Below are 115343 nucleotides of genomic sequence, written 5' to 3'. Positions count from 1 at the left end.
ATCGTGTCCGCCTCGCTCGGGCGTGGGCGATTGTAGAAATACTTCGACTCCCACGCCGCGATCGTGGCGTCGTGGATCGCCATGGTCATATAGGTGTAGACGCGGTGTGCATTGGGAATCTGCTGGTTTTCGAGAAGGCGGTTGTTGACCAGTTCGATCCATCGATAGCCGGGCGATCCGGCATCCCAGAACGTGATCCCGGCGGCAGTCTGCGCATCGTTCTTTGCGACAAGATCGCGGAGCTGCTTCAGTTCAGTTGCGGAATCGTCCGGTGGCGGCGGTACGCGGAGATCCTTTCCTGACGTGATCACCCACGTCTTCCACATTCCAGCCTCCGGCTCTATCGAATCCGATTGGCCGAAAGCACAGTTTCCTGACAAAAGGATTACCGCGCACGCCTTGCCTAGGGCTCTGAGCATGTTGGGTCTCCGGTTCCTGACCCCAGCCCAAGTACCTATCAGTTTTGCCGGCTCTCGTCGCGTTGTTATTTTAGCGGTATCTAATTATACCCAGGGGCGCCCCCAACCAAAGCGAATACAGCCGCGTTTTTGAACGTCGCGACCGAAGGTTGATCGTCATCTTTTCCGCCCGCTGCCGACCTTTACGCCCGCGACGGAAAGGTCAGGCTCGGGTCACGGAGCGACACTTGGATGATAGCGCCGCTCCGCATGGCTTTACAGTTCGATCTGTTCAGAGATCGCCAAAGCGTCATCTACTTCTATGCCGAGGTAGCGCACGGTGCTCTCCAGCTTGGTATGACCGAGCAGCAGCTGAACCGCACGAATGTTGCCGGTCTTCTTGTAGATCAGTGAAGCCTTCGTGCGTCTCATTGAATGCGTTCCGTGTCGCTTTGGTTCGAGCCCAATGCTGGATACCCACTTCTCGACGATCCGCCCGTACTGCCTTGTCGACATATGCGGCTTAACTCGCACGCGACTGGGAAACAGGAACTCGCTTTCGGTGAGGTGGCGACGGGCTATCCATGCACCGACTGCGGCTCTGGTCTGCTCCGTGATCTCGAATTGCACAGGTCGCCCGGTCTTCCTCTGAACAATCACCGCCCGATCGCGGACGCTGCCGGAAAGGGCTATGTCTCCGACAGTGACGGCCACCAGCTCGCAACCTCGAAGCTTGCTGTCGATGGCGAGATTGAAGAGCGCTAGATCCCGTTCAGCGCCCGACACCTGAAGTCGTGTCCGGATACTCCAGACCTCACGCGGCTTCAGAGGAGGCTTTTGGCCAACGATGTGGCCCCGGTAGCAACTGGGCATGGTCCTTCTCCCTTGCCGCCCTCCGCACCGCAGCGCCCGACGCGAGCCGCGAATTGTAGCGGCTAAAGGGCGTTGTCTTCGAGGATTCGATCGCACAAGGTTGCCGGATGTCAGCCCGGTCGACGCAGTGCTCGATGGGTAGAGTCGCGCCACTTTCCGACCTCAGCACCTCTAAGCGCGAACGTCTGGTGTGATGCCTGATGCGCGCGCTCGTAGGGCATCTCGCTGTTACATCGCGGTGACAAAAGCACCGCCACGGTGGCGTCAACCGGTTACCAAGGGCAGCAAATATCTCCGGCCTTCTGGGAGTGGCGTGTCAGCGTCCCCAGAGGCTGCGTGGGCGTGTCGCCGGTTGGCTGTTAGCGCGGTGACTGGATCGCTCCACGCCTCGCAAGCGGGATAGCGAAATCTCGTGAAGGCAAGGTCAAGCTGCGTTCCCCGTTCTGAATCGGCGATGGGCAGCGGCTGGGAGAGATGGATACCATGCACGTTGGACGTCTGGAAGTTGGCGGGGCATGGGCGCAAGGCAGCCCGCGTGCACGCGCCTGGCCGGGCGGTGCAATGACCGCGCAGCGCCGCCTCGCAGCGATCCTGGCTTGCGACGTGGTCGGCTATTCGCGCCTGATGGAGCGCGACGAGCGCGGCACGCTCGAGCGGCTCAAGACATACCGCAAGGACCTCCTCGAACCGCTGGTCTCCGAGCATCAGGGCCGGATCGTCAAGCTCACCGGCGACGGCATTCTGTGCGAGTTCGCGAGCGTCGTCAACGCGGTGACCTCGGCGATAGCGATCCAGCAGGCTTTGGCAGAACACGAGGCGGAGACGCCCGAGGAAGAGCGGATTCGCTTCCGCATCGGCGTCAATCTCGGCGACGTGGTCTGCGAGGAGGACGGCGACCTCTACGGCGACGGTGTCAACATCGCCGCCCGCCTCGAAAGCATCGCCGATCCCGGCGCCGTGGTCGTCTCGGGCACCGCCTACGACCACCTTCAAGGCAAGCTCGACGGCGGCTTCACGCTGCTCGGCGACCTGCGCCTCAAGAACATCGAGCGGCCTGTGCGCGCCTATCGCGTCGAGACCGACGCCAGCGCCTCGGTGGCTGCACCGCCTCCCCTGCCCGCGAAACCCTCGATCGCGGTTCTGCCTTTCACCAATATGAGCGGCGACCCCGACCAGGAATACTTCGCCGACGGGCTGGTGGAGGACATCATCACGGGATTGAGCCGGGTGAACTCCTTCTTCGTGATCGCCCGCAACTCGTCCTTCACCTACAAGGGCCGAGCGGTGGACCTGCGCCAGGTCGGGCGTGAGCTGGGCGTCCGCTACGTGCTCGAAGGTAGCATCCGCAGAGCAGGATCGCGTGTGCGCATCAGCGGGCAGCTGGTGGACGCGATCAGTGGGCACCATGTTTGGACCGACCGCTTCGAGGGCGACGTGAGCGACATCTTCGACCTGCAGGACAAGGTGACCGAGAGCGTCGTCGGTGCGGTCGAGCCGAGCATCCGGCTGGAGGAGATCAAGCAGGCGCGCATGAAGCCGACCGACTACATCGGTGCCTACGACCTCTACCTTCGTGCGCTGCCGCGCTTCTACAGCATGACGCGCGAAGGCTTCGCCGACGTGCGCCGGCTCACCAACGAGGCGCTCAGCATCGACCCAGGCTTCATCCTGGCGAAGGCACTCGGTGCCTATATCCGCAGCCTGTCCGTGAGTCAGTGCTGGCACGAGCCCGACGATATCCGCGTCGCCGTGCGCATGGCCCGCGAGGTGCTGGCGGACGCGCGAGACGACCCGACAAGCTTGCGTTTCGCCGCGCAGGTGATCGCCTACAGCGCCAAAGATTACGAGACGGCGCTGGACATGATCGAACGGTCCCTGCTCCTCAACCCCAATTCGGCGCAGGGCTATACGGGCAGCGGCTGGGTGAACGCCCATTCCGGCCGCCCCCTCGTCGCGATCGAGCACTTCCACAGGGCAATGCGGCTGAGCCCGGTCGACCCCGAGAAGGGCATCGCGCTCTCCGGCATCGGGATGAGCTACCTGATGCTCGAACGCTACGAGGAAGCGCTGGCTTGGGGAGAACGAGCGCTGCGCGAGATGCCGAATTACGGCTCCTCGCACCGGGTGGTGATCATGGCGCTGGTCAAACTCAATCGGCCGGACGAAGCGCAGGCGGCGGCGCGGCGGCTGATGGAGGCGTTCCCGACCTACACGCTCGGCCTGCAGAGGCAGATCAACCCGTGGCGGGACAAGGTGTTCGCCGAGCGCTACGTCGAGGCGCTGGGTATTGCTGGCGTGCCGGAGTGATCGTCACGTTTGCAAAGATGCCCTCTCCTGCGCGTCACGTCCGGCCAGGCGACGTCCCTTGATCCCGCGTCGCTCTGGAAGGATAGTTCTCTGGCCGGCTTGTCCGAGGACTGAGCGCGTAGAGCAGCCGTGAACAGCCGGCGAGCTCTCTGTTGGGTTCGCGTCGAACTTCCGGTTTCCAGCCTGACGAGACCTAACGACGGTCCAGACAAATGTCGCCTTCAGGTCACGACGTTCCCTTGACCTGCCATCAGGGATGGTCCGCAAGGGGTCGGTTCTTGCCGTCCACCGGTACCAAGTGTCAGACTTTCACCATTAGATGGTGACGAGCATCTTGCCGGCGTTGGCCAGCGGCGTCGTCACGCCCGACAGCATCGTGCGGATATGGGCAACGCTCTGGTAGCGACCGTTGACCGAAATGCGCGGCAGCGCTTGCAGGAAGCCGGCATGTTCGGCGCGCAGCACGCCGTGGCGGGTCGTCACCGCCGAGGCATAGCCGGCGTCGCGGGCAAAGCCGACTTCGCGGCCGCCGACGGCGCTGGCATAGCCATAGGGATAAGCGAAATGGCGCGGCGCCTCGCCGAGTTCGGCCTGTAATATGCGCCTGACATCGTCAACCTCATGGCGCGCGTCGGCTTCGGAAAGCCGCTTCAGATTGCGATGATTGACCGTATGCGCGCCGATCGTCACCAGCGGATGCCCCGCCATGGCACGGATCTCGTCCCAGTTCATCAACATGCCCTGGCGTGCGTCCAACTCGATACCGTTCGACCGCGCCAATTCGCGCAGCACCGCGCGCTGGTCCTCCTCGCGGACCTCCAGCGTCAGATAGTCGTGCAGGCGGGCAAAGGCCTGGAGTTTCTTGCCTGGGGTCGAGCAGTCGATCGTCACCGGACCGTTCGGCGTTGTCAGGAGCAACCGGTCCCGCGCGCTGACGATGTCCTCGACCACCTCCCACCATAGATCGGCGGCGCCGTTTATCAGCCCCGGAGCGACGTAGATGGCGATCGGCGCACCGTGCTTTTCCAGCACCGGCAGCGCCTCGGTCATGTTGTCGCGGTAGGCGTCGTCGGCGGTGATCGCCGCGAACTGGCCGCCCTTGCCGCCGGCCTTGATGCGCTCGACCGCCTCGTCCAGCGTGACGAATGTATAGCCGTTCGCCTTCATGTCGGCGATCACGGCATCGAGGAACTCAGGCGCAATGTTGAGATGCCGGTTGACGCTGCCAGGCTTTTCCGGCGTGGCGGTGACCCGGTGCAGCATCAGGATGGCGCCGATGCCGCCGACAAACGGCTTGGCCAGCGGGGCAAGACCGGTATAGCGGACGACGTTGAGCGCCAGTTTCCGGATTGCCTCGCCCCCGTCGATCATTCGTTCACCTTTTGCGCCTAGGCTCATCCCAGCAGGGAATGCGCCTACGCGAGCCCCCAATCGCGGTGAATACGCCTTAAAGGATTGAGGTATGGTTGACGCCACCGCGTCATTTGATGGCAATCGGCTCGAAGCAGTGGAGGCGGCGCCGCGCGCGTTGCCGGCGGATCATGTCGGCCTGTCGGTCTCGGTCGCCGATAGTTTAGCATTTGCAGCTTATGCCGAGTTCTGCCGTTCGGCGCTGTTCGCGCCGGCGCAGAGCCCGGCCTGGATCCTGAACTGGGCCAAACATGCCGAGGCGGACAGCGTTTTGGCGACGCTGAGCGCTGAAGGCCGGCCGGTTTTTTCGTTGGCGCTGGAAGTCACCAGCAGCGGTCCATTCCGCGTCGCCCGTTTCATGGGCGGCCGCCATGCCAACGGCAATTTCGCCGCCGCCGACCCGTCTTGGCTGACCAAGACAGACGGCGCGGCAATCCGCTCTATGCTGGCGGCGGTCGCCAAGGCGCGGCCGGACATCGACCTCGTCGCACTGGAGCGGCTGCTGCCAGATCTCGAAGGCATTGCCAATCCGCTTGCCTCGCTGCCCAATTATCCGAGCCCCAACCTGTCGCTGGCCGTGGACTTGGCGGGAGGTTTCGATGCACTGCTGTCCCGCGCGAGCGGCAAGCGCAAGCGCAAGAAGCACCGCTCGCAGACGCGCAAGTTCGAGGCCGTCGGCAGCCACCGCCGCATCGAGGCCCGGACAGCGGACGAGGTGAACAGACTGCTCGATGCGTTTTTCGAGATGAAGGAGTTCCGCTTCCGCAAGATGGGCATCGCTAACGTCTTCGGTGAGCCGGAGGTTCGTGCTTTCTTCCGTGCGCTGTTCGTCGAAGCGCTTTGCGACGACAAGCCGTCCTTCGTGCTGCATGGGCTCGAGGTCGCCGGCAAGCTTCGCGCAGTTACCGGATCGAGCCGCACGGGAAAACGCCTGATCTGCGAATTCGGAGCGATCGCCGACGACGACCTCGCCCACACCAGCCCCGGAGACTTCCTGTTCTTCGACAACATCCAGGAGGCCTGCGAGAGGAAGCTCGATGTCTATGATTTTTCGGTCGGCGACGAACCCTACAAACGGCTGTGGTGCGATATCGAGACCCAGCATTTCGAGGTCCTGGTTCCGCTGACGTTGAAGGGCCGCGCGCTGGCGCTTATCCTGCAGCAAGGCGCGCGCCTGAAAGCCTTCATCAAGAACAGCCCGACGATCTGGAAGCTGACCAAGGTGCTTCGCCGCAAGACGGCCGGGCACGCAGCACCTGCCGCTGGCGAAGACGACAGCTGATCGCTGCCGGGATTTCGGGGACCTTCGAATTCCCGAACCGCCTTAGGCGGCGGAGCGGCGTCCGGGCACCGGCGTCCCTGGCGTCGCATGGCCGACCGGCGTCACCAGCGTCAGGTCGGGGTAGCCGCTCTCGATCAGCTCGACCGCGGCATGCGTAACCTCGTCGTCCGGCTCCAGCATCGACAGGAAGACCTCGGTGCCCTCGCCGACAAGGCGGCCGATGCCTTGCGCGTCGGTGGGTCCGCATTCGACCACGACCAGATCGTAGGCGGTGGTCAGCGACTGCATGATGATCGGCAGCCGGTCGGCGGCGCGCATTGCGCGGACCGGATCGGCGGTGCCGACGGGAATGACGTGGCAGTCCGAATAGAGATCGGGATGGATCACGTCGCTGAACTGCGCTTCCGAGGCGAGCAGATTGGTGATGCCCGGGAAAAGCCCGCTGTCCAGCATCGGCCGCGAGGCGGCGCCCGAGGCGGTGAGATCGAGCAGGAGCACACGCAGGCCGGCGTCGGAAACCTCTCGCGCCACCAGCACCGCCGAGGCGGCCGCCTCGTCGCCTTCCGGCGACACGAATATGGCGCGTGCGGCACCGCTTGAGATCAGTTTCTCCACCGCCTTGTCGATCTCGACCTCGCCAAGGGTGGGGCGCGCCGGCTCGACGACCTCGCCAGTTGCTGGGGCAGTTGCTTGCGCTGCGGCAACCGCTTCCGGCTCTGCCTCCGCTTCCGGCGCCCGGTCCTCGACCTCTCCGATATCGCCTTCTTCGATGTCGGCCGGCTCCTGCCTGGCAACGGGCATCGCGACCTGCTCGATCCGCTCGAAGCGGGCGCCGGCGGCCGGCCGCATGGCGCGACCGGAAAACAGCTCTTGCAGAAGCGTCACGATCGCCATGAGCAGCAACGAGCCGACGAAGGCTGCACCGGCGATCGGCAGGATTTTTGGGAAATAGGGCTCGGACGGCGCCACCGCGCGGGAAAAGACACGCGCATCGACCGGAAGATAGTTGCTGTCCTTGCGCGAGGATGCCTCGCGGTAGCGGGTCAGGTAGGATTCGAGCAACTGGCGCTGGGCGGTCGCTTCGCGCTGCAGCGCGTCCAGTTCGACTTGCTGGTCGCCGGCGCGCGCCGATGCGGCCTTAAGCGTGTTGACGTCGGCGACAAGCTGATTTTCGCGGGCCTGGGCGGTCTGCGCCTGCGTCATCAGCCCTCTCATGATCTTTTCCGCCTCGTTGCGGATCTGGCGATCGAGATCGGCAAGCTGCGACCTCAGCGCCCGGATGCGTGGATGATTGTCGAGCAAGGAGGTGGAAAGGTCGGCGATATTGGTCTTGAGCTCGACCTGCCGCTCGCGCAGACGCTGGATGAGTTCGGAAGACAGCACCTCCGGCACCGCATCCAGCGAGCCGCCATTCTGCAGCGCCCTGCGCACGCCGTCGGCAGTCGCTTCCGCCGAGGCGCGATTGGCGCGCACCCGCGACAGTTCGCTGGACAGTTCGGAAAGCTGTTGCGTGGCGAGCACCGAATTGTTGCCGCCCATCAAAAGATCTGACTGGGCGCGGTAGCTTGCCACCTTGCCCTCGGCATCCTTCACCCGCTTTGACAGGTCGGCGATCTCAGGCGCCAGCCAGTCGGTTGCGGCGGAATTCGATTCGGTCTTGGCATTGCCCTGGACGGAGATGTAGGCGTCGGCGATGGCGTTCGGAATTTCGGCGGCAAGCCTGGGGTTTTCCGAGGAGAATTCGATGACGATAACGCGCGATTTTTCAACACGATAGACGTTGAGCTTCTCGCGCATGGTCTTCAGCACGCGTTCTTCCGGCGGAATCTCGTTGGGGTCGCTTTTCAGGCCGGCGATGACGAGCAGACGACTCAACACCGGCATGTCAGCCGCCTCGTCGAACTCGGCAAGCCGCGATAAATTGAGCTTCTGCGCAACCTGCTTGAGGATGTCGGTCGAGGAAATGACCTCGACCTGACTGGTCACGCCTTCCTCATCGAGAATCGGGCTGTCGTCGTTGTTGGTGCCGTCGGGGCGCGTGTAGACGGATTCGCGCGTTTCGATCAAAAGCCGTGTTTCGGCCATGTAATGCGGCGTGGCGAGCCAGGCGAGCGCGAGCGCCAGGCCGGTTACTACAAGCGCCACGACAAGAATGCGCAGCCAGTTCCTCGCCAGGCTTGCGAAGAGCTGCCTAAGATCGACGTCGACATCTGCGGCCGCGGATTGAACGGACATGCATCCTGCTCCGGTACTTAAAGCGCGTCGCGTTTGAACAGGTTCAGGTGACGCGCTTTAAGCTATTGTTTTCATGCATGTCGTTGTCCCAAAACCGCTGCGCACTTTTGGGCGACATGCATTGGTCAGGATGCACGGTAAACAACTATGGTAACTCAGCCGTTAATATCGCGGTAAGCATCTGTTAGGTTTTACTCGCAAACGGCAATAAAAACATCGGAACCGGTCGGGCTTTTGTCGGATGCCGCCGCTTCCGCTGCGCGCCTTTACCGGCCATTAACCCTAACGGGATGATAACGGACCTCGACTTCCAAAGTTTGCCGCGGCGTAACAGCGGCCAGTCGAAGGTACGTGTCCGGTCATGAAAAGCACTGCTTCCCTCTTCCACGCGCTGCTCGCCGTGTCGTTGCTTGCCGGCTGCTCCAGCTACCGGCCGGCGCCGGCCGCCTTTCATAAAATGCTCGATCAGCCCTATCGCCTCGGCGCCGGCGACCGGGTCCGCGTCACCGTGTTCGAGCAGGAAGGATTGACCAACGTCTACAGCGTCGACCAATCCGGCTACCTGTCGATCCCGCTCGTCGGCGCCGTGCCGGCGCGCGGCCACACCGCACAGCAGCTCGAAGGCGAGATCGCCGACAAATTGCGCCAGGGTTATTTGCGCGATCCGGACGTTTCGGTCGAGATAGACCGCTACCGGCCGATCTTCATCATGGGCGAAGTCGGTGCCGCGGGCCAATACTCCTATGTTCCCGGCCTGACCGTGCAAAAGGCGATCGCCATCGCCGGCGGTTTCAGCCCGCGCGCCAACCAGGAAAGCGTCGACATCACCCGCGACATCAACGGCAAGGTCATGACCGGTCGCGTGGCCACCTCCGACCCGCTTCTGCCCGGTGACACGGTCTACGTTCGCGAACGCCTGTTCTAGACCACGTGGCGGACACACTCAGGATCGTCCACTGCTTTCGCTCACCTGTCGGAGGGATTTTTCGTCATGTGCGCGACCTGACCGAGGCGCAGGTCGCCGCCGGGCATTTGGTCGGCATCGTCTGCGATTCGACGACGGGCGGCGATTTCGAGGAACACCTGTTCGAACAGATGAAAGGCAGAATGGCGCTCGGCATCCATCGCACGCCGATGCAGCGGCATGTCGGGCCGGGCGACCTCGCCTCGGCCTGGCGCACCTTTGGGATTATCAAGGAATTGCGGCCGGACGTGCTTCATGGGCACGGCGCCAAGGGTGGCGCCTATGCCCGCCTGTTCGGCTCATTGTTGCGGGTATCAAGGTCTCGCGTAGCCCGCGTTTATTCGCCCCATGGCGGCTCTCTTCACTATGACGAGACCACCGTCGCGGGGAAGCTGTTCTTCGCGCTCGAACGGTTCATGGCGCGCTTCACCGACTATCTTCTGTTTGTCTCCGACTATGAAAGACAGACTTATCGCAGGAAGGTCGGCGAGCCGCCCACACCGAACAACCTTGTCCACAACGGCTTGCGCGCCGCCGAGTTCGAGCCGGTGCGGACCGAGCAGAATGCGGCCGATGTCCTCTATATCGGCATGATGCGCGACCTCAAGGGACCGGACATCTTCATCGATGCGCTGGTTCTTGCCGGAACGCGGCTTGGCCGCCCGTTGAAAGCGGTGATGGTCGGCGACGGTGACGACCTGCCGCGCTACCATGCGCAAGTGAAGCGGCTCGGGCTCGAAGGCCATATACGCTTCCTGCCGCCGATGCCGGCGCGCAAAGCCTTCGCGCTGGCCGAACTGGTTGTCGTTCCCTCGCGCGCGGAAGCCATGCCCTATATCGTGCTGGAGACGCTCGCCGCCGGCAAATCGATGATCGCCACCGCCGTCGGCGGCATCCCGGAAATCCTTGGCGCCGGTTCCCCTGCCCTGATCCGGCCCGACCCGCGCGAGCTCGGCGACAAGATGAGCGCGGCGCTGGCCGACCCCAAAGCCTATGGCGCTTTGATGCCCGACACCGCCGACCTCAAGGCGCGATTCGGCGCCGACGTGATGGCCGCCGCGATCGAGACGGCCTATTTCGCCGCGCTCAAGCGTTAGCTCCAAAAAGGCGCTAGCCCCAAAAGCTTCTCCAAAGCCACCTGTTGTTTGAAGGGTTTCTTAGCTCTCTTTTGCTATTCACCTGAGGGAAGCTTTGCGGATGCACCCATGAACGAGATCGATCCCGCTCGCCGCTTTTCGATAGACGCGGTGCGCAAATTCGACGGCCCGGCGAATGGCGATAGCCTTGGCGGGATGAACGACGTCGCCCGTCAGGTCGCGTCGCAATACAGGCGCGATACCATGTCGCCGATCATGGTCAGCGGCGTCTTGCGACTGGTCGAATTCGCGCTGCTGTTCCTGTCGGGTCTCTGCGTCTATTTCTACTATGTCGGCTTCTTCAGCCATCTCGCCTGGCAATATCCGCTGACGATCGCCGCCGCCTCGTTCCTTGCCGTGGTGCTGCTCGACGTCACCGACTGCTACCAGATCGTCTCGCTGATGCGCCCGATCGCCAATTTCGGCCGTCTTCTGCTGGTCTGGGCGGGGACATTCGCCTTGATGGCGCTCACGGCATTCGTCATGAAAACGTCGGAAGACTATTCGCGCCTGTTTTTCGGCACCTGGTTCGTCGTCGGCTTCTTGCTGATCTTCGGGCTCAGGCTGCTGATGTCGAAGCTTATCCGGCGCTGGGCGCGCGACGGGCGCATGGAGCGCCGCGCCGTCATTGTCGGTGGCGGCACGGCGGCGGAAGTCCTGATCCGCTCCGTCGAAAGGCAGCCCTACAACGACATCCGCATCTGCGGCATCTTCGACGACCGCGGCGACAAGCGCTCGCCACCCATCGTCGCCGGCTACCCGAAGCTTGGCACCGTTTCCGAGCTCATCGAGTTCGCCCGCATCGCCCGCATCGACATGCTGATCGTGTCGCTGCCGCTGACCGCCGAATCGCGCGTCCTGCAGCTTTTGAAGAAGCTGTGGGTGCTGCCGGTCGATATCCGGCTCTCGGCGCATTCGAACGCGCTGCAGTTCCGGCCGCGCGCCTATTCCTACATCGGCTCCGTGCCGATGCTCGATATCTTCGACAAACCGATCAACGACTGGGATTCGGTCGCCAAGCGCGCCTTCGACATCGTCTTCTCGCTCATCGGCATCATCGTGTTCTCGCCGGTCATGCTGGTGACCGCGATCGCCATCAAGCTCGACAGCAAGGGACCGGTGCTGTTCCACCAGAAGCGGCACGGCTTCAACAACGAGATCGTCGAGGTCTACAAGTTCCGTTCGATGTATACCGACAAGGCGGACCCGACGGCCAAGCAGACGGTGACCAAGAACGACCCGCGCGTCACCCGCGTCGGCCGGTTCATCCGCAAGACCTCAATCGACGAGCTGCCGCAGTTCTTCAATTCGCTTTTCGGTTCGCTGTCGCTGGTGGGGCCGCGTCCGCACGCCATTGCCGCCCAGTCGCACAACCTTCTCTACAATGAGGTGGTCGACGGCTATTTCGCACGCCACAAGGTCAAGCCCGGCGTCACCGGCTGGGCGCAGATCAATGGCTGGCGCGGCGAGATGGACACCAACGAGAAGATCCGCATGCGGACGGAGTATGACCTCTATTATATCGAGAACTGGTCGCTGCTGTTCGACCTGAGGATCCTGTTCCTGACACCGATCCGGCTGCTCAACACGGAAAATGCTTATTGAGCGCCGTCACGAATGAACTGCCGCCGGCCGCAGTCAACGCCAAGCTGATCGCGCTGATTGCATCGGGCGCGGTTTTCCTAGGCGTCTTCCTGTCCGGGTTCGTCATTGCCGAGCCTGCCCCATACGACCTCTATATGGCCGGGCTGATCGTGGTGTGGGCGTTGTTCGGCCTGCGCATATCGCGCGCGGCGGCGCCGCTGCTGGTGCTGCTGGTGATCATGAACATCGGCGGCATGATCTCGATGACCCAGATGTCGGATATCGCCGGCGCGCCGCTCTATCTCTCAGTGTCGCTGTTCCTTGCCTTCACCGCGGTGTTCGTCGCCTCGGTGACATCGGTCCAGTCCAGTCTCTACCGGTCGATCTTCCTGGCCTATGTGATATCGGCGGTGCTGACCTCTCTGCTCGGCATAGCAGGCTATTTCCATGCCTTCCCAGGGGCGGAGATATTCACCAAATACGACCGCGCCACCGGTGCCTTCCAGGATCCGAACGTGTTCGGGCCGTTCCTGGTGCTACCCGGCATCTATCTGCTCTATCTCATGCTGACGGGCCCCGTCTCACGCATGCCCTTGCTGGCGGTGCCGCTGCTGATCATCACGGCCGGCATTTTCTTCTCCTTCTCACGCGGTGCCTGGGGCATGTTCGGCGTTTCGGCGATCCTGCTCACCGGCGCTCTGTTCCTGCAGAGCGCCAGCGGCATGTTCCGGCTGCGCGTCGTCGTCATGACCATCGCCGCCATCTCGCTGCTGGTGATGGCGATGCTCGTCATCCTGCAGCTGCCGGGCGTTTCGGAAATGTTTTCCAGCCGCGCCCAACTGGAGCAAAGCTACGACACCGCCCGCCTCGGCCGTTTCGCCCGCTACACGATCGGTTTCCAGATGGCGCTGGAGCATCCGCTCGGCATCGGCCCGCTCGTCTTCGGCACGATTTTCGGCGAGGACACGCACGACATCTGGCTGAAGATGCTGATGGACTATGGCTGGCTGGGCTTCGTATCGTTCCTGGCGCTGACCTGCTGGACGATAGCGGCCGGCTTCCGCATTCTCCTGCGCGACAGGCCGTGGCAGCCCTATCTTCTGTGCGCCTATGTTGCCTTCATCGGCAATATCGGCCTGGGCACCTTCATCGACATCGATCACTGGCGCCACGTCTATCTGCTGCTGGGACTAATCTGGGGTGCCATCGCGCTCGAGTACCGCCACCAGCGGCAGTTGCAGCCGGTGGAGCTGCCTGTGCCAGCGGCTGGGGCATGATCGATTTCTGGGGACAAGTCTAAGTTTTGAAATGGTCGGAGTGGCCGGATTCGAACCGACGACCCGAACCTCCAAATCGAGGTCGGGAACCTGACCTTCAGCGCAAGAGCATTCGGGAGTGCGCTCGCGTAAGGTAATTCACCACATTTGGCGGCACCCGCAGATGCTTTTTCGTGTTATGATGGGCTTGCAACGCGCGTAATCTCGACCTCGGCAATATGACAGAGGTCGAAAGCTATTGCCTTGGCACAGGAAGCTTTCGCCCCAGCACTTGATCGCCTCCGAAACGCTGGGTGTGCTGCTTTCCCTGACTGACCCCGGGGCGAGGAGGTTGTCCATGTCCACGAGTAGTGTTGACCGCCCGCTGCAGCCGGGCGACCGGGCACCGAATGTTGTGCTCAATGCGATCTCACGCGAAGGCAAGATCGCGCTCGATGATTTTCGAGGCCGTAGCCCGTTGTTGATCGGTTTGTTCCGAGGCCTGCACTGTCCGTTCTGCCGGCGCCATGTCGCGGCGATGGCGCAACTCAAGCCGGCCCTGCGTGAGAAAGGCGTCGAATGCCTGGCTGTGGTCAATACGCCGGTCGAGCGGGCGCGGCTCTATTTCCGTTACCACCCGGCACCCGATCTTCTCGCCGCATCCGACCCGGAGCGAGCCTCGCACCGTGCTTTCGGCTTGCGCGAGGTCGGGATGGACACGGTCATGGCGATACCGTTCCATCTCCCGGGCGAGTTGCCCGAGCCTATGGACGTCATGGCAATGAATGAATTTCTTAACAAGAAGGAAGGATATGAGATTACGGAAGTCGATCAGCAGGCGATGGCTTCCAGCCAGGCGCAGCTTGTCGGTCAGTTCCTAATCGACCGGGCGGGCATCGTACGCTGGAACTTCACTGAAGTTCTGGAGGATGGCCTCAACACCTTCAGAGCGCTGAATCCCGAGGAATTGATGTCGGCAGCTTCCCAAGTTGCACATTAATAGGCTGCGGAAATGGGCTGCTGAAAACTCGCTCGACGGCCACCGTCCTGTGGTGATTCTTTGGATTTAACAATCATCGAAATGCTCAGCGCAGGAGGCTAAGGTCTGCCCGTGAGCTTCGTAGCGATTTCGATTCAACGGTCTGCGGACCGCCCCGACGCTAGAGTGAGCAAGCCGCATAGGCGGGGCGACGTCCGCTCCTTGCCGCAATCACGTCGTTCCGACAGGCGCGCATACGGCAAGTTTCCACCCTAAGCGGTAGTTTAGCATCAGGGGGGCGGTCGAAAGTTGCCAAGCCCGCCGCCCGGCGGGCCCGCGCGGGCCCCATGCGGAGAATTTTTTCTTGGCGGCGAAAAATCGGTCGAGGAGTTTTTCCCTACTGCCCATGGAAAAATCGAAGCGCATAGGCGGCCGGCGCAGACCGGACGCACGAACAACGCGGCGACCGTGGCCGAGGGCGCAACGAAGCCGGAAAGCGCGCTGGCATTCGTCCTGCGAACCTTGCCGACGCAAGTCATTGCGCATTGGATTCCGGCGTCGCGGCAGGTGCTCGATGATGTGCCGCAGCTTCGCGACATAATCGACGGCTTCGCTATGGCCTAGCGCTCGCTGAAGAAGCGCAGTTGCTCAACGGCGACGGCACCGGCAGCAACCTCAACGGCCTTGTCACGAACGCCACGGCCTTCGCGGCGCCGTTCACCATCGCCGATCCGACGATGCTCGACACGATCGGCCTCGCGATCCTGCAGAACGCGCTGGCCGACTTCCCGGCGGACGGCATCGTCATGCATCCGTCGGACTGGATGCGACTCCGGCTTTTTGAAGGATGGTGATGGCCGGTACATCTTGGGCGATCCACAAGCTGTTGTGCAGCCCGCTCTGTTCGGCTTGCCTGTCGTGCCGACAAAAGCGATGGCCGTCGATAAGTTCTTGGTCGGCAGCTACCAGCAGGCAGGCACCTTGTACGATCGCTGGGCCGCGCGCGTTGAGGTCAGCACCGAGCATGCTGATTTCTTTGTGCGCAACCTAGTCGCCATCTTGGCCGAGGAGCGGATCGGTCTTGCCGTCAAGCAGCCGACAGCGCTGACCTATGGCGACTTCGGCAACGTGGCCTGACGACGATATCGGCGCGCGCAATCTGTAGATGATCCCGTCAGCTATCATCGAGCCGTAGGTATCTAATGCTTGATGCCTCAGTCGACTGGTGCGAGTGATAGCGAGCGATGGTCCCAAAACCAAGTCGAATGCGATTAACGCCCGAGCTGGTCGCGAGGGTCCTCAGTGTGGACGAATCTCTGCCGCCGCCCTTTACTGCGCCGTCCGACGCAGACCATGATGACACCGTCCGGGCTATACTTGCCGCCGCACCGTCGGCTGATGAGGTCTGGATCTTTGCCTATGGATCACTGATGTGGAACCCGGCCTGTGATTTCGTGGAGCAGCGGGTAGGCTTTGTGCCCGGGTGGCACCGCTCCTTCTGCCTCGGTTGGGACCGGTGGTTTCGAGGATCAGACAGGCGACCCGCACTCATGTTGTCGCTCGACCGTGGCGGGCGGTGCAAGGGCGCGGTCTATCGCCTGCCACCGAATGCTATCGAGGCCAATCTCGGCAGGCTCTTTCGTCGTGAGATACGAGCCAAGCCGTCCGCTCATTCGCCGCGTTGGGTGAATGTTCGCACCGATAAAGGAGCGCTCCACGCGATCACCTTTGTGATTAACCGGAGCAGCGAGCGCTATGTGCGCGGGCTGTCGCTGGAACAGATCGCCGATGCGCTCGCGGTCGCGTGCGGTCCGTGGGGTTCCATGGCCGACTATCTCCACAGCACTGTGAGTCACCTTGAAGATTTGGGGATTCATGACAAGCAGCTGTGGCGTTTGCAGGAGTTAGTAGCCAAACGCATTGAAGCGACAGCCGCCGCGAATCCTCCGCGTCCTCAGTGAACAGGAGTCAGACCGTGACCCACCCTAGGCGGTAGTTTCGCCTCCCCGCTGGTTCAGGGGGCGGGGTGCAAACTTCCCAAGGCCGCGCGGCGCCGGGCCGGCGCGGGCGGCATGCGGAGAATTTTTTTCTGTCCTATAAAAAACGAGGCTGGGCTTCCGGGCATTTTAGGGACTCCATAGATGGAAAAATGAGCGCACAGCCGATCAAACGCGGGCGCCCGCCGCATGAGCCGACTCGAGCAAGGCGGTTGGCAGTCGAGGTGCTCGCCGGTTCCGCCGTCCCGATCGCACAGATCTGCAATGCGCTCCATATCCCGCGATCGACGCTCTATCGGCACTATCGGCCTGAACTTCGCCGAGGCGCCGCGCGCGTCGAGGCCGAGCTGATCCGCAATCTGCTGCGCATTGCCGGCGGCAATGACGGCGCAGCGTTGAAAGCGATCATGTTCAGCCTGCAAAGCCGATTTGGCTGGTCGCAATATGCGCCGCCGCCGAGCGCGCCGGATGCCGCCGGCAAATGACGAAAGGACAGCGCGCCCATGGTCGCCGCCATGGCCGATCCCGAATGCAATTGCTCCCTAAACAAGAGCAAGACGTGAATGGGAAGTTCACCGTTTCGCTCACGAACGAAACGGCAATCGAGAGCGCCAGCCGCCGAGCGCTACAGCCAAAAAGGGGAAGTCGGCAGCCCATCTTTCAATGGGCATTGCCTGAACCCGCCGACCCTGCGGGATTGCCAATGGCCTCCGCGATTCGGAGCTTTGCCCAAGGAGGCCGTCCCGTCTAGCAACGGGCGCGTGTATCCGCGCCGCACAGGCGGCCATTACCGCCGCCGCAGCGCGCGGCCGGCTATTTCCAGAACTCGCGCACCTGTTCGGCGGTGATGCTGGCGAGCAAGTTCCTTCCGCCGACGACCACGGCATGGCTGAAACGAAACTGATCGCGGATCGGCTCGTGGTCTGGATTGAGCGCATCCATGGTGTCGACAAAATCCAGCGTCGCCCTCGTCGCATGCGCCCACAGATCGCCTATGAAAAGGCGGAAGCGATCCGGGTGCGGAACCGGCCCGATGAGCTTCTGGCCAACGTCCGTCATTTGCCACGCAAGGCCGCCGGTGCTGGGATGGCTCCCTGCATTCGAATAGAACCCGAAACTCTGCTTAAGGTCGAACTTCGCTGGTCCGCGCAGCTTCTCAAGCTCCCGGCCGACTAAGCCGAAGTTGAATTTGTCGTGGCGCTCCATGCCCACGCAATCGAGCCACGGTTGCGCGCGAGAAGGCTGATAGCGGAAATATTCGATCAGCTGGTGGCATTCCACTAAATCGCGAACCTGATGGCCCGCCGCCGACCAGAAGCCGGCCAAGGCCAATTGGCCAGCGGCACCGCAGTCGTTGATCATGCGAACGGCAAGTTCGATGACGACGAAAGTGGCGCGCTCGTCATTCCAGCTTCCTCCGCCAACAACATCCTCGATCAACCTGACGCATCCGAATGTGCCGGCACGGTAGGCGTCGCCAAGATTGCCGTTCTGGATCAATGGCCGGTGCTGCGCCTCGACCCCGCTTACATTGAAAAGCATGTGCCCTTGCCCTTGCCGGCAGCGAATCGCTGCCGGGCACATTGTACGCCGCCGATCGTCGGCCCGTTCACGGCGCGACTCAGGCCGCGCAATTCGGGCCGGCAATTGTCGCGGGGAACGGAATCTGCGGCCGGCATGGCCCCAGACTGGCACGGCCCCCAGAAAAGGAAAAGGCCCCAGAAAGGCCCCAATTTTACTTTTCGCGTCGTCGCTAGTTTCCCCGGATTTCAAATAAGCCTTAGTCTTCAAAGGCTTATTTGGTCGGAGTGGCCGGATTCGAACCGACGACCCCTTGACCCCCAGTCAAGTGCGCTACCGGGCTGCGCTACACTCCGGACCGGTCGCGATGTATCGTGATAACCCGGTTCGGGTCAACCGAATTCGGCGGCCGTCACGCCGATGCCCGGCGCGATGGATTTGAAGTTCCTGCTCTGTTGCATGTCGTCAGCACTCAGGAACTTCAAATCCAGAATCACGCTCGTTTGCTCGTATGGTTTGATGCTCTGGCGTCGCTGCTATGAGACGGGTCGACTGTCCGCGGATTGTGTCAGCACGGGTGTATTGACCAGCGCGTTTTCCGGAAGCCTAAGCGCAGAGGCTATTCGTCGAAGCTTCGATGGATCGGCATTCTTGCCGTTCTCGATGTCCGCGATCTCATCGACCGCCAGGCCGCACGTCAGAGACAGCTCTTCCATGCTGTATCCCCTGGTTTCCCGGATGGTTCTGAGGGCGCTGTGATCAGGCGTAGCTTCGATTGGCGCCAGTTCGGAGAAGGGTTCTTTTTTTGCTATTTGGGACATTGGCAACTCCGTGGTCTGAAAGAGTTTGATCAAATAATGATGTTGCCTGGGACGGCCGCGACAATGCCCGGTCATTAACGATTTGCCAAGCACCAAAGGAATCGTCACGGCAACGTGATGCCGGACCGGCGCGGCCGCGGCATCGGTCTCAGCGGCGCCGGCACGGGGCGCCGTCCCGATCAGGTTCTTCGACTGGCCGATCGTTGAATTCTTCGACGGTTCTGAGCCGCTCGCTTGTTAGGTGACTGTCCCCGGCACGCCAACCGTTTTGAAAGGATCGAAACAGCGGCGGGAGCTTGACCCAAGCGCAGAACGCATCAGCAACTGCGATTTTTTTGAACCGACGCGTGAACCTTTCCTCTCCGAGCCGCACCAAGACGGTATGGACGCCAAGAAAGGCGCTCCCCAACCTGAAGGACGCCAGGACGGCGATCCTCGATCCAAGAGAAGGAAATGCTCAAATGACCAATATCTCGAACTTCAAGCGCCTGTCGCTCGCCGCTGCCATCGTCGTCTCGGCCTTCAGCTCGATTTCCGTTCCGAACTCGGCCTTCGCCGACGGCACGCATCCGAGCGGCGGCGGCGCGGTTTGTAAGGGCGCGGGTCATTGCCTGGTGCTGCAACTCGACTGCAAGGGCACATACACTGATGCCACCGATTCCAACGGCACTGTCTACGGCAAATGCAGCCAGACCGCCCAGGTCAGCCCGAACAACAGGCTCAAGCTCGCCCGCTGATCCACCTCGACGAAAGTGGCGGCTGTCTACGGGATGGCCGCCATCTTCTTTTGTCTCAACGTGCCGATCTCGACGTCGCTCGCGACGTTTTCTGCTGTCGGCTGAGGAGCAGGCTGGCGACGAGGCCGACCACAACCAGCCCGACAGCGGCCGCTGTCGCCGGGTGCTCGCGGGCTGACTTTTCTATCACCCTGCTTTGCCTCCTGATCACAGGCAGCGCCTCGCTGAAGCGCTCGGCAAGATCCGAATAATAGTCCGACGCTGTGTCACGCCCGTCCTCGTAGTAGGCGCTGCCCCGCCTGGACACGGCTTTCCTCAGCGCCGCCAGTTCCCTGGAGAGGGCCGCGACCTGCTTTTCAAGGTCGATGTCGGAGAGGGTCGAAAATGATACCATGATATGCTTCCTTCCTTTCCGGGAGGAACGCATGATTCCGGAAGCAGTTCCGGTTCTGCCGGCGATCGATCGGCTCTTAGCGCACCTGATCGAGCAGGCGCTTGCACTCCAGAAGGTCGAACAGTGCTTCCTGCAGCAAAGCGCGATTGTCGCGCGAGAGTTTCGACGTGCCCGGCTGCACCGGACCTTCGTCGTCGGTTTTGCCCAGGCCGAAAAAGCGCCGGCTGGGTTTCACCTTGGGCTCGCCGACCAGCATCTCGTCATCGGCGCCGCGCGGCTGGGCCGCCGGCGTCAGCGGCACCGCATCGGCCTGCCGGCGTTGCGAGATCGCCTCGACGGCCGCCATGTCGCCATTGCCGATGGCGACCAGGAAGTGGTTGCCGTTCTCGCGCAGCAGCTTCTGCACGCCCTTGATCGTATAGCCCTGGTCGTAGAGCATATGGCGGATGCCCTTGATCAGTTCGACATCCTGCGGCCGGTAGTAGCGGCGGCCGCCGCCGCGTTTCATCGGCTTGATCTGGTTGAAACGCGTTTCCCAGAAACGCAGCACATGCTGCGGCAGGTCGAGATCTTCTGCGACCTCACTGATGGTGCGGAAAGCATCGGGGCTCTTGTCCATGGGCGAAATCCTCACGCTGGAGCATGATCCCGAAAAGTGGGAATCGGTTTTCGGGCAAGGTCATGCTCAACAAAGAACCATTCCGATCCGGCTTGTTCTGCCGAATCGGGCCTTATTTCAGCGGTTTATGAAACAATATTCAAGCCCGGCGTCAAAGCGGGCGATCGTTTTCAACCGGGCTTTGAAGCGCAGGCGCTATTTGCTGCCCTTGGCCTTGCTGTTCTGATGGGCGCGCAGGATGCGGTTCTTCAGCACATTCGACGATTTGAAGGTCATCACGCGGCGCGGCAGGATTGGCACTTCCTCGCCGGTTTTGGGATTGCGCCCGATGCGCTCGTTCTTGGAGCGGACATGGAACGTCGCGAACGACGACAATTTCACCGTCTCACCGCGAACGATCGCTTCGCAAATCTCATCCAGAACCGCTTCGACGAGCTCGGCCGATTCAGTACGCGACAAGCCGACCTTGCGATAAACGGCTTCAGCAAGATCGGCGCGCGTAAGTGTCTTTCCCCCCATGCGAACCGTCCCATCAGCTCAAAAATATAAATCGATACAAGCAAAGATAGAGCCTAAGTAATTGATCCGGCAAGGTCAAGGACCGAACCTGTCAGTTCGGCAAACTTACCAGCGAACCAAAACCGCGCCCCAGGTGAAGCCCCCGCCCATCGCCTCGATCAGCACCAGGTCACCCTTCTTGATGCGGCCGTCGGCGACGGCCACCGACAGAGCCAGCGGCACGGAAGCAGCCGAGGTGTTGCCGTGCAGATCGACCGTAACCACCACCTTTTTCTCTGCTATCCCGAGCTTTTTGGCGGAAGCGTCGATAATTCGTTTATTGGCCTGATGCGGCACGAACCAGTCGAGATCTTCAGCGGTGATGCCGGCCTGTGCGAACGTCGCCTCGATGACGTCGGTGATCATGCCGACCGCGTGCTTGAACACCTCGCGGCCCTCCATCCTGAGATGGCCCACCGTTCCGGTGGTCGACGGTCCACCGTCGACGAACAGTTTGTCCTTGTGGGCCCCGTCGGAGCGCAGGCTGGCCGCCAGAACGCCGTGGTCGGCAATACTGCCCGCCCCCTCTCCTGCTTCCAGCACCATCGCGCCGGCGCCGTCGCCGAACAGGACGCAGGTCGAGCGGTCGCTCCAGTCGAGGATGCGCGAGAAGGTTTCCGAGCCGATCACCAGCACGCGTTTTGCCAGGCCGCCGCGGATATAGAGGTCGGCGGTCGTCACCGCGTAGACGAAGCCCGAGCATACCGCCTGCATGTCGAAGGCGAAGCCGTGATGCATGCCGAGCCGGTTCTGGATCTCGACAGCGGTCGCCGGAAAGGTGTTGTTGGGCGTCGACGTCGCCAGCACGATCAAGTCGATATCGGCTGGCGTCAGGCCGGCATTGGCCAGCGCCGCGCGCGCCGCCGCCTCGCCGAGCGAAGCCGTCGTCTCGTCGTCGGCCGCGATATGGCGCTGGCGGATGCCGGTGCGCTGGGCGATCCATTCGTCTGACGTCTCGACCATGCCTTCGAAATCGGCATTCTTCATAATGCGGCGGGGCAGCGCGGCGCCTGTGCCGCGCACGACTGATCTGATCAAGGCTCTTTCCTATTCCTCTGCGTCGGCAACGACGTCGGATTTCCTAGATGTCTGGGCATGCGGATTGCGCGCATGGAACAGGTCGAGGTCGGCTTCGATGCGATCGAGCAGATTGTTGCGCACCATGTCGTAGCCAAGCTCGATCGCCGCCGCGAAGCCGTCCGAATCAGCCCCGCCATGGCTTTTCACCACGATGCCGTTCAGCCCCAGGAAAACACCGCCATTGGAGCGGCCGACATCCATCTTCTCGCGCAGGCGATCGAAGGCGCCCTTGGCGAACATATAGCCGATCCTGGCCATCAGCGTCCGGTTCATCGCGGCGCGCAGGTAACCGGCGATCTGTCGTACCGTTCCTTCCGCCGTCTTCAGCGCGATATTGCCGGCAAATCCTTCGGTGACGACCACGTCGACCGTGCCCTTGCCGATGTCGTCGCCCTCGACGAAGCCATGGTAATTCATCGAGGCCATGTTGGCTTCGCGCAACATGCGGCCCGCCTCCTTGACCTCTTCCTGGCCCTTGATCTCCTCGACGCCGACATTGAGCAGGCCGACGCTCGGCCGTTCGATGCCGAAAACCGAGCGAGCCATGCCGGTGCCCAGAATGGCAAAATCAACCAGTTGATGCGCATCCGCGCCGATGGTGGCGCCGACATCCAGCACCACGCTTTCGCCGCGCAATGTCGGCCAGAGCGCCGCGATCGCCGGGCGGTCGATGGTCGCCATGGTGCGAAGGCAGAACCTCGACATCGCCATCAACGCGCCGGTGTTGCCGGCCGAGATGCAGGCGTCGGCGGTGCCTGCCTTGACCGCCTCGACGGCTTTCCACATCGACGACTTCCAGCGACCATGGCGCAGCGCCTGGCTCGGCTTGTCGTCCATCCTGACTGCTATCTCGCAATGGATGAACTCGCTCACTTCCGCCAGCTTGGGGAATTTTGCGAGCTCGGGGCGCACCGCCTCCTCGCGACCATAGATGACGAAACGGATGTCGGGACGCCGGGTCGCGACCGTCATGAGCGCCGGGATGACCACGCTTGGTCCGTGATCGCCGCCCATGGCATCGATGGAAATCCTGATCACGCGGTATTCATCTCACAGTTTGCTTGAGCGAGCGCCTGGCGCTGGCAACGGTTTGGGGCTCGCGAAGGTTCGGCGAAAATAGCGTTTTTGGGCTGCCGCACAACCGGCTTTCTCCGATTGGGTCGGCTTTTCAGGATTTTCCCAGCAGGGAACGCAGCTTTTGCTGGAATTCGCTTTCCTCAGTCCCGGCATCGTCGGCAGCCTCCATCGAAACGCCTTGCTTGCGCGGATAGGGATCGATCGCCAGTCCAAAGAACTGTTCGGCAAGCGCTCCGACATCAATCGTATTGCCGGAAAATGTCTCCGGGCTGTCCGGCCCTTCGGCATCGAGCAGTATCTCGCCGCCGCCCTCGAAACCCTGCCGCCCGAGCTTGGACTGCTCCGGCAGGAACAACCCGTCGACCGCCTCGTCGATATGCGCCGTGACCGGGTCGAGGGTGACGATGCAGGCCTGGGTGATGTCGGCCTCGACGCGGCCGCTAACCTTGACGCCGTTGCGCTTCCATGGCGTCACCAGGAGTTCGGCGTGGTAGTTCTCGACCGAGAGCAACTCGTGCTCGCCCGCCAGCGCGGCGCGTTGCGCGGCGTCGGCCTCGATCACCACCGGCAGCCCCTTTTGCGGCAGCCGAGCGACATTGGCCACGAAGGACACAGGGCTCTGGGAATCGGCGTGTTTCATCTTTTCCTTAGATAGTCTTGGGGACGGGGAATGCCACCGTGCCGGAAACAATCGATTCGGTCGGCTGTTCCGCGAGTCGCCTGGAGACATCGGCGACGTAGCCGGCCAGATCCGTTGCTTGCGGCCAGGCGCCGGCATCGGGCCTGACATTGCGGGCAAGGGCAATAGAAAGTGCGTCGTGGTCATTTCGCTCCAGCGCATCGTCATAAGCGGCGGTGCGGCCGTAGAACATCTTCGCCAGTTTCTTCATGCGCTTCGGCACACCGACGTCGCCGACGCCCAGTTCCCGCAGCGAATGCTCGACATCCATGAAGAACTCGTCGATCAGCACCTGCGCGACCTCCCCGGCAACGCCGCCCTCGCCGCGCAGCCGGTGCTGAAACAGGAACATGTGCAGCGACAGCATCTCGAAGCGGCCAAGCGGCGTGTCCGTTACATTCCAGTCGGAATAAAACACGGTTTGCCGCGCCGCTGCCACGATTTGTGCGTAAAGCGCCTCGGTGATAGCGCGGTTGGCGTGACGTTCGCGACCAAAAAGGCGCTGGAACATTGAGGGTGGTCTCCCGGGGACCGTTTGTTGAATTGGCCTTGTTGCATCGGCGAGCAAGCTGGTTTACCGGTTTTGCGGCCCAGCGCAAGTTGCGGCCAGCTAATGGAGTTGTAGTTGCGCGCGCTGAAATTCAAGTCGACTTTTCTGCCCAGGCCCGCTTTGTCAAGGTCCGCCGGCGCGATCTCGCTGCTGGTGGTCGCTTCGGCGCTTTCCGCCTGCAACTCGTCGAAGATGATCGGTGATCTCAATCCGAGCGAGACGCTGACGCAGGGCTACGTCATCGACCAGCAGGCGATCGACCTGGTGCCGGTCGGCTCAAGCCGCGAACAGGTGCTTCTGGCGCTCGGCACGCCATCGACGAAGGCGACTTTCGACAACGAGGCCTTCTACTACATCTCACAGACGCGCAAGCGTTACGTCGCCTTCGACAAGCCGAGGCTGGTCGACCAGAAGGTGCTGGCCGTCTATTTCGGCGAGGACGGGCGCGTTACCCAGATCGCCAATTACGGCTTGAAGGACGGCAAGGTGTTCGACTTCATCTCGCGGACCACGCCGACCGGCGGCAAGGATCAGAACTTCCTCAGCCAGATCATCAACGGCGCCAGCAAGCTGGCGCCCGGCCTACCCGGCGGTAGCGGCGGCATGCCCGGCGGCTGATTCCTTTCGGCCTTTCTTCCTCTCTTTTGCTTCCTTGGAAGCAGCAACATCTCAGGCGACCGAAAACCCGCCGGAGCGATCCTGCGGGTTTTCGTTTTGAGGCAGCAGCCATTGTCGCAGGCCACGCGAAACATTCAAAAATGAAAAACCCGCAGGATCGCTCCCGCGGGTTCGGTCTGGATTTCGGCCCTGGGGCTAAGCGGCCTCAGCCGTGCGCGAGCACGGCCAGCAGCAGCAGGGCGACGATGTTGGTGATCTTGATCGCCGGGTTGACTGCCGGACCGGCGGTGTCCTTGTAAGGATCGCCGACCGTGTCGCCGGTCACCGAGGCCTTGTGCGCCTCGGAGCCCTTGAGGTGCTTGACGCCATTTTTGTCGGTGAAGCCGTCCTCGAACGATTTTTTCGCATTGTCCCAGGCGCCGCCGCCAGAGGTCATCGAGATCGCGACGAACAGGCCGTTGACGATGACGCCGAGTAGCGAGGCCCCAAGCGCTGCAAAGGCAGATGCCTTCGAGCCCGAGATCAGCAGCACGCCGAAATAGACGACCAGCGGCGCGAGCACCGGCAGCAGCGACGGAATGATCATTTCCCGGATCGCCGCCTTGGTCAGAAGGTCGACCGCACGCGCATAGTTCGGCTTCGACGTGCCGGCCATGATGCCCGGATCCTCGCGGAACTGCTTGCGCACCTCCTCGACGATGGCGCCTGCCGCGCGGCCGACCGCCGTCATGGCGATGCCGCCGAACAGATAGGGGATTAGGCCGCCGAAGATCAGGCCGGCGACGACGTAAGGGTTGGAGAGGTCGAAAGAGACTTCGCCCATGCCCTGGAAGTAAGGATATTTGTCGCCATTGGCGGCAAAGAACTTCAGGTCATTAGAGTAGGCCGCGAACAGCACCAGCGCGCCGAGACCGGCCGAACCGATGGCGTACCCCTTGGTCACCGCCTTGGTGGTGTTGCCGACAGCGTCGAGCGCATCGGTGGATTGGCGCACTTCCTTGGGCAAGCCGGCCATCTCGGCAATGCCGCCGGCATTGTCGGTGACCGGGCCGAAGGCGTCGAGCGCGACGATCATGCCGGCGAGGCCGAGCATCGTGGTGACCGCGATCGCCGTGCCGTAGAGGCCGGCGAGCTGGTAGGTCGATATGATGCCGCCGACGATGACGATTGCCGGAAGCGCCGTCGATTCCAGCGAGACCGCAAGGCCCTGGATGACGTTGGTGCCGTGACCGGTGACCGAAGCCTGGGCAATGGAGTTCACCGGGCGCTTGTCGGTGCCGGTGTAGTATTCGGTGATCACCACGATGAGCCCGGTCACCAGAAGGCCGATCAGGCCGCAGATGAACAGGTTCCTGCCGGTGATGGCCATGCCGGCGACCGTGCCGATCTCGCCCCAGCCCAGTGTTACCGAGGTGGCGACGCCGAGGCCGATAATGGACAGCAGGCCGGTGACGATCAGGCCCTTGTAGAGCGCGCCCATGATCGAGCCGTTGGAGCCGAGCTTGACGAAGAAAGTGCCGACGATGGAAGTCAGGATGCAGGCGCCGCAGATGGCCAGCGGATAGAGCATCGTGGCGCCGAGTACGGCGGTGCCGCCGAAGAAGATTGCGGCGAGTACCATGGTGGCGACCACCGTCACCGCATAGGTCTCGAACAGGTCGGCGGCCATGCCGGCGCAGTCGCCGACATTATCGCCGACGTTGTCGGCGATGGTGGCCGGATTGCGCGGATCGTCTTCGGGAATGCCGGCTTCGACTTTGCCGACGAGATCGCCGCCGACGTCGGCGCCCTTGGTGAAGATGCCGCCGCCGAGACGGGCGAAGATCGAGATCAGCGAGGCGCCGAAGCCGAGCGAAACCAGCGAGTCGATGACGACACGGTCGTTGGGCTGAAGGCCCATGAAATGGGTGAGGATCAGGTAGTAGATCGAGACGCCGAGCAGGGCCAGGCCAGCGACCAGCATGCCGGTGATGGCGCCCGACTTGAAGGCGATCTCGAGGCCGGCAGCGAGGCTGTTGGAAGCCGCCTGCGCGGTGCGCACATTGGCGCGCACCGAGACGTGCATGCCGATGAAGCCAGCGGCGCCCGACAAAACGGCGCCGATCAGGAAGCCGATGGCGGCGGTGATCGAAAGCAGCCACCAGGCGAGCAGCAGGACCACGACACCGACGATGGCGATGGTGGTGTACTGGCGCGCCAGATAGGCCTGGGCGCCTTCGCGGATGGCCGCGGAAATTTCCTGCATGCGTGCATTGCCCTGATCGGCCGCGAGGACCGAACGTGTCGCCCAGATGGCGTAAAGGACTGAAAGCAGACCGCAGGCGATGACAGCTGAAATTATGGTCATTGCCGGATTTTCCTCGATTGATGACCCAAAAGAACCCCTCCCTGGGCCGTTGAGACAGGGAACGGATTCCGCGCGCGGAATCCGCTCCCTTCGCACCGGCTTATGCGAAACAGGGCAGTGAACGTCAAGATATTGTTCGGTTTTTGCCCGGCTTTCGCCCAAAAGCTATGGGCGGCGACACGCCCGCCGGCGCCGCCGCCCGATTAGATCGATTGAAATCGGCTGGCGGTCGTCAGCCTTTGCGCAGGTCGCCGTCCGGCTGGACGACGACGATCAGCACCGCCAGCATGGTCATGTAGAACATGAAAGCCTTCTGCTGGCCGTTCCAGACGCTGGACAATATGATTTTGCAGTCGTCCGCCGCTGCTGGATTGCGGGCGAGACGGGCACCACGCTCGAAGTGACGCTCGATCACCCGGCGCGTTCGGGCGGATACTGAAACGAACGAACCTCGCCCGGGGCGCTACGCTGTCTCCTGCCCCATGCGGCGCGCGGTGTAGCGCTCGATCGCCGACAGCCCGTCATAGATCAGCACAGCAAGGGCTGCGACGATCAGGCCGCCCTGCAGGATAAAGGCGAGGTTGTTCGACAACAGACCGGCGATGATCACCTCGCCCAGTGTCCTGGCCGCCACGGTCGAGCCGATCGTCGCGGTGGCGAGGCTGATGACCACCGACAGCCGGATGCCGCCGAGAATGATCGGCGCGCTGAGCGGCAGCTCGACCTTGACCAGCCTTTGCCAGCCGGTCATGCCGGCGCCGCGCGCCGCCTCGACCACGTTGACAGGCAGCGTCGTCAGCCCGGTCAGCGCGTTCTCGAAGATCGGCAGCAGGCCGTAGAGAAACAGCGCGATCAGCGTCGGCTTCTCGCCGAAGCCGACGGCCGGCACGGCAAGCGCCAGCACCGCCACCGGCGGAAAGGTCTGGCCGATATTGACCAGGCTGCGCGACAGCGGCAGGAATTCGACGCCGGCTGGCCTGGTGACCAGGATGGCGAGCGCCACAGCAACGATGGTCGCGGCCACCGTGGCGATCAGCACGGTCCTCAGATGCAGCAGCGTCAGCGACAGCAGGCTTCCCTGGTTGTAGATCACTGGCGCGTTGTTCTCGGTAAGCGGCTTCAGCAGCGGCTCGAACCAATCGGGATTGGTCACGAAGGCAATGAGCAAGACCACCAGGACAAGCCTGAGCAGCGATGGAAGCCAAGCTTTTAAGCCAGCCTCTTTCATGCCGGCCTCGCCGCGCGCTTCACCAATCCGTCCACCGTCACGCGGCCGATCGGCTTGCCGTCGGCGCCTTTCACCGGCAGCGCCGGGCGGCCCGACCAGAGGAGCTCAGCCAGCGCATCGCGCTGGCTGGCGTCGCCGGGGATCGCCTCGCCCTCGGCGCCGCCCTTCTCGACGGCGTCGCGCACGCGGCCGAGCGACAGCAGCCTGAACGGTTTTTCGCTGGCACCGACCAAGCTCTCGACGAAAGCGCTGGCCGGCCTCGCCAGGATCTCGGCGGGCTTGGCATATTGCACCAGCTTGCCGGCATCCATCACCGCGATCTTGTCGCCCATATGCACCGCCTCTTCCATGTCATGGGTGACGAGGATGATGGTGGTGCCGAAGCGCTTCTGGATCGCCAGAAGATCCTCCTGCGCCTTGTTGCGGATGATCGGGTCGAGCGCGCCGAACGGCTCGTCCATCAACAGCACGTTAGGCTCCGCGGCAAGGGCGCGGGCGACGCCGACGCGCTGCTGCTGACCGCCGGAAAGCTCGTGCGGATAACGTGGCCCGAACGCCTGGGGATCGAGCTGGTAGAGCGTCATCAACTCGTCGACACGGGCCTTGATGCGGGCCTTGTCCCAGCCGAGCAGCACCGGCACGGTGGCGATGTTCTGCGCCACCGTGCGATGCGGAAACAGCCCGTGGCCCTGGATGGCGTAGCCGATGCTGCGGCGCAGCTCATAGCCGGGCAGCGAGCGGTTGTCGGCGCCGTCGAGCTTGATCACGCCCGCGGTCGGCTCGACCAGCCGGTTGATCATGCGAAGCAGCGTCGTCTTGCCGGAACCGGAAGTGCCGACGATGACGGCGATGGTGCGCGGCTCGATCACCATCGACACGTCGTCGACCACCGTTGTCGCATCATAGCGCTTGGTAATGCCTTCGATCTCGATCATGCCGGTTGTGCCTCGCGTCTCTTGGTGGAGGTCATCTCGATCACCGCGTCGAGGATGATGGCGGCGGCAAAGGCGAGCGCCACCGTCGGTATGGCGCCGAGCAGCACCAGGTCCATCGCCGTCTGGCCAACGCCCTGGAACACGAACACGCCAAAGCCACCGCCGCCGATCAGCGCGGCAATGGTGGCAAGGCCGATGTTCTGGACCAGCACGATGCGGATGGCGGTGAGGATCACCGGGAAAGCCAGCGGAAATTCGACGCCGAACAGGCGCTGGCGCTCGGTCATGCCCATGCCGCGCGCGGCGTCGTTGGCGGCGCGCGGCACGCCGGCAAGACCGACCACGGTGTTGGCCACCACCGGCAGCAGCGAATAGAGGAACAGGGCGACGAAGGCGGGCGCGGTGCCGATGCCGCGAATGCCGAGGGAAGCCGCGCCGGGCACATGCGTCGCGACCCAGCCGAGCGGCGCGATCAGCAGGCCGAACAGCGCGATCGAGGGAATGGTCTGGATGATGTTCAGCACGTTGAGCACGCCGGCCCGCAATTTCTCGACGCGGTGGCAGAGAATGCCGAGCGGCAGGCCTGCGATCGCCGCCGCCGCCAGCGACCCCAGCGCCAGCGTCACATGCTTGGAGCCTTCCGCCCAGAAACTGTCGGCACGGTTGGCATATTCCTTGAGGATCGACAGGCTGCTCCAGCTTCCCGAGACCAGCAGCAGGCCGATCGCCGCTGTCGCGACGACGAGCACGCCGATCCGCGCCCCTGGCGACAGGTTCAGCCTTGTCAGCACATCGGCGAGCAAAAGCGTAAAGGCGAAGATGAGCAGCCAGAAACCCGAGGCCGGCGAGATGCGGGCAAAGGTGTTGCCCTCAGGCGTCAGGAACCTGCCGGCGACCCCGATCAGCAGCGCCAGTGCTGCAAGCGCGGCCACACTTGCGGCAAGGCGCAGGATCAGCGGTGTCTTCAACAGCGCGATGAGCGCCGCGATAAGCACGATTGCCAGCAGCAGCGGGCCTGTCACCGCAGGCAGAGCGTCGAGGATCGAGCGTGCCTCGCCTGGCACGATGCGGTTGGCGCGGAAGGTGGCGAAGGGCGCCGCGAAAGCAGCATAGGCAACGATCACGGCGATGACCACGCCGAGCTTGTCGAAGCGGATGGTCATGACGTACCTATGCGATGGCGGCGACTTGAGGACCTGACGTCAGGACCGTCGTGCTCCGTCGCTCCCCCCTCTGTCCTGCCGGACATCTCCCCCACTTGGGGGGAGATCGGCAGCTTCATTGCCGCCGATCCATCTTCCCCGTTGGCGATTGGCGGAAGCCGAGCGTGCATCCAATCTCCCCCCGTGTGGGGGAGATGGCCGGCAGGCCAGAGGGGGGCGCCTCGCACCGGCGTCATTTTCCAAACGGGCTGACTACTTCAGAAACCCGTTCTTCTTCAAAAAATCTTCGGCGACGCCCTTGGCCGGCTCGCCGCCGACCTGCACGCGGCCGTTCAGTTCCTGCAGGGTGACGAGATCGAGCTTGGCGAAGACCGGCTTCAGCAGCGTCTCGATCTCAGGATGCTCCTTCAGCACCGCCTCGCGGATGATCGGCGCCGGCTGGTAGACCGGCTGCACGCCCTTATCGTCTTCGAGCACGACCAGGCCGGACGGCGCGATGCCGCCATCGGTGCCGTAGACCATGGCGGCGTTGGCACCGTTGGTCTGGTTCGCCGCAGCGGCGATGGTCGCCGCCGTATCGCCGCCGGACAGCGTGATCAGCTGGTCCGGCTTCAGGGTGAAGCCATAGGTGGTCTGGAACGCCGGCAGCGCGGCGGCCGAATTGACGAACTCGGCCGAGGCCGCCAGCACCACCTGGCCGCCGCCGGAGACATATTTGCCGAAGTCGGACAGCGTCGCCAGCTTGTTGGTCTCGGAGACATCCTTGCGCAATGCGATCGCCCAGGTGTTGTTGGCCGGCGACGGCGACAGCCAGACGATCTTGTTGGCATCGTAGTCGAGCTTCTTGGCCGTCTCATAGGCTTTCGCCGCATCCTTCCACACGGGATCGTCGGCCTTTTCGAAGAAGAAGGCGGCGTTGCCGGTGTATTCCGGATAGATGTCGATCTCGCCGGCGGTGATCGCCTTGCGCACCACAGGGGTGCCGCCGAGCTGGATGCGATCGGTGGTCTGGATGTTGTTGGCGTTCAGCACCAGCTGGATGATGTTGCCGAGCACGCCGCCTTCGGTGTCGATCTTCGACGACACGACCACTTGAGCGCTCGCCGAGGCCGCGGTGATGCCGAGCGCCAGTGCCGCGCCGGCCAGAACCTTGACTGAAAACATTTCACAAATCCCTTGCTGAGAACCGGATTACGGCTGCCGCATATGAGCATGGCTTCAATGCCCCGTCGGGGTACACGGTTTCATAAGAGGGGGGATGGGCGCAATAATTTTGTTCGGATGCGGGTGAATCCGCTGCTGCCTCGTCCCGACAGCGTCATGTCACTACAGCGCCGCGCGTCGGTTTGGACGCGCAAGGACGCTGTAGCACTTTTGATTTTGCGCATGATCCTTTCCGAACCTTCGGTTCGGGGTCATGCGCTGGTCTGCCGCGCGCTCGTCATCTTCAATGCGCCCAGAGCCACGAAGCACAGCACGACGACAGGGAAGATGATCCAGTTGAGCATTTCCCAGCCCCAGGCATTGTAGACCGCACCCGACATCAGCGAAGCAAAGGCGACGGAGCCGAACAGGACGAAGTCGTGAAAACCCTGGACCTTGCCTTTCTCGGACGGCCGATAGCTGTCGGCCACCATGGCGGTGGCGCCGATGAAGCCGAAATTCCAGCCGAGGCCGAGCAGAATCAGCGCCGTCCAGAACTGCCACAGCGCCAAGCCCGACAGCGCCACCACGGCGCAGCCGATCAGCAACACCAGTCCGGCCGCCACGATCCGCTCGGCGCCGAAGCGGTGGATCAGCGACCCGGTGAAGAAGCTCGGCGCAAACATCGCCATGACATGCCAGGAAATACCGAGCGTGGCATCGTCCGTCGACAGGCCGCAGCCGACCATGGCCAGCGGCGCGCCGGTCATGACGAAGCTCATCAGTGCGTAGCTGCCGACGGCACAAAACAGCGCCGCAACGAAACGCGGCCTGGTGACGATCTCGGAGAGCGGCCGCGCGTCGCTGTCGGCGATCTCCACTTTGCCAGTTGCCTTGGCCGGAATGCGCAGCAAAGAGAGAATGGCGGCGCCGACCGCGGCCAGCACCAGGATGGATGCAAACGAGCCGGCAAACATCACCGGCGAGAACAGATCGCGGGTGAAGATGACGATCTGCGGCCCGAGTATGGCGGTGACGACGCCGCCGGCCAGCACGAAGGAGATGGCGCGCGCCTTGAACTCCGGCGTCGCATTGTCGGCGGCAGCGAAACGGAACTGCTGGACGAAGGCACCGCCCACCCCGATCACAGCCAGTCCGAAGGCGAACAGCCAGAAGTTGGGGTGGAACAGCGCCAGTGTGGCGACCAGTCCACCCAGCGCAGTGATAATCGTGCCGGCCATGAAACCGTCGCGCTGGCCGAGCCAGCGGATGATGGCTGCCGCCGGCAGGGAACCGAGCGCCACGCCGACATTGAAGCCCGTGACCGGCGCCGTCGCCAGCGACTTGTCCGCATCGAGCAGATGTTGTCCGGCCAGCGCACCCAGGGAAATGGCGATAGGCGCGGCCGAGCCGATGATGGCCTGCGAGGCCGCAAGGATGAACGCGGTTCGACGCGCTTCCCTACCAGCCTCGGCGATAGCAATGGCCGTCATGAAGCGTCCTTGCCACGCCCCTCGCCGCGCACGCGGCGCGACACGCGATCGAGCACCGCGTTGACCAGCTTCGGCTCGTCTTCTTCGTAAAACGCCTTGGCGATATCGACATATTCCGAAACGATGACAGCCACCGGCACGTCCTCTCGCTTCATCAGCTCGTAGACGCCGGCGCGCAATATGGCGCGCAGCGTCGAATCGAGCCTGGACAATGGCCAGTCCTCGGTCAGCGCCTGGCGGATGATCGGATCGATGGTTTTCTGGTTCTCGACGACGCCGGCGAGGATGGCGCGAAACCATTGTGCGTCCGCCTCGCGATAGAGGGCGCCGTCGACTTCCTTGCCGAGCCTGAACGCCTCGTATTCGGCGGTGATCTCGAAGACGCCGCTGCCGGCCACATCCATCTGGTAGAGCGCCTGCACGGCGGCTAGACGGGCAGCACCGCGCTTGTTGGCGTGGCGTGCCGCGGGCTGGCCGGGTGATGCGGGTTCGCTCACGATCGCTCTCCCAACTGTTGCTTGAGGGCAATCATAGTCAGCGCCGCACGCGCGGCAAAGCCGCCCTTGTCGCCTTCCGAGCGTTTGGCCCGCGTCCAGGCCTGCTCGTCGTTTTCGGTGGTCAGGATGCCGTTGCCGATGCAGACCGCTTCCTGCACGGAGAGATCCATCAGGGCACGGCTCGATTCATTGGCGACGATGTCGAAATGATAGGTGTCACCGCGCACGACGGTGCCGAGGGCGACAAAACCGTCATAGCTTGGCCCGCCTTCGGCGGCGCCGTCGAGCGCGAAAGAAATCACCGCGGGAATCTCGAGCGAGCCCGGAACGGTGACGACATCGTATGTCGCGCCCGCTTCATCGAGCGCGGTTGTCGCGCCTTCGAGCAGCGCGTCGGCAAGATCGTCATGGAAGCGCGCCTCGATGACAAGAAGGTGGGCCTTCTTCTTCGGGCGAATGAACGCTTTGCCGTGTTGGGATGTGCCAGCCATAGATGTCTCCGGGATCGCCGGTGACTTAGGCCGAAGCCGGTTTGATCGCAAGCGAAGATGTTGGAATGTTGCTAGGCGCTCGGCTATTCCTGCCGTGCCGGAGGCAAGTCTTTCGGCCCGACAAATTCAGAGCCCGCCTCCCGAGAGCAAGTAGCCCGCCGATATCTGCGCACCGTGTCGCGCAAACGATCGTTGACCGGCTGCGGCTTGAGAAGAGCATCCACGAAAACCTGGCGGTCCCGATCAGATAGCTGCAAAGGTCGGCATTCAAGCGAAGTCATAGCCGTTCCGTTCTCCTGACGACTGTCTACCGCTATCGCTCGGGGTTGCGAAGAAATTTCTAAAGCCCCTCTTTCGCCGCCTCCACTAGCCGCGCCGCATAGCGGGCCATGGTGTCGATCTCTAAGTTGACTCGGTCACCGACCTGGCGTTCGCCCCAGGTTGTCACCGTCAGCGAGTGATGGATCAGCAGCACGTCGAAGCGGGTGCCCTCGACCTTGTTGACGGTGAGCGAGGTGCCGTCGAGCGCGACGGAGCCCTTGGGCGCGATGAACTTGGCCAGGTCGCGCGGCGCGTCCAGCGTGAAGCGCACGGCGTCGCCTTCCTCCTTGCGCCCCACGATCTCGGCCATGCCGTCGACATGGCCTGATACAATGTGGCCACCGAGCTCGTCGCCGATTTTCAGCGCCCGCTCCAGATTGATCCTGGCGCCGGATTTCCAGTCAGCCGCTGTCGTCAGCCGGAGCGCCTCTTCCCACGCCTCAACCTCGAACCAGCGCGCATTGGCGCCGCTTTCCGGCAGCGCCGTCACGGTCAGGCAGACGCCGCCGCAAGAAATCGAAGCCCCAATGGCGATTGTTTCAGGGTCATAGGCGGTGTCTATACGCAAGCCGACCCCTTCCCTCAGTGGCTTGACGGCAGCGACGGTGCCGACATCGGTGACAATTCCGGTAAACATCAGATGTCCCTTATCCATTCCGCATATGTGTCTTCGCCGAAACGCATGTCGCGCAATTTGCGAAATCCTGCCGGGATATGGCTGGCGTCGATGGGCGATGCAATGCCGCCCTTGCCAATCGGCTCCGGCCCCTGGAACAGCACGATGCGGTCGACCAGCCCTTCGGCGAGGCAGGCCCTGGCCACCTTGGCGCCGCCCTCGACCAGCACGCTCGCCATGCCGAGAGCGGCCAGGTCCTCGAGCAGCTCCGGCAGCGCAATATCGCCTTCATACGTCTCAGTGCCGATGAAGCGCACGCCGACGCGTTCGAGCGCGGCCCGCCGGTGCGGATCGGCTTCAGCACAGGCGGCGACATAGAGCGGAACCCGGTCGACGCCGGCTACCAGTTTCGACGTCTCCGGCAGCCTGATCTGGCGATCGAGCACGATGCGCGCCGGCGAACGGTTTTCCAGCCCCGGCAACCGCACCGTCAGCGCCGGATCGTCCTCCAGCGCCGTGCCGATGCCGATCAGTATGCCGTCGGCTTCGGCCCGCATCAGATAGACTTCGCGCCGAGCGATGTCGCCGGTGATCGAGACCTGCCCCTCGCCTTCCATGCCGATCTTGCCGTCGCTGGAAAGTGCAAGTTTCAGAATCACTTCCGGACGCTTTTTGAGAGATCGAGTGAGATAGCCGGCCATTTGCTCGGCGGCTTCTGCCACCAGCACCTTTTCGACCACTTCGACACCGGCGGCACGCAGGATCACATAGCCATTGCCGGACACGCGTGGATCGGGGTCGCTCGCAGCCCCAACCACCCGCGTGACTCCGGCATTGAGCAGCGCATTGGCGCAAGGCGGCGTGCGGCCATGGTGGGCGCAGGGCTCCAGGGTGACATAGGCGGTGGCACCGCGGGCCAGCTCGCCGGCCTCGGCCAGAGCTTCCGTTTCGGCATGCGGCCGGCCACCGACAGCAGTGACACCGGTGCCGACGATCATCGGCCCGGTGCCGTCGTCGCGCACGATCAGCGTGCCGACCGAAGGGTTGGTCGAGGTCCGCCCGGCGTTTTTCCGCGACAGCCTGAGTGCCGCCGCCATGAAGCGGCGATCAAGAACCTCTTGTTCGGCTTGACTGCGCCCGGGCCTTGCCATGCTCAGCCGGCGTCCTCTTCCTTGAGCTCGTCACCCTTCAGTTCGCCCAGCACGTCGTGGAAATCCTTGGCCTCGCGGAAATTGCGATAGACCGAGGCGAAGCGCACATAAGCGACATCGTCGAGCGACTTCAGCGCCTCCATCACCAGGCGGCCGACCTCGCCCGAGGCGACTTCAGTCTCACCCGAGCTTTCGAGTTGGCGCACGATGCCGGTCACCGCGCGGTCGATGCGCTCGGGATCGACATTGCGCTTGCGCACCGCGATCTCGACCGAGCGCAGCAGCTTGTCGCGGTCGAAGGGCACCTTGCGTCCGGACTTCTTCACCACCACGAGGTCGCGCAACTGCACACGCTCGAAGGTGGTGAAGCGACCGCCGCAATCGGGGCAGACGCGCCGCCTGCGGATCGCCGCGCCATCTTCGGCGGGGCGCGAATCCTTCACCTGCGTATCTTCGGACTGGCAGTAGGGACAGCGCATGGAGAGCCTTTTGTTCGCGATTCTCGTGGAGCGAAAGGCTTAGAGGTTTTTGTCGGGATGGCAAAGCACCGGGGATGGCCTCTCGCGCCTCAGAGATAGCGAGGCGCGAGGAAAATTGCCAGCATCATGCCAGACGGCAACGCCGGCCGATTACGGCGCGACATCGCCGGTCGGGAATCCACAGGATACGCCGAGGCTGCGATAGGCCTTGGTGAAGCCGTCCATCGATACAGTCGCGACTGGCGTGTCGCCGAAGGTGACATCGAGTGAGCTGGCGCGGCGCATGGCCCGCAGCAGCGCCAGACTGACCTCGGTCTTGTTGTTCAACATCCACTTCCCGCCGGCAAGGGCATTGACGGTCGCCTTGACCTTGCCGTTGCTGTCGCCGAACACCGCCGGAATGTTCTCGCCAGTCGGCAAGTCCTTGTTTTTCATGGCGACGACAAGGGTCGGATAGCCATCGGGCGGCACTGCATCACCGTTCGAGATGGCGAGCGTGAGGGTGCCGCTGGTGCCGCTCGCGTCGAGAAAGGCGGTCGAGGCGACGCAGGTTTTGCGCAGATCCTCACCGGTATCGATCTCGTCCACGGTGGTGGACCATTTGCCGAAGGTTTCCGTCTTAGGTGCGGCCGGGGTGGGCGCGGACTGTGCCAAGGCGGCGGACAGCGGCAAGGTGGTCAATGTCGCCAACACGCCAAACGCGCCAAAACCAGCGACACGGAAAATCTGCATCATCGTCAAGGCTCCTGTCCGGACACCGTCCCTGCTGGAACAGTGCTTCTCCTACCCGATAAGGGATGACAATTTGCGTGGGCTCAGCCGAGATATGGATAGAGCGGAAAGCGGTCCGTCAACGCGGCCACCTTCGCCTTCACCGCGGCTTCGACGGCCGCATTGCCCTCGTCGGAATTTGCGGCCTTGAGCCCGTCCAGCACCTCGGCGATCAGCTTGCCGATCTCGCGGAACTCGGCCTGGCCGAAACCGCGCGTCGTGCCGGCCGGCGTGCCGAGCCGCACACCCGAGGTGACAAACGGCTTTTCGGGATCGAAAGGAATGCCGTTCTTGTTGCAGGTGATGTTGGCGCGGCCAAGCGCTGCCTCGGCACGCTTGCCGGTGGCGTTCTTGGGACGCAGGTCGACCAGCATCAGATGATTGTCGGTGCCGCCGGAAACGATGTCGAGACCGGTTTCCTGCAGGCTGGAGGCCAGCGCCTTGGCATTGGCGGCGACGCTCTCGGCATAGAGTTTGAAGCTTGGCTTCAGCGCTTCGCCGAAGGCCACCGCCTTGGCGGCGATGACATGCATCAGCGGGCCACCCTGCAGACCCGGAAACACGGCCGAATTCATCTTCTTAGCGATGTCCTCATCATTGCACAGGATCATGCCGCCGCGCGGGCCACGCAGCGACTTGTGCGTGGTGGTGGTCACCACATGGGCATATGGCAGCGGCGACGGGTGCACGCCACCGGCGACCAGGCCGGCGATATGCGCCATGTCGACCATCAGGTAAGCGCCGATCGAGTCGGCAATCTCGCGAAAGCGCTTCCAGTCCCAGACCCGCGAATAGGCGGTTCCGCCAGCCAGGATCAGCTTCGGCTTGGTCTCATGGGCGGTCTTCTCGATCGCATCCATGTCGAGCAGATGATCGTCCCTGCGCACGCCGTAGGAAACGACCTTGAACCATTTGCCGCTCATGTTGACCGGCGAGCCATGCGTCAGGTGCCCACCGGAATTGAGGTCGAGGCCCATGAAGGTGTCGCCGGGCTGCAGCAGCGCCAGGAACACCGCCTGATTCATCTGGCTGCCGGAATTCGGCTGGACGTTGGCGAAGTTGCAGCCGAAGAGTTTTTTCGCGCGCTCGATGGCCAGTTCCTCGGCCACGTCGACGAATTGGCAGCCGCCATAGTAGCGCTTGCCCGGATAGCCCTCGGCGTACTTGTTGGTCATGATCGACCCTTGCGCCTCCAGCACGGCACGGGAGACGATGTTTTCCGAAGCGATCAGCTCGATCTCGTGGCGCTGGCGGCCAAGTTCATTGCGGATCGCGCCGAAAATCTCCGGATCGGCATCGGCAAGCGTGGTTTCGAAGAAGGATTCGAATTTGTTCGACACTGCCGCTGCTGTTGCCATGCTTGAGATCCTTGTCGTCCGGGGGGTCTGCCGCGCCATTAACACAGTTGCTTCCGCCCCGCCACGTTTGAGGCGCGAAATTTGCTGGCCGGATTGCGGCAGCAAGGCGAAGAGCCGGCTATTTCCTCGCCTGACGGCCCTTCAGCAAGGCTTCGGTAAGCGTGATCTCGGTCAACAGCGCCTGCATCGTATGGTCGTTGATCTCACGGCTGCGAAACATGGCGCGCACGGCCGCGCGCTCGGCCTCGATGCCGGCAAGCCTCATTTCGAGCTCGAGCCGTCCGGCTTCGCGGGCCTCGGTGCGGGCTTCATCGGCCTCGTCGGAGGCGGCGATGCGACGCCGATAACCGGCGACGATGCTGTCGGCAGCGGCAAGCCGGGCACCGGGCACCTCGCCTTCGTCCCCGTCTTGTGCCCCCGCGATGCTCTCGATGCGGGCGATCGCCGCCTTGGCCGCGCCGACACGCGCCAGGCGTTCCTCGGCAGCACCGGGATGCTCGCCCGGCTCGACCAGCCCGCGCGCTATCTTCGGCAAGGCAAGGCTGGCGATGACAAGCGAACAGATGATGACGCCCGCGGCGAGGAAGATCACCACATCGCGCGCCGGAAACGGCGAGCCGTCCGGCATGGCGAGCGGCAGCGACAGGATGCCGGCCAGCGTGATGGCGCCGCGCACGCCCGCCACCGAGCCGGCGAGCCGCACGCGCAGGCCGAACGTCTCGGCCTTGCGCTTGCCAAATCGCGCGGCAAGGCGTGCCGCGATGTCACCGACCCAGATCCACAGGAAGCGCAGCGCGATCAGGCATAGGGTAAGGATCAGCACAGTCAGGATCGGCTCGATCAGCCAATGCCGGCTGCTCAGCTCAGGCGGCACATGGCGGATGATGTCGGGAAGCTGCAGGCCGAGCAGGATGAACAGCGCACCGTTGAAGACGAAGGACAGCGTCGTCCACAGCGATATGGTCTGCATGCGCGCCGATACCCCGAGATAGCGGAATATGCCGGACCCACTGGTGAGCACACCGGCGGTGACGGCGGCCAGGATTCCGGACGCACCGGCATGCTCGGCGCCGAGATAGGCAATGAAGGGGATCAGGATCATCACCAGCACCTGTGCCTCGGCCGGCACACCGCCGATGCGGTTAAGCAATTGCAGCGCCTTGGCGGCGGCGAACACCGCCACCACACCGGCCAGGATGCCGGCAGCAACGGCGTAGAGGAAACTCAGCGAAGCGGCGGCGAAGGAAAAGCTGCCGGTCAGCACTGCCGCCACGGCGAAGCGGAACATGACGAGGCCAGACGCGTCGTTGAGCAGCGACTCGCCTTCCAGAATGTGCATCAGCCGCGCCGGAACCACGTTCTTGTCGACGATCGAGGACACCGCCACCGCGTCGGTCGGCGACAGCACCGCGGCGAGCGCGAAGGCGACGACCAGCGGGATGCTCGGCACCAGCCAATGCAAGGCATAGCCGAAGCCGACGATTGTGAAGAAGACGAGCCCGATGGCAAGGTCGAGGATCGGGCCGCGCAGCGCCAGCAATTCGCGCTTCGGTGCAGTGACGGCATCGCTGAACAGCAGCGGCGGGATGAACACCAGCAGGAACAGCTCGGGATCGATCTCGATGTGGACGCCGCGCACCGGCCAGGCGAGTGCAGCACCTATGGCAATCTGCAGCACCGGCAACGGCACCCGCACCAGCCGGACCAGCGCACCGGAAACCGCGACGAAGCCGAGCACGACCAGGATGAAGATGGCAACTTGCATGGCCCTGTACCGAACGGCGCTTTCCGGACCCAGCGCAAAGCGCGCCCTCCAGCCGGATACAAAAAGGCCGCCCTCAGCGGCGGCCTTTCAGTAAAAAGATCAGTCGCTTAGAGCGCAGAGGTGATCTGCAGCTCGTTGGCTCCATCGAGCCCGTAGATGTCGTCGCGGAACTGCACGACACCAGGCCCCGTCGACCAGGCCGAGATGTAGAGGAAATAGACCGGCACCGGATTGTTGACCTGCACCGGGATGTTCTCGCCGCTCTTGATCGCCGCCTCGAAATGCTGACGGTTCCAGCCTGGCGTGTCGCGCAGGATCCAGGTGACGAGATCGCGCACGTTCTGGACGCGCACGCAGCCCGAGGAATCGAAACGCATCATCTTGCCGAACAGGCTCTGCTGCGGCGTGTCGTGCATATAGACGCCATCCGGGCTCGGGAAATTGATCTTGACAGAGGCCATTGCATTGCCGGCGCCCGGATCCTGGCGGAAGCGGTATTTCTCGGCGTCATCGGTCGACCAGTCCACGTTCAGCGGATCGACCTCGCTGCCATCCGGTGCGAACAGACGGATCTTGCTGTCCTTGAGATAGTTGGGGTCCTTCCGCATCAGCGGAATGATGTCCTTGCGCACGATCGAGACCGGCGCGTTCCAGTAGGGATTGACGATGATCTCGTTGATCTTGGAATCGACGATCGGCGTCTGGCGGTCGATCTTGCCGACAACGGCGGTGTGGCGCAGCACGACGCGGTCGTTCTCGACCGCCTCGATCTGGGCGCCCGGGATGTCGACCAATACATAACGGTTGCCCAGCGTGCCGGCGCGCTCGTGCAGCCGCTGCAGATTGGTCTGCAACTGGCCAAGCCGGACCTGCGCCGAAACATTCATCGCCGCATAGGTATATTGGCCCAAGGTCCCGTCGGAAGGCAGGCCATGGCGCGCCTGGAAGCGCTTGACCGCGGCATCGACATAGGAATCGAAGGCCTCTGACAGGCCGGCGCTCTGCGCCAGGTCGCCCGAAACCATCAAGCGCCTGCGCAACGGCACCACGTCGGGGTCGATGACGCCGAGCTGCAATTTCTTGGTGTCCGGGACCGGCTCCCAGCCGCCCTGCGCGACGATATTCTGATACTGCGCTATCGCCTGCTCGGTAAAGGAAACGGTCTGCGGGCTGACGATCGGCAGCGTCGAAGCCACCTTGCCGCCCTGGCTGGCGCGGGCGTCGAACTGGTCGTCCCAGTTGCCGCGGCCCGAGGATTTCAGGATATCCCCGATCACGTCCTGCGCGCTGGCGCCACCGGCAAGCATCGTCGCTGCCAACGCGGAGGCTCCGGAAAGGAAGAAACGGCGACTGGTTCTCATGTACGCTCCAGACAGTCTTGTAACAATTCTCTTCACCGGGCGATCCCGCCCGTACTCTAGAGTTGGCAATGTTAACAATTAGCCAACCATGGCCCCTTCGGTCGTGAGAACGTGACGGGGGCGGCGCGCGTTCAGGGAGATGCTTGGCCTTGGCCACAACATCACCCGCATTCTCGCTTTCACCGGGAATATGGCGGCAACGTGGCCCTGAGCGCGATTTGGATCGGCTCGCCCTCACGAAACGGAAAGACCGGTGCTTTTCGGCCACCGGTCTTTAGGTCGCTGTCCGACCGCGCCTCTTCGGCGCGGCTTTCCCCTAGAAGTGGCGTATGCCTTACATCCGATAAGCAATGGTATCGTTCCAGAAGCGATCCAGCCGCTGCAGGGCGCGGTTCATCTGCTTGAATTCTTCCGTGTTAATGCCGCCGACCTGCTCGATCGAGCCGACATGGCGCTCGTAGAGGCCGCCGACGACTTCCGCCACCTCATTGCCCTTCGGCGTCAGCGAGACCCGCACCGAACGGCGGTCGATGCGCGAGCGCTGGTGGTTGATGAAGCCGAGATCGACCAGCTTCTTCAGATTGTAGGAGACGTTCGAGCCGAGATAGTAGCCGCGCGAGCGCAGCTCGCCGGCGGTCAGCTCCGAATTGCCGATGTTGAAGAGCAGCAGCGCCTGGATGGCGTTGATGTCGGAACGGCCGTTGCGGTCGAATTCGTCCTTGATCACGTCAAGCAGACGGCGGTGCAGGCGCTCCACCAGCTGCAGCGATTCCATGTACAGCGAACGGATCGCCTCGCGGCGGTCATCGGATACGTTGGCGGTCTTCGCCGCCGGACGGGAATTGATCATTGTCTTTGCCTCTCGTTTGTCGCCTGGTGATTTTTTGTTTTTCACCTTGATCGCGACACTATCGAATACTCATAAAATTCGACTTAAACGCTAGGGCTAACAAGAGCTTACCGGTAAGAGGTTTCGAAAGAGGCTTAACGAAGGGTCACCCGAACAAGGATGATTAACCTAAAGATTTAGCCAATGGTTCCGGGCGGAAATTTGGGCGTCCAATGGGACGCGCGGCGCTATTCTTGTTGAGCATCGGTCCGATGCTCTATTGCCGGGTCTGGCGCTTCTGCATCCAGATCACCACGCGAAAGACGATGTAGAGCAGCGCCACCGCCGCATGCGAGGCGACGATCAGCAGGCGGTGGCCGAAGAGCTCGGGAAAGCCGGCATACATGACGGTCTCGGTCACCGCGCAGATGACCCAGATCACCGGCCCCCAGGAGGCCAGCATCCACAGGCCGGCGGCAGCGAAGGGAAAGAAGACGGCGAGCATCACCGCCGCCACCTGCCAATGCACCGGCATCAGGTCGAAGCGCCACAACGGGCCGGGGTAGAAGCCGATCAGCCGGATCCAGTACAAAATCCCGAACAACAGGCAGTAGCCGGACACGACGCGCTGGAACCAGACGAAGATGATCTCGACCGTCGAGGGCTGGAGCACGACGCGTCTCGACGTGGCGTCGCTCACAGTTCGAGTTCCCGTTCGCCGAGCGGCGCGAAATAGGCGTCGACATCGGCAGCGCTGATCTTATCGATGCCTGCCGGCCGCCAGAGCGGTGTCGAGCCCTTGTCGATGATGGCAGCGCGAATGCCTTCGTAGAAATCATGGCCGGCAAGCATGCGGTTGAGGATACGGAACTCCATACGCATGCACTCGTCCATCGACAGCGTCAGCCCGGCGCTGATCTCGCGCCAGGCGACATGCAGGCTGGTCGGCGAGCGGGTGCGGATCGTCGCCAGCGTCTTGGCCGCGAACGCATCGGTGAGAGCAGCTCGTTCCAGGCTACCGATGACGTCACCCAGCGACGGTTGCGCGAAATGGCGGGCGATCGCCTCCAGCGTCGGCCTGTCCGTCTCGCGCCGAGCCGGGATGAAGAAACCGCGCAGCACCGATTCCGGATCGCCGCTCGCCGCCAGCCGGTCGAGAAAGCCGGCCTGGTCCTCCGCCTTGATCGTGTGCGTCGCCAGGCCCGACCACAAAGCATCGCCATAGCGGATGCGGTTTCCGGTCAGGGCGAGATACATGCCGAAGCTGCCGCCGAGGTCCGGCAGGAGATGACTGGCGCCGACATCCGGGAAAAAGCCGATGCCGACTTCCGGCATGGCGAATTGGGCGTTCTCGGTCATCACGCGCTGCGAGCCGTGGAACGAGATGCCGACGCCGCCGCCCATGACGATGCCGTCGATCAGCGCGACATAGGGTTTCCTGAACCGCGCGATGCGGGCGTTCAGCCGGTATTCGTCGGCGAAGAAATCGACCGACGGCTTTCCCGCCCGGCCGGCCTCGTAGACGTGGAGGATATCGCCGCCGGCCGAAAACGCCCTGCCCTCGGCCTTGACGACGACGACATCGATCTCATGATCCCGCTCCCAGGCGCGCAGCGCCTTGTCGAGCGCCTTGACCATGCGATGGGTGACGGCATTGAGCGCCTGCGGCCGCGTCAGCGTGACGACGCCAGCCCTGCCCAATCGTTCGAAGCGGATCTCGTCGCCGCCGCCAAAATCCATCGCGATAGAATCCCTCCCCCGCGCCGCCGGGACTGAAGTGCTAAAGCGTGGCGCATGGCTGCGTCAATGCCAACGGTGCAATCCTGCCGCCTTGGTCGCCGCCGGCGCCCGATGCTAGAATTGACTATCTTGATGACGGGCTTTCCAACCGGACGTTGAACCATGCTTGGATTTTTGCGTCTTGCCCTTGTGGCGATCGGCCTGATGGTATGCGCGACTGCCCGTCCTGCATCCGCCAATGACGACCTTTATAGCGCGCGGACCATCGTGACCGGCCAAGGCGAGCAGAACCGTCAGATCGGTTTCAAGGCTTGCCTGGATGCGGTTCTGGTCAGGGTCTCCGGCGATCAGCGGCTGCCGAACAGGCCTGAGATGGCGGCGCTGCGCGACAAGGCTGGCAGCTTCGTTGCCGAATTCCGCTACCGCGACCGGATGGAGGGCATTCCGATCCACGACGAGCAAGGCACGCATGACCGGCCGCACGATCTTTCGTGCCTCTACAGGCCTCAGGTGATCGACCCGGTGCTGGCATCGCTCGGCAGCCGGCCATGGCTTGCTGAGCGGCCGCGGCTGGCGATCTTTCTGGCAACGGAGCGAGGCGCCAGGCGTTTCGCGCTGACCGCAGACGATGAGCGCGGCGCACCCATGCGCGAATCATTCGTGAATGCTGCCGACCCGCTGGCGATGCGGATCGTATTTCCCAAGGCGTCGCACCTCTCCGAATCCGGGCTGGACGACAAGGTGCTGCACGAGACGGACATGGCGGCTCTGGACAAGGCCGCCAAACAGGCCGGCGCCGACCAGGCGCTTGCCGGCAGGATCGTCTGGAGCGACAAGGAATTGGGCTGGATCGCCGACTGGCGGCTTGCCACGGGCGGCAAGACCTATCACTGGCAGGTGCGCGGCGTCAGTTTCGACGAGGCGTTCCGCGTCGCCATGCGGGGAGCGGCGCAGGTCCTGTCCGGCAACGGTCAGCCATAGGTATACCGATATCCAGGCGATGCCAGCCTGGCACAATCGTGTCGCATTGGTCAGCGGCGGAGGCTCGTGGTAAAAGTCGCCGATCCGGAGTTTTGGCGATGAACAAATTCACCCCAGCAAAGCCTGCCGGCGCGCGCAGCGTCGACGAGATCACCGGCAGCCGCCGTTTGCGCCGCATGCGCAAGGCCGACTGGTCGCGCCGCCTTGTGCAGGAGAACCGGCTCTCCGTCGACGACCTGATCTGGCCGATCTTCGTCGTCGATGGGAAAAATATCCGCGAACCGATCGCCGCCATGCCCGGCGTCTTCCGCCTGTCGCTCGACCTTGCCGTCAAGGAGGCCGAGCGCGCGGCAAAGCTCGGCATTCCGGCGATCGCAACCTTCCCCAATGTCGAGCTCGGCCTGCGCGACCAGACCGGCTCGCACATCCTCGATCCGGAAAACGTCATCAACCGCGCTACGCGCGCCATCAAGCACGCGGTGCCCGAAATCGGCATCATCACCGACGCGGCGCTCGATCCCTTCACCTCGCACGGCCATGACGGTATCTTGCGCGACGGCATCATCGTCAACGATGAGACGGTGGAACAGGTGACGGCGGCGGCCGTCATCCAGGCGGCGGCCGGCGCCGACATCATCGCGCCCTCCGACATGATGGATGGCCGCATCGGCGCCATCCGCGATGCGCTCGACGCCAATGGTTTTCAGGATGTGGCGATCATGTCCTACGCGACGAAATTCGCCTCCGCCTTCTACGGACCCTATCGCGAGGCGGTCGGCACCGCCGGCCTGCTCAAGGGCGACAAGAAGACCTATTATCTCGATCACGCCAATTCCGACGAGGCCGTGCGCGAGGCCGAGCAGGATCTCGCCGAGGGCGCCGACATGCTGATGGTCAAGCCCGGCCTGCCCTATCTCGACATTATTCGCAGGCTGAAGGACGAATTCCGGATGCCGACCTTCGCCTATCAGGTGTCGGGCGAATATTCGATGATCAAGGCGGCTGCCGCCAATGGCTGGATCGACGGCGACAAGGCGATGCTGGAATCGCTGCTGGCATTCAAGCGCGCCGGCTGCGACGGGATCCTCACCTATTTCGCGCCCGAAGTGGCGGCGATGCTGAAGGGGTAGGCACTCGCAATCATCACCACACGCGACAGCCTTCATCCTATGTTGAAGGCCGAGATCAAACAATCGGTCGTGCGCATAGCCAGAAGATGACGGTTGCGGCGATGCAGATCGCCTAACTGAATCTGATCTGCAGCCCTTGGAAATCCCTCCGATTCAAGACAATCATCCCACTCTAGCTTTTTGGGAGACTCTGATGGAAAGCCACGAGCCGTTTTTACGCGAGGCAATTGCGCTCTCGAAATCCGCAATGGAACGCGGCGACGAACCGTTTGGCTCGGTGCTGGTGAGGGACGGCGAAGTAATCCTGCGCGCCGAGAACAGCGTCTTCACCGGCCACGATATGACAAACCACGCCGAGATGAACCTGGTTAAACTAGCGGCGCAGCACTACGACGCTGCTTTTCTCGCTGACTGCACGCTCTACACCAGCACCGAGCCGTGCGCGATGTGCTCCGGGGCGATTTACTGGTCGGGCATCGGGCGTATGGTGTTTGCGTGCTCCGAAGCGCGGCTGGGCGAGATCGCTGGGATCGGGTTGAACGTGCCGAGCCGGGCGGTGTTGCAGACCGGCGCGCGCATCGTCACTGTGGTTGGCCCGACGAACCTCGAAGACGAAGCCGCCGAAGTCCACCAGGAATTCTGGCCAAAGCATCTGGGCAAGGCTTAGAGCCTCGGCTCAGGACGCTCTGATTAGAGCGAGAAGATGACGGTTGCGGCGATGCAGATCGCCGAGAAGAAGTTATGCGCGCATCGGTCGTATTGGGTTGCAATGCGCCGCCGGTCTTTGAGCTTGGCGAAGAGGTTCTCGACCTTGTGGCGCTGGCGATAGAGTGCCCTGTCGTCGGGATATGGGACTTTCCGACTTCGGCTCGACGGGATGCTAAGGCTCGATGCCTTTGTTCCACAAAGCCTCGCGAAATGGCGCTGTCATAACCGCGATCCGCAATCAGGGCTTTGGCAGGGCGGCAGGGCATCGAGAACCATGCGTGCCCCTTTGTGGCCGCTCATCTGCCCCCGTAGGCCTGCAGCGCATCCTTCCATTGCAGGCCATGCTTGATGACGTAAACGCATCCTCGAGGCATCGCGGCGCAAGCAACTGCTGCTGCAACCACCCGTCTTGGCTGCGGTCCTGACGCGGCTGGCCCAAACAAGCCGCTCATCGCTCGGCGGAGATTTCAAAATACCGCTTGCAAAAATGCAATCAGTATAGCTAAAAGCAACTGCTTGCATTTCACAACTGGTCTCGAGGGAGGTACTCATGTCCAAGCTTCGCGTCAACGCTTTCACCCTGTCAATCGACGGCTATGGCGCCGGTCCCGACCAGGACCTGAAAGAGCCGCTGGGCGTAGGTGGGGAAGCCCTGCACAACTGGATGTTCGGCACCCGGACCTTCCGCAACATGTCTGGCGACGATCGCGGGACCACAGACACGGACGACGGGTTCGTGGCGCGCAGCTTCGAAAATGTTGGGGCGTGGATAATAGGCCGCAACATGTTCGGGCCGATCCGCGGCGAGTGGCCGGATGAAAGCTGGAAAGGCTGGTGGGGAGACAATCCACCCTACCATGTGCCGGTCTTCGTGCTCACCCACCATCCGCGGAATCCCATCGTCATGGAGGGCGGCACGACCTTCTATTTTGTGACCGACGGTATCCACTCAGCGCTGGAAAAGGCGAAAGCAGCGGCTGATGGCAAGGATGTCCGGCTCGGCGGTGGTGTCGCCACGATCCGGCAATATCTCAGGGAAAAGCTCATCGACGACATGCATCTGGCGATATCGCCGATGCTGCTCGGCTCCGGCGAGAACCTTTTTGCCGGCATCGACATGCTCAAGCTCGGCTACCGGTGCAGCGAGCAGGTCGCGACGCCGAATGCCACGCACGTCATCATCAAGCGCGCGTAGTCTCACTGAAGCGCAGCCCTCTGCGCCGCGATCCTTCGCGCCCCCTCTGTCCTGCCGGACATCTCCCCCACACGGGGGGAGATCGGATGTCGCGCCGGCTTTCGCCAATCATCAGCGTTGCAAGATTGGCACCGTCGGCGACGCTGCCAATCTCCCCCCTCGTGGGGGAGATGTCCGGCAGGACAGAGGGGGGCGCGAAGGAATGCCGCCCGTCCGGGTCTTTAGCAGTCCCAGATGATCAATACTTCTCCGGCACGTACAGCTCGCGCGGCAGCACCTGGCGCTCGTATTCGGGATTGAAGACGCGGTCGGGCAGCGTGATCTCTTCGTGCGGCACCTCCTCATAAGGCATCTGCTTGAGGAGATGATCGATGCAGTTCAGCCGCGCCCGCTTCTTGTCGTTACCCTCGACGATGAACCAAGGAGCTTCGGGAATGTTGGTGCGGGCGAACGTTTCTTCCTTGGCCTTGGTGTACTGCTCCCAGCGCACGCGCGACTGCAGGTCCATCGGCGAGAGCTTCCACTGCTTCATCGGATCATGGATGCGCATCTGGAAGCGCATCTGCTGCTCCTCGTCGGTGATGGAGAACCAGTATTTGACCAGCGTGACGCCGGAACGGACGAGCATGCGCTCGAACTCCGGCACGTCGCGGAAGAACTCCTCGACCTGATCCGGTTCGGCAAATCCCATCACCCTTTCGACGCCGGAGCGGTTGTACCATGAGCGGTCGAACAGCACGATCTCGCCGCCTGCCGGCAGATGCGGGACGTAGCGCTGGAAATACCATTGCGATTTCTCGCGCTCGGTCGGTGCCGGCAGTGCTACGACGCGGCAGATGCGCGGATTGAGCCGCTGGGTGATGCGCTTGATGACGCCACCCTTGCCGGCCGAGTCGCGGCCCTCGAAAACCACCACCAGCTTCTTCTTGTGGTAAGCCACCCAGGACTGCAGCTTGATCAATTCGGATTGCAGCGTGATCAGGTCGCGAAAATACTGCATGCGATCCATCGAGGGCGGATGCGCGTTCTTGTAGATCTTGGCGATTTCCAGCGACAGCGCGGGTTCCGACATTTCCAGCTCGTAGTCTTCGTCGAGCGTGTCGGCTAGCTCCGCTTCCAGCCAATCCCTGGCAGGAGAATTCTGTTTTGCTTCGGTCATTTATGCTGCTCCGCGTGCACGCCCGTGTCGGCGTCCGGCCTGCCGGCCGAGATCGAACACCTTGAGCCGACTTGCATACAGGCCGGCAATGACGGTTTTATTGCAGCCGGCTCGTGCGCCGGTCACCCAAATCCGTAAGATGTGATCGATCCGCCCTCCATGGCATGGGCGACAAGCCGCGCGACTTGTCCTACAAATGCCAGGCTCCTTCGGGCAGCCTTCGAAGCACCGCCTTCTCAACGCAATTGCGAGGATCTGACATGGAGTACCGCACTCTCGGCCGTTCCGGGCTGAAGGTTTCGACGCTCACCATGGGCACCATGACTTTTGGCGGCGCCGGCGCATTTTCGGCGGTCGGCAAGACCGATCTCGACGAGGCGCGCCGGATGATCGACCTCTGCATCGATTCCGGCATCAATCTCATCGACACCGCCAATGTCTATTCGAACGGGCTTTCGGAGGAGATCATCGGCGAAGCGCTCGGCGGCAAACGCAAGGGCGATGTGCTGATCGCCTCCAAGGCGCGCATGCGGATCGGCGATGGCCCCAACGACGAAGGGCTGTCGCGCTACCATCTGATCCGCGAGTGCGAGAAAAGCCTGAAGCGCCTCAGGACCGATGTCATCGACATCTATTTCCTGCACGAATGGGACGGCACGACGCCGCTCGAGGAAACCATCGCCGCGCTCGACACGCTCGTCAGCCAGGGCAAGGTCCGCTATGTCGGCTGTTCCAACTATTCCGGCTGGCAAGTGATGAAGGCACTGGGGATCAGCGATCGCCAGCACCAGCCGCGCTTCTTCACCCAGCAGATCCACTACACGCTGGAAGCGCGCGAAGCCGAATATGAATTGTTGCCGATCTCGGTCGACCAGGGGCTTGGCGTGCTGGTGTGGAGCCCGCTTGCCGGTGGATTGCTGTCCGGCAAATATCACCGCGACCAGGCCACCTCCCGTCAGCTCAGCGGCTGGAAGGAACCGCCGATCCGCGACGAGGACCGGCTGTGGCGGATCGTCGACGTGCTTGCCTATATCGGCAAGAACCATGGCGTGTCGGCAGCGCAGGTGGCGCTTGCCTGGCTGCTCAGCCGGCCGGCCATCAGCTCGCTGGTGATCGGCGGCCGCACCGAAGCGCAGTTCAAGGACAATATCGCCGCCGCCAGCCTGGTGCTGACCAGCGATGAGCGCGCACGCCTGGACGCTGTGAGCAGGCCTCCTGTTCTCTACCCCTATTGGCACCAGCAGTTCACCGCAAAAGACCGGTTCGGTCCGGCCGATCTGGTCCTCGACCGGGATGCTATCTGACAGGGTCCGGATCAGGTCGAAGATCGCCGCGGGCTAGCCCGAGATAAAACGCCAGACCTCGGGATCAGGCTCGATCTGGCCGCTGAGCACGAAATATTTGTAGAGCACGAGCAAGCAGATCGCCTGCTCGGCCCGCTCATCGGCGAACTTGCGGCAATAGGCGTTGGCCGCGGCAACGATGCGTTCGGCCTCAGGCGGATGCTTCTCGAGATACTGCACCCGCTCGGCGAGGTCCGAGAAATCCGGTTCGAGCGGCACATAGTGGACACCAGCCACGAGTTCGCTTTCGCCGAACCATGTCTCGTATGTCGGCGGCGGCATCAGGCACAGCGAATTCGAGCTCATGATCCATTTGAGATTGGTCGCCACATCGTTGCCCTCGAGCGAAATGATGTAGCGGTAGCGCCGCTGCTGATCGATGCTCAAATAGGGCTTGCGATATTCCGGCGCTGCCGTCGGCTTGGGCGTGCCGACATCGCAAAAGGGCAGATCGCGCGCGGCCTCCAGAAGCAAGGTCCGTATCGGATTGTTGAGCTCGCCGCGCCAGACGGCGACCGGAAGCTTGTCCGCGAAGGCAACATCGTCGGCGGGCATGTGGAAGTGGCGGAACTTGTTGAGCTTGAACAGGACCCCGTTCCTGTTGTCGCCGGCGATCGGCCGATCCTTGACGATCGACGGCATCGCAGGCACCTCGATGACGTCGCCGAATTCGAGGTCGATGCGCAAATCGGGATCGAAGTAGCGGGTGAATTCCTTCAGGTCGTAGTAATACATGCTCCGGTCTGTCGGCAGCCGGCTGACCGGCACGGCATCGGCGCTCGGCGCGAAAGCGTCCTGCAGCCTGTTGTAATAGTTGAGACGCGCGCGGATCGACCCGTCCGAAAGCCTGGCCCGATCGAGCAGCCCGGCGAGCCTGCGGCGGAACAGCGCCTGCGGCGCGATATCGCGCATGGCATTGCGCGCATAGTAGAATAGCTTCTGTGCGTTTCTTTGAAGCGTGGCCATCGGTCACTTGGTAAAAACAGGTGAGCTTGTTATTTGTACCCCGGTCTCTCCTACACCATTGTGCCAGCCATCTTGCAAGCCCGGAACCGCGTGCAGCCGGCTTGCCGGCTATGTATGGAGCCGATCGGCCTTTGCGGTGTTGTGTTTGCAGCCCAATGCTCCTAGGCAGGGCTAACAACCTTCAGCATTGCGAAAGGAAGAGATATGGCGCGAGCACCGAATTACGGCCAAGAACGCAAGGAACGCGACCGGCAGAAGGCCGCCAAGAAGGCGGAAAAGCAGGCGGCCAAGGTCGCAGCCAAGGAACGTTCGAAGCCCGAAGACGAGACCACCTCCGAGACCGAAACGGAAACGGCAGAGTAAAACGCATCCAGCCCGCGAGGCGGGTTGGATGCGGCCTAGGAATCCCGCTGCGTCTTCAGGCCGGCGCCTTGTCGCTGACGAACACGTTCACTTCGCGCGCGGCGGCTATGAAGGCGCGCCTCGCGATCATGGCCGGTTTGTCACCGGCCAGCGCATCATGGCAGGCCTGCAGCGCTTCGCGATGCTTTGGACTGCGCTTGCCGGGCCAGTTGTTGAGGAGGTAGTCGGAAGCCTCGCGGGCCGTACGCAAGAGCTGAGTGGCTCCCTCCGCGCCCGACTTGACGGTCACGGGTGTTTCAAATCGGTTGTTTTCCATCGCCGCTCTTACGCCATCGGCGCCCGCGAAGCGAGGGCGAAAGTGGTTGCCTCGGCAATCAGGCCGCGACTACGGCAAATCCCCTGGCGCGCAGGCCGCGCCGGTCATTGTGCAAAGATGTCACCAGCCGGTCGCGGCTGCCGACGATATGGGCCGAAAGCCGACGTGCTGCCTCATCGGCTTCGCCAGCCCGCACCGCTGCCAGAATGGCATGGTGCTCTGCCCAGGCGCGGCCGAGTGCCGCCTCGTCGCGCACCTCCAGCCAACGGGCGCGCGACAGGCGTGTCATGGCATCGCGGACCGCCCTGAACAGGAACTCGTTGCCGGACAGCCGTGCCAGCTCGATGTGAAAATCCATGCCGACGCGGTGCCATTCCTCGCGCGGGGTGCCGGCGTCACAGGAGTCCAGCATCGCCTCGATGATTTCGACAGCGCTCCTGTCCTCCAATGCACAAGTCAGCTTGACCGCCGCGACCTCGACCGCCTCGCGGTAGACGGCGATCTGCTCGAGCTCGGCGAGATTGATGGGTGAAACCGTCCAGCCACGCCCGTCGCGGCAGACCAAGCCTTCCGTCTCGAGCCGCAGCAATGCTGCCCTGACCGGCGTGCGCGAGGCGCCGAAGCGGCTTTCGATCCAGCGTTCCGTCAGCCGCTGGCCCGGACCGACCTCGAGGCCGAGGATCATCTCGCGAAGCCCAATTTCGACAGTCTGCATCTGCGACATGGCGGTTTCCAATCTCTGGCCGTTTTGCTGGCAATCACTACCAACCATCATTTGCCGATCATGTTGAGAGGGCCGCATTGACAGCGGCCGGGCTTGCGTCCATGACGGATACCAGTTTGGTATCCCAAAATGGTATCCGCAGCAAGTTTTCAAACGAGCTGCCGGACAGGACATCATATGCCGCAAGATGCCACCCTCGCCACGCAAGGCACCTACAACATCCACTGGCGCCGCAATCTCGCCGTGTGCTTTGCCGGCTCGTTCAGCACGCTTGTCGCCATGACCCTGCTGTTGCCTTTCCTGCCGCTCTATGTCGAGCAGCTGGGCGCCGAGGGGCACGCAGCTATTGTGCAGTGGTCAGGTATCGCCTACGGCGCCACTTTCTTCGCCGCCGCGCTGGTGGCGCCGCTGTGGGGACGGCTGGGCGACCGCTACGGCCGCAAGCTGATGCTGGTCCGCGCCAGTTTCGGCATGGCCGTCTGCATGTCGCTGACCGGCATGGTGGAGACTGTCTGGCAGTTGGTGCTGCTGCGCCTGCTGATCGGCTTCGCCGGCGGCTATTCCTCGGGCTCGACCATCCTGGTGGCCATGCAGACGCCGAAGGACCGGTCCGGCTGGGCGCTCGGCGTGCTGTCGGCCGGCATCACCGCCGGCGCTCTCGTCGGTCCCCTGCTCGGTGGCGCGCTGCCGCCCTTGATCGGCATCCGCGCCACCTTCCTGCTCGCCGGCGGCGTCATTTTCCTGGCGTTCCTGGCAACGACTTTTCTCATCAAGGAGAATCCTCGCCCGACAGCCGACAAGGCAGCATCGACTGAGAAGCAGAAAGGCGGCTGGTCGCAAATCGAGGACAAGCGCCCCATCGTCGCCATGCTGGTGACCGGTATGCTGCTGAGTTTCGCCACGATGTCGATCGAGCCGATCATCACGGTCTACGTCCAGCAGCTCATCGAGGACCAAAGCCTGCTAACGCTGACCTCCGGCGTCGTCATGTCGGCTGCGGCACTCGGCGCCATCCTGTCGGCCTCGCGTCTCGGCAAGCTCGCCGACCGCGTCGGCCACTGGAACGTCATCATCGGGGCGCTTGCCGTATCGGCGCTGCTGCTGATCCCGCAAGCCTTCGTCACGCAGGGCTGGCAGCTCGTCGGCCTGCGTTTCCTGATGGGGCTGGCACTTGGCGGTCTCCTGCCCTGCATCACCAGCGTCATCCGCCACAATGTTCCGGACGGCGTCGGCGGCAATGTGCTCGGCTTGTCGATCTCGGCACAATATGTCGGACAGGTCGCCGGACCACTGCTCGGCGGCTTCGTCGGCGGTCATTTCGGCATGCGCGCGGTGTTTCTCGGCACATCGGTGCTGCTGGCCGGCGGAGCTGCGTATAATTGGCTGGTCCACTCGCGCCGCGCGCGCGACATGCTGGCGCAGGCCGGCAAGTCGTGACACCGTTTGCGGGCCATCATTACTTCACGGAGACCAGAGACATGAGCACGGCCGGGCAACCAGCAAGCGGCAGCGGCCGCACCTTCGTTTTCGTCGGCGGCCTGTGCGGCGCGGCCGGCGTGGCGCTGTCCGCCGCGGCGGCGCATCTGGGCGGCGCTTTCGTCGGCATGGTCGCGTCCTTCCTGCTCATGCATGCGCCGGTCTTTCTTGCAATCGGCCTCGTCGGCGCAAACCGGGTCCTGCGAGCAGCAAGCCTCATCCTTCTTGTCGGGCTTGTATTATTCTGCAGCGATCTCCTCGCCCGGGACTTGCTCAATTCGCGGCTTTTCCCGCTGTCGGCGCCGATCGGCGGCACCTTGCTCATCGCCGGCTGGCTGGCGATTGCAGCCTCGGCGCTGGTGCGCCCGCGCTCCTGAGACGGCGTTCCCTCCCCGCCCCAAAGTGCGGCGGTTGCAGGCAACGGCCGGGTCCCGTTCCAGCCAAACGACAGTCAGTCAGACGACGGCCAATCCTGCCGGCGTTCGGGCCGGACCGGCAGGTGGCGATCGCGTGCGGCCGGCTTGGTCAGGCGGCGCCGCTCCGGCCGATCGGTGGCCGGCGAGATGCCCCAATAGTTGCGATAGATGTCTTCGAACAGGTGCTTGATCGGATGCATGGCAAGGCTCCCTTTTCCAATTTGAATCGATCCAATCGACAGCTATGAAAAAGCGCCGCCGATCAGCTCCGCTTGCGCTCCACAAGAAAACGCAGGTCGCGGATCCATGGGCCGGCGCTGCCGCGACGTGTCCTGGTCATTGCATTCGAGGTGATGCTTCAGTCGTTGCGGTAGATGTCTTCGAACAGATAATTCACGGGGTGCATGGCACTCTCCTTCCTGAATCGATCCAATCGACGGTTAGCGCAACGTTTGGATCGATTCAAAAATATACCCGCCCGCACCAATGTCAAGCAAAAATTTGAATCGATCCAACAAAGGTGCTAGGTAGCTGCCTGGAGGCAAAAAAATGGCGTCATCCACCGAAGGCAATACAAGACCCATCCGGCTGGCCGACATAGCCAAGGCCGCCGGGGTTTCGCATGGCACCGCCTCCAACGTGTTCAGCCGTCCCGAGATCGTGCGCGAGGAAGTCCGCGAACGGGTCAAGGCAGCGGCCGAGGCGATGGGCTATGCGGGTCCGGATCCCAAGGGCCGGCTGCTGCGCGCCGGCAAGGTCAACGCGATCGGCGTCGCCACGACCGAACCGCTGTCCTATTTCTTCGACGATCCCTTTGCCCGCGCGATGATGGCCGGGATTTCCGAGGCATGTGACGCCACCGGTGCCGGCATCGCGCTGGTATCGGCGGGCAATGAGGAGAAGCTTGCCTGGAACATCCAGAGCGCGCTGGTCGACGGTTTTATCCTGTTCTGCATCGAGGGAGGTCCGCGCCTCGTCGAGCTGACGCGTGAACGAAAGCTCCCCTTCGTCGCGCTCGAACTCGGCTCGGAGGATGACACGGTCTCGGCGATCGGCGTCGACAATGTCGCCGGCGCCCGCCTGGCAGCGCAGCATCTCGCCGAGCTTGGTCATCGGCGCTTCGCCGTTCTGGCGCTGCCTTTCGCCGACGACAGCACCGGTCTTGTTTCGCCGAGCCAAGTCCGGACGGCCGCCTACACCGGCACACGCGATCGCCGCATCGGCTATTTCGAGGCGCTTTCCCGGTTCGGCGTCGATACCGCCGGGATTCCGGTATACGAGACTGAAAACGACGAAGCCAGCACAAGGGCCGGCCTCGAAACGATCTTCGCCTCGGCAGAGCCGCCGACCGCAATCCTGGCGATGTCGGACCGGATGGCCATGGTCGCGATCGAATGGCTGACCGCGCGGGGCATCGCGGTTCCCGGCGACGTCTCGGTCGTCGGCTTCGACGGCGTGCCTGAAGCCGCACTTTCCGATCCTGCGCTCACCACGATCGCCCAGCCGATCGCCGAGATTGGCCGCCGGGCGGCACGAATGATCCTCGATTTCGACGGCACGGTGCGGCGCGAGACGCTCGGCGTCGAGCTTGTCGTCAGGGCATCTTCCGGACCGCCGCCCAAAACAGCTTGAGCCCGGACGCCTATCGATTGATGCCTGTCGCCATGGCTCGCACCCCGAAGGACGCATGGACTGGCGACGCCTCGCTGCGGACCGGCTTGCTCTTGCCGGACCGTCCAAGGCCCGACAGCCATTCGAGATAATAGGCGAGCGCGAACTGCATGGCGATGCCTGCGGCGATCAGCAAGCTGTCATAGGCAAAGCCGCCCGGGTTGATCAGCTTCATCACCTGCGCCGCCATGGCGAGCACCGTGCCGGCGATGAAAACCGGCAGCGATCGTTTGCCCAATATGGCGAGCGGATGGTCGCGGCTGGTGCGGAACAGATTCGAGACGGAAGGAAACGCCACGATCAGGTAGGTTACCGCCAGGATGTGCAGCAGCCTCGGCAGCGACAGGAACGTCTTGTCGAAGCCGGTCAGCACCACGGGCAGGTTCAGCCACGACACCTGCCCCCATAGCGGGCTGTGCACCCAGACCAATGCCGCCGCGACATAGACCGCCGAAGCGCCGACCAGCCAGCGATTGACCGGAATGGTGCCGCCGCGCCTGATATGCAGCATGCTCGCCAAGCCGATGTTGAAGAGGAACTGCCACGACAGCGGATTGAGGAACCAGAAGCCGGGCTCCGGATAATTCGGCGGGGCGATCTGGTAGATACCCGCAACCAGCCACAGAGCTCCGGATACGGCGAGCGCCGACAGGGGCCTGTGGCTGATGAACAGCAGCAAGATTGGCGCCATCAGCAGCAGCACCGCATAGACCGGCAGGATGTTGTTGTAGCCGAGCTGATGGCCAAGCGTGGCGATGCCGATCAGCGCTTGCTGCGGGTTCCTGATCAATGGCTCGATGTTGATCAGCGTCAGCATGTCCGGCCGCTTGGCGAACACCGCCGCCGCGCAGAAGATGGCCACCACCGCCATCGTCGTGACGATGTGGGCGACATAGAGCACGCCGGCGCGGCGCCACAATTTCAGTGTCGCCATGAGCCGGTTTCCGGGCTCGAATTTTGAGCCGTAGGCGAGCGCGACGGACATGCCGGAGATCAGCACGAAAGCCTCCGCAGCATCCGAAAAGCCGAAATTCTTGTAGGTCAGGGTTTCGAAAACCGTGTCCGGGACATGGTCGACAAATATGATCAGCAGAGCGAGAGCGCGGAACACATCAATACGCGTATCGCGTTCCGGGATACGCGTATCCCGGAACGCGATAGCGCGATCCGGTGAATTTGGCACGGTCATCGATAAAAGGCCTCAAAGCTGGTTGTTCATGCCGGCGATCGATGCGACCGCCGGACGCACCGCTTCGATTCCTCCCGCAGGAGCATATCGGCGAAGAAACGGACTGAAATGCGCCTGGTTCAATCAACTTTGAAGGAGCCCGAAAATATTCCGTTTTGAAGCCGGCAAATGAACAAAACCATCACGAAATCAAAGGGATGAACTATGGCGGAAAAACCTCCGGAAGATGGCATTTTGCGGCGCGATCTGGCCTTTTTCTACCGGCTCTATCGACCCGTTGATTCGAGCGGCGAATGCCTTTTCCTGCTGCATGGATCCGGGGTCGACGAGACGACGCTGGTGGCGCTGGCGCGGCAAATCTCACCGCGCGCCGTGCTGCTGGCGGTCCGTGGACGCATCGCCCAGGAGGACGGTTTCCGCTGGTTCGCGAGGGTCACGCCGACGCGCTTCGAACAGGAGAGCATTCGCACCGAGGCGGACGCTTTCGCGGGCTTCGTCACCGCGGCCGCGAAGCGCCACGGTCTCGATCTCTCCCGAACGATTTTTCTCGGCTATTCGAACGGCGCCAATCTGGTTTCGAGCGTGATGCTGCTGCATTCCGGCCTCATCGAACGGGCAGCATTGCTGCGCCCGATGCCGGTGCTCGACGACGTGCCACCAGCCGACTTGTCGAAAGCGCGTGTGCTGATCATTGCCGGCGCCGCCGACCTGACCTACGCGCCCTTCGCGCCGGCGTTGGTCGCATTGCTCGAATCGCATGGTGCCGAGGTCGAGGCCCGCACCGTCGCCTCCGGCCATGAAATCGGCGATCGGGATGCTGAAATCGTCAGGCAATGGCTGGAGGGTCCGGCAATCGCCGTCGCGCAGGCGAACTGATGAGCCGAGGTTTTACGCTCGCCCCATCCGGTTCCAGGCATCCAGCCCGGCGATCTTGTAGGCTTCGGCCAGCGTCGGATAGTTGAACGTGTTGTTGACGAAGAAATCGACGGTGCCACCGAGATTGATCACCGCCTGGCCAATGTGAATGAGTTCGGTCGCGCCCTCGCCGACGATATGCGCGCCGAGCAGCCGGCGTGTTTCGATCGAGAACAGAAGCTTCAGGAAGCCGGTGTCGACGCCCATGATATGGCCGCGCGAGGTTTCGCGGAAGCGCGCCACGCCGACCTCATATGCGCCGCCGCTCTCGCGCACCTGCTCCTCGGACTGGCCGACCGTCGAGATTTCCGGCACGGCGTAGATGCCGTAGGGAAAGGTTTCCGGCGGCGGCGGCAAGGGCACGCCGAAGGCATGGCAGGCGGCCACCCTGCCCTGTTCCATCGAGGTGGAGGCGAGGCTTGGAAAGCCGATGACGTCGCCGGCGGCATAGATATTCGGCGCGCTGGTCCGGAAGGTCTGCGGATCGACCTTGATGCGGCCCCGGGAGTCGGACTCGATGCCAACCACGTCCAGGCCGAGCGCGCCGACATTGCCGGTGCGCCCCGCGGCATAAAGCACCATCTCCGAGCGTATGGTGCGGCCGTCGGCAAGCGTCACCTCGGCGTAGTCGGGTTTCGAGGCGATCTCCTTGATCGCACTGCCCAGCCGGATCGTCATGCCGCGGTCGCGCATCTGATGGATGAAGTCGTCGACGATCTCGCGGTCGACGAAATCGAGGATGGTGTTGCGCGGCTCGACCAGCGTCACCGGCACGTCGAGCGCCGAAAAGATCGTCGCGTACTCGACGCCGATGACGCCGGCGCCGATCACCGTGAGCGTGCGCGGCAGGCGCTCGAGCTCCAGCATCTCGTCGCTGTCGAAGATACGGGTCTTGTCGAAGGGCACGTCGCGCGGCCGGTGCGGGCGGGTGCCGACTGCGATCAGCGCATGCGCAAAACCGACTTCGCTATAGTCGCCGGTTTCCGTCGTCAGGCTCGCTCTGTTGGGACCGAGGAATTTGACCCCGGCGCGTGCGCTCTTGACCGTATTGCGCATGAATTGGTGCTGCAGCACCTCGACTTCATGATCGAGTGTCTTGTGCAGGCGTTCGATCAGGTCGCCGACCGAAATGTCCTGCTTGACCCGGTAGCCGCGCCCGTAGAAGCCGCGCTCGCGCCAACCGGAGAGGTTGAGCACAGTTTCCCGCAGCGTCTTCGACGGGATGGTGCCGGTGTGCACGGAAACGCCGCCAAGACGCCGGCCCCTGTCGACCACCAGAACGGATTTGCCGAGCTTGGCCGACTGCACCGCGGCACGGCGCCCGGAAGGGCCGCTGCCAATGACCAGCATGTCGTAGTCCATGTCGCCCCGTCCCTCGCCCGCCTGATATGTTGCGCCGCAGCAAACTAACGCCATCCGCGCGGCAAATTCAACCGATCCAAGCTAAGGCGCTCGCGTTCGAACGGATTCATGCGACGCGCTTTAAGCCCTTGTTTCTATGCATGTCGTTATCGCAAAACCGCTGCGCACTTTTTGCGCGACATGCATTAGGTTCGGTGCTGCTTCCAGTCGCAGGCTGAAAACGGCTCGATCTTGATTCCGTCGCGAGACTTCACCATTTCAACACCAGGCGGCCCGCACCCTATCCCGGGCCTGATTACGAGGAAATGACATGAACGCGCGCGTTCTCGACGGCGAAATCATCACCACCAGGCTCGATGATATCAGGGCCTATGACGGCGTGCGCACGCGGCGTGTCCTCGCCTTCATCATCGACTATTGCATCGTCGCGCTGCTCACCATTCCGTTCGCGATCCTGGTGTTCTTCCTCGGGATCTTGACGCTCGGCCTCGGCTGGATGCTGTTTTCCGTCCTCGTGCCGGCCGTCGCCATCCTCTACATCTGGAACACGCTCGGCAGCGCCGACCAGGCCACGACAGGCATGAAGATGATGGGCATCCGGCTCGACCGCCTGGACGGAACCCGCATTGATGGGCTGACGGCGGTGGTGCATTCGGTGCTGTTCTGGGCCGGCAACGTCATCCTGACGCCGCTGGTCCTTCTGGTATCGCTGTTTGCCGATCGCAAGCGTACGCTGCACGACCTGCTGTTGGGCACGGTGGTCAGCCGCAGTGACCGCTGAGGACAGCTTTCGCGAGTCTCCCGCGAGCGTTTATGTGCAAAGTGAAGGCGTCCGCTCGGCGCGCTTTCACAATCCTGTTGAATTTTTCGCTGCGCGCGCCAAAGGTATGATGATTCGCAGGAGTGTTTCCAAGGTTCGATGACGCAGCATCCAACCCAGTCGCCACAGTTCTTCCTGACCGCGCCGTCACCGTGCCCGTATCTTGAGGGCCAGTTCGAGCGCAAGGTGTTCACGCATCTGGTCGGCGACAAGGCGTCGGAGATGAACGACCTGCTGACGCAAGGCGGCTTCCGGCGATCGCAGAACATCGCCTACCGGCCGGCCTGCGAGACCTGCCGCGCCTGCGTTTCGGTGCGCATCCTGGCCCAGGAATTCACCGCCAGCCGCAACATGAGGCGGGTGATACAGCACAATTCAGACCTCATCGGCGCCATGCACGACGCGCAACCATCCACCGAGCAGTATTCGCTGTTCCGCAGCTATCTCGATGCCCGCCATCGCCGCGGCGGCATGTCCGACATGACGGTGCTCGACTACGCCATGATGGTCGAGGACACCCATGTCGACACCAAGGTCATCGAGTACCGGCGCCGCGGCCCCGACAGCTTCATCACCGGCAAGGGCCAGGGCGAGCTGATCGCGGTGGCCCTCACCGACAAGATGGCCGACGGCCTGTCGATGGTCTATTCCTATTTCAATCCGGACTTCGAGGATCGCTCGCTCGGCACCTTCATGATCCTCGACCACATCGCCCGCGCCAGGGCGATGGGCTTGCCCCATGTCTATCTCGGCTACTGGGTCAACGGCTCGCGCAAGATGAACTATAAGATGCGCTTCATGCCGCAGGAGCATCTCGGCCCCAAAGGCTGGGAACGCTACGACCACGAAGCGGTTTCGCGCTGATCCGCCCTTCCGCCAATCATCCTTAAAACTGTTCAAGGAGGATGCTGCTGGTTTTCGGCCGCTTGGCTGGAAGGACAGACGCTGGGCCAATTTTGCGCCTGCCTCCACATTCATTGCGAGAATTGCCGCATGTCGTCCCACAACGATCACCAGAAGGGCCTTCTCATCACCGCCGTTGGCGGCCTGACGCTGACCGTCGACATTCCACTGATCCGCCTGGCCGACGGCGGCGCATGGACGATCCTCCTGCTGCGCACCGGCACCACCTTGGTCGCGGCGCTGGTCATCTGGGCTGTCTGGCGCTCGCTGAGCCGGAACGCGCCGCAGCTCATCCCCGGCTGGTCGGGGCTGGTTGTCGCCATATGCTACGGACTGACCTCGGTCACCTTCGTCACCAGCATCTATTACACCACGACCGCCAATCTGGTCTTCATCCTGGCCTTCAACACCGTGTTCGCGGCACTGCTGTCCTGGGTGTTTCTGAAGGAGCGGCCGCGACTGGTCACCGTGGTCGCGATGCTGGTCATGATCCTCGGCGTCGCGATCATCGTCGGCGATTCGATCGGCACCGGGCACCTGTTCGGCGATCTCATGGCACTGTGCTCGGCTTTCTTCATCGCCCTGGCCATCACCATCTCGCGCGCCAGCGGCAAGGACATGGGGTTCACATCGCTGATCGGCGTGATCCTGCCCCTGGCCGTCGCGGTGTTCATGGTCTCAGGCGAAGGCCTTCAGGTGAACGCGCCGTGGTGGATCATCTTCAACGGCGCCGTCATCATGCCGATCTCGTTCTTCTGCCTCGCCAACGGACCGAAATATGTTTCGGGACCGGAGGTGGCGATGTTCTATCTGCTTGAAACCGTGCTGGCGCCGGTCTGGATGTGGATGATCTTTGCCGAAACGCCGTCGCGCAACAGCCTGATCGGCGGCGCGATCCTCATCGTCACGCTGGTCGCCCATTCGCTATGGCAGCTGCATGAGGGGCGCAGGCGCCGCGCCACCCTTGCGGTCAGTCACCCGGCCTGACTCTTCCTCGCGGCGGCGTGCTCCGCGACGATATCGATCTGCGGCGGAGCACCTTCCAGGTCGTCCGGCGCTGCGGGGGCAAGCTCGTCGGCCAATTCCACCTCGCGCAGCCATTCGCGCCAGATCGCGACCAGCAATGCCATCAGCACCGGGCCGATGAACAGGCCAAGAAAGCCCATCGTCTTGACGCCGCCGATCAGGCCGAAAAAGGTCGGCAGGAACGGTAGCTTTATCGGGCCGCCGACCAGTTTCGGGCGCAATGTCTTGTCGACGATGAACAGTTCGACGCTCCCCCAGATGAACAGCGCCAACCCGGCCATCGGCGAGCCGCTGGCGGCGAGATAGATCGAAACAAGCGTGAAGGACAGCGGTGCGCCGCCGGGGATCAGCGCCATGATGCCGGTCAACGCGCCGAGCGTCACCGGCGACGGCACGCCGGCCAGCCAGTAGGCCACGCCCAGCACCACCCCTTCGCCGATGGCGATAATGGTCATGCCGGTCACTGTCGAGGAAATCGTCGCCGGCACGACGCGTGAAATCCGCTCCCATCTGGTCGGCAGGATGCGTTCGCCGAGACGGTCGACCTGCCCGGCGAAATGCTCGCCGTCGCGATAGGCAAAGAACAGCGCGATCATCATGAACAGCAGCGCCAGCAGAAGGCCGAAGGCGCTGCCGCCGGCAGCGAGCACGCCGCGGTAGATGCTGCCGATGTTGGCGCCGCTGATCAGCTGGATCAGTTCGCCGATGCCGCCGGGATGGCCGAGATTGCGCGTCCACTGCTCGTTCAGCCACTCGCCCACCACGGGCAGCGTGGCGATCCAATGCGGCGTCGTCGCTCCTTCGCGGTTGGTCTCGATCGCCCAGCCGACCCATTCGCGGACTTCGTTTGTGGCGTAGGCGCCGGCGAACGCGATCGGCACCACCAGGAAGGTGAGGATGAACAGGATCGCCAATGTCGCGGCGATCGTGCGGTTACCGCCGACACCAGCGAGCAATCGCCGATAGAGCGGCCAGCTGGCAAAGGCGATGACAAGCGCGGCCAGTACCGGGACCAGGAAACCATGAAAGAAATAGACCCCGGCGGCAACGATCAGCACCAGAAGCCAGCGCGCCGCCGACAGCGGCGGAATGACGGCGGATCTGAGCGGCGTCGACAGGCCAAACAGGCGCTGCTGGCCTTCCGGTTTCCGAATCCTAGCTTCCTTCAAATGCTCATTTCTCCCAAACGGCTCATGTAGCGATACTTATGCACTGATATAGTGCAGCAATCGTGACGACATTCCAAATGTTTGGATATCTCCCCCCTTGAGGGGGAGATGGCCGGCAGGCCAGAGGGGGTCGCCGCGCATAAAGCGCCGGCGTCCTCAGTCCACAATAAGAGGTCGCGTCAGGACGTGCCGACCCCCTCTGTCGCCTTCGGCGACATCTCCCCCTCAAGGGGGGAGATTAGCAGCTACCCGAATTTCCCCGTCCTCGGGAATCCCTTCGGCACCATGCGTCCGGCCGAGGCTCGAGCACCGATCCATTCGATCAGCTCTTCACGCGACTTGACGAAGGTGCGGTCGGCCGAATCCTGCCAGGAGAGACCGCTTTCGAGCGTGAAAGTCTTGAGGTCGAGGACGCCGCCATCCTTGTATTTCTGCAGGCGGACGCCCTTGCCGCGACCCATCTCAGGGATCTCGGCGAGCGGGAAGACCAGCATCTTGCGGTTCTCGCCGACAATGGCGAGATGGTCGCCGGCGACGGTCACGCAACGCTGGGCCTCGTCGGGCGCCTTGACGTTCATCACCTGCTTGCCCTTGCGGGTGTTGGCGACGACCTCTTCTTCCGACACGATGAAGCCATTGGCGTCATGCGACACCAAGAGCAGCTTGCGCTTGGGATCATGGACAAAGGCGGTGACGATGTCCTGGTCGTTGTCCATGTCGACGATGATGCGGATCGGTTCGCCATGGCCGCGCCCACCCGGCAGCCGGTCGGCGCCGATCGTGTAGAACTTGCCGCCGGTGGTGAAGACCAGCACCTTGTCGGTGGTCTGGGCGTGGAAGGCGAGCTTGAGGCTGTCGCCCTCCTTGAAGGTCAGTAACGAATGGTCGGTCAGGTGACCTTTCATCGCCCTGAGCCAGCCCTTTTCCGAAACGACCACGGTGACCGGCTCGCGCTCGATCATGGCATGGGCGATGTCGGTCAGGTCATGTTCGGGCGCATCGGCGAACTGGGTCCGGCGCTTGCCGAGTTCGGTCTCCGGTCCAAATTTCTCGCGGATGCTGGAGACTTCCCATTTGATGGTCGACCACTGCTTGGCGTCGGACGCAAGCAGCGCCTCGATCTGCTTCTTCTCGGTGGTGAGGCCGTCGAATTCCTTGCGGATCTCGAATTCCTCGAGCTTGCGCAGGGCGCGCAGCCGCATGTTGAGGATGGCTTCGGCCTGGTTGTCGGTGAGCGACCAGCGCGCCATCATCACTTGCTTGGGCTCGTCCTCCTCGCGGATGATCCTGATCACCTCGTCGATGTTGAGATAGGCGATCAGATAGCCGGCGAGGATCTCCAGCCGCCTTTCGATCTCGCCTAGGCGATGCCTCGAGCGACGGATCAGCACCTCGCGGCGGTGCTCCAGCCATTCCTTGAGCACGCCTTTCAGCGACAGCACGTTGGGTATCTTGCCGCGCGACAGGACGTTCATGTTGAGCGGAAAGCGGCTTTCGAGCTCGGTCAGCTTGAACAGCGATTCCATCAGGATGCCGGGATCGACCGAACGGCTCTTCGGCACCAGCACGACGCGGACGTCCTCGGCGCTCTCGTCGCGGATGTCCTCGAGCAGCGGCAATTTGCGCGCCATCAAAAGCTCTGCGATCTTTTCGATCAGCCGCGCCTTCTGGACGCCGTAGGGGATTTCCGTGACGACGATGCTCCAGGTGCCCCTGCCCTGGTCCTCCTGGCTCCATTTCGCCCTGACGCGGAAACCACCGCGACCGGTTTCGTAGGCTTCGAGGATCGAGGCACGGCTGTCGACGATGATGCCGCCGGTCGGGAAATCCGGACCTTGCACGAAGTCCATCAACGTCGTCACCGGCGCATCGGGATGCTCGATCAGATGCAGCGCGGCGTCGCAGAGCTCCGCGGCATTGTGCGGCGGGATCGAGGTCGCCATGCCGACGGCAATGCCGGACGAGCCGTTGGCGAGCAGGTTCGGGAAGGCGCCGGGCAGCACGACCGGCTCCTCGTCCTCCTCATTGTAGGTCGGCCGGTAGTCGACGGCGTCTTCGGTGATGCCGGACAGCAGCTCGGTCGCCACATCGGTCATGCGCGCTTCGGTGTAGCGCATGGCGGCGGCGTTATCGCCGTCGATATTGCCGAAATTCCCCTGGCCGTCGACCAGGGGGTAGCGCATCGAGAAATCCTGCGCCAGCCGCACCAGCGCGTCGTAGATCGACTGGTCGCCATGCGGATGGAACTTGCCCATCACCTCGCCGACGATGCGGGCGCATTTGGCGAAGCCCTGGTCGGGGTTGAGCCTGAGCAGCCGCATGGCATGCATGATGCGGCGATGGACCGGCTTCAGCCCGTCGCGCACGTCCGGCAGCGCCCGGTGCATGATGGTCGACAGCGCATAGGCGAGATAGCGCTCTTCCAGCGCTTTCTTCAGATCGACCGGCTCGATGTTGTCGCCGCCGCCATCTCCAGGCGGCAAAAGCCTTTTTCCCATGGGCTGGGACTAGCCGAGCGGGTGATTCGCGGCAAGAGGCGCTTGGATGTGAGGCGCCTTCTGCAACACGAACTGAACGCACTCCAGCAACGACCAACATCAATTGGTTACATCCCGCCTCTATGGCAGGCGCGATGGATCGGGGGCGCGATGGATCGGATTTGCCTTTCGCCATGGTTTTCGACCATTGTGCGGGAGAACGCCTTTTTCCCGTCCAGTTCGTCACGGAAGGGTGACGGCGCAAAGAATTGAAAACAATCTTCAGAACACGCTCAGGGAACCGCGATGACGATCAGACGCTCGACACTCAACAAGCTCGCTTTTTCGACCTTCCTGCTGACGCTGCCGTTGAACGCGGCCTTCGCGCAGGATGCTGCGGTCGCCGACCGGCTGAAGGCGGCTCTCGCCGCCCAGGGCGTCGACATCTCATGGACCGGGGTGACGGGCGACGCCTCCAGCATGGTGCTGCAAGGCGTCGCCGTCAAACCGGCGGCCGAAAAGGAAGCGCTCAAGCTCGGCGACGTCACACTCGAGGGCGTGACCGAAGCCAATGGCGGTTATGAGATCGAAACGGTCTCGACTACGGCGTTCCAGCACAGCGAGGACGGCGTCACGCTCGACCTCAGCCCGTTCGTCATCCACGACATGACGGTTCCGGCCGACGGCGCCACGGGCCCGCTGGGCTCGCTGATGATGTACAAATCGGCAGAGCTCGACAACATGACGGTCAAGGTCGCCGACAAGACAGCCTTCTCGATGGACGGGCTTGCCATCGAGATCACGCCGCCGGCCGACGGCAAGGCGATGGAATTTTCCGGCACGACGGAAAAGTTCAATGCCGACCTGACGCTGATCGAGGATCCGAAATCCAAAGACGTGATCAACGCGCTCGGCTACCAGAACATCACCGGAAACCTTGAAATGGCGGGCACCTGGCAGCCTTCGGACGGCAAGATGGAGCTGTCGAAATACGACATCTCCGTCGACAATGCCGGAACGCTCGGCATGACCTTCGGTTTCGGCGGCTACACGCTTGACGTCATCAAATCGCTGCAGGAGGCGCAGAAGAAGATGGCGGCGCAGCCCGAAGGCGCCGACAATTCGGCGCAAGGCATGGCCATGCTCGGCATCTTGCAGCAGCTTTCGTTCAACAGCGCTTCGATCCGCTTCGACGACGATTCGCTGACCAACAAGGTGCTGGACTATGTCGGCAAGCAGCAAGGCATGTCCGGCAAGGATATCGCTAACCAGGCCAAGGCGATCGTGCCTTTCGGCATGGCGCAGCTCAACAATCCCGAATTGACGGCGCAGGTGTCGGCTGCGGTCGGCAAGTATCTCGACGACCCGCAGAGCCTCGAGATTTTGGCCAAGCCGCCGGCAGCGGTGCCGTTCGCGCTGATCATGGCAGGCGCCATGTCCAACCCGGTGGACCTGACGAAGACGCTTGGCGTGACGGTCAAGGCGAACGAGGACTGACCGGAACGGTCCCCTTGAAGCGAAGCCCGGCGCGATGCCGGGCTTTTTTGTGAATCAACAGAATCGGTTGCGGGAGGTTCTTAAACCTCTTTCTTGGTCACGGCGACGCGCAGCGACAATTCGCGAAGCTGCTGCGGGCTGGCTTCCGACGGCGCGCTCATCAACAGGTCATAGGCCTGCTGGTTCATCGGAAACATGGTCACTTCGCGCAGATTCTTGGCGCCGACCAGCAGCATGACGACGCGATCGATGCCGGCCGCCATGCCACCATGCGGCGGTGCGCCATACTGGAAGGCACGATAGAGGCCGCCGAAGCGCTCCTCGACCGTCTCGCGATCCAGCCCGACAGTCTCGAACGCCTTGACCATGGTCTCCGGCAAATGGTTGCGGATGCCGCCGGAGGCGATCTCGAAACCATTGCAGACCATGTCATACTGGAACGCCTTGATGCCGAGCAGATCCTCGCCGTTGAGCGCATCGATGCCGCCTTGCGGCATGGAAAACGGATTGTGGGCGAAATCGATCTTTTTCTCGTCTTCGTTCCATTCGAAGAAGGGAAAGTCGACGATCCAGCACAGCTCGAAACGGTCGCGGTCGACAAGGTTCAGCTCCTCGCCGGCGCGGGTGCGTGCGGCGCCCGCGAACGAGACGAACTTTTTCGGGTCGCCGGCGACGAAGAAGGCAGCGTCGCCATCGGCAAGGCCGAGTTGCTGGCGGATCGCCTCGGTGCGCTCCTCGCCGATGTTCTTGGCGAGCGGACCGGCGCCCTCGAGCTTTTCACCCTCCTTGCGCCAGAAGATGTAGCCGAGGCCCGGCTGCCCCTCGCCCTGCGCCCAGGAATTCATGCGGTCGCAGAAGGCGCGCGAGCCGCCGGTCTTGGCCGGAATGGCCCAGACTTCGGCCTTCGGGTCGTTGGCGAGGATGTTGGCGAATACCTTGAAACCGGAATCGCGGAAATGATCGGAGACGGCCTGCATCTCGATCGGGTTGCGCAGGTCCGGCTTGTCGGTGCCGTATTTGCGCATGGCGACGTCATAGGCGATGCGCGGGAAGTTCTGCGTCACCGGCTTGCCGGCGGCAAAAGTCTCGAACACGCCGCGCATGACCGGCTCCATGGTCGCCAGGATATCGTCCTGCTCGACGAAGCTCATTTCCAGGTCGAGCTGGTAGAACTCGCCCGGCAGGCGGTCGGCGCGCGGGTCCTCGTCGCGGAAGCAGGGCGCGATCTGGAAGTAACGGTCGAAGCCCGACACCATGATCAATTGCTTGTATATCTGCGGCGCCTGCGGCAGCGCGTAGAAAGTGCCGGGATGGATGCGCGACGGCACCAGGAAGTCGCGCGCCCCTTCGGGCGACGAAGCGGTCAGGATCGGTGTCGAGAATTCGGTGAAGCCGACCTCGCCCATGCGTTTGCGCATCTCGGCAATGATTTTCGTGCGCGCCACGATGTTCTTGTGCAGCGTGTCGCGACGCAGGTCGAGGAAGCGGTATTTGAGGCGGATATCCTCGGGATAGTCCGGCTCGCCGAACACCGGCAGCGGCAGTTCCTTGGCCGCCGACAGCACTTCGATCTCGCGCGCGAAAACCTCGATCTCGCCGGTCGGCAAATTGGCGTTGGCGGTCTCTGCCAGACGCGCCTTGACCTCGCCGTCGACGCGGACGACCCATTCGCCGCGCACGGTCTCGGCAATCTTGAAGGCCGGCGAATCCGGATCGGCGACGATCTGGGTCAGGCCATAGTGGTCGCGCAAATCGATGAAGAGCAGGCCGCCATGGTCGCGAACGCGATGCACCCAACCCGACAGGCGAACGGAAGAGCCGACGTCGCTCTTCCTCAACTGGGCACAGGTATGGCTGCGGTAACGATGCATTGTCATTGGTAAGTCCGGATGTTGATTGCGGCCAAGGCATGATGGCCTGGCCCGAAAATTTGCGCGAAAAGCACATGAGAGGCCGCCTTTGTCAAGGCAGACGGCGCTAGGGCAGCATCTCAGGTTGGACTTCGGCTCTCGCCCTACGCGATCATCGCTCGGAATAAGCTGCGATCCAACATCGACCGCCCATGGCGGTCAGCGGGTGAAGCGCGCACTATCGCCAGGCGTGGTAACCCCACACACAACAGCGGGATCGCGACGAAGCCCGCATGATTCCACCATTCGCCGGGACGGCAAGTTCGAGGCTGATACGAGCTCATAGATGTGCGTCGCATGCAGATCGCGAAACACACTGACGATCATGCGAGCGTTGATGTAGTTGCCGAGCCCTCGGCCCCTCTGCGATTGCGCGACCGCAACCAGTCCACCCCACGCATATCGGTGATAGGCGCTGTAGGAATTGTGAGCCAAGTAGCCATGCGCGGTTGCCGCGACGGTACCCGTCTTGTCGCCCACCACCACTGTCGTCGCCGGTCCCAGCGTTCCGGCCAGCAGCGACCCCGAAAATGGCACTACGCCCGACGCCGCCATGAACGCCTGGATGAGGGCCGTATACTCATCATCCGGCTCGGTCGGCTTGTCTTGATCGAGAAGTCCGTCGGGCAGTCCCTGATCGATAATTGCCTCCGACGCCGCCAGGGCACTTGCCTTGTCGGCCAAGAAAACGTCCCAGGTGTCGAAGCGGAAGCCCCCTTTGGCCAATCTCGACTTGAGCTCATCCGCCTTGCTTGCTGGTATCATACGAAAGCCGCAGATGCCGTCGCGATTGAGGATCTTGTCGATCAGCTCCCACCCGAACCGGTCGGGATCATCGCACCCCATAGTGCGCCCGGTCTGGCACGCGCCGGGGGTCACATTGATGAAGTCGACACTCGCCTCAGCCTGAGCTTGCAGGCGTTGCTGAACCTCTGTGCCGAAATAGCCTGACATGGGAAGCCCCCTGTGACGTGCCCGATGGAGTATAGCAAGCACGATAGAATACAGCCAAGCTGGTTCCCGCTGGAACCAGCCCGGCTCCTTCAGGGTATGGCGCGGCTATCTTCTGCTTTGATCGTGATTAGGGTGATCAAGCCGTGTACAATGGCCGTCCATTGATGGGAGGACTACCATGCGCATTCGCACATTGACTGTCCTGAGGACGCTGCTTGTCGGCACTTGCACATTTGCGCACGCTGAGCAGACAAAGCCGATGTCAATCGAGGTGTTTCCTTTCGAATTGGAGGACAAGAGCGCTGGGGCAGGAATAATCCCCCCGGATGAACACGATAGGCGCTATCTGTCCGAGTCGGCACAAATGGCGAAGGACATGCTCTCCAAGTCTGGGCGTTTTACAATCGTTGATGTGCCAGCGAGGAATGAGCAGGCGGGTGCGCCGCACGGCTTGCGCAACTGCGGGGGCTGTGAAGGTAAAATTGCCAAAGAGCACGGCGCGTCTCTCGCCTTGCTAGGCGTCGTGACGCGCGTCAACCGAACAGAGCATACTATGTTCATTCGCATCCTCGACGCTGAAACCGGGAAAGCTGTTTTGCAGGGCTTTACCGACCTTCGCATGGGCGCGAACTACGCGTGGCCCCGCTCCGTGAGATGGCTGATGACAAACAGAATCCTGCGGTAGGCGGACAGCCACCCCAGTGCGCCGTCGGGAGTGCGAAAGACCGCTCCCACAAAATTCTAGTTGAGATACTGATTGCCGGTGCTGGCCCGCTAATCGCCGGGAATTGCCGCTGGCATTGGCGCAGGCGATGGTTCAAGAAGGATCAACGACAGGCCTTCCTTCATGTCCTCCATGCGCCCGCTGATCCCACTCCTTATTGCCGCCGGCATCCTGCTCGGCGGCAATGGACTGCAGAGCACCTTGATCGCGTTGCGCGGCGCGCAGGAGGGGTTTTCGGCCTCGACCATCGGCCTGATGGGCACGTTCTATTTCGCCGGCTTCCTGCTCGGCTGCCTCGCCGTAACCCACATCATGAAGGCCGTCGGCCATGTGCGCGCCTTCTCCGCGCTGGCGGCGATCGCTTCGGCGGGGACATTGCTTTTGGTGCTGGTCGTCGATCCGGTTATGTGGTGCGCAGTGCGCTTTGCCGGCGGGTTCTGCTTCGCCGGCCTGTTCACTATCATGGAAGCCTGGCTCAATTCCGGGGTCGCCAATAGGGACCGCGCTCGGGTGCTGGCCATCTACCGGATGGTCGACATCGGTTCGGTGACAGGCGCACAGTTCCTGATCCCGATTTTCGGCGCCGGCGGTTTTGCAATCTTCGCCATCATGTCGATCATGATCACGCTCTCGCTGGTGCCGGTGTCGCTCGGCGACCGCTCCAACCCGACCCCGCCGGAAGACGTCAGGCTCGACCTGGCCCGCGTCTGGCGGATTTCGCCGCTCGGCTGCTTCGGCTGCATCGCCGTCGGCGTCACCAACAGCGCCTTCCGCACATTGTCGCCGGTCTACGCCGAACAGATCGGCATGTCGGTCACCGACGTCGTCACCTTCGTCAGCGTCGGCATCTTCGGCGGCGCCATCATCCAGTATCCGCTCGGCTATCTGTCCGACCGCTGGGACCGGCGTTCCGTGCTGCTGATGACGACCTGCTGCGCGATGCTCGTATCGCTAGCGCTGGTGTTCTGGGCGCACAGCGACCCGTTCCTCAACTTCGTGATCGTCTTCATCTTCGGCTGCTTCGCCATGCCGCTCTACTCGCTATCGGCGGCGCACTCCAACGACCGTGCCGACAAGGGCGAGTTCGTGCTGATCAACGCGGCACTGATGCTGTTCTATTCCTTCGGCGCCATTGGCGGGCCGTTCGCCGCCTCGACGGCGATGCAGTATTTCGGGCCAAGCGCGCTGTTCGTGTTCACCGCCGTCGTCTACGCCATCTTCGTCGTCGTCATCCTGTACCGGATGCAGGTGCGATCCGGCGTGCCGGCCGGCCATCGCAGCCGTTTCATCGGCCTTTTGCGCACATCGACGGTCTTCGCCCGGCTGGCCAAGCGCAACGATGATTCCGATGGGCCTGCGAAGCAATGATGACGGCCCATATGTCTTGAACCCGGGGCTGCGGCTTGACGAAAGCCCGCGCGGCTGAAATTGAAGGAGACCTTACCCTTTTGCCAAAAGCGATTTGATGCACGTCATCACCACCCAAGAAGAACTCGAGACCGCTGTTGCCGCGTTCGAAAAGTCGGATTTCGTCACCGTCGACACCGAATTCATTCGCGAGACGACCTTTTGGCCGATCCTCTGCCTGATCCAGATGGCGGCGCCCGGCGTGACGGCGCTGATCGATCCGCTGTCACCCGACATCGACCTGAAGCCGTTCTTCAGGCTGATGGCCAACGAGGCCGTCGTCAAAGTCTTCCATGCGGCGCGCCAGGACATCGAAATCATCGTTCATCTCGGCGATCTGGTCCCGCATCCGGTGTTCGACACCCAGGTGGCGGCGATGGTTTGCGGCTTCGGCGACAGCGTCTCCTATGACCAGCTCGTCCAGAAGATAACCGGCGCCCGGCTCGACAAGTCCTCACGTTTCACCGACTGGCGCCACCGGCCGCTTTCCGAGAAGCAGCTCGACTACGCGCTTGCCGACGTCACCCATTTGATCGAGGTCTACCAGCACCTCAGCGCCGAGCTGGTGCGCGAGAATCGCGCCCATTGGCTGAACGAGGAGATGGAAGTTCTGACCGCGCGCGAGACCTACGATCCGCACCCGGAGGACGCCTGGAAACGGCTGAAGATGCGGCTGCGCAAGCCGCAGGAGCTGGCGATCGTGCAAGCGGTGGCCGCATGGCGCGAGCGCGAGGCGCGCGAACGCGACGTGCCGCGCGGCCGGGTGCTCAAGGACGACGCCATCTACGAGGTGGCGCAGCAGGCGCCGCGCGATGCGGCAGCACTCGCCAAGCTGCGCACCACGCCGAAAGGCTGGGAACGCTCGGTGACGGCAACGGCGCTGCTTGGCGCGGTCAACACCGCGCTTGCCTTGCCCAGGGAAGAGATGCCGAAGCTGCCGAAGAGCTTTCAGCCGCCCGAAGGCTCCAATGCCGCCGCGGAACTGTTGAAAGTGCTGTTGCGGATCGTCGCTGAAAAGGAGGGCGTCGCTTCGAAGGTGCTGGCCTCTAGCGACGACATCGACCGCATCGCCGCCGAGGGCGAGGCCGCCGACGTGCCGGCCTTGCAAGGCTGGCGGCGCGCCGTGTTCGGCGAGGCCGCGCTCAAACTGGTGCGCGGCGAGATCGCGATCAAGTTCGACAAGCGCAAGATCGCGCTGTTCGATTTGTAGTCTTGAGCCTGTCCGGCCCTAAGCTCAGCGCTGTTTCTGACCGGCCAGATGAAAAACCGCGATGACGATCACCGGCATCGCCAAAAGCGCGAATTTGGTGACGATCAGCGCCGAGGCGAAGGACAGCGAATCCGGATTGGCCGACAGGAAATCTGAGAGCAGGCGGGCCACCGCGAAGTTCTGCGCATAATCGGCAAGCGTGTAGGGCAGCACCAGGACAAGCGCGAACAGCGACTGGAGCTGCGCGGACAGCGCCCGGAAATTCTTCAGCCGCCGCCCCGTGGCCAGGATCAGGCTGACCAGCGTCAGCGACAGCAGCGCCGGGAACAAGAGGTCGAAGGTCAGATAATGCCAGACCAGGATGATCTCGCTGCCGCGCCGGCCGAGCGCCGTCAGCCAGGCCATGCCTTCATCCGGGGTGAAACCGGTCCAGCGCAAATCGAGCGACGGCAGGCCACCGCTCAACTGGCGGAAATACAGGAACTCCATCGCCGTCATGGCGACGAAAACCGCCACGCAGACGAAACAGAGTGCGGCGGCGTGGCGGGACAGCCGCAGCATCATTGCCGTCAGGCTTCGCGCAAGCTGGTCAGGCTCCGCCGGGATAATTCGGGCTTTCGCGGGTAATCGTGACGTCATGGGCGTGGCTTTCACGAAGTCCGGCGTTGGATATGCGTACAAAGGTGGCGCGGTCGCGGAAATCGGCAAGGTCGCGCCCGCCGACATAACCCATAGCGGCTTTCAGGCCGCCCGCAAGCTGGTGCAGCACGCCGGACACAGGTCCTTTGTAGGGCACCTGCCCTTCGATGCCTTCCGGCACCAATTTCAGCGTGTCACGCACCTCGGCCTGGAAATAGCGGTCGGCTGAGCCGCGGGCCATGGCGCCGACCGAGCCCATGCCGCGATAGGCTTTGAACGAGCGGCCCTGGTGCAGGTAGACCTCGCCTGGGCTCTCGTCGGTGCCGGCCAGCAGCGAGCCGATCATGGCGGCACTGGCGCCGGCGGCGAGCGCCTTGGCGAGATCGCCGGAATATTTGATGCCGCCATCGGCAATGACCGAGACGCCCGATTTCTGCGCCGTCTCGACCGCCGACATGATCGCCGAAAGCTGCGGCACGCCGACGCCGGCGACGATGCGGGTGGTGCAGATGGACCCCGGCCCGATGCCGACCTTGACGGCGTCGGCGCCGGCATCGATCAGCGCCAGCGTGCCTTCTGCGGTGGCGACGTTGCCGGCCAGGATGCGGACCGAATTGGACAGCTTCTTGGCCCGCGTCACCGCATCCAGGACACGTTGCGAGTGGCCATGCGCGGTATCGATCACCAGAAGGTCGACGCCGGCGTCGATGAGGCGCTCGGCGCGCTCGAAGCCGTCATCGCCGACGCTGGTGGCGGCCGCCGCGCGTAAACGCCCCTGCACGTCCTTGGTGGCGTGCGGATTGAGCTGCGACTTCTCGATGTCCTTGACGGTGATCAGCCCGACGCAATTGCCGTCGCTGTCGACCACGACCAGCTTCTCGATGCGGTGCTGGTGCAGGAGCCGCTTGGCTTCGTCCTGATCGACGTTCTCCTTGACCGTGATCAGGTTCTCACGGGTCATCAGCTCGTAGACCTTCTGGGCCGGATCGGAGGCGAAGCGGACGTCGCGGTTGGTCAGGATGCCGACCAGCCGTCCAACCGTATGCCCGCCAGCGCCGCCATTCTCGACCACGGGAATGCCCGAGATGCTGTAGGTGCGCATCAGACCCAGCGCATCGGCGAGCGTCGCCTCGGGGCCGATGGTGACGGGGTTCACGACCATGCCGGACTCGAATTTCTTCACTTGCCGCACCTGCTCGGCCTGCTCGGCCGGCGAGAAATTGCGGTGGATGACGCCGATGCCGCCGGCCTGGGCCATGGCGATGGCAAGGCGCGCCTCGGTGACGGTATCCATGGCGGCGGAAAGGATCGGCACGTTGAGGTCGATGTCGCCGGCGATGCGGGTGCGGATATCGGTCTCGCCGGGCATGACTTCGGAATGACCCGGCTGAAGCAGCACGTCGTCAAAGGTCAGCGCCAACGCGCCCGTGGACGTTTCGATAATTTTTGCCATGGCCAGCCCTCGGAATGCATGAAAAGCGCTGGACCGGATGGACAGCGCCGACTCGTCTTCTTCCCTTTCAGGATTGGCGCTGGCTCGTAACACGTCCCGTCGCCGATGAAAAGCCGATTGGTTGTGCACGTGTGCGGGCTCGTGATCCTTGCTTTGTGACGGCAGTTATGCTAGGAATTTATTCATGGTGCTGATTCGCGCCGACGACCCGCCGCCAAGGCGGTTTTTTTGTGCCATTCGTCGCACAGCTCCGACTGGCACGGCTGCCAGGGTCGCACAAATGTGACGGCAAATTAAGGCGACATCCGACCCGACCCGTGATAACCGCCCTGCGTGTCGGCTTGCCCCCTTTGCCCCCGAGGGACCGGCAAGCAATCGGCGGTGAAAATTCAAATCCGGACGCGCTCCATGAACCGCACCATTCCGCTTATCCTGGCGGTCGCTCTTTTCATGGAAAACATGGATTCGACCGTAATCGCGACGTCGCTGCCGGCGATCGCCGTCGACCTGCAGACCAGCCCGGTCGCGCTCAAGCTGGCGCTGACCGCCTATCTGGTGTCGCTGGCGGTCTTCATTCCGATCAGCGGCTGGATGGCCGACCGCTTCGGCGCCAAGAACGTTTTTCGCGCGGCAATCGCCGTGTTCATCGTCGGTTCGATCGCTTGCGCCGTATCCAATTCGCTGCCGGCTTTCGTGGTTTCGCGCTTCCTGCAAGGCATTGGCGGCGCCATGATGACGCCGGTGGGACGCCTTGTGCTGGTGCGCGCCACGCCGAAAAGCGAGCTCGTCGCCGCCATGTCCTGGCTGAGCATTCCGGCGCTGGTCGGGCCGCTCGTCGGGCCGCCGGTCGGCGGTTTCATCACTACCTATTTCACCTGGCACTGGATATTCCTGATCAATGTGCCGATCGGGCTGATCGGCATCTGGCTCGCCACCCGCTTCCTGCCGGAAACCGAATCGGCGCAGACGCCGCCGCTCGACTTCATCGGCTTCGTACTGAGCGGGCTGGCGGCATCGGGCATCGTGTTCGGCCTGTCGGTGGTCAGCCTGCCCGCTTTGCCCCCGATTGCCGGCTTTCTCACCGTGGCGGTCGGGCTGGTATCAGCGGTGCTTTACCTCCTGCATGCGCGCCGCGCCAAGAATCCGCTGCTGGCGCTCGATCTGTTCCGCAACCAGGTGTTCCGCTCCTCGGTCCTCGGCGGCGGACTGTTCCGCATCGGCATCGGCGCCGTGCCTTTCCTTTTGCCGCTGATGTTCCAGATCGGCTTCGGGCTGACGCCGTTCCAATCGGGAATGATCACCTTCGTGGCGGCGATCGGCGCCATCGGCATGAAATTCGTCACGGCGCTGATCTTCCGGGTCGCCGGGTTCCGCCGTGTGTTGATCTTCGGCTCGCTGATCGCGGCGGCGTCGATCGCCATCAACGGCTTGCTCACGCCGGAGACGCCCTATCTGCTGATCCTCGCCGCCCTGCTCGTCGGCGGCTTCATCCGCTCGATGTTCTTCACCGGCATCAACGCGCTTGCCTATGCCGAGATTTCGGCCGCCGACACCAGCAGGGCAACGCCGATCGCCGCGGTGTTCCAGCAACTGTCGATCGCGCTCGGCGTGGCGCTGGCCGGCGGCATCCTGGAAGTGTCGACGACAATCCATGGCGGGCCGCTGATGCTGAGCGACTTCCACATCGCGTTCTTCATCGTCGCGGCCGTGTCGGCGGCCGCTTCGCTGTCATTCATGCGGCTGGCGCCGGACGCCGGCAACGCCGTGTCGGGATATGGCGGGCTGACAGCGCCCAAGACGCTGGAGGTGGGCCCACCGGGTGGTTGAGGGCGGAGCGGTGCAGAGCCTCGTGATGCTGGAGGGACAGCGCCCCCCTCTGTCCTGCCGGACATCTCCCCCACTTGGGGGGAGATTGGCCGTCATTGTGGCTTTCGCCAATCTGCACAGTTGTAGGAAGTGAGCGGCGCGCCGAAGCTGCCGATCTCCCCCCTCGTGGGGGAGATGTCCGGCAGGACAGAGGGGGGCGCGAAGGAACGCTACAGAGCGGTTTTACGCTGCGCCGCTTCCGCCTTTAAAATCCTTCGCCAACAAATAAAGCTCTACGGACTCATCGCGCGAGGCCGGCGGCTTGACGTGATGGACCGAGCGGAAATTCTGCTTGAGCCTGGCGAGCAATTCGTTCTCGGCGCCGCCCTGAAAAGTCTTGGCGAGGAAATGACCGCCCGGCTTGAGCACCGACAGCGCGAAATCGGCTGCCACCTCGCACAGATACATGGTGCGGATGTGATCGGTCCGGCGGTGGCCGGTGGTCGGCGCCGCCATGTCGGAGAGCACGATATCCGGTCGGCCGCCCAGCGTTTCGGCGAGCTTTTCCGGCGCCTGCGGGTCGAGAAAATCCATCAACAGCACTGGCGCGCCAGGCACCGCATCCATCTCGAGATAGTCGATGCCGACGACATGCGGGTGTTCGGCCGTCGATTTCGTGCGCGCGGCGGCGACCTGGCACCAGCCGCCGGGTGCCGCGCCAAGGTCGATGACCTTCATGCCGGGCTTGAGCAGATGGTGCTTGTCGTCGATCTCGATCAGCTTGTAGGCCGCACGCGAGCGGTAGCCGTCGGCCTTGGAGCGTTGGACATAGGGATCGTTGATGTGGCGCTGCAGCCAGCGGCGTGACGATTCCTTCAGGCCGCTCTTCTTCTTGATCCGCGTCTTCAGCACGCGAATGCTGGCAGAGCCTGGTTTTTCCGGTTTCTTGGTCATTGCTTGATTTCTTGTTTGAGTTTTCTCGCTCGCCGAGTTGCGGCCGTTTTTCGGCGGCTGCGCGTTTCGTGAACGGCTTCCCCCACTCCGTCGCTGCTTCGCAGCGCCACCTCTCCCCCCTCCGGAGGGAGAGGAAGGGCGCCAGCCTGCATAAGCTCGCGCCCTTCCTCTACCCCGTCGATCGGGGGAGAGGTGTCGAGCGAAGCTCGACGGAGTGGGGGTCGACTGTTCACCTAAGCAATGCTTCCGCTTGGGTCCGAGAAAACCGGTTGCCACTTTTCGCTGGCGCGGTCCTTCGGTTCGGGATCATGCTCTGCCACGTCCACTGTTGCGCCAGACACCGTCGTCGGCCATCAATTCGCTCAATATGCCTTCACGCAAGCCGCGGTCGGCAACGCGCAGCCTTTCCGACGGCCATACCGCGCGGATCGCTTCCAGGATGGCGCAGCCGGCCAGCACCAGATCGGCGCGATCGGCGCCGATGCAAGGGTTGGCGACGCGCTGCTGAAAGTCCCAGCCGACCAGTTTTTCGACCATGCGGTCGACGCTGTCGCGGTCCATCCACAGCCCGTCGACCCGGCGGCGGTCGTAGCGCTCCAGGTCGAGGTGGACGCCGGCCAGCGTCGTCACCGTGCCCGAGGTGCCGAGCAGATGGAATTTCGGGCTGGCGAGCACATGGCTCAGCCGGTCGCGCCCGTCAAAGGCATGCAGGCGCACTGCCACATCCTCGACCATGGCGGTAAATATCTCGCGGGTGACGGTGCGGCCGCCGAAGCGCTCGGCCAGCGAAACCACGCCGACCGGCAGCGACGTCCAGGAGACGATGTGGTTGGCGAGCCGCGGCGAGCGGTGGCCGGTGAGATCGATCAGCGCGATTTCCGAGGAGCCGCCACCGATGTCGAACAGGACGACGCCTTGCGTGTCGCGGTCGACCAGCGAGCCGCAGCCAGACACGGCCAGCCGCGCCTCGGTCTGGCGGTCGATGATCTCGAGCTTCAAGCCCGCCTCGCGCTCGACGCGATCGAGGAACTCGGCGCCGTTCGCGGCCGTGCGGCAGGCTTCGGTGGCGATCAGCCGGGCCTTCCTGATCTTGCGGCTGCGCAGTTTGTCGCCGCAGATCTTCAGCGCCTCGACCGCACGGTCCATCGCGGGCTGCCCGAGCCGCCCATTGGCGGTGAGGCCCTCGCCAAGCCTGACGATGCGCGAGAAAGCATCGATGACGCGGAACTGGCCATGCCGCGTCGGCACCGCCACCAGCAGCCGGCAATTGTTGGTGCCGAGGTCGAGTGCGGCAAACACCGGCAGCTCCTGCACCGGCGGACGGCGAATGTCCTGCTCCGGCCTGCTCGGCGCAGTTGAGGGCAAAGGCGCGACAATCGCCTCGGGCGGGCGGCTGGCCGGAGCGCCGCCGGCGGCCGCCGACAGTCCGGCCGCTGCGAACTGAGCGTCATCGCGCACGAAAACCTTGCGGCCGCGCCGGCGTTTGCGCCGCTTCCTGGTCTTGGCCTTCTGATTCTGGCCATTCTGATGCTGGGGCGCGTCGCCTGCCTGTCCATGACTGGACCAAGGCTGCACCGGGCGGCCATTCTGCCGGCCGGCGGATGGGCTTGCCTGGCCGGATGGCGGCGGCGAAGCCCTGGACACGCCCACTTCCGGCGCGCCAGCGCCGGTGTCGTGGTCTTCCACTTCAGTTCCTTCCGGCGCCGCGCGAACCGGAGACCGGACGCAGCAGGCGCTGTCATGTGTTCTAAGTTGCCGCCAGACTAGCAGCGCCGGCCCGGATCACCAAGAGCGCAGGGGTCGAATTTTGGGTGACATTGTCTCGCCGCTCCGCTCGGCCCGATGATGGCAGGACAGAGGGGGGCGCGAAGGATCGCCAGGCTTTCCTTCTCCCTCCGCTACACGCCTTCGCAGTTGAATAGCCGGCTTCGATAAGGCATTTCTGAAATGGCGGGGATGGAACATTCGGAATCGCGGACAGTTTTCCCGACGCGAACCGAAAAAGGGGCAACGGGGCTGCAACGCATGATCGTCACGTCATGAATTGGAGACGCTATTTCTGGCCGGTCGTCGGCATTGCGGCGGTCGTCTTCTCGCTGTGGCTGCTGCTGCACGAGCTGCGCGGCATTTCGCTCGACGACGTCTGGGACGGCATCGTCGCCATCCCTGCCCGCGGCTGGGTACTCGCCGCGCTGAGCTCGGTCATCGCCTATGCGTCGCTGGCCGGCTACGACCACATAGCGCTCCTGCATATCGGCAGACGAGTCTCCTGGCTGTTCGTCACCCTGTGCTCCTTCACCACCTACGCGCTGTCGCACAATATCGGCGGCTCGGTGTTTTCCGGCGCCGTGATCCGCTACCGCGCCTATGGCACAAGGGGGCTGACCGGGCAGGATGTCGGCGTCCTGGTAGCGATCTGCTGGATCACATTCGTGCTGTCGACGATCCTCGTCTCCGGCCTCGTGCTGGTCTTCGAGCCGGAGATTATCGGCCGGTTCTCCGGCGCGCCGCACCATGGCCTGACGATTGCCGCGGGCGTCGCCATGCTGCTGCTGGTGGCGGCCTATGTCTTCGGCAGCTGGCTGCATCTCCGGCCGCTGAAGATCGGCAGCTTCCAGGTTCATTATCCGGCTCTGCCGATCGTCGCGCGGCAATTGCTGATCGGCCCGATCGAGCTTCTGGCAGCGGCGGCGATCATCTTCTTCGCCCTGCCCGTATCAGGCAATCCCGGCTATTTCGTCGTGCTCGGCGTCTTCCTGGTGTCGTTCTCGATCGCGCAGATCTCGCATGCGCCGGGCGGGCTCGGCGTGTTCGAGGTGGTCTTCCTCGCCGGCCTGTCGCACATGGACCCGGTCGGCGTGCTGGCCGCACTCCTGGTGTTTCGGCTGTTCTACCTGATCATCCCGCTGGTGATCGCGCTCAGCGTGGTGCTGTACTTCGAGCATTCGCAGCTCGGGCGGGGTGGGAAGTGAGATGCCGGGCAATCGTTTCAGACGGTGATGCGCGAAGAATGGGGAAGAGGGCCGCAACGCTGAGTGAGGCGCGGCCCCCTGCTGTTCAACGCCGCGACGCCCAGAGGTAACGGCATGGATCCTAGGGTCTCCGCAACGTCGCTTCGCTCCTGCTCCGCCCTAGGATGACGAAGGCGTGTTGGCTTACGGCTAGTCGCAAATGTTGAAAATTAGCACCGGTCGCAAACCAAGCTGACGCTAATGGCAAATCTCCAACCTTGGAGATTGGCCGAAACTACACTCCTTTCGTCATCCTAGGGCGAAGCAGGAGCGAAGCGACGTCGCGCAGACCCTAGGATCCATGCCGTTACAGTGGCCGAAGAACGCAGCGATGCAGTGGCTTCACTGTCTCGTCGAGGAATGTGTAAGGGTAAGGGACGCATCAAAAACCTGACGCGATTGCCCCAAATGAAGCATGGCACAGGCTTGACTATTTTCCGGCGGCGGCTACAAGGCACGCGCGGCGACATCGCCGCCCTGCCCGCGCGGTTTTCTTCAACCGCGCCTGCTGGGGAATAGGTTAACGGTAGACCCACGGACTCTGACTCCGTTAGTCCTGGTTCGAATCCAGGTTCCCCAGCCAAACAAAATCAAGCACTTAGCTGCCTAAATCGCCAAAAACCATGTTGCTAGCGCTGGAATTGGCAGCAACATAAGCCATTGATTTGTAAGGCTTGGTAATGAGCGGAGGCTGCGAATAGCAACATGGCGACATGAAAAACTCCCGTCGGAGCGGGGTTTTGTCGTTTGCCGGTGCTTCGCCCACCAGCTAGGCCGCAAGTTCGGCGGCCCATTCCGGTGTTAACAAGCAAACCGCCCAAGCCGCGTCATCGATCGGCTTGAGGCTACCCAATATCATCCTGTCTCTATTCGGATCCACGGTTGCGAATGAGCGCACGCCGTAAACATCTCCTAGCTTTCCGGCTTTCGCTCGAGACAGCACTAGCGACGGCATGGGCTGGTCGCGGTGTGTGATCCATGCCCCTAGTTCGAATTGCCAGTCGGCGTCGATGCCGGCAGCGTTTACGTGGAAGTTCATTTGCAAGTCTCCAGGTTGCGGCTCTCACAAAGCCAAGCCGGAAGTGGCACCGGCAGCCGGTGGTGTGAGACGACCTGGAAATCGCCGGCAAGCTTTTAGGTCTCGACCTTGGACATAGCTATGCCACCCCGGCCAAGGTCTGGTCCGCCGCCGCGTCGACCCATGTGACCCTTCCCTCGCCAGAAAGCATGGCGGAGAATCGAAGCTGACGCAAGAGCAATATCTTGTAATATATTGAAATCATAAGGTATTTTCGCCTTAAAAGTCTAGTCGTGATATGCGAAACCGCCTACTTGCTGATTGTGCTTGTAATTTCGAGGCGGGCCGGGCGTGAGGCTGAAGGGCTAGCGCGGGTCTCCTCACCGAACGTCGACCATTGCCGCCGCGTACTTCGTTCGCATGTTTCGATTACATTGATTTAGCTAAAATATTAAACAGCCAGTCGAGCGCGCGCCCCGAAGACTCGCTGGTCAGGCCCAGCGGCCTCACCCCCTAACCAAGCCGCTGGGCCGCCCCAGAGCGAAGCGTGCTGTCGCTGTACATTAGCGACCTTCGGAACTGCCTGGCGCTATGCCGCGTTAATCTTCTGAATCGGGAGATAGCTGTGCAAAAAAAAGACTATCGAACGAACAGAGCCGACTATGCGATTGCCGCGAAGCATGGCCGCGCGACCGCTGAGGGTGATGAGCTGCCGGCGAGAAAAAAGAAGTCCCTGTTGGCAAGGGATCGGCGATCTGAAAAGTTGACTGAAAATCCGTCGGAAAGCGCGCCAGAACCGAAAGCCAGAACGCGCGGTTAGATTTTTTGAAAGCGGCGCCGACCGCATTCACTTCACTACTCGTCATGACGAACAGTGTTCGTTCGAATGATGCTATTCCGTTGCCTTGAGCGCAAGTTTTTGGTCAGCCAGCACAGCGCCTCCTCTTAAGCTCGCTGGTGGTCAAGGCCCGCGATGAAACGGCCAATCAAATACTATCTTAAGCGCCACGTGCGCTACGATCCGGACCTGCTGCCCCGCACGGGGCACAGGTACAAGCCAGCCAAACCGGCCCACGATGCCGTATGGCCCAATGTCATCTCGGCAATTGCTATTGCCGGTTTCGTCCTCGCGTTCATCTGGAGCTAAGACGATGCGATCAATGGACACCACGCACACGCTGATCTAGCTCCATCTTCATGCGCACCTTCGTTGCAGCATTGCTACGGCGAAAGGCCGCAAGGCTGCGCTGGTCGCTTGTTAGGCTGGGAAGCCGGTAAGCGCTACCTCCAACAGATCGATGCCGGTCAGCGTTCTAAGCGGCAGCCCTGAGGTTTCTGTCCAATCCTCGGCCCTGGCCATGAATCCAAACGACATGCCGGTTGGCGTCTCGACGTCGAACCAGCCCAAGGGCCGTCTGCGACTATGCTCACGCGGCCGCATCCAGCCCCTGCGCCGGCACATAGTTGAGGATCGGGCCGAGCCAGCGTTCGACCTCGGCGAGCGGCATGGCCTTGCGGCGCGCGTAGTCCTCGACCTGGTCGCGTTCGACCTTGGCCACCCCGAAATAATAGCTCTCGGGATGCGACAGGTAGATGCCGGACACGGAGGAGCCCGGCCACATCGCAAAACTTTCGGTCAGGCTGACGCCGGCATTGCGCTCGCCGTCGAGCAGGCGGAAAAGCGTCGCTTTCTCCGTGTGATCGGGCTGCGCCGGATAGCCCGGCGCCGGGCGGATGCCGCGATAGGGTTCGCCGATCAGCGCGTCCGGCGCCAGAGCCTCGTCTGGCGCATAGGCCCAGAACTCCTTGCGCACGCGCTCGTGCAGGCGCTCGGCGAAGGCTTCGGCGAAACGGTCGGCCAGCGCCTTGACCATGATCGACGAGTAGTCGTCGTTCGCCCGCTCGAAGCGCTCGGCGATCGCTGCCTCCTCGATGCCGGCGGTGACGATGAAGCCGCCGAGATAATCGGCCTTGCCGCTGTCCAAAGGTGCGACGAAATCCGACAGCGCGACGTTCGCCTTGCCGTCGCGCTTGGTCAGCTGCTGGCGCAGCGTGAAGAAGGTCGCCAGCTCCTGCGATCGCTTATCGTCCGTGAACAGCCTGATATCGTCGCCGACGGCGTTGGCCGGCCACAAGCCGATGGCGCCCCTCGGCGCGAACCATTTTTCGGCGATGATCTTCGCCAGCATCGCCTGCGCGTCCTCGAAAAGCTGGCGTGCCGCCGGCCCTTGCGCCTCGTCGTCGAGGATTTTGGGATAACGGCCCTTCAGCTCCCAGGTCTGGAAGAACGGCGTCCAGTCGATATAGCGCGCGAGCTCGGCCAGGTCCCAGCCTTCGAAGATTTTCAGGCCGAGGAAGGACGGCTTCGGCGGCTCATAGGCCGACCAGTCGATCCTGTGGGCATTGGCCCGCGCCTTGGCCAGCGGCAGGCGCTGCTTGTCGGCTTCGCTGCGCGCGTGCGCATCGGCAACCTTCTTGTACTCGGCACGGACGTTGTCGACATAGCCGCCCTTGGTCTCGTTCGACAGCAGCGCCGACACCACGCCGACCGCGCGGCTGGCATCGGTGACGTAGACCGTCTGGCCCCTGGCATAGCGCGGATGGATTTTTACCGCCGTGTGCACACGGCTGGTCGTCGCGCCGCCGATAAGAAGCGGAATGTCGAAACCTTCGCGCTCCATCTCGGCGGCCATGTGCGCCATCTCGTCGAGCGAAGGTGTGATCAGGCCGGACAGGCCGATGATGTCGACCTGTTGCTCGCGCGCCGTCTGCAGGATCTTCGCCGCTGGCACCATGACGCCGAGGTCGATGATCTCGTAATTGTTGCAGGCGAGAACCACGCCGACGATGTTCTTGCCGATGTCGTGGACATCGCCCTTCACCGTCGCCATCAGGATCTTTCCGGCGGTCTGGCGCTCGCCGGTGTCTACGCCGTTGGCGGCGTTCGCCAACTTCTCCGCCTCCATGTGCGGCAGCAGGCCCGCCACCGCCTGCTTCATGACGCGGGCGGACTTCACCACTTGCGGCAGGAACATTTTTCCCGCGCCGAACAGATCGCCGACGACATTCATTCCTGCCATCAGCGGACCTTCGATGACATGCAGCGGGCGCTCGGCGGCAAGTCGCGCTTCGTCCGTGTCCGCGTCGATGAATTCGGTGATGCCGTTGACCAGCGCGTGCGAAATGCGCTGCTCGACCGGCCAGTCGCGCCAGGCGAGATCGCGTTCCTGCGCCTCCTTGCCCGCCGTGCCTTTGAAGCGCTCGGCGAGTTCCAGCATGCGTTCGGTCGCTGTGCCGCCGCCCTTCGGCTGACGGTTGTTGACGACATCCTCGCAGGCTTCGCGCAGTTCCGGATCGATGGTGTCGTAGACGGCAAGCTGCCCGGCGTTGACGATGCCCATGTCCATGCCGGCCTGGATGGCGTGGTAGAGGAACACGGCATGCATGGCCTCGCGCACCGGCTCGTTGCCGCGGAACGAGAAGGAGAGGTTCGACACGCCGCCCGATATATGGACATGGGGAAGCGTCGCAATGATCTGCCGTGCGGCTTCGATGAAGTCGACGCCGTAATTGTTGTGCTCGTCGATGCCGGTGGCGATGGCAAATATGTTCGGATCGAAAACGATGTCCTCGGGCGGGAATCCGGCCTGCTCGGTCAAGAGCTTGTAGGCGCGGGTGCAGATTTCGACCTTGCGCGCTTGGGTGTCGGCCTGGCCGTCCTCGTCGAAGGCCATGACGACCACCGCCGCGCCATACGCGCGGACGAGCTTCGCATGGTGCAGAAAGGCTTCCTCGCCCTCCTTCATCGAGATGGAGTTGACCAGCGGCTTGCCCTGCACGCATTTCAGGCCGGCTTCGATGATCTCCCATTTGGAGCTGTCGATCATCACGGGAACGCGGGCGATATCCGGCTCGGCGGCGATCAGGTTGAGATATTCGACCATCGCCCTCTTCGAATCGATCAGCCCTTCGTCCATGTTGATGTCGATGATCTGCGCGCCGTTGGCGACCTGGTCGCGCGCGACGTCGAGCGCGGCGGCATAGTCGCCGGCCGTGATCAGCTTCCTGAACTTGGCCGAGCCCGTGACATTGGTGCGCTCGCCGACATTCACGAACGGAATTTCGTCGGTCAGCGTGAACGGCTCGAGCCCCGACAGGCGCATCTTCGGTTCGATGTCAGGAACAGCGCGCGGCGGATATTTCTTCACCGCCTGTGCGATGGCGCGGATGTGGTCCGGCGTCGAGCCGCAACAGCCGCCGACGATGTTGACCAATCCGTCGCGCGCGAAATCCTCGATCTGCGCGGCCATGAATTCCGGGCTCTCGTCATAACGGCCGAATTCATTGGGCAGGCCGGCATTGGGATAGGCACAGACAAAGGTGTCGGCGACGCCTGATATTTCGTCCAGATGCGCGCGCATGGCTTTGGCGCCCAGCGCGCAATTAAGGCCTATCGTGAACGGGTTGGCGTGACGGACCGAGTGCCAGAAAGCCGTCGGCGTCTGGCCGGACAGCGTGCGGCCGGACAGGTCGGTGATCGTGCCTGATATCATCACCGGCAGATGCACGTCCTTCTCGATGAAGATCTCGTTGCAGGCGAAGATCGCCGCCTTGGCGTTCAGCGTATCAAAAATGGTCTCGATCAGGATGATGTCGGCGCCGCCGTCGATGAGACCGCGCAGCTGCTCGCCATAGGCGAGGCGCAATTCATCGAACGTCACGGCGCGGTAGCCGGGATTGTTGACATCCGGCGACATCGAGGCGGTGCGGTTGGTCGGTCCCAGCGCACCGGCGACGAAGCGACGCTTGCCGTCCTCCTGCTGTGCCCTCACCGCTGCCCTGCGCACCAGCCGCGCACCATCGCGGTTCAGCGCGTAGACCGCGTCCTCCATGCCGTAATCCGCCTGGGCGATGGCGGTCGAGGAGAAGGTGTTGGTTTCAAGGATATCCGCGCCTGATATGGCGTATTGATAGTGAATCTCCTCGATCGCCTTGGGCTGCGTCAGGATCAGCAGATCGTTGTTGCCTTGCTGGTGGCATGCGCACTCCGCGAATTTGTCGCCACGGAAGTGGTTCTCGTCGAAGCCGAGGCCCTGGATCTGCGTGCCCATGGCGCCGTCGAGGATGAGGATGCGTTCGCGCGCCGCCGCCGTCAGTGCTGCAAGGACTTCCGATCCGTCGGGCTTGGCCGCGACGGGGCCGAACAGGTCGTCCAACGATGATGGGTTTTGCGACATATTTCATCCTCGGCGCGACAGTCGCGCCTAAGTCACATAAAGACATCTTTATGTCAATATACGCTATTCGGCTGCTGCTGTCACCCCTGTCGCTAGGGGTACTGCCTGCCGGCGCTACACCGCCGCCTAACCCGCCTTCGCCACCACTGCCGCTCTTAGCAGCATGCCGAACAGGTCGCGTGGCTCGTCCGGGTCGGCCAGCATGTCGAGTTCCTGGTAGAGGCCGGTTAATCGCAGCTGGTCCCTGACATAGCGCAGCGCCGAGAAATCCTCGATGGCGAAGCCGACCGAATCGAACAGCGTGATCTGGGCCGGGTCGCGCCGGCCTTGTACGACGCCGGTGATGACCTGCCACAGCTCGGTCACGGGATGGTCCGGAGCAAGCTGCTGGATCTCGCCCTCGATGCGGGTCTGCGGCGGGGATTCGACGAAGATGTCGGAGCGCAGCAGGATATCGCGATGCAGTTCAGTCTTCCCCGGACAATCGCCGCCAACCGCATTGATGTGCACGCCCGAGCCGACCATGTTGTCGGTGAGGATGGTGGCGTACTGCTTGTCGGCGGTGACGGTAGTGATGATCTCAGCCCCCTCGACGGCCTCTCCGGTAGAGCGGCAGGCGACCATTTCGAAGCCAAAACCAGCGAGATTGCGGATGCACTTTTCCGTCGCCGAGCGGTCGATGTCGAAGAAGCGCAGCTTGCGCACACCCAGCAAGGCCTTGAAGGCCAGGGCCTGGAATTCCGCCTGGGCGCCATTGCCAATCAGCGCCATGCAGTCAGCGCCGGGTGGCGCCAGATGCTTGGCCGCGAGCGCCGACATCGCCGCGGTGCGCAGCGCGGTCAGGATGGTCATTTCCGACAGCAGCACGGGGTAGCCATTGTGGACGTCGGCCAGCATCCCGAAGGCGGTCACGGTCTGGCGGCCCTCGCGCATGTTCTTGGGATGGCCGTTGACATATTTGAAGCCGTAGACCTCGCCGTCGCTGGTCGGCATCAGCTCGATGACGCCCTCGGCGCTATGAGAGGCGACGCGCGGCGACTTGTCGAAGGCCTCCCAGCGGCGGAAGTCATCCTCGATGTAGACGGCAAGCTCGGTGAGGAAGCGTTCGACGCCGATCGCCAGCACCAGCTTCATCATGTGGTCGACGCTGACGAAAGGGACGATGTTGAGATTGGGGATCATTTTTGTCCTTGCCCGCATTGCTGCGACGGTCAGTCCTTGCGATGCGCGTTGTGCGCCTTCATCATCGTCGCCAGTGCCGGATCGCTCCGCTCCAGCGTGCCGATCGCGGCATTGGTGTCGTAGAGCCGCTCGTCCTGCCCCATCTTGAACTTGGCCTCGAGCCGTTCGATCGGCAGGTCGAAGCCAAGGATGTGCGGTATGCGCCGCTCCATGCCGCCCGGCCCGAGCTCGCGCATGCGCCAGCGGCCGTCGCGGTCCTTTTCCAGCACGTCGACGAGCCGCAAGAGGTGCCGGGCGGTGGCGTGCTCGTCGAGCTGAAACGGCCGGCCGTGGCAATGGACGACGGCGAAATTCCAGGTCGGCGCGCTGTCGCGCACCGGATTGCGCGGATACCAGGACGGCGAGATATAGCCATGCGGCCCGTGGAAGATTGCGATCGTCTCCCGGCCCTCCGCAATCAACGCGCTGTGCGGGTTCTGCCGGGCCAGATGCGACACCAGCGTGCCGTTCGCTCCCCGCTTTCGGTCGAGCACGATAGGCAGATGCGAGGCGACGAGTCCCTCCGGCCCTGACGTCACCACCGTGGCGAAGGCGGCCGCCTCGATCAGGCCGAAGACGTCGTCCTGCGAGAGCGGCGCGAATTCGGGCTTGGTGTACATTATAGGGCTAGTTCCTCGACATGAGTGATCTTGACAGTCGCTGCCGTGCTGGCCATCTCCAACGTTCGGGATTGGCCGAGGCTTCTCCAACTTCGTCATCCCTGGGCGAAGCAGGAGCGGAGTTCCGTCGCGGAGACCCTGGGATCCATGCCGTAATCTTGGCCGAAGGGCGCCGCGGAGCAGAATTCTGCACCGTAGCAGCGCTCTGAAGTCGCGGCATGGATCCTGGGGTCTGCGCCGCGTCGCTTCGCTCCTTGCTCCGCCCCAGGATGACGAAGCGATGGGTGTTTTCAGCCAATCTCCAAGGCTTGCGATCTGCCAACGTAAGCACTATCCGACCTTTCAGAACTTTTGCACTAAGGAACTAGCTTCTCTGCACGCGAACCGCAGGGATCAGGCCTTGCGGCCGCACCAGCAGCACGGCGATGACGCCGGAGAGCACGATGGCGTCGCGATAAGGTGCGACCGCTGCCGGCAGCGTCGCCTGCAGCAGCACTTCGATGATGCCGAGCAGGAAGCCGCCGGCGACCGCGCCCGGCAGGCTGCCCAGCCCACCGACGACCGCGGCGATGAAGGCCTTCAGCACCGGGGTGAACCCCATCAGCGGATCGACGGAAGCGCGCTGCGCCACCCACAGCATCGCCGCCAGCCCGGCCAGCAGGCCGGAGAGCAGGAAGGCGGTGGCGATGATGCGGCTGGCCGGGATGCCCATCAGCCGGACGACATTGAAATCCTCGGCCGCGGCGCGCATCGCCGTGCCGGTCACGGTGCGGCGCAAGAAGAGTTCCAGCGCAATCAAGGCCAATGCCGAGACGACGATGGAGATGCTCGGGCCGACGCCGATGGTGAAATCGCCGAACGAGAAGGCGCCGGTCATCCAGCTGGGCATGGCGACGGCCTGCGGCCGGGCCGAGATGCCGTTCTGGAAGACGACCTTCAGCAGGCTCGAAACGGCGAAGCTGGTCAGAAGCAGGCTGGTGACGCTGGCGCCGCGCATCGGCCGGAAGGCGACGCGTTCCATGGCAACTGCCGCGAGCGCGCCGCAGGACACGGCGACGAGCACCGCCGCCGGAAACGGCAGACCGAAAACCAGCGCGGCAAGCAAGGCATAGCCCGACAGTGTCATCAGCTCGCCATGGGCGAAGTTGATCAGGCCGACGATGGAAAAGACGATCGCCAGCCCCAGTGCCAGCAGCGCATAGACGCCGCCGAGGCTCACCGCATTGATGATCTGCTGCGCGATCATGGTTCAGGCTCCGAGATAGGCTTGGCGGACGAGGTCCGAACTGGCGAGTTCCTTGGCGGTGCCGGCGAGCACCACCTCGCCATTGGCGAGCACGATGGCGCGGTCGGCGATCTCCAGCGCCAGCGCCACATTCTGCTCGACCAGGAGGATGGTCAGGCCGTTGCGGCGCAGTTCGGCGATCAGGTCGAAGACGGTGTCGATCAGTTGCGGCGCAAGCCCGAGCGACGGCTCGTCGAGCAGCACCATGCGCGGTTTGCCCATCAATGCGCGGGCGATGGCAAGCATCTGCTGCTCGCCGCCCGACAGATTGCCGCCCTTGACGCGATGGTAGCGCCGCAGGATCGGAAACAGTTCCAGCATCTCCTCTTCGCGCGCCCTCGCCTCCGCCGCCTGCAGGTGCATCGCGCCGCCAAGCCGCAGATTGTCGGCCACGGTCAGGCCGGCGAAGATGCGCCGGCCTTCCGGAACCAGGGCGACGCCCTTGCGGGCGATCGCCTCCGGCGCCCGGCCGGTGATGTCGACGCCGTCGAAGACCACTTTCCCCGATACGACAGGCACCAGCCCGGCGATGGCGCCAAGCGTCGAGCTCTTGCCGGCGCCGTTGGCGCCGACCAGCGCGATGATCTCGCCGCTGTCGACGGCGAGATCGACGCGGCGCACCGCCTCGACCTCGCCGTAGCGTATTTTCAGGGCTTCGACGCTCAGCATGATGTCACGGCGCCGGCACGTCGGCGGCGTCGGGGATCATGGTCTGGATGTGCTTGCCCTCGCCGCTCTCATAGCGCATCAGCGCCACAGGCCTCAGCGGCATGCGGTCGGTGCCGGCATAGGTGATCTTGCCGGTGATGCCGTCAAAGTCCTTGAGGCCGGCGATGGCATCGCGGATCGCCTTGGGATCATCTGAGCCGGCCGTCTTGACCGCCTGGTCGAGGATCAGCCCGATCTCGTAGCCATTCACCTCATAGGTCGATTCCGGCGCGTGGCCGGCATATTTTGTGAAGGCGGCGTTGAAGGCCTCCAGCTTGCTGCCCGGCTCGGCATAGCCGGCCGCCGTGTAGACGACGCCGTCGACCAGTTTGCCCAACCCCTTGATGGTCGGCGTGCCGATGGCGTCGGCGCCATAGACCGGAATGGTGACGCCGGCGCCACGCAATTGCTGGATGAAAGCCGGGAAATCAGGCTCGTAGGCGGCCGTCATGATCAGGTCCGGCTGGTCGGCGAGGCTCTTGATGTTGGTGATCTCGGCGGAAAAATCCGGCTGGCCCATGGTGAAAGTACCGCGGCCGACGACAGCGCCGCCCTTCTTTTCAAACACCTTGCCGAAATATTCGGGCAGGTTGGCGGTGTAGGTGGAATCCGGCGACGTCAAGAGAAAGACCTTCTTCTTGCCTTCGGCGACGGCGAAGTCGGCGACCGCGGTCGCCTGCACATTGTCGGCCGGATAGGTGCCGAACATGACGTCGCCGACCGCGGCGGTGAGCACCGGGGCGGAGCCGCACAGCGTCAATGTCGGAATGCCGAGCGGCTGGGTGAGCTGGCCGGCCGAGATCGAGGGGTCGGCGTCACACGGCGTGATCATGATCTTGGCGCCGGCGTCGATCAGTTCCTGCGCGACGGTGGCGGTCTGCGCCGTGTCGGAGCGGGTGTCCTTGATGATTAGCTTGACGGTGTATTTGCCTGCGAGACCGCCCTTGGCGTTGAGTTCGTCGAGCGCCATGCGCAGACCGGCAAGTGCCGGCTGGTCGTAGGGAGCAAGGCCGCCGGTCTGCGCGGTCGCGGCGCCAATGATGATCTCCTCGGCGGAAGCCGTGGAAACGATGGCGACGGTCGTGCCGAACACCGCTGCATAGAGGGCGGCGCGGTGAAGGCGATAAAGCTTTGGCATGTCGGTTCTCCTTTTGGATTTGTTATCGTTGGCTATGCGGTTTCACTTGCAGGTGTTTCGTTGGCGGGCGTTTCTTGTCCCGTCTTGGCGCGGGCGGTGCGGCTGCCGAGATAGGCGGCGATGACGGCCGGGTTCTTCTGCACTTCGGCCGGCGTGCCGTCAGCGATGACGCGGCCATGGTCGATGACGACGATGCGTTCGCACAGGTTCATCACCAGCCGCATGTCGTGCTCGATCAGGACGACACCGATGCGCCGCTCGGCGCGGACGGCCGAGAGGATGGAAACCAGCTCGGCGGTCTCGACCGCGTTCATGCCGGCGGCGGGCTCGTCGAGCAGCAGGAAGCGCGGTTTCAGCGCCAGCGCCCGCGCCACCTCCAGCCGGCGGCGTTGGCCGTAGGCGAGCCTGGCGGCGGGCTGATCGGCAAATTTCTCCAGGCCCATGCGGGAAAGCTCGCGCATCGCGGCCGCCTCGGCACTGGCAAGGTCGGGCTCGACCGAGCGGGCGGCGACCACGACATTTTCCAGCACGGTCATCTGCGGGAAGACGCGGATGTTCTGGAAGGTGCGGGCAACGCCGGAGCGGGCGAAGCGGAAGGCCGAAGCCTGCCTCACCGAACCGCCGATCGACACGCTGCCGGCGCTCGGCTCGACGTCGCCGGCGAGCATGTTGAGCAGCGTCGTCTTGCCGGCGCCGTTCGGGCCGATGATGCCGGTGATGCTGTCGGTGTCGAAGGCGAGCGTGACGTCGTCGACGGCGACGACGCCGGCATAGCGCCGCGACAGACGATCGGCCGCCAGCCGATCCTGCTCGGCGTGCATCAGCGGCGCGGCCGGGACCGTCGCGGCCTGGCGTCCGGGCCGGCGCAAAAGGTTCAGCTCGCGCTCGCCGAACAGGCCGGTCGGCCGCCGCCAGATGACCAGGATCATGGCGATGGCAAGCACGCCCTGGGTCAGGCCGAACAGCACCGGCAGATGCAGGCCGAACACCTCGCCGCCGCCTTCGAAGCGACGCACCACCTCGATCACGACGATGGTGACGACGACGCCGGCAAAGGCGCCGAGCGAGGAGCTCATGCCACCGACGATCAGCATGGCCAGCAAGGTGAAGCCGAGGTCGAAATAGAAGTCGCGCGGCGAAAAGGCGCCAAGGAACTGCGCCATCATGGCGCCCGCGGCCATGGCGGCGACCGCGCCCACAACCCAAGCGGCCAGCCGCGAGGTGCGCTGGTCGACGCCGACGGCGGCGGCACCGCGCTCGTCATTGGCGGCGGCGCGGGTGGCAAGGCCGAAGGCAGTCTCGCGGAACAGCCTCGCCACGACCAGCGCCACCGAAGCGACGCCGATAGCGGTCCACAGACCGACCTCGCGCGGCACGCCGTAAAAGGGCTGGCTGCCGCGGGTGATCTCGCGTCCGGCAACCAGTAGCGTGTAGACGATGATCAGCATGGCGAGCGTGGCGATGGAAGCGCTCGATCCGGACAGCCTGAGCAGAGGCGTGCCGGTCAGCAGGCCGATGACGATCGCAAGGATCAGCACGACGGCGAGCGCGGCGAAGAAGGAGAGTTCATAGCCAGCGAGAAACTGCGGTAGGTCGCGCAACGCGGTGCGCTGCAGCGCCGCCGGCATGGTCAGGATGCCGGTGGCATAGGCGCCGAGACCGACAAAGGCGGCGTGGCCGAAGGAGACGATGCCGCTGTTGCCGGAGAATATCTGCAAGCCGAGCACCGCCGTCAGCATGATCGCGGCATAGGTGACGACGCGCTGCATGGCGGCGCCGCCGAAGAAGAAGACAATGAGCCCCGCCAGCAGCAGCACCGCCACCATGCAAAGCGCATCGGCTGAGGCGTTGCGGAACGCGGCCGGCATGAAGGACCGGCTCGGGCTTTCGCTCATCGCCACCTGCGCCATCACGCAGCCTTGAAGCGGCTGGGCGAAAACGGCGCCAGGATCGGCTGGGCGCCTTCGGTCACCAGCCTGGCTACCGCTTCGCCGACCGCCGGACCGGTCTTGAAACCATGACCGGAGGAGCCGGCCGAAACGAACAGCCCGTCGACGCCTGGCATGGCGCCGATCACCGGCAGGTCATCGGGGCTCATGTCGTAAAGCCCGGCATAGCCGGGACGAATGCCGAGATCGGCCATCGCCGGCACGCGCGTCGCGAAGGTTTCGAGGATCTCCACCGATTCTGATTCCTCGACGCCGTCCATGTAGCTGTCGGGGTTTTCGACGAAACGCGGTCGGCCGGCCTGTTCGTGGCGCACGCCGGTGCCACCGCCGGCCCAGGTGCCGGCAAGGATGACGCCATCATTGTCGGGCCGCGCATAGTTGCAGGAGATGTCGTCGCACCAAGCGAAAGGCATGACCTGGCGCGCCTTGCCGGCGGCGTCTAGCACGGCCATCGGGTGGCGCTCGACATGCAGAGGCAAATCGAGGCCGACCGTCGCCAGCAGGCGGCGCGTCCATGGCCCGGCGGCGAGCACCACGGCATCGGCCTTCAGCACCGTTCCATCGGCGCGCGCGACGCCGCTGATGCGGTCGCCCTCTTTCACCAGCCGTTCGACGATGCTGTTCTGCATGATCCTTGCACCGCGTGCCTTGGCGGCGCGGGCAATTGCATTGGTTGCGCCGAAGGCGTCGGCATAGCCGTATTCGGGCTCCCACAGCGCCAGCGCGACATTGTCCAGCGCAAAGCCGGGCGCAGCATCGGCAAAGGCTTGCGGCGACAGCGTCTCGATCAATGCGCCCTCGCCGCGAATCCGTTCGGCGGCAGCCTTCCAGCTCGCTTCATTGTCTTTGCCGCAGACCCACATCATGCCGATTTCGGTGACGAAGGCGCCCTCGCCTGATATCTCCGGCAAGGACACAAGGATCTCGCGGCCACGAATGGCAAGCTGCGACAGTTCCGGCATCAAATAGAAGGCGTGCAGCAGGGCCGAGGACTTGCCGGACGGCCCGCCGGCGGGATGCGTCTGCTCGACAAGCGTCACCGTCACGCCGGCCGCGGCCAGATGATAGGTCGCGCTCGATCCAACTATACCCGCGCCGACGACGATGACGTCGCTTCCAGTCCGCATGGCTGTTCCCCACAGTCTCTTGGCTGCTTTCCAACAAAGCTAAGACCAGTCGTCCGGTTATGTCAACATCTCTTCATTGTTGACCGAAATTAAAATCTCTGTAATAAACTCGACACAACGAGGCAGGTAAGCCCAACACCGATTTTGGGGAGGCCAATGTCGATACGCGATGTTCTGATGCGCGGGGATTTTGCGCTGACGCCGTCGGAGGAAAAGATCGTCCGGCTGCTTCTGACCGACTATCCGACCTCCGGCCTCGGCACCGCTTCGTCACTGGCCCGGCGTGCCGGCGTCAGCGACCCGACCGTGGTCAGGCTGGTGGTGAAGCTCGGCTATGATGGCTTTCCGGACTTCCAGGCGAAGCTTCTGGCCGAAGTCGAGGCCAGGCTGCATTCACCCCTGCTTATGATGGAAGCCAAGCGGCCGACAGGCGCGGAAGATAGCGCCATCCTCGCCTATCTCGGCTCGGTCGGTGCTGCGCTCGAGAAATCGGTCAGCCTGACGCCGTTGCAGAGTTACGAGCGCGCCGCCCGTTTGCTGATGGAAGCCAAGGGCGAGGCGGTCATGCTCGGCGGCCGTTTCAGCCGCCATATCGCCAGCATGTTCGCCGGCTACATGCTGCAATTCAGGCCGGGTGTGCGCGACCTCGGCACGTTGTCGGCACAGGCCTTCGACACGCTGGCCGATCTTGGCCGCCGCGACGTGCTGGTCGTTTTCGATTATCGCCGCTACCAGTTCGACGTCATCGACTACACCCGGCAGGCGGCGGCGCGCGACGTGCGCATCGTGCTGTTCACCGATCAATGGCTCTCGCCGATCGCCGATCTCGCCGAGGTCACCATCGTCAGCCCGCTGGAAGTCGCCTCCCCATACGACACGCTGGCGCCGGCGATTGCGCAGATGGAGGCGCTGGTCGCCCATATCGTGTCCACGCTAAGCGATGGCGCCCGCGAACGCATCGAAAAGTTGGAGGAGGTGCGGCATGCGAATGCCGTGACCCTCGACAGTGCCGGCCCCGAAGAAACCGGGACACGCAGGATGCCCGGGCCCAAATCAGCCCAACCTAAATCAGTCCAATCCAAATCAGTGAAGCAGGACCAGAAAGCATGACGCAGGCATTGCCAAAACGAAACGAGCCCTTCCGGGCCGGCGAAACCGCGCTGCTTCTGGTCGACATGCAACGTGTTTGGCTGGAGCCCGGCGCCGATCCGGCGCATCCGGAGCGCGGCCCTGACCACTATTTCTACCGGCAGACGACGTCGCAGACGATCCCCAACCAGGAACGCCTGCTGGCGGCCGCCCGCGCCAATGGCGTCGAGGTGATCCACACCATCATCCAGAGCTTGACGGAAGACGGCCGCGACTGCTCGCTCGACCACAAGCTGACGCCGATCCATATCGCGCCCAGCCGGCCGGAAGGCCTGCCAGTGTCGTCGCTGGCGCCGGTCGGCGACGAGATCATGCTGCCGAAGACGTCGTCTGGCGTCTTCAACTCGACCAACATCGATTATGTCTTGAAGAACCTCGGCGTGCGTTACCTGATCGTTGCCGGCATCATGACCGACCAGTGCGTCGACATGGCGGTGCGCGACGCCGCCGATCGCGGCTACCTCGTCACCTGCGTGTCTGATGCCTGCGCGGCCGCCACGCAGGAGCGCCATGATGGTGCCCTCAAGGCGTTTGGCGGCTATTGCTGGGTCACTGATACCGCCACCATAGCCGCCCGCTTCGAAGCCTTGGGAAAACCTGCATGACATCGACCGTCGAACCGCTCGTTGCCGTCGTCACCACCGATCTCTCCGCCATCACGCGCGGCCGCTCGGTCGTCGAAAGCAAGCTGCAGAAGATCGCCGCCACCGGCGTCGGCTGGCTGCAGGCCAATCTGTCGCTGACGCCGTTCAATTCCATCGTCGATCCCAATCCCTGGGGCTCCTCCGGCGATGTGCGGCTGGTGCCTGACCTCAACGCCCGTTTTCGGACAGTGCTGACCGGATCGGCGACAGCCTTCGATATGGTCGCCGGCAACATCGTCGAACTCGACGGCAGCCCGTGGGTCGGCTGCACACGCACCATGCTCATAGATGCGCTGGCGGAGCTGAAGGCGGCAACCGGGCTTTCCGTCATCGCCGCCTTCGAGCATGAATTCCATATCGAGGGCGACTTCGTGCCGGGGCATTCGCTGTCGTTCCAGGCGCTGCGGCGGACCGACCCCTTCGCGCCAAATCTGATGGCGGCGCTGGAGGAGGCGGGGGTCGCGCCAGAAGTGGTGATCGCCGAGTTCGGCAACGAGCAGTTCGAGGTGACGCACGAGCCTGCCGATGCGCTTGCCGCGGCCGATCGCGCCGTCGCCATCCGCGAAATCACCCGCGAAGTCGCGCGCAATGCCGGCTGGCGCGCCAGCTTCACGCCGAAAGCCGCTCCCGACGCCGTCGGCAACGGCGTCCACATCCATTTCAGCTTCGTCGATGCGGCCGGCAAGCCGGTGACCTACGACCCAGCACGACCGGGCGGCCTTTCCAGCCAGGCCGGCGCCTTCTGTGCCGGGGTGCTTCGCCATCTGCCTGGTATCACCGCGATGACGGCGGCGAGCGTGTCATCCTACTACCGGCTGAAGCCGCATAGCTGGAGCTCGTCCTACACCTGGCTTGCCGATCGCGACCGTGAGGCGTCCTTGCGCATCTGCCCGACGGTGACGATCGGCGGGCGCGACCCGGCGCGGCAATACAACATCGAATACCGGGCCGCCGACGCCACCGGCAATCCCTATCTGTCACTGGCGGCCATCGTGCGCGCGGGACTGGAAGGGCTGAAAGCAAAGCTGCCGACGCCGCCGCTGGTCACCGGCGACCCGACGCTGATGAACGAGGCGGAGCGCAAGAAGCTTGGCCTCATACGCCTGCCGGAAACCCTGCCGGCGGCGCTCGACGCGCTCGCCGCCGACAGCACCGTAACCGGATGGTTCGCGCCTGTCTTCATCGAGACCTTCGTCGGCCTCAAGCGGCATGAGACCGAGCGCCTTGCCGGTCTCGATCCGGTGGCTGTCTGCGACCTCTACCGGACGCTTTATTGATGGCTGCGCAGCTTGCAACTGGGTGGCCGGCTGCCGTCGACGTGCTCAACGAAAATGGCCGCTCCGACATCGTGCTGTTGTGCGAGCATGCATCCAACCACATTCCGGCGGAATATGGACAGCTCGGGCTCGATATCAGCCATTTGCAACGTCACATCGCCTGGGATATCGGCGCCGCCGAAGTGACGCGCCGTCTGTCGGTGCTGCTCGATGCGCCTGCCTTCCTCAGCGGCTATTCGCGGCTGCTAATCGATCTCAACCGGCCGCTGGGCACGAGCGGCAGCATTCCTGTGCTCTCCGAAGACACCGACATTCCCGGCAATATCGGGCTCGATCCGTCCGAGCGGGCACGGCGCGCCGAAATCATGTTCGCGCCTTTCCATGACCAGGTGGCCGCCCATCTCGACCGCCGGGCGAAGGACGGCAGGCCGACGCGGATCGCGACGATCCACAGCTTCACGCCGGTCTTCCTCGGGATTTCCCGGCCTTGGCATGCCGGCGTGCTTTACGATCGCGCCGGCGATTTAGGCGAAGCGATCCTCGCCGGCCTAGGTGTCGACGGCGCGCTCAATGTCGGGGCGAACGTGCCTTACGTGATCAGCCGCGACGCCGACTACGCGGTGCCCATCCATGGCGACGATCGCGGTATTCCCGCCGTTCTCATAGAGATCCGGCAGGATCTGTTGTCGAGCCGCTCCGGCATCGAGGCGTGGGCGAACCGTCTGGCCGCCGCCTTGCCCGCGCAGCAGAAGGAGAAGGCGTCATGAGCAATCTGCGCGAGCGCGACGCGGCAACCATCGCCCAAATCGGCAAGCTGCGTTTCTCGCCGCTGAGCGTCGTCGGCGGCCAGGGCAATCGGCTGATCGAGGAAGGCGGCCGCTCGCTGCTCGACCTGTCCGGCTCGGCCGGTCCGGCAATCCTCGGTTACGGCCATCCGGCCATCGTCGCCGCGGTCGAAGCGTCGATCCGCGACATGGCGGGCGCCAGTCTCCTGCTCTACCCGAACGAACCAGCAGTTTCGCTGGCCGAGCGGCTGCTGGCGATCACACCGGGCAACGGCGAACGGCGCGTCTGGTTCGGCCATTCCGGGTCGGACGCCAATGACTGCGCCGTGCGCGTTCTGCAGGCCGCGACAGGCCGCTCGCGCTTCATCTCCTTCATCGGCTCCTATCACGGCAATCTCTCCGGCTCGATGGGCATCAGCGGCCATACCGCCATGACCCACACGCTGCCGAGGCCAGGGGTGCTTTTGCTCCCCTACCCCGATCCGTACCGGCCGCAGTTCAGCGCCGAGGCTGTTCTTGCTCTCCTCGACTACCAGTTCGAGACCACCTGCCCGCCGCATCAGGTGGCTGCCGTATTCATCGAGCCACTGATGTCGGATGGCGGGCTGATCGTGCCGCCGCCCGGCTTCCTCAAAGCGTTGCAAGAGCGTTGCCGCAGGCACGGCATCAGAATAGTCGTCGACGAGGTCAAGGTCGGGCTGGCCCGCAGCGGCATGATGCACTGTTTCCAGCACGAAGGACTGACGCCCGATCTGGTCGTGTTCGGCAAGGGTATCGGCGGCGGCCTGCCGCTTTCGGCTGTTATCGGCCCGAAGGAGATCATGGATCACGCGCCGGCCTTCGCGCTGCAGACGACCGCCGGCAATCCCGTGGCGACGTCCGCCGGCAACGCCGTGCTGAAAACGATCGACAGCGAAGGCCTGGTCGAGCGCTCGGCGCGCGTCGGCACGCTGTTTACAGATGCGCTGCGGGCGCTCGGCGCAAAACACGAGATCATCGGCAACGTGCGCGGGCGTGGCCTTGCCGTCGGTGTCGATCTGGTCAAGGACCGCAAGACACGCGAGCCGGTCGCGGCGACGACGACGGCCAAGATCATCTATCGCGGCTACGAACTGGGTGCGGCCTTCACCTATGTCGGGCTGAAGGCCAATGTGCTCGAATTCATGCCGCCGCTGACGCTGACCGAGCACGAGGTGGCTGAGGGCGTGGCCATCGTCGACCAGGCGATCGCCGACGTGATGGCAGGCAAGGTCTCCGACGCGGACGTCGCTTCCTTCATGATGTGGTAGGCGGGGGCCAGATGAAGGGCGGCGCCCGCCATTGGGAAAAGCTACCCTACCCACTTCTCGTAGTCGGACACCAAGAGGTGCAGCGGCGCGACATCCTCGTCGATGTCTGCGAAGCGGCCGATCGGTTCGCGGAAGACATTGTCGGTAAGATCGTCGTTGACGGTCGACACCTCGCCGATCAGCACATCCTTGCCCTCGGCCCAGAAGGCGTGCCAGACGCCCGGCAGCAGCGTGACGCTCTGGCCTGGGTCGAGCTTCAGCAGTCCGCCCGCCGGCAGCCTGTGGATGGTTCCGTCGACAGGCACCGATACCTCGGCCTTCGGATCGATGCCGCCATCGCGATCATGCATGAACAGTTCCAGCACCAGTCTGCCGCCGCCACGGTTGATGATGTCTTCGGCCTTGATGTTGTGGCGATGCATTGGTGACAGCTGATCCTTGCGCGAGATCATGATCTTCTCGGCATAGAGCATGCCCATGCCCTTCTTCATGTCCTCGTAGCGACCGTTGCGAACGGTGAACAGGAAGAGGCCGAGTTCGCCAAACTTGCCCTGGCCGTAATCGGTGATGTCCCAGCCGAGCCGAGAGGAGAAGATGGCCGACGAATCCTGCCGGCGCGCCTTCATCTCTTCCGGCGACCAATAGGCGAAGGGCGGCATGATGTAGCCGAACGAGCGGATGAAGGCATCGGCATCGCGGATGATGTCGTTGACGGTGGAACGTTTCATGGTCGTGATCCTTCTTCAGGCGGCGCCTACAGCGCATAACCGAACACCGCTCCGGTGTCGACGTAAAGAGCATGCTGGCCTCATGACATCCGGTTCGATCAAGGCCATAAGTCCAGGTAAATTCCTAGGGTGGCATTCCATGCTGAGCATAGACGACCTCGATACGCCGGCGATCCTGATCGACGTAGACCGTGCCGAAGCCAATATCGCACGGGCGCAGGCCCATGCCGACCGCCACGGGCTGAAGCTCAGGCCGCACATCAAGACCCACAAATTGCCTTACTGGGCAAAGAAGCAGATCGCAGCGGGTGCGGTCGGCATCACCTGCCAGAAAATCGGTGAGGCCGAGGTGATGGCCGATGCCGGTCTCACCGACATTTTTCTCCCTTACAACATTCTGGGCAAGGCCAAGCTGGAGCGCCTCAAGGCGCTGCACGGCCGTGTGACGCTGTCGGTGACGTCAGACAGCATGGAAACGCTTGCGGGTCTCGCCGCCACCTTCACCGATCCCGGCCAGCCGCTACAGGTACTGGTGGAATGCGACACCGGCATGGGCCGCTGCGGCGTCCAGTCGGCCAGCGAGGCGGTCGCATTGGCCAGAGAGATCGACAAGGCCAAGGGGCTCGCCTTCGGCGGGCTGATGACCTATCCGGCGGCAGGCCGCGCTGCCGAGGCCGAGGCGTGGCTCGCCGATGCGCGCCAGGCGCTCGCCGCATCCGGTCTTGCCTGCGAACGCATCTCCAGCGGCGGCACGCCGGATATGTGGCGCTCAAGCGAGGCTTCCGTCGTCACCGAGTACCGTCCCGGCACCTACATCTATCTCGACCGCTACCAGGTCGCCAAAGGCGTTGGAAGCCTCGACGATTGCGCGCTGACGGTGCTGTCGACGGTGGTCAGCCATCCGACGCCGACACGGGCCATCCTCGATGCCGGCAGCAAGGCCTTGTCGAGTGACACGCTGGGGCTGCCCGATTTCGGCGAATTGCTGGGCGTTCCGGGCGCCACCGTCACCGGCCTCAGCGAGGAGCACGGCAAAATCACGCTTTCCGGCGACGCCAGGCTGCGTATCGGCGAGCGTGTGCGCGTCGTGCCCGACCATTGTTGCGTCGTCACCAACCTGTTCGACGAGGTGCATCTGGTCGACGGCGACAAGGTGCTTGAAACGCTGCCGGTGGCAGCGCGTGGCCGCATGGGGTGAGTTCGACGTCGTTCGGACCGAACGCCCGTTTGGTTCAGGGTTGGACAAGCGGACCCAGTGCAGCCCTCAGTGGATCGAGGGCATCGCCGTACAGTTTCCAGCGCTCGACCGAGGACGAATAGATGGGCTGGCGCACCTGCCAGCGGCTTGGCGTGCGCACCGTGCGCTCGGTTTCGTGGAAACGAAGACACGCATCGTCCCATTCGACGCCAAGAAATCCGATCAATCCGCGGGCTTGGGTCTCGAAATCAGCCACCGTTTTTTCGTAGGGCATGTCGTGGATGGCAAGCGGCACGACCTTGGCCCAATGGCGCATCAGGCGATCATATTGCCGGTAATACTGCCCAAGCTTGGTCAGATCGGCATTGTAGCCGTGGGTATCGGAGAAATTGTGCATGAAACAGGACGTGCAATTGTCCATCGGGTCACGCCTGCAGTGGACGATGCGGGCATTCGGCAAAATCAGGCTGATGAAAGCCAGCAGCTCGAAATTATGCGGCATCTTGTCGACGACACACGCCGCCTTGCCGTTGCGCTTGTTGAGATGGTCGAGATATTTCGAGCCAAGCTCCCTCGCCTTCGCCGGTGTGAGCGCCGCCATGGCCTTGGCGAAAATCGCCGGATCAAGCTGGTCGAATCCAAGTTCGCCGGCCAATGAACGGATGGTCGGCAGTTCACCGGCACCATGGATATCGTGATGGCTGGCGCATATTTGCTCGGTCAACGTCGTTCCTGAACGTGGCATACCGACAATGAAGACCGGCCGTTCGGACGGATTGCCGAATTTTGGCCGGGCTTCGAAAAAACCGGCGTCGAACGTCTCGATGAAACTGTCATAGAGCCGCGTGTGCAGGGCAATGTCGAAATCATTGCCGGAGATTGCCTTGGCCCGGGCGAAATGGTGGATGGCCAGGCGATACTCGTGCTGGTCGTTGAGGATTTTTCCGGCGGCGTGATGCAGGATAACCCGCTCGCGATCGGTGGTCATCGGCAGTTCGAGGCGGGCCCGCACCAAAGCCAGAGCTGGATCGCCCTTGACGGCCCGACGCGCGAGCGCCAGCCCGGACAGCGCCTCGACATTCGCCTTGTCGATGGCGATGGCGCGGCCAAAGCATTCGACCGCCTCGGCTTGCCGGCCCATGTCGGTGAGCAACTCGCCCATGCCGACAAGCGCTGTCAGCGACTGGCCGTCGACCGCCAGTGCACGGCGATAGAAACCCTCGGCGATGTCGCCCTCGAGCTGGCTCCGGTAGGATTTGCCGAGATTGCATAAGGCCTCGACAAGCCGCCCGTCGAGCTCGATCGCTTTTTTCAGCTGTTTGCGCGCCTGCTCGATGTTGCCGACCAGGTTGTAGGCGTTGCCGAGATTGTTGTGGAAAATGGCGTTGCCCGGTTCGAGCTTGACCGCACGCTTCATAAAGTCGATGGCCGTTTCAATTTGCTGGGCCTCGATCGCCAGCGTGCCCATCAGATTGAGCGCCATGGCATTTTTGGGCTGCCGGCGAAGCACGGTCTGGTAGCAGTACTCGGCTTCGCGAAAGCGCTTGCGGCGCTGCAGGTCGATACCGCGCTGCAACGTCTCCGGCGCCGACTCGCCGGCGGCCGGGAGAAAGTCCTGGACCATGGCCGGTAGACCGACAGGCTGCCGGCGTGGCAAGAGCGGCATGCTTCACCCCCAATCGCCTGCAACGGCAGTCAGCCTGCAGCAAGAATTCGAAGCAATCAGAATTTGAATGTAACGCCGAGCTGCAGATTGTGGGAATTCAACTTCCCGTCCGAGAATACAGCATCGCCTTCGCGGGAGGAATCGAAGTCGACGGCGGAGACGGCCTTGAACCTGTAGCCGAAATCGAGGTCGATATTCTGCGCCAGCGCGTAAGTGACGCCGGCTCCCACCTGGCCGGCAAAACCCCACCCACCAGATCCGTATCCATATTCGTGACCACCCCAGGTTGTGTCGGCGGTCACATAGGCGGCGCCGATGCCGCCGCCGACATAGAGCTTGGCATCTCCAAAATGAGCAACGTCGGCCCAGACGTTAGCGAGCAGATAGGTGGCGGACAAATCGCCGTCAGCCGGATACCCGTGAAAGATACCCTCGTCATACGTACTCGCCTTGTATCGCGCATAGGACAGTTCGCCTTCGACGCGGAACACATCGTTGAGCCGCTTACCGACGACGCCGCCGATCACGAAGCCGGTGTCGAAGTCCATCGAAAAGTCATTGTTGTAGGTGTCGGAATGCGTTTTCACGTCATTCGGAAAGCTGGCGCCACCAAACAGTGTGACATACCAGAGATCCTGGGCCGCCGGAACTTCGACCGCCGCGTCGGCGGCATTGGCTGAGTTCCAGCCAAGCGTCAAGGCCATTGCGGAGACACCGGCAAGCAGACGCACTTTCATCGACAAAATCCCCCACGACAATTAACAGGCAAATATAATGCATCACTTCCGGTGCATGGCTTAGCTGTCAACGGTGAAAACGGGGTGGGATCGAAGTTATAGAGATCGCTGTTGCAGCATTGCAACATGCCTACTTCGGCCAGTCACAGACAATGTTGACGGCAGACACGTGGTTGTCGGCGAATTAGAGTGAAATGACGGCCAAGTCAGGCGCCTCTAATGGTGTTTATCGGCCTGCCGGGCCGCAACGCGGCGCATGGAAATGACACGGCGACGTCGGATTTCCGTGCGCATCGCCATCAGATGCAGCGCGAAGAACAGCACGGTAAAACCCAGAGCCATCACCAGCAACGGCCGCAACAGGCTGGGATCGATGGTCGGCCCGCCGAGCCGGAACACCGAAGCCGGCTGATGCAGCGTGTTCCACCAGTCGACCGAGAATTTGATGATCGGGATGTTGATGAAGCCGACCAGGGTGATGATTGCGGCGGCCCAGGCGGCGCGCGCCGCATCGTCGAGTGCCCGCGTCAGCGCGATGATGCCGAGATACATCAGAAACAGCACGAAGACCGAGGTCAGCCGCGCATCCCACACCCACCAGGTGCCCCACATCGGCTTGCCCCAGATCGAACCGGTGATCAGCGCGAGCGCTGTAAAGACGGCGCCGATGGGTGCCGCCGACTTCAGCGCGACATCGGCCAGCGGATGGCGCCATACCAGCGTGCCCAACGCGGAAACCGCCATCAGCGTGAAACACATCATGGCCAGCCAGGCGAAGGGCACATGGATATACATGATGCGCACGGTGATGCCTTGCTGGAAATCCTCCGGCGCCGTGAAGCTCATATAGAGTCCGGCGGTCAGGAGGAGTGTGGCGATGGTCGCCAGCCATGGCACTACCCTGTCGGCCAAACCGACAAAGCGCGTCGGGTTGGCGAAATCCATCCAGCCGCTGAGGCGTGAAGTCAGGTCACTCATGCGGCTTTACATAAACCGGCGACGCGTTTGGGGCAATCGAGCGGTGGTGTCGCAGGCGGGGCTTTCCCTTCTCCCACAGGTGGGAGAAGGGAAAGAACTCAGGCGGCCTCGTCCGTGATGGTCCGGCTGAGGCGGCGGACTTCCTCGTCGTTGAGCAAGCCGCCGGCGCGCAGCAGGCTGGCGAAGCGGCCATTGCGCATCGACAGTTCGGCGAAGCCACCCAGTTCGACCACCTTGCCCTTGTCCATGAACACGACCAGATCGGCATCGCGAACGGTGGTCAGGCGGTGGGCAATGATGAAGGTGGTGCGGCCGCGCCGCAATTCGTCAATCGCTTCCTTGACGCGGTCTTCCGTCTCGACATCGAGCGCGCTGGTCGCTTCGTCGAGCACCAGGATGGGCGAATCCTTCAGCACGGCGCGTGCGATCGCGATACGCTGGCGCTCGCCGCCCGAAAGCTGTCCGCCGCGTTCGCCGACGACCGTGTCATAGCCATTGCTCTTCGACAGGATGAAATCCTGCGCGGCAGCGGCATTGGCGGCAGCGTGGACCTCATCATAGGTCGCCTCGGCGCGCCCGACGCGGATATTGTCCTCGATCGAGCGGTTGAGCAGGCCCGCATCCTGGAACACCGTGGCGATCGAGTGGCGCAGCGACTTGCGGGTCACCGTGCGGGTGTCGATGCCATCGATCAGGATGCGGCCGCTGGACGGCGCAAAGACGCGCTGCAAAAGATTTATGAGCGTGGTCTTGCCTGCGCCCGTCGGACCGACGATGGCCACGGTCTGGCCGGCGTGAACTTCGAACGATACGTCGTTCACGCCCTGGCCCGAATTGGCGAATTCGAAGCTGACGTTTTCAAAACGCACATGACCAGTGACGTTGCCGAGGTCACGCAACCCGTCCGGCTCGGCGGCGTCGGCCGCGGAGTCCTCAAGGCGATAAAATTCCTCGAGCTTGGCCCTGGCTTCCGAAATCTGATTGGCGAAGGCCGACATCTGGTCGAGCCGGGCAATCAGCAGCGTGGCAAAGCCGGTAAAGGCGATGACGTCACCGATACGCAATTGGCCATGCATGACCAGATAGGAGCCGATCAACAGCACGACCATCATCGAAATGGTCGACGACAGGCGATGCAGGGCGTTGGCCAATGCCCACCAGTCAAGCACCGGATATTGGGCATCAAGCAGATTCTTGACATAACGCTTCAAGGCGTCGGTTTCGTGGCCGATGCGATTGTAGCTCTGCAGCACGGCGACATTGCTGACCGAGTCGCTCACATGCGCGAACACCTTGTGAAAGTGCCGCTCCACGGACGCTTGGCCTTCCTTGGTACGACGCATCACCAGCCGCCCGATTCCGACGTAGAGCGCACCCAGCGCCAGCAGGACCATCGACATGCGAATATCCATGCTGATCGCCGTCGGCACCAGCAGAACCAGCGCGACAACAGTGGACAAATGCTGCCTCATGAACTCGAGCCAGAGGCTGAACAAGGTCTCGACCGCGCGCAGAAGCGTATGCAGGGAATTGGAGGTGCCGCGCTGATGATGCCAAGCAAGCGGCATGGTGATCACGCGCTCGAATGACTGGCAAAGGACCTCGCTGCGCCGTGCATGGGCAAAGCGGTCCGCGCCGCGCGCCACCAGAACGAAGGCGACGACGTTGAAGACGCCGATACCGGCCCACACGCCGAGCGTCGAAAAGACCGAGCCGCCGTCCGAAATAGCATCGATCACCCGTCCGAACATGATCGGCTCAAGGATGGCGATAATGGCAAGCGCGATGTTCGCCCCGCAGATAAACGCCACGCGTTTCCTGTCGGCAGCGAGATAACCGAGCGCTCTCCAGTAGATTTGCAGAAGGGACACTTCAGCTACTCCGGCAAATTGTTATTGTGCACTGCATCATTTTCTGACTCGTACCCGTTGACGTGTCGCGAAACAATGCTCGTGTACCCCTTCAGTTCCCAATTCGCGAACAAAAGATGGCGACGCTGCGAAATCTGTCGTGATCACCTAACAGTTTGAGAAAAAAGGTAAAATGTCAGCCTTACGGCAAAATCATGGCAGGCTGCAAGCACTGCCGCAATTTTAATCAGCAAATGGTTATGTATGAGTTTCTAAAGCCTGCATCGGCTTTTCGGAAAGCTGACGCGCGGTAGAATTGCTAGAACATCCTTAAACAACGCGCGTCCCCAAGATGTGTAAAGACGCTCCAAATCCTTGAAACTACGCCGGTATCCTGACGACCACTTCGGCCTTGTCGCCGGCTTTCGGTTCGAAAGACGAAGCCTTCGTCTTTTTGCCATCTATCTCAAGAGAGATGGCTTTGACCTTGGCGTCACGGACAACGCGAACCCTGAGCTCGGCCCCAAGCACCTTGAGGGTTGCCGCATAACCATCCCAATGGCTGGGGAGTTTCGGCTTGAACTGGATGCGCGCTCCCCTGCGCTCAATGCCGAGGATGCCTTCGACCGCCGCGCGATAAAGCCAGCCGGCCGAGCCGGTATACCAGGTCCAGCCGCCGCGGCCGCCCTTGCCTTGCCCGGCATAGACATCGGCGGCGACCACGTAAGGCTCGACGCGGTAATGCTCGGCAGCGGCCTCGTCGAGCGCGTGGTTGACCGGGTTGAGCATCGAGAAACAACGGTAGGCATCATCGGTGCGCCCCATTTCGGCGAGCGCAATGACGAACCATGATGCCGCATGGGTGTACTGGCCACCGTTTTCACGGACACCCGGCGGGTAGCTCTTGATGTAGCCCGGGTCCTTTTCCGTCTTGGAGAAGGGCGGGGTGAAAAGCTTGACGATCTTGAGCTCGTCGTCGACAAGCATCTTCATCGCCTGCTGCATCGCCGTCGTCGACCGCGCTGGATCGCCCTCGCCCGACAGCACACTCCACGACTGGGCAATCGAGTCGATCTTGCACTCCTGTGAACCGCGCGACCCCAGCGGCGTGCCGTCGTCGAAGCTGCCGCGACGATACCATTCACCATCCCAGGCCGTGCTTTCCAGCGCTCGCTTCAGCACGTCGGCGTGTTTTGTCCAGGCTTGCGCGCGCTTGGTGTCGCCTTCCGACTTGGCGACAGGCGCAAAGTCGCCCAGCGTCTTCAGCAGGAACCAGCCCAGCCAGACGCTCTCGCCCTTGCCGTGCTCGCCGACACGGTTCATGCCGTCGTTCCAGTCGCCACCGAGGATCAGCGGCAGTCCGGCGGGGCTGCTGCGCTTGATGGCAAGGTCGAGTGCACGCGCGCAATGATCATAGAGTGAAGCGGTCTTCTTCGAGATCTCCGGGGTGAAGAAGGCATCATGCTCGCCTTCTTCCAGCGGCGGCCCGTCGATGAAGGGCAATTGTTCCCTGAGGATCGCGGTGTCGCCGGTCACCAGCAAGTAGCGTGCCGTGGCATGGGCGAGCCAGACCACGTCGTCGGAAATCATAGTGCGGACGCCTGCCTCGGTGCGCGGCAGCCACCAGTGCTGCACATCGCCTTCGGGGAATTGCCGCCGCGCCGCGTTGAGTATCTGGTCGCGCGCCAGTTTCGGATCATGGACAAGCAGGGCCAGCGTGTCCTGCAACTGATCACGGAAGCCAAAGGCGCCGCTCGCCTGGTAAAAGGCGGAGCGGGCGCGGATGCGGCAGGCAAGGCTCTGATAGGGCAGCCAGTGGTTGACCATGGCGTCGAGCGCCTTGTCCGGCGTCTCGACCTGGATGGTGTCGAGAAACCCTCGCCACGTGCGTTCATTGTCAGCCAGCCGCTGATCGAAATCTTTGCTGCTATGGTGCTGCACCAGGGCGCTGGCTTCCTCGGCAGAAGCTGCATCGCCGAGCAGCCAGAGCAGCGTCACGTCGCCGCCGGCAGGGATGTCGATGTCGCGCGCAATTGCAGCACAAGGATCATCGCCGGCCTCGACGCGGCCCGATAGGCTGGCGCCGTTGAGCACGGCATGCGGAAGTTCGCTGGTGCCGTGCCGGCCGATGAACTCACCGCGGTCGGCCGTCACCGAATGAGCCGCGCTGTCGGCGGCCAGGAAGGCGACCCGCTCGCTGAAGTCGAGTCCGTAGGGATTTTGCGCCAGCAACGCGCCCGTCTCAGCATCCCTGGACGGAACGATGGTCGCCGCCGTGCGCGAACGATGGCTGCCAAGGACCCATTCCGCATAGGCATAGACGCGCAGGCGCGCCGGCACCGAACCGGAATTCTGGATTCGCAATCGGGAGACTTTCACCGGATCGACAGGATCGACCACATGGGTAAGATCCATCGACAGTGGCCCGCGCGTCGAACGGAAGGTCGAAAAACCCTGCCCGTGCCATGTTTCGTAGGTCATGGCAGGATCGCGCACCACGGCGGCCAACGGCGAGAACGCCCGGCCGCTGGCATGATCGTAAATATAGATGCCCTCGCCGGGCCGGTTGGTGACCGGGTCGTTCGCCCACGGCGTCAGTTGATAATCGCGGCTGTTTCGGCTCCAGGTGAATGCAGCGCCTTCAGCCGAAACATGGAAACCGAACGAGGTGTTGGAAATGACGTTGATCCAGGGCTGCGGCGTCGTGAGCCGCCCTGCAAGGCGCACGACATAGTGGCGTCCGTCGCCCTCGAAACCGCCAAAACCGTTCCACTGGCTGAGCCCGCTGCCGTCGGCACGGCCTTCGATCGAGGCTTGGGCAGCCCACGCCTGCGGGGCCGGCGAAGACGGTTCACGAAGCGCTGCTGCATCCGCCGGTTGCAAGGCGTCCCGCGCTTGCAGCGCAGCGGCCTCGGCGCGCTCGATTTGATCGAAGATGGTGCCGTTGCGCGTGTGCAGGACGACGCGGGCGACGGCGAGCAGCGTCTTGTAGGTCGTCTCGTCCATCAGGTCGCGGCGCACCGCGAAGATGTGCTGGCGGGGTCCAAGCTCCTTGCCGCGCAGGCGGCTGTTTTCGCACAGCGTCTCGACCGCCCGTTGCAGGTCCTGCACGTAGGATGAAGCCTGCTCGTTGACGACGACAAAGTCGATCATCATGCCGCGGGCGCGCATATATTCCTGGAAGCGGAGCGCCTGGGCGACGATCTCGAGGTCGGCGACATCGCCGATCCTGACCAGGAAAATCGGAAAATCGCCGGATATGCTGGTCGGCCACAGGCCGGACTGCTTACCGAGCCCGGAAGCGATCGATTCGGCCGGAAGGCGCAGGAACGGATCAGGATAGATCAGATAGCGCGCCAGATTCTGCACATTGGCGGCATCGGCAAGGCTGAGACCGAGATGACGGGTCTGCACCTGCGAGCGGGTCCAGGCGAGCATCGCCTGGCGGGCGAAGGCTTCCGGATGATCGAGCCGCGCAATGGCGTCTTCGAGTTCGGCACGGTTGGCGCCAACGGCAGTCCAGAAGGTCAGCGAGATCTTCTTGTTGGCCGGCACGCGCACCTGTCGGCGAAGCGCTGCGACCGGATCCAGCGTGAAGCCAGAATGGCCGCCAAGCTTGGCGCCGAGATCGAAGGCGGCAGCCTCGACGATGGTGCGGCCGCGGCCGATGAAGGCGCGCCGGTCGGTTTCGGCCTCGGCGTCGCGCGTCGACCCAGACGGGTCGGTGACGAAATGCGCCAGGGTGACGTCAGGCTCGTCCGTTTCCCGCTTGCGTCTTGTGGCGAAGATCGCCCCGTTATTCGCAGCGATTTCGGTTTCCACGAACATTTTCGAGAAGGCCGGATGCGCGTTATCGGATGCCTCTGAGCCCAGCACCAGTTCGGCAAAGGAGGTCACCTCGATATGCCGGTCGACCGGGCCGTCATTGTAAAGCGTCACCCGCCGGCCTTCGCCGTTTCCTTCCGAGATGACGATGCATTCGACCTCCGAACGCAGTGATCCCACCGATTTGACAAAGCTCGCCTTGTCATCCGAAAAAAGCGTCTGCACCTCTTCGCCGGTGGCACGCTTCGGCTCGGCGGTGGCCGACCACCAGTCGCCGGTGCCGGCGTCGCGCAGGAAGATATAAGAGCCAAGCCGATCCTCGGTCGGGTCCGGCTGCCAGCGCGTGATCGCAAGCTCGCCCCAGCGGCTATAGCCAGAGCCGGTCGCGGTGACCATGACCGAGTAGCGGCCATTGGACATGACGCTGGTCGAACGCAGCGCCTTGAGCGGGTTGAGCACGATGCGCGTATCGGGGCTCTCGACTTCCGTTTCGTCCTTCGACCGTTCGTCGGCCTCGGTCCTGACGGTGGCGGTCGGGATGTCGCGCGGCGCCCTTTCCTGCAGCAGCAACTCGGCCGACTCGATCACCGGATCGCTGTGGAAGCGATCGCGCAGGCGTCCTTCGAAGATGGCGTCGGCAACGGCGGCGATCGACATGCCGGAATGGTGGGCCATGTAGTTCAGCACGACGACATGATCGGTGCCCTCCGGCACGCGCTGCGGCGTGAAATCGACCGCATCGTAGAAGCCGTGCCGGCCAAGGGCGCCGAGCTGCCTCAGCCTGGCCAGGTTCTGCACCGATTCACGCGGGGTGAACTGCGCCGCCAGCACGGTCGCATAAGGCGCAATCACCGTGTTCTGGCCAAGACCTCGCTTCAGGCCGAGCCCAGGCACGCCGAAATTGGTGTACTGGTAGGTCAGCTCGCGGTCGCGGGCGTTGTAGGCCGCTTCCGAAATCCCCCAGGGCACGTTCTTCGAGCGGCCGTACTGGATCTGGCGCTTGATGATGAGCTTGCTGGTCTGGTTGAGGATCGAGCCTTGCGGCTCCTTCATCACCAGCGGCGGCATCAGATACTCGAACATCGAGCCGGACCAGGACATCAGCGCGCCCTTGAACCCGATCTCGACGATCGGCCGGCCGAGGTGGAACCAGTGCTCGGTCGGCAGATCGCCCTTGGCGATGGCGAACAGGCTGGTCAGCCGCGCCTCGGAAGCCAGGAGGTCGTAGCAGCTTTCGTCGAGCTGATGCTCCTCGACCCGATAGCCGATCGACAGGAGCTTGCGCTCCTTCCGCATGAGGAAGGAGAAATCCATCTCGAAGGCGAAGCGGCGCGTGCGCTCGCGCAACGAAAGAAGCTTGGCCCGCAAGGCTTCGACGGCATTGTCGTCGCTATGCGCGTCATGAACATGCGCCTCGCAGGTGGCTTCCAGCCTTGCCGCCCAGTCGGCGATGGTGTCGCTCTGTATCGATGCGGCCTCGGTATGGATAGCGATGGCGAGCTTGCGGATCTCGCCGGCCAGAACGGCCAGGTTGATGGTGCGGATCGATGCCATCTCGGGCTGTGCCTTGATCGATTCGACCGCCCGCCGCATGCCGTCGAGGCGATCGGCGAGCCGTTGGCGCAACGGCCGCAACTGACGGCGGTCGTCAGGCAACTCCGCCAGGCTTTCGTCGAGGATCGTCACCGTATCGAGGATACCTTCGAAATCGCCCTGAAGGTGGACCGCAGGCGCTTCCGCCCATTCGGCGCAGGCTGCTGCCACCGCCACCAGATGGCCGGCGAGATTGCCGCTATCGACGGCGGAAATGTAGAGCGGATAGAGCGGCTTCAGCGTCGTCGTGTCATACCAGTTGAAGAGATGGCCGCGTTCACGCGGCATGCTCTCGATGGTCGACATCGTGGCGTCGATGCGGGTGGTGGCGTCGGACAGGCTTATCCAGCCGAAATCGCGCGCCGAAATCACCGACAGGAGATAAACCCCGATATTGGTCGGCGAGGTGCGGGGCGCAACGACGGGCGCCGGACTTTCCTGGAAATTGTCGGGCGGCAGATTGTGATGCTCGGCCGTCACGAAAGTCTCGAAATAATGCCATGTGCGCCGCGCGACCGTGCGCAGCGCATGGATGTCGGCCGCCGATATGCGCAAGCGATCCTCGGTTTCGGCCGAGCGGCTGATCCAGAAGGCGAAGGCCGGCGAGCCGATCCAGAACAGCGCGAAGAAGAAAGCGACGAAAGCTCCGGTGGAATCGGCCAGAACGGGGATCGCAAGGCCGAC

The 115343-nt window shown here is 63.2% G+C and carries 104 protein-coding genes and 2 tRNA genes (2 of these 106 running past the window's edge); 42 read left to right on the top strand and 64 right to left on the bottom strand.

Translation table 11 applies throughout. The features are described 5' to 3' along the window. A protein-coding gene (locus EOC94_RS12395; protein WP_245465548.1) for a phosphatase PAP2 family protein crosses the window boundary here: on the bottom strand, window positions 1–326 show its 5' end (the start). The gene continues 934 nt to the left of window position 1, outside the view; only the first 326 of its 1260 coding nucleotides appear in the window; the start codon lies at window positions 324–326; its stop codon lies off the left edge, out of view. A 348-nt stretch (window positions 327–674) separates the two neighbouring features. After that, complete coding sequence (locus tag EOC94_RS12390; RefSeq protein ID WP_127290721.1) at window positions 675–1271, bottom strand: tyrosine-type recombinase/integrase; 597 nt, start codon at window positions 1269–1271, stop codon at window positions 675–677. Between the two features lie 561 nt (window positions 1272–1832). Here EOC94_RS12390 and EOC94_RS12385 point away from each other — a divergent pair. Then, on the top strand, window positions 1833–3578 hold the full coding sequence (locus EOC94_RS12385) for an adenylate/guanylate cyclase domain-containing protein (RefSeq protein ID WP_127290720.1): 1746 nt from the start codon (window positions 1833–1835) through the stop codon (window positions 3576–3578). A gap of 315 nt (window positions 3579–3893) precedes the next feature. Here EOC94_RS12385 and EOC94_RS12380 read toward each other — a convergent pair whose 3' ends face one another. Next, window positions 3894–4949 (bottom strand): polysaccharide deacetylase family protein, encoded by a 1056-nt coding sequence (locus tag EOC94_RS12380; protein ID WP_127290719.1) that lies wholly within the window; start codon window positions 4947–4949, stop codon window positions 3894–3896. Between the two features lie 91 nt (window positions 4950–5040). On the opposite strand from EOC94_RS12380, the gene EOC94_RS12375 reads away from it, so the two are divergent. After that, on the top strand, window positions 5041–6270 hold the full coding sequence (locus EOC94_RS12375) for a GNAT family N-acetyltransferase (protein WP_127290717.1): 1230 nt from the start codon (window positions 5041–5043) through the stop codon (window positions 6268–6270). A 42-nt stretch (window positions 6271–6312) separates the two neighbouring features. Here EOC94_RS12375 and EOC94_RS12370 read toward each other — a convergent pair whose 3' ends face one another. Beyond that, the gene (locus EOC94_RS12370; protein ID WP_127290715.1) at window positions 6313–8505 is read right to left on the bottom strand and encodes an exopolysaccharide transport family protein; all 2193 of its coding nucleotides are present in this window, start codon (window positions 8503–8505) and stop codon (window positions 6313–6315) included. A 361-nt stretch (window positions 8506–8866) separates the two neighbouring features. Between EOC94_RS12370 and EOC94_RS12365 the strand changes: the two genes are divergently transcribed. From EOC94_RS12365 to EOC94_RS12330, 10 genes are all read left to right on the top strand, one after another. Beyond that, window positions 8867–9430 carry a polysaccharide biosynthesis/export family protein gene (locus EOC94_RS12365; protein WP_095485792.1) on the top strand — a complete coding sequence of 188 codons (564 nt, stop codon included), beginning with the start codon at window positions 8867–8869 and terminating at the stop codon, window positions 9428–9430. A gap of 5 nt (window positions 9431–9435) precedes the next feature. Beyond that, the gene (locus EOC94_RS12360) at window positions 9436–10566 is read left to right on the top strand and encodes a glycosyltransferase family 4 protein (protein WP_126106885.1); all 1131 of its coding nucleotides are present in this window, start codon (window positions 9436–9438) and stop codon (window positions 10564–10566) included. A 108-nt stretch (window positions 10567–10674) separates the two neighbouring features. After that, entirely contained in the window at window positions 10675–12210 is a 1536-nt protein-coding gene (locus EOC94_RS12355; protein ID WP_127206659.1) for an undecaprenyl-phosphate glucose phosphotransferase, read from the top strand. Beyond that, window positions 12207–13466, top strand: a complete 1260-nt coding sequence (locus tag EOC94_RS12350; protein ID WP_127290713.1) for an O-antigen ligase family protein — start codon at window positions 12207–12209, stop codon at window positions 13464–13466. The genes EOC94_RS12355 and EOC94_RS12350 overlap by 4 nt, the downstream gene beginning before the upstream one ends. A gap of 337 nt (window positions 13467–13803) precedes the next feature. After that, a complete protein-coding gene (locus EOC94_RS12345; RefSeq protein WP_127206661.1) occupies window positions 13804–14445 on the top strand; it encodes a peroxiredoxin-like family protein in 642 nt (213 codons plus the stop codon). 288 nt (window positions 14446–14733) lie between these two features. Beyond that, window positions 14734–15048, top strand: a complete 315-nt coding sequence (locus tag EOC94_RS35240; RefSeq protein WP_348627393.1) for a phage major capsid protein — start codon at window positions 14734–14736, stop codon at window positions 15046–15048. 20 nt (window positions 15049–15068) lie between these two features. Next, window positions 15069–15278, top strand: coding sequence for a phage major capsid protein (locus EOC94_RS35235; RefSeq protein WP_348627392.1), 210 nt, complete (start codon window positions 15069–15071; stop codon window positions 15276–15278). Next, complete coding sequence (locus EOC94_RS34545) at window positions 15265–15561, top strand: phage major capsid protein (RefSeq protein WP_245465547.1); 297 nt, start codon at window positions 15265–15267, stop codon at window positions 15559–15561. Before EOC94_RS35235 ends, EOC94_RS34545 begins: the two co-directional genes overlap by 14 nt. Before the next feature lie 107 nt (window positions 15562–15668). Then, complete coding sequence (locus tag EOC94_RS12335; RefSeq protein ID WP_127290711.1) at window positions 15669–16385, top strand: gamma-glutamylcyclotransferase; 717 nt, start codon at window positions 15669–15671, stop codon at window positions 16383–16385. Between the two features lie 188 nt (window positions 16386–16573). Beyond that, on the top strand, window positions 16574–16906 hold the full coding sequence (locus EOC94_RS12330; RefSeq protein WP_127290709.1) for an RNA polymerase subunit sigma-70: 333 nt from the start codon (window positions 16574–16576) through the stop codon (window positions 16904–16906). Window positions 16907–17234: 328 nt separating this feature from the next. Here the strand turns inward: EOC94_RS12330 and EOC94_RS12325 are convergent, their stop codons facing one another. The 3 genes from EOC94_RS12325 to EOC94_RS12315 form a co-directional block, all read right to left on the bottom strand. Beyond that, the gene (locus tag EOC94_RS12325) at window positions 17235–17963 is read right to left on the bottom strand and encodes a hypothetical protein (RefSeq protein WP_127290707.1); all 729 of its coding nucleotides are present in this window, start codon (window positions 17961–17963) and stop codon (window positions 17235–17237) included. A gap of 258 nt (window positions 17964–18221) precedes the next feature. Then, window positions 18222–18298: transfer RNA gene (locus EOC94_RS12320), tRNA-Pro, on the bottom strand. A 180-nt stretch (window positions 18299–18478) separates the two neighbouring features. Continuing rightward, window positions 18479–18763 (bottom strand): helix-turn-helix transcriptional regulator, encoded by a 285-nt coding sequence (locus EOC94_RS12315; protein WP_127290705.1) that lies wholly within the window; start codon window positions 18761–18763, stop codon window positions 18479–18481. Window positions 18764–19224: 461 nt separating this feature from the next. Here EOC94_RS12315 and EOC94_RS12310 point away from each other — a divergent pair, with 461 nt between their 5' ends. Beyond that, complete coding sequence (locus EOC94_RS12310) at window positions 19225–19500, top strand: hypothetical protein (protein ID WP_127290703.1); 276 nt, start codon at window positions 19225–19227, stop codon at window positions 19498–19500. A 55-nt stretch (window positions 19501–19555) separates the two neighbouring features. Here EOC94_RS12310 and EOC94_RS12305 read toward each other — a convergent pair whose 3' ends face one another. Both EOC94_RS12305 and EOC94_RS12300 read right to left on the bottom strand, forming a co-directional pair. Further along, window positions 19556–19894: a hypothetical protein gene (locus tag EOC94_RS12305; protein ID WP_127290701.1), complete on the bottom strand. Its 339-nt coding sequence runs from the start codon at window positions 19892–19894 to the stop codon at window positions 19556–19558. 76 nt (window positions 19895–19970) lie between these two features. Beyond that, window positions 19971–20513, bottom strand: coding sequence for a MerR family transcriptional regulator (locus EOC94_RS12300; RefSeq protein ID WP_095485784.1), 543 nt, complete (start codon window positions 20511–20513; stop codon window positions 19971–19973). Here EOC94_RS12300 and EOC94_RS12295 point away from each other — a divergent pair. Further along, complete coding sequence (locus EOC94_RS12295; protein WP_127290699.1) at window positions 20512–20739, top strand: hypothetical protein; 228 nt, start codon at window positions 20512–20514, stop codon at window positions 20737–20739. The two genes, EOC94_RS12300 and EOC94_RS12295, sit on opposite strands and share 2 nt — an antisense overlap. On the opposite strand, the gene EOC94_RS12290 is transcribed toward EOC94_RS12295, so the two are convergent. The 5 genes from EOC94_RS12290 to EOC94_RS12270 all read right to left on the bottom strand — a co-directional run bounded on the left by EOC94_RS12290 (window position 20709) and on the right by EOC94_RS12270 (window position 24418). Continuing rightward, window positions 20709–21032: an integration host factor subunit alpha gene (locus EOC94_RS12290; protein ID WP_095485783.1), complete on the bottom strand. Its 324-nt coding sequence runs from the start codon at window positions 21030–21032 to the stop codon at window positions 20709–20711. The genes EOC94_RS12295 and EOC94_RS12290 overlap by 31 nt on opposite strands. A 105-nt stretch (window positions 21033–21137) precedes the next feature. After that, entirely contained in the window at window positions 21138–22109 is a 972-nt protein-coding gene (locus EOC94_RS12285; RefSeq protein WP_127206621.1) for a beta-ketoacyl-ACP synthase III, read from the bottom strand. Between the two features lie 9 nt (window positions 22110–22118). Further along, window positions 22119–23189 (bottom strand): phosphate acyltransferase PlsX, encoded by a 1071-nt coding sequence (plsX, locus tag EOC94_RS12280; RefSeq protein ID WP_095485781.1) that lies wholly within the window; start codon window positions 23187–23189, stop codon window positions 22119–22121. A 130-nt stretch (window positions 23190–23319) separates the two neighbouring features. Next, window positions 23320–23868 carry a DUF177 domain-containing protein gene (locus EOC94_RS12275; protein WP_126106892.1) on the bottom strand — a complete coding sequence of 183 codons (549 nt, stop codon included), beginning with the start codon at window positions 23866–23868 and terminating at the stop codon, window positions 23320–23322. A 7-nt stretch (window positions 23869–23875) separates the two neighbouring features. Continuing rightward, on the bottom strand, window positions 23876–24418 hold the full coding sequence (locus EOC94_RS12270) for a ubiquinol-cytochrome C chaperone family protein (protein ID WP_127291045.1): 543 nt from the start codon (window positions 24416–24418) through the stop codon (window positions 23876–23878). 114 nt (window positions 24419–24532) lie between these two features. Between EOC94_RS12270 and EOC94_RS12265 the strand changes: the two genes are divergently transcribed. Beyond that, window positions 24533–25075 (top strand): outer membrane protein assembly factor BamE, encoded by a 543-nt coding sequence (locus tag EOC94_RS12265; RefSeq protein WP_095485778.1) that lies wholly within the window; start codon window positions 24533–24535, stop codon window positions 25073–25075. A gap of 205 nt (window positions 25076–25280) precedes the next feature. Here the strand turns inward: EOC94_RS12265 and EOC94_RS12260 are convergent, their stop codons facing one another. The 20 genes from EOC94_RS12260 to EOC94_RS12160 form a co-directional block, all read right to left on the bottom strand. Further along, window positions 25281–27422 (bottom strand): sodium-translocating pyrophosphatase, encoded by a 2142-nt coding sequence (locus EOC94_RS12260; protein WP_095485777.1) that lies wholly within the window; start codon window positions 27420–27422, stop codon window positions 25281–25283. 232 nt (window positions 27423–27654) lie between these two features. Continuing rightward, window positions 27655–27837 carry a DUF2165 domain-containing protein gene (locus tag EOC94_RS34540; protein WP_245465546.1) on the bottom strand — a complete coding sequence of 61 codons (183 nt, stop codon included), beginning with the start codon at window positions 27835–27837 and terminating at the stop codon, window positions 27655–27657. 48 nt (window positions 27838–27885) lie between these two features. Continuing rightward, a complete protein-coding gene (locus EOC94_RS12250; RefSeq protein ID WP_127290697.1) occupies window positions 27886–28650 on the bottom strand; it encodes an ABC transporter permease in 765 nt (254 codons plus the stop codon). Then, window positions 28647–29585, bottom strand: coding sequence for an ABC transporter ATP-binding protein (locus EOC94_RS12245; protein WP_127290695.1), 939 nt, complete (start codon window positions 29583–29585; stop codon window positions 28647–28649). Before EOC94_RS12245 ends, EOC94_RS12250 begins: the two co-directional genes overlap by 4 nt. Beyond that, complete coding sequence (locus tag EOC94_RS12240; protein ID WP_127290693.1) at window positions 29582–30748, bottom strand: ABC transporter permease; 1167 nt, start codon at window positions 30746–30748, stop codon at window positions 29582–29584. Before EOC94_RS12240 ends, EOC94_RS12245 begins: the two co-directional genes overlap by 4 nt. A 252-nt stretch (window positions 30749–31000) precedes the next feature. Further along, window positions 31001–31912 carry an ABC transporter substrate-binding protein gene (locus tag EOC94_RS12230; RefSeq protein WP_095485771.1) on the bottom strand — a complete coding sequence of 304 codons (912 nt, stop codon included), beginning with the start codon at window positions 31910–31912 and terminating at the stop codon, window positions 31001–31003. A 251-nt stretch (window positions 31913–32163) separates the two neighbouring features. Then, a complete protein-coding gene (locus EOC94_RS12225; protein WP_095485770.1) occupies window positions 32164–33384 on the bottom strand; it encodes an MFS transporter in 1221 nt (406 codons plus the stop codon). Beyond that, window positions 33381–33881 carry a transcription antitermination factor NusB gene (gene nusB, locus EOC94_RS12220; protein ID WP_095485769.1) on the bottom strand — a complete coding sequence of 167 codons (501 nt, stop codon included), beginning with the start codon at window positions 33879–33881 and terminating at the stop codon, window positions 33381–33383. The genes EOC94_RS12225 and nusB overlap by 4 nt, the downstream gene beginning before the upstream one ends. After that, entirely contained in the window at window positions 33878–34372 is a 495-nt protein-coding gene (gene ribH, locus EOC94_RS12215; RefSeq protein ID WP_127290691.1) for a 6,7-dimethyl-8-ribityllumazine synthase, read from the bottom strand. Before ribH ends, nusB begins: the two co-directional genes overlap by 4 nt. 83 nt (window positions 34373–34455) lie before the next feature. Further along, window positions 34456–34653, bottom strand: a complete 198-nt coding sequence (locus EOC94_RS35230) for a DUF1778 domain-containing protein (RefSeq protein WP_126106898.1) — start codon at window positions 34651–34653, stop codon at window positions 34456–34458. A gap of 59 nt (window positions 34654–34712) precedes the next feature. After that, complete coding sequence (locus EOC94_RS12205) at window positions 34713–35330, bottom strand: riboflavin synthase (protein WP_127290689.1); 618 nt, start codon at window positions 35328–35330, stop codon at window positions 34713–34715. Then, window positions 35330–36460 carry a bifunctional diaminohydroxyphosphoribosylaminopyrimidine deaminase/5-amino-6-(5-phosphoribosylamino)uracil reductase RibD gene (gene ribD / locus EOC94_RS12200; protein WP_127290687.1) on the bottom strand — a complete coding sequence of 377 codons (1131 nt, stop codon included), beginning with the start codon at window positions 36458–36460 and terminating at the stop codon, window positions 35330–35332. Before ribD ends, EOC94_RS12205 begins: the two co-directional genes overlap by 1 nt. A gap of 2 nt (window positions 36461–36462) precedes the next feature. Then, a complete protein-coding gene (gene nrdR / locus EOC94_RS12195; RefSeq protein ID WP_023798407.1) occupies window positions 36463–36939 on the bottom strand; it encodes a transcriptional regulator NrdR in 477 nt (158 codons plus the stop codon). Window positions 36940–37089: 150 nt separating this feature from the next. Continuing rightward, complete coding sequence (locus tag EOC94_RS12190; RefSeq protein ID WP_185928230.1) at window positions 37090–37671, bottom strand: hypothetical protein; 582 nt, start codon at window positions 37669–37671, stop codon at window positions 37090–37092. Window positions 37672–37754: 83 nt separating this feature from the next. After that, a complete protein-coding gene (gene glyA / locus EOC94_RS12185) occupies window positions 37755–39068 on the bottom strand; it encodes a serine hydroxymethyltransferase (protein WP_029353390.1) in 1314 nt (437 codons plus the stop codon). 118 nt (window positions 39069–39186) lie between these two features. Next, entirely contained in the window at window positions 39187–40833 is a 1647-nt protein-coding gene (locus EOC94_RS12180) for a Na+/H+ antiporter (protein WP_127290683.1), read from the bottom strand. A 107-nt stretch (window positions 40834–40940) separates the two neighbouring features. After that, entirely contained in the window at window positions 40941–42194 is a 1254-nt protein-coding gene (locus EOC94_RS12175; RefSeq protein ID WP_127290681.1) for a L,D-transpeptidase family protein, read from the bottom strand. 334 nt (window positions 42195–42528) lie between these two features. After that, the gene (locus EOC94_RS12170; RefSeq protein ID WP_126106904.1) at window positions 42529–43044 is read right to left on the bottom strand and encodes a winged helix DNA-binding protein; all 516 of its coding nucleotides are present in this window, start codon (window positions 43042–43044) and stop codon (window positions 42529–42531) included. Window positions 43045–43300: 256 nt separating this feature from the next. Next, window positions 43301–43723, bottom strand: a complete 423-nt coding sequence (locus EOC94_RS12165; RefSeq protein WP_127290679.1) for a DUF6163 family protein — start codon at window positions 43721–43723, stop codon at window positions 43301–43303. Next, window positions 43720–44763 carry an enoyl-CoA hydratase/isomerase family protein gene (locus tag EOC94_RS12160; protein ID WP_127290677.1) on the bottom strand — a complete coding sequence of 348 codons (1044 nt, stop codon included), beginning with the start codon at window positions 44761–44763 and terminating at the stop codon, window positions 43720–43722. Before EOC94_RS12160 ends, EOC94_RS12165 begins: the two co-directional genes overlap by 4 nt. Window positions 44764–44925: 162 nt before the next feature. On the opposite strand from EOC94_RS12160, the gene EOC94_RS12155 reads away from it, so the two are divergent. From EOC94_RS12155 to EOC94_RS12135, 4 genes are all read left to right on the top strand, one after another. After that, window positions 44926–45744 (top strand): DUF2066 domain-containing protein, encoded by an 819-nt coding sequence (locus EOC94_RS12155; RefSeq protein WP_127290675.1) that lies wholly within the window; start codon window positions 44926–44928, stop codon window positions 45742–45744. A gap of 98 nt (window positions 45745–45842) precedes the next feature. Beyond that, on the top strand, window positions 45843–46874 hold the full coding sequence (hemB, locus tag EOC94_RS12150; protein ID WP_095485752.1) for a porphobilinogen synthase: 1032 nt from the start codon (window positions 45843–45845) through the stop codon (window positions 46872–46874). A 193-nt stretch (window positions 46875–47067) separates the two neighbouring features. Further along, the gene (locus EOC94_RS12145) at window positions 47068–47541 is read left to right on the top strand and encodes a nucleoside deaminase (protein ID WP_126106909.1); all 474 of its coding nucleotides are present in this window, start codon (window positions 47068–47070) and stop codon (window positions 47539–47541) included. Window positions 47542–48132: 591 nt separating this feature from the next. Further along, a complete protein-coding gene (locus EOC94_RS12135; protein ID WP_127290673.1) occupies window positions 48133–48777 on the top strand; it encodes a dihydrofolate reductase family protein in 645 nt (214 codons plus the stop codon). A 238-nt stretch (window positions 48778–49015) separates the two neighbouring features. Here EOC94_RS12135 and ppk2 read toward each other — a convergent pair whose 3' ends face one another. Next, entirely contained in the window at window positions 49016–49936 is a 921-nt protein-coding gene (gene ppk2, locus EOC94_RS12130; protein ID WP_095485749.1) for a polyphosphate kinase 2, read from the bottom strand. Window positions 49937–50196: 260 nt separating this feature from the next. Here ppk2 and EOC94_RS12125 point away from each other — a divergent pair, with 260 nt between their 5' ends. Continuing rightward, on the top strand, window positions 50197–51240 hold the full coding sequence (locus EOC94_RS12125) for an aldo/keto reductase (protein WP_127290671.1): 1044 nt from the start codon (window positions 50197–50199) through the stop codon (window positions 51238–51240). A gap of 33 nt (window positions 51241–51273) precedes the next feature. Here EOC94_RS12125 and EOC94_RS12120 read toward each other — a convergent pair whose 3' ends face one another. Further along, on the bottom strand, window positions 51274–52245 hold the full coding sequence (locus tag EOC94_RS12120; protein ID WP_127290669.1) for a glycosyl transferase family 90: 972 nt from the start codon (window positions 52243–52245) through the stop codon (window positions 51274–51276). Window positions 52246–52449: 204 nt separating this feature from the next. Between EOC94_RS12120 and EOC94_RS12115 the strand changes: the two genes are divergently transcribed. Continuing rightward, on the top strand, window positions 52450–52608 hold the full coding sequence (locus tag EOC94_RS12115; RefSeq protein ID WP_023798419.1) for a hypothetical protein: 159 nt from the start codon (window positions 52450–52452) through the stop codon (window positions 52606–52608). A gap of 55 nt (window positions 52609–52663) precedes the next feature. On the opposite strand, the gene EOC94_RS12110 is transcribed toward EOC94_RS12115, so the two are convergent. Then, window positions 52664–52924: a DUF982 domain-containing protein gene (locus EOC94_RS12110; RefSeq protein WP_126107524.1), complete on the bottom strand. Its 261-nt coding sequence runs from the start codon at window positions 52922–52924 to the stop codon at window positions 52664–52666. A gap of 58 nt (window positions 52925–52982) precedes the next feature. Then, window positions 52983–53648: a GntR family transcriptional regulator gene (locus tag EOC94_RS12105; RefSeq protein WP_127290667.1), complete on the bottom strand. Its 666-nt coding sequence runs from the start codon at window positions 53646–53648 to the stop codon at window positions 52983–52985. 177 nt (window positions 53649–53825) lie between these two features. On the opposite strand from EOC94_RS12105, the gene EOC94_RS12100 reads away from it, so the two are divergent. Beyond that, complete coding sequence (locus EOC94_RS12100) at window positions 53826–55085, top strand: multidrug efflux MFS transporter (protein ID WP_127290665.1); 1260 nt, start codon at window positions 53826–53828, stop codon at window positions 55083–55085. Window positions 55086–55126: 41 nt separating this feature from the next. Beyond that, window positions 55127–55501, top strand: a complete 375-nt coding sequence (locus tag EOC94_RS12095) for a DUF423 domain-containing protein (RefSeq protein WP_127290663.1) — start codon at window positions 55127–55129, stop codon at window positions 55499–55501. 74 nt (window positions 55502–55575) lie between these two features. Here EOC94_RS12095 and EOC94_RS34075 read toward each other — a convergent pair whose 3' ends face one another. After that, on the bottom strand, window positions 55576–55740 hold the full coding sequence (locus EOC94_RS34075) for a hypothetical protein (RefSeq protein WP_185928216.1): 165 nt from the start codon (window positions 55738–55740) through the stop codon (window positions 55576–55578). Between the two features lie 349 nt (window positions 55741–56089). Between EOC94_RS34075 and EOC94_RS12090 the strand changes: the two genes are divergently transcribed. After that, window positions 56090–57172, top strand: coding sequence for a LacI family DNA-binding transcriptional regulator (locus EOC94_RS12090; RefSeq protein WP_127290661.1), 1083 nt, complete (start codon window positions 56090–56092; stop codon window positions 57170–57172). Window positions 57173–57182: 10 nt separating this feature from the next. On the opposite strand, the gene opgC is transcribed toward EOC94_RS12090, so the two are convergent. Further along, window positions 57183–58400 carry an OpgC domain-containing protein gene (opgC, locus tag EOC94_RS12085; RefSeq protein WP_127290659.1) on the bottom strand — a complete coding sequence of 406 codons (1218 nt, stop codon included), beginning with the start codon at window positions 58398–58400 and terminating at the stop codon, window positions 57183–57185. A 204-nt stretch (window positions 58401–58604) separates the two neighbouring features. On the opposite strand from opgC, the gene EOC94_RS12080 reads away from it, so the two are divergent. Then, the gene (locus EOC94_RS12080; RefSeq protein WP_127290657.1) at window positions 58605–59276 is read left to right on the top strand and encodes an alpha/beta hydrolase; all 672 of its coding nucleotides are present in this window, start codon (window positions 58605–58607) and stop codon (window positions 59274–59276) included. A 12-nt stretch (window positions 59277–59288) separates the two neighbouring features. Here EOC94_RS12080 and sthA read toward each other — a convergent pair whose 3' ends face one another. Beyond that, window positions 59289–60677, bottom strand: a complete 1389-nt coding sequence (sthA, locus tag EOC94_RS12075; RefSeq protein ID WP_127290655.1) for a Si-specific NAD(P)(+) transhydrogenase — start codon at window positions 60675–60677, stop codon at window positions 59289–59291. Window positions 60678–60987: 310 nt separating this feature from the next. Here sthA and EOC94_RS12070 point away from each other — a divergent pair, with 310 nt between their 5' ends. From EOC94_RS12070 to EOC94_RS12060, 3 genes are all read left to right on the top strand, one after another. Continuing rightward, the gene (locus EOC94_RS12070; RefSeq protein WP_127290653.1) at window positions 60988–61458 is read left to right on the top strand and encodes an RDD family protein; all 471 of its coding nucleotides are present in this window, start codon (window positions 60988–60990) and stop codon (window positions 61456–61458) included. A 138-nt stretch (window positions 61459–61596) separates the two neighbouring features. After that, complete coding sequence (locus EOC94_RS12065; RefSeq protein ID WP_095485737.1) at window positions 61597–62361, top strand: arginyltransferase; 765 nt, start codon at window positions 61597–61599, stop codon at window positions 62359–62361. Window positions 62362–62490: 129 nt separating this feature from the next. Next, complete coding sequence (locus EOC94_RS12060; protein WP_127290651.1) at window positions 62491–63387, top strand: DMT family transporter; 897 nt, start codon at window positions 62491–62493, stop codon at window positions 63385–63387. Here the strand turns inward: EOC94_RS12060 and EOC94_RS12055 are convergent. Together EOC94_RS12055 and parC are read right to left on the bottom strand one after the other, a co-directional pair. Further along, entirely contained in the window at window positions 63375–64595 is a 1221-nt protein-coding gene (locus EOC94_RS12055) for an AI-2E family transporter (RefSeq protein ID WP_127290649.1), read from the bottom strand. The genes EOC94_RS12060 and EOC94_RS12055 overlap by 13 nt on opposite strands. 245 nt (window positions 64596–64840) lie before the next feature. Beyond that, window positions 64841–67093, bottom strand: a complete 2253-nt coding sequence (gene parC, locus EOC94_RS12050) for a DNA topoisomerase IV subunit A (RefSeq protein ID WP_127290647.1) — start codon at window positions 67091–67093, stop codon at window positions 64841–64843. A 285-nt stretch (window positions 67094–67378) separates the two neighbouring features. On the opposite strand from parC, the gene EOC94_RS12045 reads away from it, so the two are divergent. Then, on the top strand, window positions 67379–68569 hold the full coding sequence (locus EOC94_RS12045; protein ID WP_127290645.1) for a hypothetical protein: 1191 nt from the start codon (window positions 67379–67381) through the stop codon (window positions 68567–68569). Between the two features lie 80 nt (window positions 68570–68649). On the opposite strand, the gene aspS is transcribed toward EOC94_RS12045, so the two are convergent. Continuing rightward, window positions 68650–70440: an aspartate--tRNA ligase gene (gene aspS / locus EOC94_RS12040; RefSeq protein WP_185928229.1), complete on the bottom strand. Its 1791-nt coding sequence runs from the start codon at window positions 70438–70440 to the stop codon at window positions 68650–68652. 198 nt (window positions 70441–70638) lie between these two features. Next, on the bottom strand, window positions 70639–71433 hold the full coding sequence (locus tag EOC94_RS12035; protein WP_127290641.1) for a GNAT family N-acetyltransferase: 795 nt from the start codon (window positions 71431–71433) through the stop codon (window positions 70639–70641). Window positions 71434–71611: 178 nt separating this feature from the next. On the opposite strand from EOC94_RS12035, the gene EOC94_RS12030 reads away from it, so the two are divergent. From EOC94_RS12030 to rnd, 3 genes are all read left to right on the top strand, one after another. Further along, a complete protein-coding gene (locus EOC94_RS12030) occupies window positions 71612–72118 on the top strand; it encodes a DUF3280 domain-containing protein (protein WP_127290639.1) in 507 nt (168 codons plus the stop codon). A gap of 162 nt (window positions 72119–72280) precedes the next feature. Further along, window positions 72281–73525, top strand: coding sequence for an MFS transporter (locus EOC94_RS12025; RefSeq protein ID WP_127290637.1), 1245 nt, complete (start codon window positions 72281–72283; stop codon window positions 73523–73525). Between the two features lie 97 nt (window positions 73526–73622). Next, a complete protein-coding gene (rnd, locus tag EOC94_RS12020; protein ID WP_127290635.1) occupies window positions 73623–74774 on the top strand; it encodes a ribonuclease D in 1152 nt (383 codons plus the stop codon). 24 nt (window positions 74775–74798) lie between these two features. Here rnd and EOC94_RS12015 read toward each other — a convergent pair whose 3' ends face one another. Both EOC94_RS12015 and guaB read right to left on the bottom strand, forming a co-directional pair. Then, window positions 74799–75338, bottom strand: a complete 540-nt coding sequence (locus EOC94_RS12015) for a hypothetical protein (protein WP_164897609.1) — start codon at window positions 75336–75338, stop codon at window positions 74799–74801. Window positions 75339–75363: 25 nt separating this feature from the next. Further along, complete coding sequence (gene guaB, locus EOC94_RS12010) at window positions 75364–76866, bottom strand: IMP dehydrogenase (RefSeq protein WP_095485726.1); 1503 nt, start codon at window positions 76864–76866, stop codon at window positions 75364–75366. A gap of 408 nt (window positions 76867–77274) precedes the next feature. On the opposite strand from guaB, the gene EOC94_RS12005 reads away from it, so the two are divergent. Continuing rightward, the gene (locus EOC94_RS12005) at window positions 77275–78693 is read left to right on the top strand and encodes an MFS transporter (RefSeq protein WP_127290631.1); all 1419 of its coding nucleotides are present in this window, start codon (window positions 77275–77277) and stop codon (window positions 78691–78693) included. Window positions 78694–78915: 222 nt separating this feature from the next. Here the strand turns inward: EOC94_RS12005 and EOC94_RS12000 are convergent, their stop codons facing one another. Together EOC94_RS12000 and EOC94_RS11990 are read right to left on the bottom strand one after the other, a co-directional pair. Further along, entirely contained in the window at window positions 78916–79626 is a 711-nt protein-coding gene (locus EOC94_RS12000) for an RlmE family RNA methyltransferase (protein ID WP_127290629.1), read from the bottom strand. Window positions 79627–79932: 306 nt separating this feature from the next. After that, window positions 79933–81312: a Ppx/GppA phosphatase family protein gene (locus EOC94_RS11990; protein WP_127290627.1), complete on the bottom strand. Its 1380-nt coding sequence runs from the start codon at window positions 81310–81312 to the stop codon at window positions 79933–79935. Window positions 81313–81665: 353 nt separating this feature from the next. Here EOC94_RS11990 and EOC94_RS11985 point away from each other — a divergent pair, with 353 nt between their 5' ends. After that, window positions 81666–82598, top strand: a complete 933-nt coding sequence (locus EOC94_RS11985) for a lysylphosphatidylglycerol synthase domain-containing protein (protein WP_127290625.1) — start codon at window positions 81666–81668, stop codon at window positions 82596–82598. 548 nt (window positions 82599–83146) lie between these two features. After that, a tRNA-Gln gene (locus EOC94_RS11980) sits at window positions 83147–83220 on the top strand. A gap of 186 nt (window positions 83221–83406) precedes the next feature. Here the strand turns inward: EOC94_RS11980 and EOC94_RS11975 are convergent. Continuing rightward, complete coding sequence (locus tag EOC94_RS11975; protein WP_127206706.1) at window positions 83407–83676, bottom strand: hypothetical protein; 270 nt, start codon at window positions 83674–83676, stop codon at window positions 83407–83409. A gap of 604 nt (window positions 83677–84280) precedes the next feature. Here EOC94_RS11975 and EOC94_RS11970 point away from each other — a divergent pair. After that, window positions 84281–84475 carry a hypothetical protein gene (locus EOC94_RS11970; protein WP_245329883.1) on the top strand — a complete coding sequence of 65 codons (195 nt, stop codon included), beginning with the start codon at window positions 84281–84283 and terminating at the stop codon, window positions 84473–84475. 607 nt (window positions 84476–85082) lie between these two features. Here EOC94_RS11970 and metH read toward each other — a convergent pair. From metH to EOC94_RS11920, 8 genes are all read right to left on the bottom strand, one after another. Further along, window positions 85083–88892: a methionine synthase gene (gene metH, locus EOC94_RS11960; protein ID WP_127290621.1), complete on the bottom strand. Its 3810-nt coding sequence runs from the start codon at window positions 88890–88892 to the stop codon at window positions 85083–85085. Window positions 88893–89018: 126 nt separating this feature from the next. Then, complete coding sequence (locus tag EOC94_RS11955) at window positions 89019–90074, bottom strand: ornithine cyclodeaminase (protein WP_127290619.1); 1056 nt, start codon at window positions 90072–90074, stop codon at window positions 89019–89021. A 29-nt stretch (window positions 90075–90103) separates the two neighbouring features. Further along, on the bottom strand, window positions 90104–90733 hold the full coding sequence (locus EOC94_RS11950; RefSeq protein WP_127290617.1) for an FMN-binding negative transcriptional regulator: 630 nt from the start codon (window positions 90731–90733) through the stop codon (window positions 90104–90106). Window positions 90734–91097: 364 nt separating this feature from the next. Continuing rightward, a complete protein-coding gene (locus EOC94_RS11940; protein WP_095485717.1) occupies window positions 91098–91979 on the bottom strand; it encodes a branched-chain amino acid ABC transporter permease in 882 nt (293 codons plus the stop codon). Between the two features lie 3 nt (window positions 91980–91982). Continuing rightward, window positions 91983–92687, bottom strand: a complete 705-nt coding sequence (locus EOC94_RS11935) for an ABC transporter ATP-binding protein (protein ID WP_127290613.1) — start codon at window positions 92685–92687, stop codon at window positions 91983–91985. A gap of 4 nt (window positions 92688–92691) precedes the next feature. Further along, window positions 92692–93864, bottom strand: a complete 1173-nt coding sequence (locus tag EOC94_RS11930; RefSeq protein WP_127290611.1) for an ABC transporter substrate-binding protein — start codon at window positions 93862–93864, stop codon at window positions 92692–92694. Window positions 93865–93896: 32 nt separating this feature from the next. Continuing rightward, entirely contained in the window at window positions 93897–95759 is a 1863-nt protein-coding gene (locus tag EOC94_RS11925) for a branched-chain amino acid ABC transporter ATP-binding protein/permease (protein WP_245465545.1), read from the bottom strand. A gap of 14 nt (window positions 95760–95773) precedes the next feature. After that, entirely contained in the window at window positions 95774–96940 is a 1167-nt protein-coding gene (locus tag EOC94_RS11920; protein ID WP_127290607.1) for an FAD-binding oxidoreductase, read from the bottom strand. A gap of 156 nt (window positions 96941–97096) precedes the next feature. On the opposite strand from EOC94_RS11920, the gene EOC94_RS11915 reads away from it, so the two are divergent. The 5 genes from EOC94_RS11915 to EOC94_RS11895 are packed head-to-tail and all read left to right on the top strand — an operon-like array spanning window position 97097 to window position 102084. After that, window positions 97097–98050: a MurR/RpiR family transcriptional regulator gene (locus tag EOC94_RS11915; RefSeq protein WP_126106946.1), complete on the top strand. Its 954-nt coding sequence runs from the start codon at window positions 97097–97099 to the stop codon at window positions 98048–98050. After that, window positions 98047–98694, top strand: coding sequence for an isochorismatase family cysteine hydrolase (locus EOC94_RS11910; protein ID WP_127290605.1), 648 nt, complete (start codon window positions 98047–98049; stop codon window positions 98692–98694). Before EOC94_RS11915 ends, EOC94_RS11910 begins: the two co-directional genes overlap by 4 nt. Next, window positions 98691–100010: a glutamine synthetase gene (locus EOC94_RS11905; RefSeq protein ID WP_127290603.1), complete on the top strand. Its 1320-nt coding sequence runs from the start codon at window positions 98691–98693 to the stop codon at window positions 100008–100010. Before EOC94_RS11910 ends, EOC94_RS11905 begins: the two co-directional genes overlap by 4 nt. Further along, on the top strand, window positions 100010–100777 hold the full coding sequence (locus EOC94_RS11900) for an N-formylglutamate amidohydrolase (protein WP_127290601.1): 768 nt from the start codon (window positions 100010–100012) through the stop codon (window positions 100775–100777). Before EOC94_RS11905 ends, EOC94_RS11900 begins: the two co-directional genes overlap by 1 nt. Continuing rightward, window positions 100774–102084, top strand: a complete 1311-nt coding sequence (locus tag EOC94_RS11895; protein WP_127290599.1) for an aspartate aminotransferase family protein — start codon at window positions 100774–100776, stop codon at window positions 102082–102084. The genes EOC94_RS11900 and EOC94_RS11895 overlap by 4 nt, the downstream gene beginning before the upstream one ends. Window positions 102085–102125: 41 nt before the next feature. On the opposite strand, the gene EOC94_RS11890 is transcribed toward EOC94_RS11895, so the two are convergent. Continuing rightward, a complete protein-coding gene (locus EOC94_RS11890) occupies window positions 102126–102812 on the bottom strand; it encodes a D-lyxose/D-mannose family sugar isomerase (protein ID WP_127206727.1) in 687 nt (228 codons plus the stop codon). Between the two features lie 139 nt (window positions 102813–102951). Here EOC94_RS11890 and EOC94_RS11885 point away from each other — a divergent pair, with 139 nt between their 5' ends. Then, entirely contained in the window at window positions 102952–104010 is a 1059-nt protein-coding gene (locus tag EOC94_RS11885) for a D-TA family PLP-dependent enzyme (RefSeq protein WP_127290597.1), read from the top strand. Between the two features lie 34 nt (window positions 104011–104044). On the opposite strand, the gene EOC94_RS11880 is transcribed toward EOC94_RS11885, so the two are convergent. From EOC94_RS11880 to EOC94_RS11860, 5 genes are all read right to left on the bottom strand, one after another. Continuing rightward, window positions 104045–105676 carry a sulfotransferase gene (locus tag EOC94_RS11880; RefSeq protein WP_127290595.1) on the bottom strand — a complete coding sequence of 544 codons (1632 nt, stop codon included), beginning with the start codon at window positions 105674–105676 and terminating at the stop codon, window positions 104045–104047. Between the two features lie 56 nt (window positions 105677–105732). After that, window positions 105733–106413, bottom strand: coding sequence for an outer membrane beta-barrel protein (locus tag EOC94_RS11875; RefSeq protein WP_127290593.1), 681 nt, complete (start codon window positions 106411–106413; stop codon window positions 105733–105735). A gap of 216 nt (window positions 106414–106629) precedes the next feature. Next, a complete protein-coding gene (locus EOC94_RS11870) occupies window positions 106630–107391 on the bottom strand; it encodes a heme ABC transporter permease (RefSeq protein WP_095485703.1) in 762 nt (253 codons plus the stop codon). Between the two features lie 98 nt (window positions 107392–107489). Beyond that, on the bottom strand, window positions 107490–109262 hold the full coding sequence (locus EOC94_RS11865) for a glucan ABC transporter ATP-binding protein/ permease (RefSeq protein ID WP_095485702.1): 1773 nt from the start codon (window positions 109260–109262) through the stop codon (window positions 107490–107492). Between the two features lie 360 nt (window positions 109263–109622). Next, window positions 109623–115343: the 3' portion of a glucoamylase family protein gene (locus EOC94_RS11860; protein WP_127290591.1), read on the bottom strand. Its footprint extends 2841 nt past the window's final position; only the last 5721 of its 8562 coding nucleotides appear in the window; the start codon falls outside the window, past its right edge; it ends in the stop codon at window positions 109623–109625.

This window comes from Mesorhizobium sp. M6A.T.Ce.TU.016.01.1.1 (assembly GCF_003997065.1).
GTDB classification, from domain to species: domain Bacteria; phylum Pseudomonadota; class Alphaproteobacteria; order Rhizobiales; family Rhizobiaceae; genus Mesorhizobium; species Mesorhizobium mediterraneum.
Note: the sequence above shows the minus strand (reverse complement) of the source record. Positions and strands in the feature narration are given on the sequence as shown.

Bases quoted from the DNA above. Each gene is read 5' to 3' on its own strand.
- EOC94_RS12390 (WP_127290721.1), bottom strand. From the start codon at position 1,271: ATGCCCAGTTGCTACCGGGGCCACATCGTTGGCCAAAAGCCTCCTCTG.
- EOC94_RS12385 (WP_127290720.1), top strand. From the start codon at position 1,833: ATGACCGCGCAGCGCCGCCTCGCAGCGATCCTGGCTTGCGACGTGGTC.
- EOC94_RS12380 (WP_127290719.1), bottom strand. From the start codon at position 4,949: ATGATCGACGGGGGCGAGGCAATCCGGAAACTGGCGCTCAACGTCGTC.
- EOC94_RS12375 (WP_127290717.1), top strand. From the start codon at position 5,041: ATGGTTGACGCCACCGCGTCATTTGATGGCAATCGGCTCGAAGCAGTG.
- EOC94_RS12370 (WP_127290715.1), bottom strand. From the start codon at position 8,505: ATGTCCGTTCAATCCGCGGCCGCAGATGTCGACGTCGATCTTAGGCAG.
- EOC94_RS12365 (WP_095485792.1), top strand. From the start codon at position 8,867: ATGAAAAGCACTGCTTCCCTCTTCCACGCGCTGCTCGCCGTGTCGTTG.
- EOC94_RS12355 (WP_127206659.1), top strand. From the start codon at position 10,675: ATGAACGAGATCGATCCCGCTCGCCGCTTTTCGATAGACGCGGTGCGC.
- EOC94_RS12345 (WP_127206661.1), top strand. From the start codon at position 13,804: ATGTCCACGAGTAGTGTTGACCGCCCGCTGCAGCCGGGCGACCGGGCA.
- EOC94_RS12335 (WP_127290711.1), top strand. From the start codon at position 15,669: ATGGTCCCAAAACCAAGTCGAATGCGATTAACGCCCGAGCTGGTCGCG.
- EOC94_RS12330 (WP_127290709.1), top strand. From the start codon at position 16,574: ATGAGCGCACAGCCGATCAAACGCGGGCGCCCGCCGCATGAGCCGACT.
- EOC94_RS12325 (WP_127290707.1), bottom strand. From the start codon at position 17,963: ATGCTTTTCAATGTAAGCGGGGTCGAGGCGCAGCACCGGCCATTGATC.
- EOC94_RS12315 (WP_127290705.1), bottom strand. From the start codon at position 18,763: ATGTCCCAAATAGCAAAAAAAGAACCCTTCTCCGAACTGGCGCCAATC.
- EOC94_RS12310 (WP_127290703.1), top strand. From the start codon at position 19,225: ATGACCAATATCTCGAACTTCAAGCGCCTGTCGCTCGCCGCTGCCATC.
- EOC94_RS12305 (WP_127290701.1), bottom strand. From the start codon at position 19,894: ATGGTATCATTTTCGACCCTCTCCGACATCGACCTTGAAAAGCAGGTC.
- EOC94_RS12295 (WP_127290699.1), top strand. From the start codon at position 20,512: ATGGGCGAAATCCTCACGCTGGAGCATGATCCCGAAAAGTGGGAATCG.
- EOC94_RS12300 (WP_095485784.1), bottom strand. From the start codon at position 20,513: ATGGACAAGAGCCCCGATGCTTTCCGCACCATCAGTGAGGTCGCAGAA.
- EOC94_RS12290 (WP_095485783.1), bottom strand. From the start codon at position 21,032: ATGGGGGGAAAGACACTTACGCGCGCCGATCTTGCTGAAGCCGTTTAT.
- EOC94_RS12275 (WP_126106892.1), bottom strand. From the start codon at position 23,868: ATGAAACACGCCGATTCCCAGAGCCCTGTGTCCTTCGTGGCCAATGTC.
- EOC94_RS12270 (WP_127291045.1), bottom strand. From the start codon at position 24,418: ATGTTCCAGCGCCTTTTTGGTCGCGAACGTCACGCCAACCGCGCTATC.
- EOC94_RS12260 (WP_095485777.1), bottom strand. From the start codon at position 27,422: ATGACCATAATTTCAGCTGTCATCGCCTGCGGTCTGCTTTCAGTCCTT.
- EOC94_RS12250 (WP_127290697.1), bottom strand. From the start codon at position 28,650: ATGAAAGAGGCTGGCTTAAAAGCTTGGCTTCCATCGCTGCTCAGGCTT.
- EOC94_RS12245 (WP_127290695.1), bottom strand. From the start codon at position 29,585: ATGATCGAGATCGAAGGCATTACCAAGCGCTATGATGCGACAACGGTG.
- EOC94_RS12240 (WP_127290693.1), bottom strand. From the start codon at position 30,748: ATGACCATCCGCTTCGACAAGCTCGGCGTGGTCATCGCCGTGATCGTT.
- EOC94_RS12230 (WP_095485771.1), bottom strand. From the start codon at position 31,912: ATGTTTTCAGTCAAGGTTCTGGCCGGCGCGGCACTGGCGCTCGGCATC.
- EOC94_RS12225 (WP_095485770.1), bottom strand. From the start codon at position 33,384: ATGACGGCCATTGCTATCGCCGAGGCTGGTAGGGAAGCGCGTCGAACC.
- ribH (WP_127290691.1), bottom strand. From the start codon at position 34,372: ATGGCTGGCACATCCCAACACGGCAAAGCGTTCATTCGCCCGAAGAAG.
- EOC94_RS35230 (WP_126106898.1), bottom strand. From the start codon at position 34,653: ATGACTTCGCTTGAATGCCGACCTTTGCAGCTATCTGATCGGGACCGC.
- EOC94_RS12205 (WP_127290689.1), bottom strand. From the start codon at position 35,330: ATGTTTACCGGAATTGTCACCGATGTCGGCACCGTCGCTGCCGTCAAG.
- ribD (WP_127290687.1), bottom strand. From the start codon at position 36,460: ATGGCAAGGCCCGGGCGCAGTCAAGCCGAACAAGAGGTTCTTGATCGC.
- nrdR (WP_023798407.1), bottom strand. From the start codon at position 36,939: ATGCGCTGTCCCTACTGCCAGTCCGAAGATACGCAGGTGAAGGATTCG.
- EOC94_RS12190 (WP_185928230.1), bottom strand. From the start codon at position 37,671: ATGCAGATTTTCCGTGTCGCTGGTTTTGGCGCGTTTGGCGTGTTGGCG.
- glyA (WP_029353390.1), bottom strand. From the start codon at position 39,068: ATGGCAACAGCAGCGGCAGTGTCGAACAAATTCGAATCCTTCTTCGAA.
- EOC94_RS12180 (WP_127290683.1), bottom strand. From the start codon at position 40,833: ATGCAAGTTGCCATCTTCATCCTGGTCGTGCTCGGCTTCGTCGCGGTT.
- EOC94_RS12175 (WP_127290681.1), bottom strand. From the start codon at position 42,194: ATGAGAACCAGTCGCCGTTTCTTCCTTTCCGGAGCCTCCGCGTTGGCA.
- EOC94_RS12170 (WP_126106904.1), bottom strand. From the start codon at position 43,044: ATGATCAATTCCCGTCCGGCGGCGAAGACCGCCAACGTATCCGATGAC.
- EOC94_RS12160 (WP_127290677.1), bottom strand. From the start codon at position 44,763: ATGGATTTTGGCGGCGGCGACGAGATCCGCTTCGAACGATTGGGCAGG.
- EOC94_RS12155 (WP_127290675.1), top strand. From the start codon at position 44,926: ATGCTTGGATTTTTGCGTCTTGCCCTTGTGGCGATCGGCCTGATGGTA.
- hemB (WP_095485752.1), top strand. From the start codon at position 45,843: ATGAACAAATTCACCCCAGCAAAGCCTGCCGGCGCGCGCAGCGTCGAC.
- EOC94_RS12145 (WP_126106909.1), top strand. From the start codon at position 47,068: ATGGAAAGCCACGAGCCGTTTTTACGCGAGGCAATTGCGCTCTCGAAA.
- EOC94_RS12135 (WP_127290673.1), top strand. From the start codon at position 48,133: ATGTCCAAGCTTCGCGTCAACGCTTTCACCCTGTCAATCGACGGCTAT.
- ppk2 (WP_095485749.1), bottom strand. From the start codon at position 49,936: ATGACCGAAGCAAAACAGAATTCTCCTGCCAGGGATTGGCTGGAAGCG.
- EOC94_RS12125 (WP_127290671.1), top strand. From the start codon at position 50,197: ATGGAGTACCGCACTCTCGGCCGTTCCGGGCTGAAGGTTTCGACGCTC.
- EOC94_RS12120 (WP_127290669.1), bottom strand. From the start codon at position 52,245: ATGGCCACGCTTCAAAGAAACGCACAGAAGCTATTCTACTATGCGCGC.
- EOC94_RS12115 (WP_023798419.1), top strand. From the start codon at position 52,450: ATGGCGCGAGCACCGAATTACGGCCAAGAACGCAAGGAACGCGACCGG.
- EOC94_RS12110 (WP_126107524.1), bottom strand. From the start codon at position 52,924: ATGGAAAACAACCGATTTGAAACACCCGTGACCGTCAAGTCGGGCGCG.
- EOC94_RS12105 (WP_127290667.1), bottom strand. From the start codon at position 53,648: ATGTCGCAGATGCAGACTGTCGAAATTGGGCTTCGCGAGATGATCCTC.
- EOC94_RS12100 (WP_127290665.1), top strand. From the start codon at position 53,826: ATGCCGCAAGATGCCACCCTCGCCACGCAAGGCACCTACAACATCCAC.
- EOC94_RS12095 (WP_127290663.1), top strand. From the start codon at position 55,127: ATGAGCACGGCCGGGCAACCAGCAAGCGGCAGCGGCCGCACCTTCGTT.
- EOC94_RS34075 (WP_185928216.1), bottom strand. From the start codon at position 55,740: ATGCATCCGATCAAGCACCTGTTCGAAGACATCTATCGCAACTATTGG.
- EOC94_RS12090 (WP_127290661.1), top strand. From the start codon at position 56,090: ATGGCGTCATCCACCGAAGGCAATACAAGACCCATCCGGCTGGCCGAC.
- opgC (WP_127290659.1), bottom strand. From the start codon at position 58,400: ATGACCGTGCCAAATTCACCGGATCGCGCTATCGCGTTCCGGGATACG.
- EOC94_RS12080 (WP_127290657.1), top strand. From the start codon at position 58,605: ATGGCGGAAAAACCTCCGGAAGATGGCATTTTGCGGCGCGATCTGGCC.
- sthA (WP_127290655.1), bottom strand. From the start codon at position 60,677: ATGGACTACGACATGCTGGTCATTGGCAGCGGCCCTTCCGGGCGCCGT.
- EOC94_RS12070 (WP_127290653.1), top strand. From the start codon at position 60,988: ATGAACGCGCGCGTTCTCGACGGCGAAATCATCACCACCAGGCTCGAT.
- EOC94_RS12065 (WP_095485737.1), top strand. From the start codon at position 61,597: ATGACGCAGCATCCAACCCAGTCGCCACAGTTCTTCCTGACCGCGCCG.
- EOC94_RS12060 (WP_127290651.1), top strand. From the start codon at position 62,491: ATGTCGTCCCACAACGATCACCAGAAGGGCCTTCTCATCACCGCCGTT.
- parC (WP_127290647.1), bottom strand. From the start codon at position 67,093: ATGGGAAAAAGGCTTTTGCCGCCTGGAGATGGCGGCGGCGACAACATC.
- EOC94_RS12045 (WP_127290645.1), top strand. From the start codon at position 67,379: ATGACGATCAGACGCTCGACACTCAACAAGCTCGCTTTTTCGACCTTC.
- aspS (WP_185928229.1), bottom strand. From the start codon at position 70,440: ATGCATCGTTACCGCAGCCATACCTGTGCCCAGTTGAGGAAGAGCGAC.
- EOC94_RS12035 (WP_127290641.1), bottom strand. From the start codon at position 71,433: ATGTCAGGCTATTTCGGCACAGAGGTTCAGCAACGCCTGCAAGCTCAG.
- EOC94_RS12030 (WP_127290639.1), top strand. From the start codon at position 71,612: ATGCGCATTCGCACATTGACTGTCCTGAGGACGCTGCTTGTCGGCACT.
- EOC94_RS12025 (WP_127290637.1), top strand. From the start codon at position 72,281: ATGTCCTCCATGCGCCCGCTGATCCCACTCCTTATTGCCGCCGGCATC.
- rnd (WP_127290635.1), top strand. From the start codon at position 73,623: ATGCACGTCATCACCACCCAAGAAGAACTCGAGACCGCTGTTGCCGCG.
- EOC94_RS12015 (WP_164897609.1), bottom strand. From the start codon at position 75,338: ATGATGCTGCGGCTGTCCCGCCACGCCGCCGCACTCTGTTTCGTCTGC.
- guaB (WP_095485726.1), bottom strand. From the start codon at position 76,866: ATGGCAAAAATTATCGAAACGTCCACGGGCGCGTTGGCGCTGACCTTT.
- EOC94_RS12005 (WP_127290631.1), top strand. From the start codon at position 77,275: ATGAACCGCACCATTCCGCTTATCCTGGCGGTCGCTCTTTTCATGGAA.
- EOC94_RS12000 (WP_127290629.1), bottom strand. From the start codon at position 79,626: ATGACCAAGAAACCGGAAAAACCAGGCTCTGCCAGCATTCGCGTGCTG.
- EOC94_RS11985 (WP_127290625.1), top strand. From the start codon at position 81,666: ATGAATTGGAGACGCTATTTCTGGCCGGTCGTCGGCATTGCGGCGGTC.
- EOC94_RS11975 (WP_127206706.1), bottom strand. From the start codon at position 83,676: ATGAACTTCCACGTAAACGCTGCCGGCATCGACGCCGACTGGCAATTC.
- metH (WP_127290621.1), bottom strand. From the start codon at position 88,892: ATGTCGCAAAACCCATCATCGTTGGACGACCTGTTCGGCCCCGTCGCG.
- EOC94_RS11955 (WP_127290619.1), bottom strand. From the start codon at position 90,074: ATGATCCCCAATCTCAACATCGTCCCTTTCGTCAGCGTCGACCACATG.
- EOC94_RS11950 (WP_127290617.1), bottom strand. From the start codon at position 90,733: ATGTACACCAAGCCCGAATTCGCGCCGCTCTCGCAGGACGACGTCTTC.
- EOC94_RS11940 (WP_095485717.1), bottom strand. From the start codon at position 91,979: ATGATCGCGCAGCAGATCATCAATGCGGTGAGCCTCGGCGGCGTCTAT.
- EOC94_RS11935 (WP_127290613.1), bottom strand. From the start codon at position 92,687: ATGCTGAGCGTCGAAGCCCTGAAAATACGCTACGGCGAGGTCGAGGCG.
- EOC94_RS11930 (WP_127290611.1), bottom strand. From the start codon at position 93,864: ATGCCAAAGCTTTATCGCCTTCACCGCGCCGCCCTCTATGCAGCGGTG.
- EOC94_RS11925 (WP_245465545.1), bottom strand. From the start codon at position 95,759: ATGAGCGAAAGCCCGAGCCGGTCCTTCATGCCGGCCGCGTTCCGCAAC.
- EOC94_RS11920 (WP_127290607.1), bottom strand. From the start codon at position 96,940: ATGCGGACTGGAAGCGACGTCATCGTCGTCGGCGCGGGTATAGTTGGA.
- EOC94_RS11915 (WP_126106946.1), top strand. From the start codon at position 97,097: ATGTCGATACGCGATGTTCTGATGCGCGGGGATTTTGCGCTGACGCCG.
- EOC94_RS11910 (WP_127290605.1), top strand. From the start codon at position 98,047: ATGACGCAGGCATTGCCAAAACGAAACGAGCCCTTCCGGGCCGGCGAA.
- EOC94_RS11905 (WP_127290603.1), top strand. From the start codon at position 98,691: ATGACATCGACCGTCGAACCGCTCGTTGCCGTCGTCACCACCGATCTC.
- EOC94_RS11900 (WP_127290601.1), top strand. From the start codon at position 100,010: ATGGCTGCGCAGCTTGCAACTGGGTGGCCGGCTGCCGTCGACGTGCTC.
- EOC94_RS11895 (WP_127290599.1), top strand. From the start codon at position 100,774: ATGAGCAATCTGCGCGAGCGCGACGCGGCAACCATCGCCCAAATCGGC.
- EOC94_RS11890 (WP_127206727.1), bottom strand. From the start codon at position 102,812: ATGAAACGTTCCACCGTCAACGACATCATCCGCGATGCCGATGCCTTC.
- EOC94_RS11885 (WP_127290597.1), top strand. From the start codon at position 102,952: ATGCTGAGCATAGACGACCTCGATACGCCGGCGATCCTGATCGACGTA.
- EOC94_RS11880 (WP_127290595.1), bottom strand. From the start codon at position 105,676: ATGCCGCTCTTGCCACGCCGGCAGCCTGTCGGTCTACCGGCCATGGTC.
- EOC94_RS11875 (WP_127290593.1), bottom strand. From the start codon at position 106,413: ATGAAAGTGCGTCTGCTTGCCGGTGTCTCCGCAATGGCCTTGACGCTT.
- EOC94_RS11870 (WP_095485703.1), bottom strand. From the start codon at position 107,391: ATGAGTGACCTGACTTCACGCCTCAGCGGCTGGATGGATTTCGCCAAC.